Origin of the sequence: Streptomyces pseudovenezuelae, from assembly GCF_001513955.1 — a bacterium.
GTDB lineage: Bacteria > Actinomycetota > Actinomycetes > Streptomycetales > Streptomycetaceae > Streptomyces > Streptomyces pseudovenezuelae.
Genome location: NZ_KQ948146.1, coordinates 1 through 98450, shown reverse-complemented (window position 1 = coordinate 98450; position 98450 = coordinate 1). Strand labels below are relative to the sequence as shown.

At 71.3% G+C, this 98450-nt stretch carries 82 protein-coding genes and 4 pseudogenes; 42 read left to right on the top strand and 44 right to left on the bottom strand.

Annotated elements, in window-relative coordinates; all coding sequences use genetic code 11:
* A pseudogene (locus AQI94_RS42725) lies at window positions 1-232 on the bottom strand (hypothetical protein); the annotation flags it as partial.
* A 174-nt stretch (window positions 233-406) separates the two neighbouring features.
* Between AQI94_RS42725 and AQI94_RS12615 the strand changes: the two are divergent.
* The gene (locus AQI94_RS12615; protein WP_031037356.1) at window positions 407-649 is read left to right on the top strand and encodes a DUF5133 domain-containing protein; all 243 of its coding nucleotides are present in this window, start codon (window positions 407-409) and stop codon (window positions 647-649) included.
* A 24-nt stretch (window positions 650-673) separates the two neighbouring features.
* Here AQI94_RS12615 and AQI94_RS12610 read toward each other — a convergent pair whose 3' ends face one another.
* Entirely contained in the window at window positions 674-1648 is a 975-nt protein-coding gene (locus AQI94_RS12610; protein ID WP_037941049.1) for a GlxA family transcriptional regulator, read from the bottom strand.
* Window positions 1649-1829: 181 nt separating this feature from the next.
* On the opposite strand from AQI94_RS12610, the gene AQI94_RS12605 reads away from it, so the two are divergent.
* A complete protein-coding gene (locus tag AQI94_RS12605) occupies window positions 1830-2285 on the top strand; it encodes a membrane protein (protein ID WP_031037350.1) in 456 nt (151 codons plus the stop codon).
* 117 nt (window positions 2286-2402) lie between these two features.
* Complete coding sequence (locus tag AQI94_RS12600; protein ID WP_031037346.1) at window positions 2403-2618, top strand: hypothetical protein; 216 nt, start codon at window positions 2403-2405, stop codon at window positions 2616-2618.
* 8 nt (window positions 2619-2626) lie between these two features.
* Here the strand turns inward: AQI94_RS12600 and tgmB are convergent, their stop codons facing one another.
* The 3 genes from tgmB to AQI94_RS12585 form a co-directional block, all read right to left on the bottom strand.
* A complete protein-coding gene (gene tgmB / locus AQI94_RS12595) occupies window positions 2627-3601 on the bottom strand; it encodes an ATP-grasp ribosomal peptide maturase (protein WP_031037343.1) in 975 nt (324 codons plus the stop codon).
* A gap of 16 nt (window positions 3602-3617) precedes the next feature.
* Window positions 3618-3809 carry a putative ATP-grasp-modified RiPP gene (gene tgmA, locus AQI94_RS12590; protein ID WP_031037338.1) on the bottom strand — a complete coding sequence of 64 codons (192 nt, stop codon included), beginning with the start codon at window positions 3807-3809 and terminating at the stop codon, window positions 3618-3620.
* A 132-nt stretch (window positions 3810-3941) separates the two neighbouring features.
* Window positions 3942-4259: a YkvA family protein gene (locus AQI94_RS12585; protein ID WP_031037335.1), complete on the bottom strand. Its 318-nt coding sequence runs from the start codon at window positions 4257-4259 to the stop codon at window positions 3942-3944.
* A 211-nt stretch (window positions 4260-4470) separates the two neighbouring features.
* Here AQI94_RS12585 and AQI94_RS12580 point away from each other — a divergent pair, with 211 nt between their 5' ends.
* Both AQI94_RS12580 and AQI94_RS46550 read left to right on the top strand, forming a co-directional pair.
* Window positions 4471-5490 carry a hypothetical protein gene (locus AQI94_RS12580; protein WP_031037332.1) on the top strand — a complete coding sequence of 340 codons (1020 nt, stop codon included), beginning with the start codon at window positions 4471-4473 and terminating at the stop codon, window positions 5488-5490.
* 105 nt (window positions 5491-5595) lie between these two features.
* Complete coding sequence (locus tag AQI94_RS46550; RefSeq protein WP_324607556.1) at window positions 5596-5841, top strand: hypothetical protein; 246 nt, start codon at window positions 5596-5598, stop codon at window positions 5839-5841.
* 122 nt (window positions 5842-5963) lie between these two features.
* Here the strand turns inward: AQI94_RS46550 and AQI94_RS12570 are convergent, their stop codons facing one another.
* Window positions 5964-7076: a hypothetical protein gene (locus tag AQI94_RS12570; RefSeq protein ID WP_037941038.1), complete on the bottom strand. Its 1113-nt coding sequence runs from the start codon at window positions 7074-7076 to the stop codon at window positions 5964-5966.
* Between the two features lie 361 nt (window positions 7077-7437).
* Here AQI94_RS12570 and AQI94_RS12565 point away from each other — a divergent pair, with 361 nt between their 5' ends.
* Complete coding sequence (locus AQI94_RS12565; protein ID WP_031037327.1) at window positions 7438-7818, top strand: PadR family transcriptional regulator; 381 nt, start codon at window positions 7438-7440, stop codon at window positions 7816-7818.
* The gene (locus AQI94_RS12560; RefSeq protein ID WP_031037324.1) at window positions 7815-8819 is read left to right on the top strand and encodes a hypothetical protein; all 1005 of its coding nucleotides are present in this window, start codon (window positions 7815-7817) and stop codon (window positions 8817-8819) included. The genes AQI94_RS12565 and AQI94_RS12560 overlap by 4 nt, the downstream gene beginning before the upstream one ends.
* Here AQI94_RS12560 and AQI94_RS12555 read toward each other — a convergent pair.
* The 3 genes from AQI94_RS12555 to AQI94_RS12545 all read right to left on the bottom strand — a co-directional run bounded on the left by AQI94_RS12555 (window position 8803) and on the right by AQI94_RS12545 (window position 12265).
* Entirely contained in the window at window positions 8803-9297 is a 495-nt protein-coding gene (locus AQI94_RS12555; protein ID WP_031037320.1) for a lamin tail domain-containing protein, read from the bottom strand. The two genes, AQI94_RS12560 and AQI94_RS12555, sit on opposite strands and share 17 nt — an antisense overlap.
* A gap of 82 nt (window positions 9298-9379) precedes the next feature.
* Window positions 9380-10756, bottom strand: a complete 1377-nt coding sequence (locus tag AQI94_RS12550; protein WP_031037317.1) for a glycoside hydrolase family 43 protein — start codon at window positions 10754-10756, stop codon at window positions 9380-9382.
* Between the two features lie 168 nt (window positions 10757-10924).
* The gene (locus AQI94_RS12545) at window positions 10925-12265 is read right to left on the bottom strand and encodes a jacalin-like lectin (RefSeq protein WP_031037313.1); all 1341 of its coding nucleotides are present in this window, start codon (window positions 12263-12265) and stop codon (window positions 10925-10927) included.
* A 283-nt stretch (window positions 12266-12548) separates the two neighbouring features.
* Between AQI94_RS12545 and AQI94_RS12540 the strand changes: the two genes are divergently transcribed.
* Complete coding sequence (locus AQI94_RS12540; protein WP_031037310.1) at window positions 12549-13451, top strand: peptidoglycan-binding domain-containing protein; 903 nt, start codon at window positions 12549-12551, stop codon at window positions 13449-13451.
* Window positions 13452-13461: 10 nt separating this feature from the next.
* On the opposite strand, the gene AQI94_RS12535 is transcribed toward AQI94_RS12540, so the two are convergent.
* Window positions 13462-14847: an alpha/beta hydrolase family protein gene (locus tag AQI94_RS12535; RefSeq protein ID WP_031037308.1), complete on the bottom strand. Its 1386-nt coding sequence runs from the start codon at window positions 14845-14847 to the stop codon at window positions 13462-13464.
* 154 nt (window positions 14848-15001) lie between these two features.
* Here AQI94_RS12535 and AQI94_RS12530 point away from each other — a divergent pair, with 154 nt between their 5' ends.
* On the top strand, window positions 15002-15979 hold the full coding sequence (locus AQI94_RS12530; protein ID WP_031037305.1) for an ABC transporter substrate-binding protein: 978 nt from the start codon (window positions 15002-15004) through the stop codon (window positions 15977-15979).
* A 546-nt stretch (window positions 15980-16525) separates the two neighbouring features.
* Here AQI94_RS12530 and AQI94_RS12525 read toward each other — a convergent pair.
* The 8 genes from AQI94_RS12525 to AQI94_RS12490 form a co-directional block, all read right to left on the bottom strand.
* A complete protein-coding gene (locus AQI94_RS12525) occupies window positions 16526-17302 on the bottom strand; it encodes an enoyl-CoA hydratase/isomerase family protein (RefSeq protein ID WP_031037302.1) in 777 nt (258 codons plus the stop codon).
* Entirely contained in the window at window positions 17299-18549 is a 1251-nt protein-coding gene (locus AQI94_RS12520) for a cytochrome P450 (RefSeq protein WP_031037299.1), read from the bottom strand. The genes AQI94_RS12525 and AQI94_RS12520 overlap by 4 nt, the downstream gene beginning before the upstream one ends.
* 92 nt (window positions 18550-18641) lie before the next feature.
* Window positions 18642-20003 carry a cytochrome P450 family protein gene (locus AQI94_RS12515; protein WP_031037297.1) on the bottom strand — a complete coding sequence of 454 codons (1362 nt, stop codon included), beginning with the start codon at window positions 20001-20003 and terminating at the stop codon, window positions 18642-18644.
* Window positions 20004-20013: 10 nt separating this feature from the next.
* Window positions 20014-20574, bottom strand: coding sequence for a GTP-binding protein (locus AQI94_RS12510; protein ID WP_031037293.1), 561 nt, complete (start codon window positions 20572-20574; stop codon window positions 20014-20016).
* A gap of 1 nt (window position 20575) precedes the next feature.
* Entirely contained in the window at window positions 20576-20959 is a 384-nt protein-coding gene (locus AQI94_RS12505; protein WP_031037290.1) for a DUF742 domain-containing protein, read from the bottom strand.
* Window positions 20952-21791: a roadblock/LC7 domain-containing protein gene (locus tag AQI94_RS12500; protein ID WP_031037287.1), complete on the bottom strand. Its 840-nt coding sequence runs from the start codon at window positions 21789-21791 to the stop codon at window positions 20952-20954. The genes AQI94_RS12505 and AQI94_RS12500 overlap by 8 nt, the downstream gene beginning before the upstream one ends.
* Window positions 21788-22987, bottom strand: coding sequence for an ATP-binding protein (locus tag AQI94_RS12495; RefSeq protein WP_031037283.1), 1200 nt, complete (start codon window positions 22985-22987; stop codon window positions 21788-21790). The genes AQI94_RS12500 and AQI94_RS12495 overlap by 4 nt, the downstream gene beginning before the upstream one ends.
* A 505-nt stretch (window positions 22988-23492) precedes the next feature.
* On the bottom strand, window positions 23493-23894 hold the full coding sequence (locus AQI94_RS12490; protein WP_225890181.1) for an ester cyclase: 402 nt from the start codon (window positions 23892-23894) through the stop codon (window positions 23493-23495).
* 33 nt (window positions 23895-23927) lie between these two features.
* Here AQI94_RS12490 and AQI94_RS12485 point away from each other — a divergent pair.
* Window positions 23928-24514 (top strand): annotated as a pseudogene (locus tag AQI94_RS12485) (PadR family transcriptional regulator).
* 20 nt (window positions 24515-24534) lie between these two features.
* Window positions 24535-25494, top strand: a complete 960-nt coding sequence (locus AQI94_RS12480) for an NADPH:quinone reductase (RefSeq protein WP_031037275.1) — start codon at window positions 24535-24537, stop codon at window positions 25492-25494.
* Between the two features lie 173 nt (window positions 25495-25667).
* Here the strand turns inward: AQI94_RS12480 and AQI94_RS12475 are convergent, their stop codons facing one another.
* From AQI94_RS12475 to AQI94_RS12455, 5 genes are all read right to left on the bottom strand, one after another.
* Window positions 25668-26240, bottom strand: a complete 573-nt coding sequence (locus AQI94_RS12475; RefSeq protein ID WP_031037271.1) for a MarR family winged helix-turn-helix transcriptional regulator — start codon at window positions 26238-26240, stop codon at window positions 25668-25670.
* A gap of 42 nt (window positions 26241-26282) precedes the next feature.
* A complete protein-coding gene (locus tag AQI94_RS12470) occupies window positions 26283-27434 on the bottom strand; it encodes an FAD-dependent oxidoreductase (RefSeq protein ID WP_037941044.1) in 1152 nt (383 codons plus the stop codon).
* Between the two features lie 153 nt (window positions 27435-27587).
* Entirely contained in the window at window positions 27588-28952 is a 1365-nt protein-coding gene (locus tag AQI94_RS12465) for an FAD-dependent oxidoreductase (RefSeq protein WP_031037256.1), read from the bottom strand.
* 144 nt (window positions 28953-29096) lie between these two features.
* The gene (locus AQI94_RS12460; protein WP_225890180.1) at window positions 29097-31889 is read right to left on the bottom strand and encodes a SpoIIE family protein phosphatase/ATP-binding protein; all 2793 of its coding nucleotides are present in this window, start codon (window positions 31887-31889) and stop codon (window positions 29097-29099) included.
* A gap of 85 nt (window positions 31890-31974) precedes the next feature.
* Complete coding sequence (locus AQI94_RS12455) at window positions 31975-34977, bottom strand: SpoIIE family protein phosphatase (protein ID WP_062229726.1); 3003 nt, start codon at window positions 34975-34977, stop codon at window positions 31975-31977.
* A 245-nt stretch (window positions 34978-35222) separates the two neighbouring features.
* Between AQI94_RS12455 and AQI94_RS12450 the strand changes: the two genes are divergently transcribed.
* The 5 genes from AQI94_RS12450 to AQI94_RS12425 all read left to right on the top strand — a co-directional run bounded on the left by AQI94_RS12450 (window position 35223) and on the right by AQI94_RS12425 (window position 39248).
* On the top strand, window positions 35223-35807 hold the full coding sequence (locus tag AQI94_RS12450) for a helix-turn-helix transcriptional regulator (RefSeq protein WP_225890200.1): 585 nt from the start codon (window positions 35223-35225) through the stop codon (window positions 35805-35807).
* Between the two features lie 10 nt (window positions 35808-35817).
* Complete coding sequence (locus AQI94_RS12445; protein WP_078902616.1) at window positions 35818-36807, top strand: ornithine cyclodeaminase family protein; 990 nt, start codon at window positions 35818-35820, stop codon at window positions 36805-36807.
* A gap of 50 nt (window positions 36808-36857) precedes the next feature.
* Window positions 36858-38036, top strand: coding sequence for a DSD1 family PLP-dependent enzyme (locus tag AQI94_RS12440; RefSeq protein WP_031038493.1), 1179 nt, complete (start codon window positions 36858-36860; stop codon window positions 38034-38036).
* A 218-nt stretch (window positions 38037-38254) separates the two neighbouring features.
* The gene (locus AQI94_RS12430; RefSeq protein ID WP_031038499.1) at window positions 38255-38617 is read left to right on the top strand and encodes an ArsR/SmtB family transcription factor; all 363 of its coding nucleotides are present in this window, start codon (window positions 38255-38257) and stop codon (window positions 38615-38617) included.
* Window positions 38610-39248: an SRPBCC family protein gene (locus tag AQI94_RS12425; protein WP_031038501.1), complete on the top strand. Its 639-nt coding sequence runs from the start codon at window positions 38610-38612 to the stop codon at window positions 39246-39248. The genes AQI94_RS12430 and AQI94_RS12425 overlap by 8 nt, the downstream gene beginning before the upstream one ends.
* A 15-nt stretch (window positions 39249-39263) precedes the next feature.
* On the opposite strand, the gene AQI94_RS12420 is transcribed toward AQI94_RS12425, so the two are convergent.
* Window positions 39264-39899, bottom strand: coding sequence for a lipoprotein (locus AQI94_RS12420; RefSeq protein ID WP_031038503.1), 636 nt, complete (start codon window positions 39897-39899; stop codon window positions 39264-39266).
* A gap of 76 nt (window positions 39900-39975) precedes the next feature.
* Between AQI94_RS12420 and AQI94_RS12415 the strand changes: the two genes are divergently transcribed.
* Both AQI94_RS12415 and AQI94_RS12410 read left to right on the top strand, forming a co-directional pair.
* Window positions 39976-40770, top strand: coding sequence for a maleylpyruvate isomerase family mycothiol-dependent enzyme (locus tag AQI94_RS12415; RefSeq protein ID WP_031038506.1), 795 nt, complete (start codon window positions 39976-39978; stop codon window positions 40768-40770).
* Window positions 40771-40892: 122 nt separating this feature from the next.
* Complete coding sequence (locus tag AQI94_RS12410; protein WP_031038509.1) at window positions 40893-41417, top strand: hypothetical protein; 525 nt, start codon at window positions 40893-40895, stop codon at window positions 41415-41417.
* Between the two features lie 39 nt (window positions 41418-41456).
* Here AQI94_RS12410 and AQI94_RS12405 read toward each other — a convergent pair whose 3' ends face one another.
* Window positions 41457-42020, bottom strand: a complete 564-nt coding sequence (locus AQI94_RS12405; RefSeq protein WP_031038512.1) for a hemerythrin domain-containing protein — start codon at window positions 42018-42020, stop codon at window positions 41457-41459.
* 578 nt (window positions 42021-42598) lie between these two features.
* Here AQI94_RS12405 and AQI94_RS12400 point away from each other — a divergent pair.
* Window positions 42599-43789, top strand: a complete 1191-nt coding sequence (locus AQI94_RS12400; RefSeq protein WP_031038514.1) for an amidohydrolase — start codon at window positions 42599-42601, stop codon at window positions 43787-43789.
* Window positions 43790-43796: 7 nt separating this feature from the next.
* Here AQI94_RS12400 and AQI94_RS12395 read toward each other — a convergent pair whose 3' ends face one another.
* The 4 genes from AQI94_RS12395 to AQI94_RS12380 all read right to left on the bottom strand — a co-directional run bounded on the left by AQI94_RS12395 (window position 43797) and on the right by AQI94_RS12380 (window position 46731).
* Complete coding sequence (locus AQI94_RS12395; RefSeq protein WP_031038517.1) at window positions 43797-44522, bottom strand: metallophosphoesterase family protein; 726 nt, start codon at window positions 44520-44522, stop codon at window positions 43797-43799.
* Window positions 44519-44791, bottom strand: coding sequence for a BON domain-containing protein (locus AQI94_RS12390; RefSeq protein ID WP_031038520.1), 273 nt, complete (start codon window positions 44789-44791; stop codon window positions 44519-44521). Before AQI94_RS12390 ends, AQI94_RS12395 begins: the two co-directional genes overlap by 4 nt.
* Window positions 44788-45462: a nucleotidyltransferase domain-containing protein gene (locus tag AQI94_RS12385; protein ID WP_031038523.1), complete on the bottom strand. Its 675-nt coding sequence runs from the start codon at window positions 45460-45462 to the stop codon at window positions 44788-44790. The genes AQI94_RS12390 and AQI94_RS12385 overlap by 4 nt, the downstream gene beginning before the upstream one ends.
* Before the next feature lie 699 nt (window positions 45463-46161).
* Complete coding sequence (locus tag AQI94_RS12380) at window positions 46162-46731, bottom strand: 3'-5' exonuclease (RefSeq protein ID WP_031038528.1); 570 nt, start codon at window positions 46729-46731, stop codon at window positions 46162-46164.
* 264 nt (window positions 46732-46995) lie between these two features.
* Between AQI94_RS12380 and AQI94_RS12375 the strand changes: the two genes are divergently transcribed.
* Both AQI94_RS12375 and AQI94_RS12370 read left to right on the top strand, forming a co-directional pair.
* Window positions 46996-49050 (top strand): DUF1996 domain-containing protein, encoded by a 2055-nt coding sequence (locus AQI94_RS12375; RefSeq protein ID WP_037941212.1) that lies wholly within the window; start codon window positions 46996-46998, stop codon window positions 49048-49050.
* Window positions 49051-49419: 369 nt separating this feature from the next.
* Entirely contained in the window at window positions 49420-50601 is a 1182-nt protein-coding gene (locus AQI94_RS12370) for a serine hydrolase domain-containing protein (RefSeq protein ID WP_107064207.1), read from the top strand.
* 24 nt (window positions 50602-50625) lie between these two features.
* On the opposite strand, the gene AQI94_RS12365 is transcribed toward AQI94_RS12370, so the two are convergent.
* Window positions 50626-51552: a GNAT family N-acetyltransferase gene (locus tag AQI94_RS12365; protein WP_031038547.1), complete on the bottom strand. Its 927-nt coding sequence runs from the start codon at window positions 51550-51552 to the stop codon at window positions 50626-50628.
* Window positions 51553-51815: 263 nt separating this feature from the next.
* Here AQI94_RS12365 and AQI94_RS12360 point away from each other — a divergent pair.
* The 7 genes and pseudogenes from AQI94_RS12360 (at window position 51816) to AQI94_RS12330 (ending at window position 59257) form a co-directional block, all read left to right on the top strand.
* Window positions 51816-53483: pseudogene (locus AQI94_RS12360) on the top strand (hypothetical protein).
* 35 nt (window positions 53484-53518) lie between these two features.
* The gene (locus AQI94_RS12355; RefSeq protein ID WP_031038549.1) at window positions 53519-54496 is read left to right on the top strand and encodes a phosphotransferase enzyme family protein; all 978 of its coding nucleotides are present in this window, start codon (window positions 53519-53521) and stop codon (window positions 54494-54496) included.
* Window positions 54497-54533: 37 nt separating this feature from the next.
* Window positions 54534-55937: an FAD-binding oxidoreductase gene (locus tag AQI94_RS12350; protein WP_051831927.1), complete on the top strand. Its 1404-nt coding sequence runs from the start codon at window positions 54534-54536 to the stop codon at window positions 55935-55937.
* A gap of 10 nt (window positions 55938-55947) precedes the next feature.
* On the top strand, window positions 55948-56376 hold the full coding sequence (locus AQI94_RS12345; RefSeq protein WP_031038554.1) for an OsmC family protein: 429 nt from the start codon (window positions 55948-55950) through the stop codon (window positions 56374-56376).
* A gap of 20 nt (window positions 56377-56396) precedes the next feature.
* Window positions 56397-57353 (top strand): GlxA family transcriptional regulator, encoded by a 957-nt coding sequence (locus tag AQI94_RS12340; protein WP_031038555.1) that lies wholly within the window; start codon window positions 56397-56399, stop codon window positions 57351-57353.
* A 106-nt stretch (window positions 57354-57459) separates the two neighbouring features.
* Complete coding sequence (gap, locus tag AQI94_RS12335; protein WP_031038557.1) at window positions 57460-58458, top strand: type I glyceraldehyde-3-phosphate dehydrogenase; 999 nt, start codon at window positions 57460-57462, stop codon at window positions 58456-58458.
* Between the two features lie 106 nt (window positions 58459-58564).
* Entirely contained in the window at window positions 58565-59257 is a 693-nt protein-coding gene (locus AQI94_RS12330; RefSeq protein WP_031038559.1) for a haloacid dehalogenase type II, read from the top strand.
* A gap of 30 nt (window positions 59258-59287) precedes the next feature.
* Here the strand turns inward: AQI94_RS12330 and AQI94_RS12325 are convergent.
* Together AQI94_RS12325 and AQI94_RS12320 are read right to left on the bottom strand one after the other, a co-directional pair.
* A pseudogene (locus tag AQI94_RS12325) lies at window positions 59288-60313 on the bottom strand (endo-1,4-beta-xylanase); the annotation flags it as partial.
* A 53-nt stretch (window positions 60314-60366) separates the two neighbouring features.
* A complete protein-coding gene (locus AQI94_RS12320; RefSeq protein WP_031038563.1) occupies window positions 60367-61968 on the bottom strand; it encodes a glycoside hydrolase family 43 protein in 1602 nt (533 codons plus the stop codon).
* Window positions 61969-62391: 423 nt separating this feature from the next.
* On the opposite strand from AQI94_RS12320, the gene AQI94_RS12315 reads away from it, so the two are divergent.
* The gene (locus AQI94_RS12315; protein WP_031038564.1) at window positions 62392-64038 is read left to right on the top strand and encodes a glycoside hydrolase family 27 protein; all 1647 of its coding nucleotides are present in this window, start codon (window positions 62392-62394) and stop codon (window positions 64036-64038) included.
* 88 nt (window positions 64039-64126) lie between these two features.
* On the opposite strand, the gene AQI94_RS12310 is transcribed toward AQI94_RS12315, so the two are convergent.
* The 3 genes from AQI94_RS12310 to AQI94_RS12300 all read right to left on the bottom strand — a co-directional run bounded on the left by AQI94_RS12310 (window position 64127) and on the right by AQI94_RS12300 (window position 69573).
* Window positions 64127-65638 carry a glycoside hydrolase family 43 protein gene (locus AQI94_RS12310; RefSeq protein ID WP_031038566.1) on the bottom strand — a complete coding sequence of 504 codons (1512 nt, stop codon included), beginning with the start codon at window positions 65636-65638 and terminating at the stop codon, window positions 64127-64129.
* Between the two features lie 74 nt (window positions 65639-65712).
* A complete protein-coding gene (locus tag AQI94_RS12305) occupies window positions 65713-67698 on the bottom strand; it encodes a beta-galactosidase (protein WP_031038569.1) in 1986 nt (661 codons plus the stop codon).
* Window positions 67699-67947: 249 nt separating this feature from the next.
* Complete coding sequence (locus AQI94_RS12300; RefSeq protein ID WP_062229725.1) at window positions 67948-69573, bottom strand: PucR family transcriptional regulator; 1626 nt, start codon at window positions 69571-69573, stop codon at window positions 67948-67950.
* Between the two features lie 278 nt (window positions 69574-69851).
* Here AQI94_RS12300 and AQI94_RS12295 point away from each other — a divergent pair, with 278 nt between their 5' ends.
* The 4 genes from AQI94_RS12295 to AQI94_RS12280 all read left to right on the top strand — a co-directional run bounded on the left by AQI94_RS12295 (window position 69852) and on the right by AQI94_RS12280 (window position 77191).
* Window positions 69852-71120 carry an aspartate aminotransferase family protein gene (locus tag AQI94_RS12295; RefSeq protein ID WP_031050060.1) on the top strand — a complete coding sequence of 423 codons (1269 nt, stop codon included), beginning with the start codon at window positions 69852-69854 and terminating at the stop codon, window positions 71118-71120.
* Between the two features lie 76 nt (window positions 71121-71196).
* Entirely contained in the window at window positions 71197-72636 is a 1440-nt protein-coding gene (locus AQI94_RS12290; RefSeq protein WP_031050063.1) for an NAD-dependent succinate-semialdehyde dehydrogenase, read from the top strand.
* A gap of 423 nt (window positions 72637-73059) precedes the next feature.
* Window positions 73060-73782, top strand: a complete 723-nt coding sequence (locus AQI94_RS12285; protein WP_031050065.1) for a FadR/GntR family transcriptional regulator — start codon at window positions 73060-73062, stop codon at window positions 73780-73782.
* A gap of 376 nt (window positions 73783-74158) precedes the next feature.
* A complete protein-coding gene (locus tag AQI94_RS12280) occupies window positions 74159-77191 on the top strand; it encodes an RICIN domain-containing protein (protein ID WP_031050067.1) in 3033 nt (1010 codons plus the stop codon).
* 51 nt (window positions 77192-77242) lie between these two features.
* Here AQI94_RS12280 and AQI94_RS12275 read toward each other — a convergent pair whose 3' ends face one another.
* Window positions 77243-77695, bottom strand: a complete 453-nt coding sequence (locus tag AQI94_RS12275; RefSeq protein WP_062229724.1) for a DUF5707 domain-containing protein — start codon at window positions 77693-77695, stop codon at window positions 77243-77245.
* 165 nt (window positions 77696-77860) lie between these two features.
* Entirely contained in the window at window positions 77861-79048 is a 1188-nt protein-coding gene (locus AQI94_RS12270; RefSeq protein ID WP_031044288.1) for an acyl-CoA dehydrogenase family protein, read from the bottom strand.
* A gap of 294 nt (window positions 79049-79342) precedes the next feature.
* Here AQI94_RS12270 and AQI94_RS12265 point away from each other — a divergent pair, with 294 nt between their 5' ends.
* Entirely contained in the window at window positions 79343-81652 is a 2310-nt protein-coding gene (locus AQI94_RS12265; protein ID WP_031044289.1) for a glycosyl hydrolase family 95 catalytic domain-containing protein, read from the top strand.
* A 35-nt stretch (window positions 81653-81687) separates the two neighbouring features.
* Entirely contained in the window at window positions 81688-83586 is a 1899-nt protein-coding gene (locus tag AQI94_RS12260) for a glycoside hydrolase family 97 protein (protein ID WP_031044292.1), read from the top strand.
* Window positions 83587-83864: 278 nt separating this feature from the next.
* On the opposite strand, the gene AQI94_RS12255 is transcribed toward AQI94_RS12260, so the two are convergent.
* The gene (locus AQI94_RS12255) at window positions 83865-85631 is read right to left on the bottom strand and encodes a serine/threonine-protein kinase (protein ID WP_031044295.1); all 1767 of its coding nucleotides are present in this window, start codon (window positions 85629-85631) and stop codon (window positions 83865-83867) included.
* Between the two features lie 366 nt (window positions 85632-85997).
* Here AQI94_RS12255 and AQI94_RS12250 point away from each other — a divergent pair, with 366 nt between their 5' ends.
* From AQI94_RS12250 to AQI94_RS12230, 5 genes are all read left to right on the top strand, one after another.
* Window positions 85998-88442, top strand: coding sequence for a WD40/YVTN/BNR-like repeat-containing protein (locus AQI94_RS12250; RefSeq protein ID WP_031044299.1), 2445 nt, complete (start codon window positions 85998-86000; stop codon window positions 88440-88442).
* A 37-nt stretch (window positions 88443-88479) separates the two neighbouring features.
* Window positions 88480-88725 carry a hypothetical protein gene (locus AQI94_RS12245; protein ID WP_031044303.1) on the top strand — a complete coding sequence of 82 codons (246 nt, stop codon included), beginning with the start codon at window positions 88480-88482 and terminating at the stop codon, window positions 88723-88725.
* Window positions 88726-88866: 141 nt separating this feature from the next.
* Complete coding sequence (locus AQI94_RS12240) at window positions 88867-89886, top strand: zinc-binding dehydrogenase (protein WP_031044307.1); 1020 nt, start codon at window positions 88867-88869, stop codon at window positions 89884-89886.
* A 282-nt stretch (window positions 89887-90168) separates the two neighbouring features.
* Window positions 90169-90870 carry a GAF and ANTAR domain-containing protein gene (locus tag AQI94_RS12235; RefSeq protein ID WP_031044310.1) on the top strand — a complete coding sequence of 234 codons (702 nt, stop codon included), beginning with the start codon at window positions 90169-90171 and terminating at the stop codon, window positions 90868-90870.
* Window positions 90871-90981: 111 nt separating this feature from the next.
* Window positions 90982-91605 (top strand): ATP-binding protein, encoded by a 624-nt coding sequence (locus tag AQI94_RS12230; RefSeq protein ID WP_051832145.1) that lies wholly within the window; start codon window positions 90982-90984, stop codon window positions 91603-91605.
* A gap of 29 nt (window positions 91606-91634) precedes the next feature.
* On the opposite strand, the gene AQI94_RS12225 is transcribed toward AQI94_RS12230, so the two are convergent.
* From AQI94_RS12225 to AQI94_RS12215, 3 genes are read right to left on the bottom strand one after another with little or no spacing between them, the layout of a single operon-like run.
* Window positions 91635-92405, bottom strand: coding sequence for a class I SAM-dependent methyltransferase (locus tag AQI94_RS12225; protein ID WP_031044316.1), 771 nt, complete (start codon window positions 92403-92405; stop codon window positions 91635-91637).
* Between the two features lie 12 nt (window positions 92406-92417).
* Complete coding sequence (locus AQI94_RS12220) at window positions 92418-93230, bottom strand: LLM class flavin-dependent oxidoreductase (RefSeq protein ID WP_031044320.1); 813 nt, start codon at window positions 93228-93230, stop codon at window positions 92418-92420.
* Window positions 93227-94081 carry an alpha/beta fold hydrolase gene (locus AQI94_RS12215; RefSeq protein WP_031044322.1) on the bottom strand — a complete coding sequence of 285 codons (855 nt, stop codon included), beginning with the start codon at window positions 94079-94081 and terminating at the stop codon, window positions 93227-93229. The genes AQI94_RS12220 and AQI94_RS12215 overlap by 4 nt, the downstream gene beginning before the upstream one ends.
* A gap of 95 nt (window positions 94082-94176) precedes the next feature.
* On the opposite strand from AQI94_RS12215, the gene AQI94_RS12210 reads away from it, so the two are divergent.
* The gene (locus AQI94_RS12210) at window positions 94177-95079 is read left to right on the top strand and encodes a LysR family transcriptional regulator (protein ID WP_225890179.1); all 903 of its coding nucleotides are present in this window, start codon (window positions 94177-94179) and stop codon (window positions 95077-95079) included.
* Window positions 95080-95087: 8 nt separating this feature from the next.
* Here the strand turns inward: AQI94_RS12210 and AQI94_RS12205 are convergent, their stop codons facing one another.
* A complete protein-coding gene (locus AQI94_RS12205; RefSeq protein WP_031044328.1) occupies window positions 95088-96500 on the bottom strand; it encodes an erythromycin esterase family protein in 1413 nt (470 codons plus the stop codon).
* Between the two features lie 158 nt (window positions 96501-96658).
* Here AQI94_RS12205 and AQI94_RS12200 point away from each other — a divergent pair, with 158 nt between their 5' ends.
* On the top strand, window positions 96659-97093 hold the full coding sequence (locus AQI94_RS12200; protein WP_031044331.1) for a VOC family protein: 435 nt from the start codon (window positions 96659-96661) through the stop codon (window positions 97091-97093).
* 125 nt (window positions 97094-97218) lie between these two features.
* On the opposite strand, the gene AQI94_RS12195 is transcribed toward AQI94_RS12200, so the two are convergent.
* Together AQI94_RS12195 and AQI94_RS12190 are read right to left on the bottom strand one after the other, a co-directional pair.
* Window positions 97219-97737 carry a hypothetical protein gene (locus tag AQI94_RS12195; protein WP_031044333.1) on the bottom strand — a complete coding sequence of 173 codons (519 nt, stop codon included), beginning with the start codon at window positions 97735-97737 and terminating at the stop codon, window positions 97219-97221.
* 177 nt (window positions 97738-97914) lie between these two features.
* A complete protein-coding gene (locus AQI94_RS12190; RefSeq protein WP_031044336.1) occupies window positions 97915-98439 on the bottom strand; it encodes a GtrA family protein in 525 nt (174 codons plus the stop codon).
* Window positions 98440-98450: the final 11 nt, after the last annotated feature.

Genomic DNA, 98450 nt, shown 5'->3' with positions numbered 1-98450 from the left:
GAGCACCCGGCCCGTCGGGGGCGGCGACCCGCCCGCGCATCTCGGCCAGCGCGCGCTGTTGGTCGCAGAGCACGCTCTCGCGCACGACCGCGATGACCGGGACCAGGCTCGCGGCGGCGAGCAGGCACACGGCCCACGGCGGGCCGGTGCGCAGCGCGAGGACCGCGGTCCAGGCGAGTCCGGTGCTCGTCGCGAGATAGAGGGCGCTGAGGAGACCTGCGGAGCGGTTCATGGGCGTATACCGTTCACTGTGCGAGGGATGCCCCTTGTTCAACGGTTTGCGGCCCTTGGGGAAGCGGGTCCGCCCGCACGGTATTGCGCCAATCGCGTGCCGGGGAGCGGTGAAAGGGATTGGGCCGGTGCGGAGGGGGCATACGCAGCGAAAAATTCGAGAGAGGGGCGCTTCGTGCTCATTCCGGACCCGAAGGCCGTCAGAACCCTGCTGACCCGCTATGCGTCACTGCGGATCGCCCAGGCGGAACGGGACAGGCCGTCGACGGCTCGTGAGCTGGAGGACGTCAGTTACACACTGTGCGTGATGATGGGCACCGACGATGTCCGTGAAGCGGTCGCCAGGGCCGACGCCCTGCTGCCGGCCGCCGGATGCGCGGACCCGGACGGTGCGGGCAGCCTGCCGCTGGCGGGGTGATGCCAGGCCGGTCCCGGCGGGCGGTCAGAAGCGCGCCGCCGCCGGGACGGGGTCCTTCGCGTGGAAGGCCGCGCGGTAGGCCTGCGGGCTGGTGCCGACGACCCGGCGGAAACGTTCCCTGAAGGCCGTGGGCGAGCCGAACCCCGCCTGCCGGGCGATCCGCTCGACCGGGTGCGCGGTGTTCTCCAGCAGGTACTGGGCCCGCCGTACCCGGGCCCGCAGCAGCCACTGCAGAGGTGTGCTGCCCGTCTGTTCGCGGAAGCGCCGGCTGAAGGTGCGCTCGCTCATCCCCGACCGGGCCGCCATCGCTCCGAGGGTGATCTCGTGGGCCAGGTTGTCCTCGGCCCACTCCAGGACCGGCTCCAGCGTCGAACCCCGGGGCACGGGCGGGTGGTCGTACACGATGAATTGGGCCTGTCCGCCCTCGCGTTCGAGTGGCATCACCGACATCCGGGCGGCATGCGCGGCGACCGCCGAGCCCAGGTCCCGGCGGATCATGTGCAGACACATGTCGAGGGCGGCGGCCGCGCCCGCGGAGGTGAGGATCCGACCGTTGTCGACGTAGAGCACGTCCGGCTGGACCTCGACGGCGGGAAAGCGGCGCGCCAGGTCGTCCGCGGCCACCCAGTGCGTGGTCGCGCGCAACCCGTCCAGGAGTCCGGCCTCCGCCAGCACGAACGCGCCCACGCACACGGACGCGATCCGGGTGCCGGCCGCCGCGGCGTCCCGGAGTGCCGCCAGCACGCGCGGGGAGGGCGGTCCGGCCACCGGGGAGCGCCCCGGCACGATGATCGTGTCCGCCTCCGTGAGGGCTTCGAGGCCGTGCTCGACCCGCAGGGTGAAACCGCCGTCCGCGCGGACCTCCGGCGACTCGGCGCACAGCCGGACCCGGTAGGCGGGGCGGCAGTCGGGCAGCCGCGTCCAGTCGAACACCTGCATGGGCGCCGCCATGTCGAACGGCACGACCTCGTCGAGAGCCAGGATCGCCACGGAGTGCATGACCGCCACGATAGGCGGATTCCCGCCATGGCCACGACCCCGGGACCAGACGGAAACCTCCTGCCGGAGGCGGTGGCGGGAATCCGTCGGAAGCTGTCGTTTCAGCCCCTGTGTGATCATCCGGCGGGTTCCTAGGGTGGGCGGGCACCGCCGACCGCACCGGAGAAGGACACGCCACCCCATGACCAAGTTCCTGCTGTCCCTGCACGTCCTGGCCGCCATCGTCGCCGTGGGGCCGGTGACCGTCGCGGCCAGCATGTTCCCGCCCGCGGCCCGCCGGGCCCACGCGGCGGAGGCAGGCGTCGGCACGGTACGGCTGCTGCACCGCATCTGCCGCGTCTACGCGGGCATCGGCATCGCGGTCCCCGTCCTCGGCATCGCCACCGGAGCCGCGATGGGCGTCCTGGGCGACGCCTGGCTGACCACCTCCATGGCTCTGACGGCCGCGGCCGCGGGAGTCCTCGCCGCTTTCGTGCTTCCCCGGCAGGGCGAACTCCTTGAGGAGTTGACCGCACAGGGGAGCGTCGAACGCCGCGCCACCGCCCAACTCGCCATGTTCACGGGCATCTTCAACCTTCTGTGGGCGACCGTGACCGTCCTGATGATCGTCCGTCCGGGGTCCACCACCGGCGCATGAACGCCCGCGGGCCGTCAAGCCCGACTCCGGAATTCGCACGTCGGTGCGTGGAGGCGCCTAGACTCGACAGCCGTGCCCATGCGCGTGGGCCCGCGAAAACGAAAGGCGCGTTGACGGGTGTTCCAGGATTCCCCCATCTACGACCGACTCGTCGCCGAGCGCGGCGACGTCCCCGCTCTAGCCCGCAGGGAGGCCGAGCGCGTACGCAGGGAACTGGAGTACGTCATGCGGCCGCTGCAGTCCCTCATGCCCCCGCCCGTCCCCGAGCGCCCGGCCTCGCCCGGGCAGGGGTGGGTGCCCGCCCTGCCGCCCGCCGGCCCGCGGCCCTACTAGACCCGGCCTCAGGACACCGCGGTGTCGGCGCCGTTGGCGCGGGGGCGCGGGTCCGGACCGGGCCGGGACAGCCATTCGGCGATGCTGCGCGCGATCGGCTGGCCCGTCTCCACCTCGACGAAGCCGAACTGCCCTGACTGGTTGCACTCCAGGAACCACCAGGTCCCGTCGCCGTCCTCGGCGAAGTCGAAGGCCCCGTAAGCCAGTTCGGCCGCCCGGAGATAGTCCCGGACGGCCGCGGCCACCCGTGGCGGGACGTCGACGGGCTGCCAGGGGGAGGTGGACGGGGCGAAACGGACGTCCACCTCGTCGTCGGCGCCCGTGGCCTTCCGGGCGGCAAGCAGCGTCTCGCCGACTGCGGTCAGGCGTATGTCGGCCCGTTTGGCGACCCGCCGTTGCAGCAGGGTCGGGCCGAAGGCGACGGCCGCGAAATCGGTGTCCGGTGCGACCCGGCTGGTCGGCACCGCCCGCGGCGGGTCCTGCGGGTGCGCCCCGGAGACCGGCTTGACCACCAGGTCGGGGTAGCGCTCGGCGAACTCCCGGGCGGCCTGCGGGAACGTCGTGACGATCGTGGCCGGGACGGGCAGGCCGCAGCGCTGGGCGAGCCGCAGCTGCCAGGGCTTGTGACGGGCCCGGCGGGCCGCGTCCGGGTGGTTCATCCAGCGGGCGTCACTGCCCCGCAACATGCCGTACAGGGCCTGGGAGGACTCCTCCGTCAGCCAGTCGGAGGGCACGGGCGCCCGCGCCGCGGGGGTGCCGGGCCGGCGGACCCAGATCGAGCGCAGTCCGGAGATGCCCACCAGGCGGCCGCCGGCCGACAGATGGCCGCGGAAGCCGCCGTGCACGTACTCCCCGGACAGTGCGACACCGTCGGTCAGGTCGGCAGGATCGAGCCGGACCACCGGTACCCCCGTGGCGTTGAGGTGCACCACGACCATGTCGGCCGTCACGTCCTCTTCGCAGGTAAGAATCAACACGGTCATCGACGTTCGGCCGTGTTCAGTCGTCGAAGTGTGTCTTGGAGCCCGCCGTACTCGTGGTGGTCCCCAGCTCCCTCATCAGCGCGTGGTCGCGGGCCGCGACCCGGCCGTCCATGAGCACGTTCAACTGCAGCCCGGAGTCGTAGACGTACGGAGTGGTCGCCTCCAACGTCGCTGCCGGACGTGCGTAGTTGAGCGCGAACGGTTGCATCGTCTCTCCCTCGCCGGTACTGCCTCTCGCCGACGGACGTCACCCCACGACGCCGTCAGGTCAGCCGACTTCCTTCGGCTTCCAGAGACTTATACGAATCGAACGAGTGATTGGTTTCCTTACGCTGCGTAATCACAGTCGGCGGGACGTCTCCCGGTCCCGCGCGTCGAGCCGCAGTGCGGCCCGGTCGGCGGAGGAACCGCGCAGGGTACGCAGGGCGAGCAGCAGGACACCGATGTCATCGAGGTACACCGGGTCGGGCACCAGATCGGTGGGCAGGACGAAGTACAACAGGGCGCCCCAGAAGACCCAGCGGGGCCCGGTGGGAAGTCCCGCCCGCCGCAGTCCGCGCCGGGTTCTCACGAGCCGCACCAGCAGCCCCACGGCCACCGCCAGCGCCAGCGCCGCGAGTACCACGGCGACGACGATCAGTGCTGTGGTCGAATCCACGGGCCGACCTCCTCCTCCGGGCGCCGAACGGCCCGCTGTCTGACGGATTCCCGCATCCGGGCGGCCTATGGCTCGACGGGGCCGCACTCACACCCGTGGCTCATCCGAGTGGCACGCCGTCGGGTACCCGCTTACGAATGGGTCATCTCAATGTCGCGGTCGCACGACGGGGGCGCGTGGGAGCGACCGCACTCTTTGTCTGGAGCAGAGCATGACCACCGGCCCGACAGCAGCTCACCCGAACGAACCCGCCATACCGATGGACCGGTCGTACGGCGATCCCGTCGGCGACCTGGTGCGTGCCGCCGTGGCCGACCGTCCCCTGGAGGACGTCGTCCACCTGATCACCCTGCTGGAACAGTCGCCCGAGTACGCGCGGGCCACCGTCGCGGCCCTGCGTACCGTCGGCGTGGACCGGTCCGTCGAGGACGTCACCCGGCTCGTCTCCCTGCTCACCCGGCCGCCGCGGGACGCGGACAGCGCCGACGAGGCGATCCGGGCCGCCGCCGAGTCCCGTCCCGTCGAGGACGTGACCCGTCTGGTGGCCCTGCTGAACCGATCCGAACTGCAGCCGCACTGCGGGCAGGAGGCGGTGCGCGCGGCAGCGACCGGCAGGCCCGTCGAGGAACTCGTCGAGCTCATCGGACGCCTGGCGACGGAGGAACCCCCGCAGCCGCTGTTCGAGGAACACGAGCTGTACGACGAGCAGTCGTGGCCCGAACCCGGGACGCCGGGGGCGGAGCCCTTCCCGGCCCCGCCACCCCATCCGCCCGCGGCGCGGCCGACGCCGGGAGCAACGGCCTGGCCGAGCAGGATCGCCGCCCTGGCCCTGCTGGTCTGCGGTGTCCTGTGCTTCCCCGCGCACCGCGACGGGGCATCCGCGCAGGTGTACGGGTTCGCACTCGGGGTGTCGCTCCTGTGCGTCCTGATCGCCGTGCTGATGGTCCGGCCCGTCGTCGCGGTCCTGGCCCTCGCGGTCGTGGTGCCGGCCGCGGTGGCCGCCGGTCAGTTGCTCGAAGGACGGTTCCGCTCGGCCGGGCTCGCCCAGGCCCTGGAACTTCCGCTCGCGCCTGCCTGGTTGGCGGGGACGGCGGCGGTGTGCGCGTCGCTGGCCGCGCTGACCGCCCTCGTGGTGCGGCTGGCCTCACCGCCGTCGCCCGAACGCGTCCTGGCGGAACGGCGGACGGCGGAGGCCATCCGAAAGGCGGCCGACGCTCCGCTGGCCCCCTAGCCGGAGCACTCCGCGGAAACCCTGGGAACGCGACGCCTCCGCTCACCTCGGCAAGCCGTCGTACGTCCCCTCGGAACGGAGGGGTCCTGGCGGCTCACCGGCTGCGTGGGCTGGGCCGTGCGGGATCTGGTCTTCCACTGCGCCGGAGACGCCCAACGCGCCCTGGCCGCCATGCGCACGCCCGCGGCCGAACCGCCCGACCGGGGGCGCGGTGACCTACTGGCGGGAGTGGGCGCCGGAGGTGCCGCTCTTCGCTCAGGGACATGTGCTGACGGCCGGGGACCTCATGCTCACGCCGGCCGGGGAGGCCACGGCCTGGCCGCGGTGCGCGCACGCTGGACGGGCTCCTAAGGCCGGCCCGTTCCGCACGACTGGCGCGACGAGCACCATGCCCGCGCGGCCACCGGGACGCACGCCGCTCACGGAGTCCGAACGGCATGCCCTCGGGGCGGACGCGGACCGGTTCCCGCTCTTCAGCTGATCTGCCGGTCCTGGTCCTCGTCCTGCGCCGGGGTGCGCAGGGTGCCCTTCCAGCGCCCGAACGTGCGGGTCAGCTGCTGCAACGGCGAGCTGGCCTCCGGATCCGTCCGGGGCTCCGGTGCCGGGGCGTTCTCGCGGTAGATCGCCAGCGCCTCGTTCGCCCGCTCGGCGGCCTCCCGGTACAGGTCCCGGGACTTCGTCATGGCCTCCAGCGCATCGGCGTACATCGTCACGAGCGCGCGTTCGCGTGCGAGTTCCTCCTCCAGCGTCAGCAGCTGCCACTGCTCCCGCAGCGCGGTCACGGCCGCCTCGCCGCCCTCCGGCAGCGGCTTGGGCATCGCCGCGTAGCGGGTCACGGCCGCGATCAGTTCGGTGGGCTGCGAGCCGTCGAGGAAGACACTGCGTACGGAGAAGTCCTGGCCGTCGTACCCGGGCGGCACCGGTGTCCCGGGCAGCACCACGGCACCGCCGCGCGGCACCTCCACGCCGAAGTCCTTGACGGCCCAGTTCAGGACCCGCAGCTGGTGCGGCTGTGCCCGGTGCTCGACGATCCGGTGGCGCAGACCGGGCGGCAGCATGTCCGCCAGCGGGCGGCGGCCGCGCTGGTCGGTGGTCATGGCCTCGTGGATGACGACGTGCACCGCCCAGCTGCCGCGCACGGCCTGCCGCAGCACACGCCGTACGTCCTTGTCCTCCTCCGGCAGCACGCTCAGGTCCCTGAGCCGCAGACCCGTGGCGGCGTCCCGGTCCCAGAAGACGTCCCCGTCGTCGGGCCAGAACATGGTCGCGGGCGACGGCCATCGCAGGTCCCACGGCTGCTCCGCCTCGGCCGCCAGCACCCACTCCTGTCCACCGCTGGACACGGGCGCGAGGGAGAGCCGGGCCCGGACGGTCACCTCGTCGGCGACCCGCCACCGGGCCTCGAAGATCCGCTCCGGGGCGTCCCCGGTCTCGGACGGTTCCTGGAAGTCGTCGAGGGTCGCGCTCTCCTTCAGTAGCTCCAGATTCCGGCGCAGGACGTCGGCCGCGTCGGATCCGAGATGGCGGCCGTGGGCCAGCCAGACGGTGGATGGTGCCGTGGGGTCTGCCTTGGGAGTGCTTGACATGGGTCCATCTGTGAGAAGGAGTGGTGCGTGCCAGGGCCAAGTATCGTCGTCGGCGGCCCGTGCGGACCAGGCGGGTCCGGCAGGCGGACACGTGCGGCGCGGGGGGTCCGCCGACACGGGACACTCATCGTGATCTGCCCCGCGCACACGGGGCGCACACGCTCCGCACCGAGTGGCCGCGGTTCACTCGTGCCCGGTTCGCGACCCGCCACGCCACAATGACCCCTCGAACAGGGCCCGCCCACCATCCGCATTGGGGCAGGCCCTGTTCGCCGTCTCCGCCCGTCTTCCCTCGTCTCCGCGATTCGGCTGGCTGAATATATCGGGAGCCGATATATTCGTGTTCATGGCACCGAGGAACATGACACAGGCGGCGTTCTTCGTTCTGACCGCCCTCGCCGATCAGCCGCGGCACGGCTACGGCATCCTGCGCGAGGTCGAGGAACTCTCAGAGGGAGCCGTGCAGATGCGCGTCGGCACCCTCTACGGCGTACTGGACCGGCTCACCGCCGACGCGCTGATCGTGCTGGACCGCGAGGAGGTGCAGCAGGGCAGGCTCCGGCGCTACTACCGCCTCACCGACGAGGGGACCGCGGCGCTGACCGCCGAGGCGGAGCGGCTGGCCGCCGGAGCGAGCGCCGCGAAGAAGCGGATCGCCGAGGGGCGCCGTACACCCGACGGTGCTCCTGGAACGACCGGCGTGCCCGGCACGCGGCCCGGACTCGCCGGAGGTCTGGCATGACGACCCTGCTCGAAGCCCGTTACCGCACCGTCCTGCGCCTGCTGCCCGACTACTACCGGCGCGAGCGCGAGGAGGAGATGGTCGAGACCTACCTCTGGGACGTCGACCAGGAGACCCAGGAGCAGAGCCGGCCCACCCTCGGCGAGGTGGCGAGCATCGTCGCGCTGGCCGTGCGCAGCAGGCTCGGCGCGGGCGGTGCCCCCCGCCGGTACGCCGTGCTCGGCTCGGCCGTCCGCCTCTTCGCCCTCTTCGCCGTCCTGCTCCAGGCGGCGTCCGCCGTGGCCGAGCGGGTCCTGGGACTGACCTGGGTGTCGACCCGAGGCGGCAGCCAGTGGGCCATGTTCACGGACGGTTTCACCGGCCACGGGGCGTGGGCCGGGGCCGGCGCGGTGGCCCAGTGGTTCTTTCCGCTGCTGTGGACGGTCGCCTACTTCGCCCTGCTGCGCGACCACCGCCGCCTCGCTCAGCTGTCGGTGCTCGTCGCGGCCCTGCCGACGCTCTGGCCGCTGGTGGATCTGTGGGCCCGCGACTTCGCCCCCTCCGACTCCGCCTACGTCGTCGCGGCCGCCGTGCTGGCCTGGGCCTCCGCGCTGGCACTCTGCGCGGCCCATCACCGCGACGCGCCCCCGGCGACCCTGCCCGCGGGCGCGCCCGGCCTGGTCTTCGCCGCCTGCTGTGTGCTGACGGGCGGCTCCGTCGTGGCACTGCCCGGCGGGGTCGACACCGCCTGGGCGCTCGTGACGTGCTACCTCGTGACGGCTCTCGCCTGGCTGCTGTACCGGGCCCGCGGCGCGAACCGCGTCCCCGCCGCGGAGGCCGCCGCCCTCGCGGCGCTGGGTCTGCTTCTCCTGGTGGTCCGGATCACCGCGGTCTACCCGTGGCTCGACGTCCTGCCCGGGGTGCTGCGGGTGGGTGTCCTGACCCAGGCGGCGGCCCTGGTCGCGCTGACCGCCGCGCTGGCCGTGGTGAGCGGACGCGACCTGCTCAGCCGTGGTACGTGATGTACCCGTTGCCGTCCCGGTCGTTGGTGCTCGCGGTGTACGCGTGGGTGTCGGCGTGCGCGCCCGAGGGCTTGTAGAGGTAGATCGTGTCCTTGTCGTTGTTCCAGAGGAAATTGCAGTTGTTGCGGTACACGACGTTGTGCGCGTCGGAGTCGGTACCGCGGCCGCCGCGCAGCTTGACGTAGTCGCCGGGCTGCAGCGTGTGGTTCTTCGTGAACGTGAACTTGTTGGTGCTGGTGGAGTCCCTGACGACGTACCCCTTGAGGTTCACCGTCGCGGTCCGCGAGTAGTTCTTGATCGTCAGGTACTCCTCGTCGGTGTTGCCGGTGGCGCAGCTGTTGGAGTCCCGGCCCGGGGCGTCGTACTGGACGCCCTTGATCTTCAGTGCCGACGAGTACTCGGCCGCGTGGGCCGGGACGGCGGTCAGCACGGTCAGCGCGCCCGCGGCCGCGACTGCGGCTATGTGTCCTCTGCGCATGAAAAGCCCCCCTGTGAAGGTCTGGTGAAGAAGACCTGGAGCGTATACAAACGCGGCGCGCCAGGGGGGCTTTTCGGTTGAATCAGTAACCGACTCGGAAGGTGGCGTCCTGCTTCTCCGTGGTCGTGGAGACCGGGTCGATGCGCAGGACGTAGTCGGAGTGCCGGATGTAGCGCGTGGGGTTGTTGTACGAGCGGAAGGAGGCCCAGCTCGCGTCCGCGAGGCCCGCCGTGCGGTAGAAGGTCGCGTCACCGGCGAAGGTCGAGGTGCCGTCGTTGGTGTCGAGCCGGAGCTGGTAGTTGTAGTGCCGCAGATAGCGGTCGGGGTAGTTGACCGACCGGAAGGACACGCCGGAGCTGTCGGCGAGGCCCGGCACGAGGGTCCACAGGGAGTCCTTGTACGGCTCGACGGGATACTCGTCGATACGGCCCACGTAGTCGGCGTGACGGACGTAACGGGCCGGGTAGTTGTAGGACTTGAGGCGGTTCCAGGCCGGCGCGCCCCACTTCGCGAGCAGGTTGTTGTACTCGGCCGTGGTGATCGTGGCGATGCCGCAGTGCTTGGAGTTGACCGGCTGGGTGTAGGTCCTCTGGTCCAGGGCGGTCCAGGTGCCGGAGGCGGGGCTGCTCGACTGCCAGGCGTAGAAGACGCCGTTGGGGGTGTAGGTGTCCCCCCACAGCCACCAGGTGCCGGAGGTGAGGGACTTGACCACGGTGGGGGCTTCGGTGCCGCCGTGGGCCACGCCCGCGCTGTACTCGGTGAAGCTGCCCGGGTTCAGGGTGGTGGACCGGGCGCTCACCAGGGTCTGGTTCTTCTTGAAGAAGAGGTAGTTGTAGCCGTTCACGCCCACGGCCATGTCGCCGTCGATGACGTCGTAGCCGGGGTCGAAGAAGACCTGTGGCGCCGAGGCGGTGACGAAGTCGCTGGTGTAGTTGACCATGATCACGTTGTGGCCGCTGGAGTTGACCGCGGAGTAGATGACCGCGTACTGGCCGCGGGCGGCGTCCCAGAACGCCTCGGGCGCCCAGCTGTGGGTCGTCATGTCGTGCAGTTTCAGACGCCGGTAGCCGGTGAAGGTGCGCAGGTCGGTGGAGTCCCAGACGTGGATGTACTGGCTGTTGTAGCTCCAGTCGGTGCCCTTGAGGTCGGTGGCGAGGACGACGAAGGTGCCGTCCTGCTTGCGCGTGAGGAACGGGTCGCGCAGGCCGAGGGCGCCGGCGGTGGGGGTGACCAGGGGGTTGTTCTGGTTGAGCGGGGTCCAGTTCAGCCCGTCGGGGCTCACGGCCAGGTGCAGGCCGTAGTCGGTGCCGTCGCCGAGGTTGGTCGACTCGGTGAAGTAGACCATCGCGTAGGCCGAGTCGGCGGCCTGCGCGGTGCCCGCGCCGAGCGTCAGGGCGAGCGGCACGGCGGCCGTCATGCCCAGGAGACCGCGGCGGGACAGGTGGGGGTTTGCGCTCATCTTGCTCTCCAAGGTGGCGTGCGGGGGCACCTCAATGACCGGTATTTCGAACGGAGTTCGGTAAATCGATCAGAAAGTAGGGCCTGGCCATGAGCGCGTCAATCGTCCTGTCACTCTTTTGTGATTCCTGTGCACCCGGGGCGCTGGTGCGCCCCGGGGCGAGTGGGGTCAGCGCTGGGTGTAGATGAAGCCGACCTTGTCGACCGCGTCCCCCGAGCGTCCGTGGAATCCGGCGATCTGCCGGCCCGAGGGGGCGGTACGGGTCACGCAGTCGGAGGTGGTGGTGCCGCCGGCCAGGGTGCGGCCGAGGTTGGTCGTGAACTTGGCGTAGAAGATCCGCGTGTGGCCGTCCTTCTCCGCCTGGCACAGGTTCGCCGTGGTCACGTACTCCCCGCTGCCGAGCGTCAGTGAGGACGCGGTGCCGCCGGTCCCGCCGTGGGCGAGCGTGGTGCCGTTGGCCAGCGTGAGGCTCATCTGGTCGACGCGGGTGCCGCTGCGCAGCCCGATGGTGGTGGCGCGGGCGCCCGCGGGGACGCTGGTGATGTCGTTGTAGTAGTCGCCGTGCGGGCCGCCGAACTGGTCGCTGAGCTCGTAGGCGGAGTTGCGCGACCAGGCGAACCCGACGGTGATCGGGTCGTGGTCGGAGAGCATCAGGTTGTCGCTGGTGAGGAACTTGGCGTGCTCGTTGTTGTACGAGGTGGCGTTGAGGTTGACGAGCGGGCTGCTGCGGTAGAGGACCTTGTCCACGACCTCGCAGGTGTTGGGCACGGTGGTGCCGCTCTGGTCGCAGACCAGGGCGTCGCTGCCCTTGGCGGGCGGGGTGCCGCCGCGGATGAGCTGGACCCAGGGGTCGGTGAGGCCGTTGGCGGCGGCGAACTCGGCGATGGTGTCGCCGGAGCGGGTGTAGCGGGTGTTGGTGTCACCCATGACCACGACGGCGTTGCCGGCCGAGTGGGTCTTGATGAACGTGGTGAGCTGGTTGAGGTTGTCCGCGCGTGAGGCGAGGTCCCCGTCGTTGGTGCCCGCGTTGGTGTGCAGGTTGTAGAAGTCGACGTAGACGCCCTCGGCGAGGCGCTCGCGCATGAAGGAGAAGCCCTTGGGGGTGAGGCAGTCGCCCGAGTCCACCTGGCAGGAGTTCCAGCGCACCCGCTCGAAGTCGTCGGCGTCGTAGGGGATTTTGGACAGGGTGTTCAGGCCGCTGCCGATGCCGGCGCCGCCGCTCGTGGGGGTGCGGTAGGCGTGGTTCGCGTCGGCCGCGTAGAGGAAGGAGTGGTAGTTGAAGTCCTCCTCGACGTGGACGATGTCGTACGGGGCTATCCGCTGGCCGATCGTCGTGGTGCTCGACTCGCGGGGCGTCGGTGCGCTGGAGATGGCCTCGGGCAGGCCGGCCACGTTGTAGCTCAGGACGCTGAAGGTGCCCGAGTCGGCGGCCGCCGCGGACGGAGCGGTCGCGGTGAGTCCGCCGAGGACGGCGGTGGTCGCCGCCAGGGCGGCGAGGAGTCTGCGCATGGGGAGTGTCTCCTGGGGGAGGCGCGGGTGGAGGGGCGGGGCGGGACAGAAGTTACCGCTGGTTACCCCTCGTTGTCGCGGCCTTGCGTGCTACTGAATCGTCGAATGCCCGTCCTCTGACCGGGTGTTGGGGCCCCGCGCCCGCCTTCGTTCATCTCTCCGTCACGCGCGGTGGCTGAATCTCGGCCCTGTGGACCTCGTGGTTCCCGAGGGATAAGAGTTGTGGAATTTCCGCGCGGCATATCTGTCTACGATATGAAGATCGTAGGGAGAGGGAACGCGCGTGAGTGAACCACCAGTCCTCGTCTGCCCGGAGTGCGGGGCGCCCAGGGCGGCGGACGGCACTCCTTCCTGCGCCTGCGCGCACCGCGCCTCCGAGGCCCACCGCGAGTCCCGTACGGCCGAGGCGGCCGCCGCGGAGGACTTCGACCCGGTGCGCATCCGGCCTTTCGTGGAGGTCGGCGAGGAACCGGCCGACCCGGCCGGGACATCGGAACTGCCGTTCCCTGCAAGGGACTTGGCTGACGTCACCTCGGTCGCTGCGGACGCGGGACTCCCTTCCCCCGAGCAGCCGGCCATGGCGTTCCCGGCCGACAGCGCCCCGGACCGTCGGCGGCGCACGGTGCTCCTCGCCGGTACGGGAGCGGCCGTCGCCGTCCTCGTCACCGGCGGATTCCTCGGCGGGCTCTTCACCTACGACAGTCCTTCGCGGGACGGATCCGTGGCCGGCGGCGTCCGCGCGGGCGTGCCGGAGGGGGCGCCGTCGTCGACCGGCCCGTCCGTCACCGCTTCGTCTCCGACAGCGACCTCGACGCAGTCGTCCGCCCCGCCCTCCTCCTCACCGAGCGCCGAGTCCAGTGACAGTGCGTCACCGTCGAGCACCGCCACTCCGACCGGGGCCCCGTCGAGCGCCGCCGCCACCGCCACGGTGGCCCCCCGACCGACCGTGTCGAGCGGTCAGCCGTCCGTGCTCGGCCTCGGCGACCAGGGACCCGAGGTCGTCGAACTCCAGCTCCGGCTCCGGCAGGTCGGCATCTACGACGGCGAGGCCGACGGCGACTTCGACCAGCAGGTGCAGAGCGCCGTGCGCACCTACCAGGTCACCCGCTTCGTCCTGCAGGACGATTCCGGCGTCTACGGCAGGGCGACCCGCGCCTCGCTGGAGTCCGAGACCTCGGAGCCGTGACGGTCGCGTGCTACCTCCGGTGTCCGTCGGAAGGGCGGGCCCGGTCGTACGGGCGGGGGTAGGCGGCCGGGACGTAGGGCAGATAGCGGGCCGGCGAGGTCGGATCGGCCTCGGTGGCACGGGAGTTAAGTGCGGCGGGGTCGCTGCCGAGCCACTGGCCGGTCCTGATCCGGTCCTCCAGTGTGTGCAGGGCGGCGATCTGCTCGCCGGGACTGAAGGTGCAGTGGCCCGCGTTGTCGACATAGCGCTGCCGCAGCAGCGGGGTCGAGCCCGCGGTGGTGGCGGCCCGGCGGTAGGCGCTCTCGGACTGCACGGGGATCAGCGCGTCGCCGGTGGTGTGGATGTTCAGCTGGGGCTTGGTGAGGCGCCCGGTGAAGGAGCTCGTACGGCTCATCCAGTCGACGGCGTTCGTGTCGGCGCGGGTGCGCGGGGCCCGGTCGAGAGTGCGGAGATCGGACTTCAGGGAGAGACCGGCCTTGGCGTACAACTCCTCGACCTCCTTGAGGTAGGGGGAGTTGCGGAGCATGGCGCGGTAGTCGACGCCGGTGTTCCACGACATCGAGCCGCCCGCCCGGGACTCGGCCTCCTGGCGCCAGACGAAGGCGGGGAACTTCACCAGTCCGACGACGGCCTGGTACTGGTTCGACTGCTGGGCGTCCCGGTCGGTGGGCGCGGGCCGGGGCTGTGAAGGGTCGTTCCAGCCGGGGATGTTGTGCAGGGCGGCGGCGAGCGCGATACGGGCGCGGCCGCCGGCGGTCTGCTGGGCCGCGGAGAGGACGGCCGTCATGGCGTCGGACGCCCGGGTCGCGGCGGCCGGATCCGGCAACCCGGTCAGCCGGATGCCGGAGCCGGGCGCGAGAAGCGTCTTGAGCGCGAAGACCGGGTCCAGCGTGCTGTTCCAGTTGGCTACACCGCCCTGGACGAGCCCACACATCGACAGCGAACCGGCGAGGCGGGACGCGTGGCGTTCGGCGAGGGCGGTCGTGACCAGGCCGCCGTAGGACGTGCCCCAGGCGATGGTCCGGCCGGCGGGTCCGAAGCGGGCGGTGAAGGTGTCGAGGGTCGCGAGCTGGTCCGGCACGGCCTCGGTGACGGCCCACCCCGTCGTGGCGTACGAGGATCCGATGAGCGCGTAACCCTGCTTCAGGAGCAGGGACTTGGTGGTGTCGTCGGGCGCGTTGCGGGCCGGGTTGGGGACGCCGGGCGGTGTGTAGCCGTGGCTGTAGAGGAGAACCGTGCCGTTCCAGCCGGCCGGTACGTCCATGAGGTAGGTCGCGCCGGACGGCAGCCGGCCCTCGACATGGACGTCCTCGGCGGCGTGGGCGGCCGCCGGGAAGGGGGCGGCGAGCAGCAGGGCGGCGACGGTGACGAGCGTACGGGTGCGGATGCGGTGCATCACGAGACGGGGGCTCCTTGGACGCAGTCCGTTTTCCTGCGGTCGGGGGGACTGACACCGGCGAAAGTAGGCGTGTACATTGCGGGCGTCAATGATGTGCACAACATCAGTGGACGGGTCGTGAGGCGTTCTGTCCCCTCGTCAGGAGGGCCCCATGCAAAGGCGTGTGCTCGGACTTGCCGTTGCGGTGGTGACCCTCGCGGGTGCCGCCGGATGTGGATCGTCGGACGCGGGCAGCGGCTCATCGTCCGCGAGCGGAGGAAAGAAGACGCAGGTCACGGTCGGTGTCATCCCCATCGTCGACGTGGCGCCGCTCTATCTCGGGCAGAAGAAGGGCTTCTTCGCGGACCGGGGGATCGAGCTGAAGATGGTGACCGCGCAGGGCGGCGCGGCGATCATCCCCGGTGTGGTGAGCGGTCAGTTCCAGTTCGGCTTCAGCAACACCACGTCCCTGATGCTCGCCCAGACCAAGGGTGTCCCCGTGAAGTCCGTGGTCAACGGGGCGGCTTCCAACGGGAAGGTGGGGGCCGACGTCACCGGTGTGCTGGTGAAGAAGGACAGCCCGGTGAAGTCCGCGAAGGACCTGGCCGGGCGCTCGGTCGCGGTGAACACCCTCCAGAACATCGGGGACACCACGGTCCGCGAGTCGGTGCGCCAGGACGGCGGCGACCCGGCGAAGGTGAAGTTCGTGGAGATCCCCTTCGACCAGATGCCGGCCGCACTGGACGGTGGTCGCGTGGACGCGGCGTGGATGGGCGAGCCGGCCCAGACGATCGCCAAGGCGCAGGGCGCCCGGGTCGTCGCCTCGCCGTTCGCCGAGACCGACCCGAAGCTCACCGTCGCGACCTGGTTCACCTCGGCCAGGATCGCGCAGCAGAACCCGGAGCTGGTGAAGAAGTTCACCGAGGCCATGACGCAGTCGCTGGAGTACGCCACCGGCCATCCCGACGAGGCCCGGCAGATCCTCACCGTCTACACCAAGATCAGCGGCGATGTGCAGGACCGGCTCATCCTCCCGAGCTGGCCCGCCCAGGTGGACATGGCCTCGCTGGAGAAGCTCGCCGCCCTCGGTGCGCAGGACGGCATCTTCGGCGGCAAGAAGCCGGACATCCAGACGCTGTTCTCCCGGTGAGGCTCACTTGGTGCGAACCAGCGGCTTCATCGGGGCGGTTGGGGTGCCGGAGGATGTGAAGGCGCTCCTGGTTCCGGTGGCGGGGCTGCGAAGACGGTGCGTCAGGAGCTGGTGCGGCCGCGGAACTTCGTGGGTGACGGCGAGGGTGTGGCCGAGCGTAGGCCGGCCGAGCGGCTCAAGCGCCGGCTGGACCGGCAACGGACCCGGTGCAGGACGTGGCGGCCTGGCTGATCCGGCGGGGGCTGCCGCAGAAGAACGGGTGCTGGTCGAACCTGTGCCGGTCGAACCTGTGCGACGACGGGATCCGCAGCGACTCCGGTGGCACCTGCCCCAGTTGCGACTGCCCGATCGGCAATCGGCGTGACCTGCGCCAGATCGTGTCTACCGAGGTCGCGGCCCGGCACCCACCCGCGGCTGCGGAGGAGCGGCGCGGGGTCCACGAGGAGGCGCCGCACGCCCCATCGGAGTCCGGCCAGCTGTCGGCCGGACCACCGCGTCACGCTCGACCACCCACCTGGCCGGCCTGGCCAGGTGTGCGTGAGGTATCTACCCCAGCTGGGCGAAGTGGGACGTCAGGAGGTGGGAGTCGAGGAGGGCGACATCGGCCGTACGGTCGGCCCGGGCATAGCCGGCCAGCATCCGTTTGGTCAGCACGAGGGCCTCGTGCGAGCGCCGCAGCAGTGGCCTGGTCCACCTCGCGATGACGTCGTCCAGCTGGTCGAGGGCGGCTGTCTGGTGGAGGAGCCCGAGGCGGTGGGCAGTGGGTGCGTCGAACTGGTCGCAGGTGAGCATGAGTTCGCGGATCCTGGCGACACCGGCCTCGGAGATCAAGCGCCCCATGGCGCCGCCCCAGGCGGGCGGCAGGCCCACGCCGACCTCCGGCATGCGGAAGCGGCAGGTGTCCGCGCCGGCCCGCAGGTCACAGTAGGCGGCGAGAGCGAGACCAGCGCCGAGGACGCCGCCGTGGAGGCGTCCGATGGTGATGGCGTGGGTGCTTTCCAGGGCTTGGCACAGACGATGAGCCTTGTCGGCGATGCGCCGCAGAGCGGCGCCCGTCGGGTCCATGGCGAGGGCGGCCGAGTATTCGCGGCGATCGGCTCCGGTGCAGAAGTCCTCACCTAGGGACGACAGGACCAGCACCCGGACATCGGGGTTCAGGTCGTCGAGCAGATCGGTGAGGGCCTCGACGACGGCGATGCTCAGTGTGTCGTCGTGCCGGGAGGGGTTGAGCCGCACATGGAGCACGCCCCCTTCCTGCTCTGTGCGTATCGGTTCACGGGAGGCCGTGGCGGGTGGAGTTGGGGCTTCGTTCACGTGACTCATGCGACGGCGACATCCAGGTTCAGCAATCGCCTGAACGCCACTCTGGGTGCTCTCGCCGGTGGGCGCACGAGAGTGAGACGGGGCAGGCGACTGATCAGTTGACGGAGCAGGGTCTGAGCCTCCAAGCGGGCCAGCGGCGCGCCGAGGCAGTAGTGGATGCCTCCGCTGAAGGCGAGATGGGCGGGTCTGCGGTAGGGGTCGAAACGTCCGGGACGAGGGTGTTTGGCCGGGTCTCGATGAGCGGCTCCCACCATGAGGTGGACCATGTCGTCACGGCGAATCGGGACGTCCTCCAGGAGACAGTCGGCGGCGGAGACTCGGCTGATGACGTGGGTAGGGGGGTCGTAGCGCAGCGTCTCCTCGACGAAGGCGGGCACGATTTCGTCGGGATCGGCGGCGACCTGGTCCCAGCGGCGCGGTTGCTCGACCAGCAGCAGCGTCATTGTCGACAGCAGGGTGGAGGTGGTCTCCAGGGCCGCCAGCAGGACGAACAGGGCCAGGTAGTAGACCTCTTGGTCGGCCTTGTCCTGATCGGGTTCGAGTGAGTCCCAGGTGGTGATCCACCGGGACACGGGGTCGTCGCGCAGGCGGGTGCGCCGGTCGCGCACCAGGTCCAGGAAGTATGCGCGCAGTTCGGCCATGGCGACGTCGGAGCGCGCCAGCTGGCTTGCGGAGGGGAGCAGTTCTTGGGTGAAGACCTGTTCGTGGGTCAGTTCCCGCAGTCGGGGCCAGTCGGCGGCCGGAAGGTTGAGCCAGTTGCCGATGGTGGCGATCGGCAGTTCTTCGCTCACCAGGGCGGCGAAGTCCGCTTCTCCGTCCCGCAGCCGGTCCGAGAGGGTGTCGAGGAGTTGGTCGGTGGCCTGGGTGACGGTCCGGCCCAGCCGCTCGACTGTCCCGCGGTCGAAGGTGCCGGCCGCCCGGCGGGCCCGCGTGTGGTCCGGTGGGTTGAGGGCGGGCAGCGTGCTCCCGATCTCCCGGGCCGAGGGGGCGCTCCAGCGGGTACGAGGGCCCTGCCGCTCCCGCCAGGGTTTGTCCGGCTCCAACCAGGCGCCGCTGCGCAGTATGTGATCGCACAATTCGTAGCTGGTCACGAGGTACCCGCCCCAGGGCGCGGGGACGACCGCGCCCTGGGAGCGGAGCTCTTTATAGATCGGGAAGGGATTGTCCTGGCCTCGTGCCGTCCGTAGACGGGAGATGAGGGAAACTGCGGTCCGGCGGTCGAACGACGGAGTCGTGACGCTTCCCATGATGACGGCCCCTTTCTGAGCACAGCCGCCATACGTACCCGCCGGGTGATTGAAGCATCCAATAACACAGTGTTCTTGTAGGGTTACTTACGTCACTCGCCCCTCGTCCATGCCAGGAAGCGGCTGAACAGGCCTGCCTTGGCATGGTGCGCGGCGTGAGCCGGCCGCGAGGCGGCGGGCGCCGCAGGGGAGACCGACGGGCGGACAGCCTCGGCGGCCTGCGGAGCAACTGGAGTGGCTGCCGGAGCCGCAGGCGGCGTGAACCGAATGGGAATCGTTATCGGTGATCGACTCCATGGTGCTTCGCTCCAGGGGAGCGATGTGAAGGCGATGCGCGTCTCGACGTCCGGCAGCTGATTGAGCAGGGCCTCGACGGCGCGGATGACGATCATGACGGCTGGATCCTTGGCCGGGCAGGCGTGAGGCCCGGCTCCGAAGGCCAGATGTGCCTTGGCGCTGAGCTGTTCGCGGTGCAAGGCCAGTTTGGGGTCGGTGTTGGCCGCCGCGAAGGAGATGAGCACCGGGTCGCCGGCGCGCAGCGTTATGCCGTCCAGGTCGACGTCGTGGGTCGGGTAGTGGGCCGCGTAGTTGGCGATCGGCGCGTACTTCCACAGGGTCTGGGCGACTGCGTCCTCGACCGAGAGACCCTGGGGCCAGTCCTCGCTGAGGTACAGAGCGGTGGCGGTGCCGATGGCGGCCGTCAGCGGCGCGGTGCCGCCGGAGAGCAGGGTGACAAGCTGGTGCAGCACCTCCTCGTCGGTCAGCTGGGCGGGGTGCTCGATCAGACGCGTCGTCAGATCGGTTCCGGGGGCTTGGTGCTTGAGGGCGATCAGCTCCATCAGTGCCGCGCCGAGGATCTCGTCCGCGCCGGCAGTGCCCGCGAAAATGCCGCTGATCCCTGCGATGACGCGGTCGCCGATCTCCGGCGGGCAGCCGAACAGGTCGCTGAAAACAAGCAGCGGCAGCGGCCCCGCGTAATCCGCCATGAGATCTGCCTGCCCGTGGGCGCCGAAGCGGCTGAGCAGATATCCGGCCGACTGCTGCACCTGCCGGGCCAGCTGGAGTTCGTTGATCGTGGCGAGACTCTCGGTGACCGCCTGGCGCAGGCGGGCGTGGCGCGCGCCGTCCGCGAAGAGCGCGTTGGGCCGATAGCCCATCATGGGCAGGGCCGGGCTGTCCTGGGGGACACGCCCCTCGTTGAGGGCGTTCCAGCGGCGGGAGTCCCTGACGAACGTCGTGGGGTTCTGCAGGACTTGCAGCGCCGCGTCGTAGCTGGTGACCAACTCGACCTCGACGTCGGGCGCAATGTCCACAGGAGTGATCGGGGCGAGCGAGCGCAGGTACTCGTAGGTGCCCTCGATGTCGGAGCCGAACTGCGGTCCGTACAACTTGACTTTGCCGCGTACGGGGCAGCTGGGAGGTATCTCCGAGGTGGTGTCGTAGTGGGGTTGCATGCCGTGGCTCCTAGACGAGGGTGGACATGAGGTGTTGCACGAGGGTGATGAGGGCCTTGGCCGACGACTGCTGATCGCGCGCATCGACGTTCACGACGGGGATCTCGTCCGGGAGATGCAGTGCCTCGCGTATCTCGTCGAGATCGTATTTCGGCATCCCGTCCTTGGTGTTGACGCCGATTGTCATGGTGAGGCCGAATTTCTCGACCAGGTCCAGCACGGGGAACGCCTCGTCCAGCCGGTCGGGATCGACGAGAACCAGGGCGCCCAGAGCGCCTCTCGACAGCTCCTCCCACATCTCCTTGAAACGCTCTTGTCCCGGCGTTCCGAAGAGGTACAGGACCAGCTGCTCGTTGAGGGTTCTCCGGCCGAAATCCATGGCCACGGTGGTGGTGGTCTTGTCCGGCATGTTCGAGAGGTCGTCGTAGCCCTCGCTGGCCTCGGTGATTTCCTCTTCGGTCCGGAGCGGGACGATCTCTGAGAGGCTGCCGATATACGTGGTCTTGCCGACCCCGAAGGGGCCCACGACGAGGACCTTTACGGCCGTGGTGACTCGTGGATCCAGGTACATGTCATGCTCCGAGAGTCTTCTGCAAGCCGTCGACGACGGCTTGGAGCAGTGCGCGGTCGTGGGACACGGCCCGCGGCGTGGGAGGCCGCACGAAGACAAGCCCCACCTCGGCCAAGTGCGCGATCAAGATGCGTACGATGCCCAGCGGCAGTTGCGTGCGCCCGGCCACTTCCGCCACGGACAGGAGACCGTCGGAGACCAGGTCCATGACCTCGCGGGCTTCCGGGGTGAGGGTGCGCGCCGCTGCGGACATGCCTTCCTGGGCGGTAACGAGCGCAGTGCGCGAGTACTCGTGGTCCGCGGGCAGGGCTCGGCCCTTGGCGATCACGAAGAGTGGTACTAATTCGGACGTCAGTTCCAGCGGTGTTTCTTGATCGTCATGCATAGCCCACCGTCCCTGTCTGCGGTGCTGAGGCCGCGTTCAGCGCGGGCACCACGTCTTCCAGGCGAGAGAGGAACTCCTCGATATCGCAGTGGTGTTCAGCCGAGGCCGCCAGGTAGGCCTCGGGACCGGCCGGGATCAGGAAAACCCAGCCATGCTCGAACTCCACGAGCGTTTGGCGCCAGGTGGCGTACAGCCCGCCGGCGAACGGCGCCGTGGCCCGGCTGTAGGCCACCATGCCCGACATCGCTGCCGAGATGACGTCCGCCATGTCCTTGCCGATGCCTGACGTCGTTCCCCTGAGCAGGCCATCGGTGCCGAGCAACACGGCGTGGCGCGCTCCCTGGACGCCGGCAACTGCCTTGTCGAGCTCGGGAAGCACGGAACCCCGACCACCCGCTGTCTCGTCCTCGACCAGCTTCGCATCGACGGCCACAGCGGCGCCGTTCACGCGGGGAGCGGATGTGAGGTGGTCACCCAGCCGGGCGACAAGCCGTTGCATGCGGAACGAAATCGCCTGCAGATCGACATCGGGGGCGGCGGCAGCGGCCAAGTAGGCGCCCCTTCCCGCCTCGGTCACCAGGATCCATCCGTCCTCGAACTCGACGAGGGTCTGATTCCACCGCCAGTCCATCACCGGCCCCGCGAACCGGGCCGTGGCCTTGCTGAGCGACTGCATGCTGGCCATGGCGGCGGCGATGTCCTTGATGCCGCCGCTGGTCAGGCCGTCCGTGGCGCCCTTGGATATGCCGTCCGCGGACAGCACGACGGCATGCCGCGCGCCGGGGACGTTGTCCACGATGCCCTTGACCATCCACGACAGGTCGTCGGTCATCGGTCTTCCGACCCTTCGAGTGACGAAGCCTCAGTCTCCCGGCCCGCGAGGGTGCCGCGCTGGAAGCCCCCCAGGCCCCGGCCGGAACGGCTGGCGCTGACCTCGCGCACCGGCGACGGTTCACTGCGGCGGCCGCTGTCGGTGACACTTGCGATGGGTGTCTGGCGCTGGCCGCGCTTCGGCAGGCCGTGCGCCGTACGACCGACAGCCTCAACAGCCTGTGGCTGGCTTGCCTGGTTCTCGTTGCGTCGGATGCTGACGGGAGCGTCCTGGGCAGGCGGTGGCGTCTCCTCCATGGTCCACAGCTCCTCGGGCAGACGAACCACGGCCCTGACACCGCCGTACCGGGAAACTCCGGTGACGTCGACGCTGAAACCGTACTGACGGGCGAGCAGACCAATCACGGAGAACCCGAACTTGGGCTGGGTTCCCATCTGAGACAGCCGGGGGGCCGTTTCGCCGGACAGCAGTTCCATCGCCGCCTGCCGGTCCTCGTCGCTCATGCTGACGCCGGCGTCGTCGATCACGATGCACATGTAGTTCTGCACTCGCTTGAACGTGACCTCGATCGGCGCGTCCTGCTGCGAGAACGACGCGGCGTTGTCCAGCAGTTCCGCCACCGTCAATGCGACCGGGGCTACCGCCGTGGCCTTCAGCGCGATATTGCTGTCCTGCAACAGCTCGACCCGCTGGAAGTTCCTGATCTGGCCCTGGGCGCTGCGCACCACGTCGTAGATGCTCGCGGGCCTCTTGCGGCGACCGAGCGGTCCCCCGCAGAGCACGGCGATGCCCTCGGCCCTGCGTGCCATCTGCGCGTTCGCGTGGTGCACTTCGAGCAGGTCCTTCAGGACGGGGTGGCCCCCGTAGTCGCGCTGAATCTTGTCCAGGAGCGTCGTCGACTCCGCCGTAAGAGTCTGCAAGAAACGGGCCGCCCCCTTCAGAACGCCCTTGGTCCTGTCCTCTGCCGCCTGCTCGGCTTCTTGGATGACGGCAGCTCGCTCCTCCTGGAACTGCACCAACTCGTTGTTCGCGGCCTCCACCTGACGCTGAGCAGCGGCCTTCGCCTGCTGCGCGTCAGCCTCCGCCCGCCGCAACTTCGCCCCTAGGGCTCTGCTACGGAGAGTGAGCACCACGACCGCAGCAACGGCTATCGCCGCCACCGAGGCCAGGCACCATATGAGCGCCTCTTGATTCATGGGAGCCTTTCCCGGCACGGTTGCAGACATCGGTCGATCTATCGCGCGATGATCCACAGCGCATTTACCAGGTACTTAAACGGCTGCTGTCACGGCAAGGAAGCCAACCCCCATATGGCACCCGACCCGAGTGGATCAAGGTCGCGGACGCGGGAATGCTACCACCGCAACCATTGCCCCTCGGCAGGCCCCTGAGGCGACAGCCACGACTCCAACACGTCTGTCACACAACGCTGTTGGCGGGGTGTCAGCGCGAACGAATCATGGGCGTTGCTCAGCGCAGGAGAAGAGCAACCGAGCCGTCAACCGGGGCCCACGCCGGGAGAGGTCGGTTCGCTGTGCGCGGGCGTGACCGTGGCGTGGAGTGGGTGTCCGGAGAATGACGGCCTGGGCAGCGGCGTGGACCTGGCGACAAGCCTGAGCCGCCCCACGTGATCGAAACGCGTAAGCAGGAGACTCTTCGGTGCGGACCTTCGCCCTCTGCCGGCAGAAGGCTCACCCGGCGCTACGAGGTCCATGGCGCCGGTACGGCACCGATCTGCTGCATCACCCCGAGGAGATCGGGCTGGCCCCGTTCGCCGACGATCCGGCCGTCGGCCAGGTAGTAGAAGTTCATGGCCTGTACCGAGATCTCGTTGCCGCTCGCCCGGATCCCGAAGAACTCACCGTCGTGGGTTCCCCGCATGGTGAACCGCGCGGCCACGGTGTCGCCTTCGGTGACCTTCTCCTCCAGCGTCCACTGGACGTCGGGGAAGGCGCTGCGCATCATCCCGAGGACTTCCAAGTACCCGTCGGGCCCCCGTAGTGGTTCCGGGTGGCTTGGCGCATGGAACACCGCGTCCGGAGAAATGCCCTCACGGGCGAGATCCTCGTCGCCCGTGTTGATGAACTCGACGAAACGGTTCATCACTGACTCGGTGGATTGCGATGGCATCTTGCTGTGCCTCTCCAGAGGCGTTTGGACGGCTTCCTCGCCGAGGGACCCCTGCCTGGACACGAGCTGCGCCGCCGCATCTCACAGCTGACCGGCTACACGCGGCCGGTCAGTGACGGCAGCCTGTATCCGGCGATCAATCGTCTGACCAGGGCGGGCTTGATCGAGCGGCGCGCCGACCCGGCCGCGGGGGGGGGGGAGCCCGGTACGTACTCAGCCTGACCGCGGCCGGACGCGCCGACATGCTGCAGCGCCTGCGCAAGCCCGCCGACCACGAGATCACCGACTTCACCCGGTTCTACGTCGTCCTGGCCTTCCTCTCCCACCTGCCCGACGTGACCGAACAGCACGCGGTGCTGCGCAGACGGCTGGAGTTCCTGGAGGAACCGGCGAGCTTCTTCTACGCCAACGAGCGGCCCCTGCGTGCCGAGGAGGTCGCCGACCCCTACCGGCGGGGCATGCTGCTCACCACCCGCGCCACCAGTCGCGCCGAACGGACCTGGCCGCGCGAGGCCCTCGGGGAGAAGGCGCCCGTCTTCGACACCGGACGCACCGACGGCGATCCGCATGCGCCCGCCGCTCCCGCGAGCTGACTGTCCACGGAGGTACCCCCATGCTCGCTTCCTGGTACGACGACCAGGGCCCCGCCGCCGATGTCCTGCACGTCGGTGAACCCCCGGATCCCGTCCCCGGCCCCGGCGAGGTCCGCGTCCGCGTCACCGTCTCGGGCGTCAACCCCGGCGACACCAAGAAACGGCGCGGCTGGCTCGGCTCGTCCATGCCCTTCCCGCGGGTGGTCCCGCACAGCGACGGCGCCGGAGTCGACGCCCGCCGCGTCGGACAGCGGGTCTGGGTATACGGCGCCCAGTCCTACCGCCCCTTCGGCACCGCCGCCCAGTACACCGTCGTACCTGACCACCAAGCCGTACCTCTGCCAGATCATCTGAGCGATGAGCTGGGGGCGAGCCTCGGCATCCCCGGCATCACCGCCCACCGCACCGTCTTCGCCGACGGCCCGGTCGACGGCCAACTGGTCCTGGTCCACGGAGTTCTCGGCGGCGTCGGCTCCCTGGCCGCCCAGCTCGCCCACTGGGCCGGCGCGACGGTGATCGCGACCGTCCGCCGAACCGCGGACCTCAGCCGCGTCGACGCGGCCGTCGTCTCCCACGCCGTCGCCCTGGACACCGGCGAGCCCGCCGCGGCCATCCGCTCGTACGCGCCGCGGGGCGTCGACCGCATCATCGAGGTCGCGCTGTCCGACAACGCAGATCTCGACAACGCCGTCGCCGCCAACAACGCCGTCATCGCCGCCTACGCCACTCGCACGGACCGCACGGAGATCCCCTTCTGGCCGTTGCTGTTCAACAACGTCACCCTGCGGCTGCTCGGCAGCGACGACTTCCCCGCCGACGCCAAGCGCCAGGCCGCCCGTGACCTCACCTCCGCAGCCGCCGTCGGCGCCCTCACCGTCGCCGTCGGCGAGCGTCACCCGCTGGACGACACCGCCAAGGCCCACGACCACGTCGACGCCCGCGGTGGCCACGGCCGCATCCTGGTCAACATCCCCCAATAGCGCGGACTCTGAAGACTGCCCTGCGGGGCGGCCCGTCGCGCTGGGATGGTGGTTGACCGTCAGGTAGCAATGCCCCTGGTCGTGGCGAATGTGGTCCTCGGTGAGTTCTCCGGCATGGGGACGACGACGGATGACGCCCGCCACCCGCCAGACCGTCGCGGCACGTACCGCGTTCAGGCCTTGGGGCGTCGTCCGCTGCGTCGTGGGGCGGGGTCGGAGCCGCCCAGGAGTTCGCGGCGGCGTTCGTCGCCGTGCTCCTCCACTTGGAGGACGACCTGGCGCAGCCCCTCCGCGAGGCCACGGCACTCGGTGTCGCTGAGGCCGGCCGTCACGAAGGCCTCCTCCTCGTTGAACGCGGGGAACACCCGGCGCATCAGCTCCTCGCCCTCGTCGGTGAGCCTGAGCAGGACGAGCCGTCCGTCCGTGGGGTGCCCGGCCCGGCTCAGCAGCCCGCGCGACTCCAGGGTCCGCGAGACGCCGGTGAGGGTGCCCTTGGAGATCCCGGCCTCCTCCGCCACGTGCCGGGTCTCCGACTCGCCCCACACCCAGACCACCCACAGCACGACGAACGCCGTCCACGTCAGGTCGGAGCCGCGCAGCACGGAGTTCTCCAGGTGCTGGCGCACCGCGGAGGCGGCCCGGTAGATGTTCGCCACGGCCGCCATCTGGTCCCGTCGGATCGGGAAACCGCCGAGCTTCTCGGCCGCGAGCTTCTCGGCTTGGGTGATGGATCGCTGGCCGGGCACGGGCGGCTCCTTCGTCGGGCGCAGATCGTTCGGGCTCAAATTCTAGAGGGGGTGACGCGCGGCCCACAGGTCCGTGTCCCACTCCAGGAGCCGGGCGAGGTCCTCGTCGGAGGGGCGGGCGGCGGCCGAGGGGGTGGGGGTGCCCCGGGAGATGTTGCCGCTGACGGTGATGTTGTGCTCCACGCGAGGGCGGCGGAGCGTCTCGTAGAGCGTGAGTGCGGCATCCGGGTGCGGCGCGTCCCGCAGGGACTTGGCGAGGACGACCGCGTCCTCCAGCGCCATCGAGGCACCCTGGCCGGTCGCGGGGGACGCGGCATGGGCAGCGTCACCGATGAGCAGGATCCGGCCGGAGCGCCAGGGCGTGCCGGTGGGGATCTCGGTGGCGTTGGTGACCATCAGCTCGTCGCCGGTGGCCGCGACGAGGTCCGCCGCCGGTGTGGCGTCCTTGCGCAGCAGCGGCAGCAACAGGTCGCGCCACCGGGCGGGCGTGCCCTGCGCCAACTCCTCGGCGGGCAGCGGGTCGCCGGACACCCGGGCGAACCAGTACGTCTCCCCGTCGGGCGACACCGCGTAGCCGAAGGCGGCCCCGCTGCCGCGGACCATGGTGATGCACGCGTCCGCGCCGGGAGGGGACGCGGTGCGCGTGTAGCCGTAGAAGACGTACTGGCCGGCGTGGCACGGCCGCGTCCCGAGGGAGACCGACCGGCGTACGGCGGAGTTCAGGCCGTCGGCGCCGATCAGGAGGTCGCCGGACGCGGTGGTGCCGTCGGCGAAGTGCGCGGTGACCTGGTCGGGGCCCTCCTCGACCGAGACGAGCCGTGCGCCGTGCCGGACGGCGACACCGCGGCGCCCCGCCTCCGCCTGGAGCGCCGCGTTGAGGTCCCCGCGGCGCAGGCACCGGTAGTGCAGGAGCGGATCGGAGACCTCGCCCATGGGCGCGTGCGCCTGCTCGGTGCCCGTGTCGTCGAGGAGCCGCAGCGAGGTCAGCGGGAAGCCGATCGCGGTGACCGCCGCGGAGGCGTCCAGCTGGGCCAGGGCCCGCATGCCGTTGCTCGCCAGGGTGAGGAACGCGCCGATGTCCTCGGCCGAGTCGGGATGGGCCTCGTGGACCACGGCCTCGAAACCCGCCTTGTGCAGCGCCAGAGCCGTCGCCGTGCCGGCGATACCGCCGCCGATGACCAGTACGCGTGCCACACCCACCCCGTTCGTTGCGCGTCGGCCCGCACGGTCGTACGGGCACGGAGGGAACGAGGGGGCGACTGCGAGGGTTCCGGGGGTGTCCGCACAGCGCGACGCCGGCCGTGCCGCCCCTCGCGAGGCTGGGGCACGACCGGCGTCGTGATCGGATCAGGCGCCGCTCTCGCGCAGCATGTCCTCGCGCTCGACGAGCTTCACCCGCTCGCGGCCCTGCGGCTCACCCAGCGCCTTCTCGGCGGCGTCCAGCTTGTACCAGCCCTCCCAGGTGGTGAAGCGGACGTTCCGTTCGGCGAGGAACGCGTCCACGGCCTCCGGCTCGGGCGAACCCGGGGTCTGGAGACGCTCGTTCGCGAAGTCGTCCAGGAGGTTGGACACGGTCTCGTTGGCGTCGCCCTTGGTGTGGCCGATCAGGCCCACCGGGCCGCGCCGGATCCAGCCGGTGACGTACGTCGACTGCAGGTGCTCGCCGCTCTCCTGCATGACCCGGCCGCCCTGGTCGGGGACCGTGCCCGAGTCGATGTCCCAGGGCAGCTTGGGCAGCTTGTCCGAGAGGTAGCCGACCGCGCGGTAGACCGCGGTGACGTCCCAGTCCTTGAACTCGCCGGTGCCCTTGACGTTGCCCGTGCCGTCCAGCGCGGTGCGCTCGGTGCGCAGGCCGACGACCCTGCCGTCCTCGCCGAGGATCTCGGTGGGCGACTCGAAGAAGTGCAGGAACAGCTTGTGCGGGCGGTCGCCGACATCGCGGATCGCCCAGTTCTCCAGCGTCTTGGCGACCATGTCGGCCTGCTTGTTGCCGCGCCGGGTCTCGATCGAGCCCTCGTCGTAGTCGATGTCCTCGGGGTCGACGATGACCTCGATGGTGGGGGAGTGGTCCAGCTCGCGCAGTTCCATCGGGGAGAACTTCGCCTGCGCAGGGCCACGGCGGCCGAAGACGTGGACCTCCAGCGCCTTGTTGGCCTTGAGGCCCTCGTGGACGTTCGGCGGGATCTCCGTCGGCAGGAGCTCGTCCGCGGTCTTGGCGAGGATGCGGGCCACGTCGAGGGCGACATTGCCGACACCGAGGACGGCGACCTTCTCGGCCTCCAGGGGCCAGGTGCGCGGCACGTCCGGGTGGCCGTCGTACCAGGAGACGAAGTCGGCGGCGCCGTAGGAGCCGTCGAGCTCGATGCCCGGTATGCGCAGCTCCCGGTCGGCCGTCGCGCCCGTGGAGAAGATCACGGCGTCGTAGAACGCGCGCAGGTCGTCCAGGCTGATGTCGGTCGGGTAGTCGACGTTGCCGAACAGGCGGATCTGCGGCTTGTCGAGCACCTGGTGCAGGGCCGTGATGATGCCCTTGATCCGAGGGTGGTCCGGAGCCACGCCGTAACGGATCAGTCCGAACGGGGCCGGCATCCGCTCGAAGAGGTCGATGGAGACACCGGGTTCGGCGGCCACATCTGACTTGAGCAGCGCGTCGGCGGCGTAGATCCCGGCGGGGCCGGCTCCGACGATGGCTACCCGCAGGGGGCGGGGCATGATCAGGTTCCCTTCGAGCGGTGACAGATCAACTCGGGGGAAGCCTAAGCTAAGGCAAGCCTAAGTCGGTACGCGGGTCCAACCTATGAGCTCATAAGGTCAATTTATGGGTGCTCCGGCCCCCGAACCGGCCCCCGAACCGGGTCACGGCAGCGGCTGTTCCGCCCAGATGACCTTGCCCTCCGGGGTGTACCGGGTGCCCCAGCGCTCGCTGAGCTGGGCGACGAGGAACAGCCCGCGACCGCCCTCGTCGGTCATGGCCGCGTACCGCAGATGCGGCGAGGTGCTGCTGGTGTCGAACACCTCACAGATCAGGGCGCGGTCGAACAGCATGCGGACGTGGATGGAGTCGCCGCCGTAACGGATCGCGTTGGTGACGAGCTCGCTCAGGATCAGCTCCGTGGTGAACGCGAGGTCGTCCAGATCCCAGCGGGAGAGCTGCCGGGACACCGCCGCCCGTACGTCCGATACGGCCGCCGGGTCGGCGGGGACCTGCCACTCGGCGATCCGGTCGGTCGCCAGCGCCTGGGTGCGGGCCACGATCAGGGCGATGTCGTCGGTGGCCCGGGACGGCGGCCGCGCGTCCAGTACGGCCCGGCAGGTGTCCTCGGGCGAGGGTCCCGCCTGCTCCAGGGCGGTCCGCAGCAGCTCCAGACCCACGTCGATGTCCCGCTCCCGGTCCTCCACGAGCCCGTCCGTGTAGAGCACCAGACGGCTGCCCTCGGCGAGTTCCAGGTCGGCCGTCTCGAACGGCAGGCCGCCGAGGCCGAGCGGAGGGCCGGCGGGCACCTCGGGGTACTCGACGCTGCCGTCGGGGTGGATGAGGGCGGGCGGCGGATGGCCGGCGCGGGCGATCGTGCACAGCCGGGACACCGGGTCGTAGACGGCGTACAGGCAGGTCGCGCCCGTGACGGGGGAGTTGCCGCTCTCCTCCGCCTCGTCCTGGTCGATCCGGGCGACCAACTCGTCCAGCAGGGCGAGCAGTTCGTCGGGCGGCAGGTCGAGCGCGGAGAAGTTGTGCACCGCCGTGCGCAGCCGGCCCATCGTGGCCGCGGCGTGCAGCCCGTGCCCCACGACGTCGCCGACCACGAGCGCGACCCGCGCACCGGACAGCGGCAGGACGTCGAACCAGTCGCCGCCCACCCCGGCCTGCGCGGGCAGGTACTTGTAGGCGATGTCCAGGGCGTCCTGCTCGGGCAGCCGGCGCGGCAGCAGACTGCGCTGGAGCGTCACCGCCATAGTGTGCTCGCGGGTGTAACGGCGGGCGTTGTCGATGGAGACCGCGGCCCGGGTGACGAGCTCCTCGGCGAGCGCGACCTCTTCGGTGTCGAAGGGCTGGGGCTTGTCCGAGCGCCAGAAGCTGACCGTGCCCAGGACCAGATCGCCGACCCGCAGCGGGACGGCGATCAGCGAGTGGATGCCGTACTCGATGACCTGGGTGGAGCGTTCCAGGTCCTGTGCGCGCCACCCGGTGGCCTCGGCGAGACGGGCCTCCAGGACGGCCCGGCCGCTGCTGATGCCGCGGGCCTGGGGAGCCGAGTCGACCAGCGGAATGCGCTCGCCGACCTTGTACAGCGGGGCGTCCTCACGGATCCCGCTGAGCGCGGTGCGGCGCAGGGTGGTCGCCGCCTCCGGCTGGCCCCCGCTGAGCACCGCGTCGAAGAGGTCGACGGTGGCGAAGTCCGCGAACCGCGGCACGGAGAGCTCGGCCAGTTCCTCGGCGGTGCGGGTCACGTCCAGACTCGTGCCGATGCCCACCGTGGCGTCGTACAGCATGTCGAGGCGCTCCCGGGCCACCTCGGCGCGCCCGGACAGGGCCCGCAGTTCGGTCGAGTCACGCAGGGTCGCGACGCTGCCCGCAGGACCGCCCTGGATGTCCGTGGGCCGCTGGTTGACCGCCAGGAGGCGGTCCTTGACCCGGTGCACCTCGTCGGTGGCGACCCGGCCGGAGGCCAGCAGCCCCGCGGTGTCGGCGGGGAGCGACAGGTCGAGGACGTGCCGGCCCTCGGCGTCGGCGGGCAGGTCGAGCAGCCGGTGGGCCTCGTCGTTGGCGAGCAGCAGCCGGCCCTCGCCGCCGACGATCAGCACGCCCTCGCGCACGGCGTGCAGCACCGCGTCGTGGTGCTCGTACATGCGGGTCATCTCGTGCGGGCCCAGACCGTGCGTCTGGCGCAGCAGGCGCCTGCTGACCAGGGCCGTGCCCGCCGTGGCCAATGCGAGTCCCACCGCGGCGGCCGTCAGGAGCAGCGGCATCTGCTGGTCGGCAGTGCCACCCACCTTCGCGGTGGTGATGCCCGCCGACACCAGACCCACGACCTTGCCGTCGTCCGCCTTGACCGGGACGACGGCCTGCACGAGCGGTCCGATGGTGCCGTTGATGTCCTCGGTCACCACACCCCCCGCCAGCGCGGGGGCGATGTTCCCGACGAACTTCTTGCCGATGCGGTCCGGCTTGGGATGCGTGTACCGGATGCCCTCGGTGTCCATGACGACGATGAAGTCCACGTCGGTCGCCCGGCGGGCCGCCTCGGCGCGCGGCTGGAGCACCGCCGAGGGGTCGGGGCTGCTGAGGGCCTCCGCGGTGCCGGGGGCGTTGGCGAAGGCCTGGGCGACGGCCACCGAACGGTTGCGGGCTTCGATGGTGCTGTCGTGCCGCACCTGGAGCACCAGGGCCACCACCGCGGCCACGACCAGCAGCAGGACGATCACGACCTGGAGGACGAACACCTGTCCGGCCACGCTGCGACCGCCGACCACGGCCCGCAGAGCTCCCGGCCGCCGTCGCGTCGGGACTCCGTCGCGCTCCACCCGCGTGGGCGAACTGCCCTTCAGGGGGCCCTCGTGCCGGTCGTGAGCGCGGTCGGGTGTCTGCGGTGGGCGGGGACCGCCGGGGCGACGGGCCGACCCGCCCCCGGAGCGGCCCAGGAGTCGGACCATGTGCCCATGTCTACACTGCCGCGCCCCAGGAGGCGAGGGGCGTCACACGGTGTGACAGAACATGAACAAACCCTCCAGACCCTGCTCATGACGACCCGGACGGTGCCGCACGCCGGGTGGCGAGCAGCAGCGCGATGTCGTCGGGGCGGTCCAGGGCGTGCCGGGCGGTCGCGGTGAGCCGGTCCGCCACACTCGCCAGGAACCGGCCGCCCGGCCGGGCCGCCGGGGCGCCGGCCTTCGCGAGGGCCACCCGCAGTGCGGTGATCCCCTGGTCGATGTCGCTGCCGGGCCGCTCCACCAGCCCGTCCGTGTAGAGCGCCAGGATCGCGCCGGGCTCCATCCGCAGCTCGGTGACCGGATAGCGGGCTCGCGGCGCCACCCCGAGGACCACCCCGCCGGGCAGGTCCAGGACCCGGGTGCGGCCGTCGGCGCTGCGCAGCAGGGGCGGCGGATGCCCGGCGCGGGCGGCCCTCGCCAGGCCGGTGGCGGGGTCGAGCCGGATGTAGCAGCAGCTCGCGAACAGGCCGGGGTCGAGGTCGATGAGCAGATGGTTGGTGCTGCTCAGCACCTCGTCCGGGGGCCGGTCGCCGAGCGCGAACGCCCTGACCGCGCTGCGCAGCTGCCCCATGGTGGCCGCCGCCTGCACACCGTGCCCCTGCACGTCCCCGATGACCAGGGCCAGCCCGTCGCCGGACTCGACGACGTCGTACCAGTCCCCGCCGACGTCCATCCCCGCGGTGCCCGGCAGATAGCGCCCGGCGGTCTCCAGCTGGGGGTGCGCCGACAGACGGCGGGGCAGGAGCGCCTGCTGGAGGCCGCGGGCGAGGACGGTCTCCGACTCGTAGCGCTGCGCCTTCTCCATGGCGTGGGCGATCAGCCCGGCCAGCGCGGTGAGCACCGTGCGTTCCTCGGTGCTGAAGCTGCGCGGCCGGTCGAATCCGAGGATGCAGGAGCCGACCGGCCGCCCGGAGGCGATCAGCGGCAGGAAGGCCCGGGCACCCTCGGTGGCGTCCAGGGCGATGCCCGGGTAGGCGGCCGTCAGCTCCTCCATCGAGTCGAAGAACAGCGGACGGCCGGTGGTGAGGGTCTCGACGCCGGGCAGGTGCGCGCCCAGGTCCACGCCCTCGAAGGGCGCGAGGAAGCCCTTGGGGAAGCCGGCCTCCCACTCCAGGTACAGATGCCGTTCCTGGAGCAGGTAGATCGCGAGCCGGCGGCCGCCGAAGGCGGGCAGCAGCTCCCGCATCACGACCGCGGACACTTGCCGGGCGGTGGAGGCCTCGGTCAGGGCGATGGCCAGCGCGATCGGCCGGTACAGCGGCGCCAGCGGGCTCGCGCCCTCGGCCGCCTCCTGCCCCGCGGGACTGTCCGCCACCCGGCTCGCGGGCCGGACCGTACAGGTCAGCCGGTCGGGTCCGGAATGCACGGACACGGCGAGCCAGTCGCCTTCGTACGGCTGCGGGGCGGACCCGGGGGCCTGGGCGGGTGGGGGCGGCTGGGCGCCATTGGGTGGTGGTGGTGGCTCGGCGTCCGGTGCGGGGGGTGACGGCTGGTGATTCTGGGCTGCGAGGGGTGGCGTGGCGTGGGAGGCGGGCGGCGGTGTTCCGGTGGTGTCCGGGGTGGGCCGTGGGGGCTGGGAGTTCTGGTCGGGGGGTGGTGGTGCGGCGTTTCGGGCGGGCGGGGGTGACGGGGGTGACTCGGGTGGGTGGGAAGACCGTGGTGCCTCGGCGGGGAGGGTGGGCCGTGGTGACTCGGCCGGGCGGGCGGACCACTGAGGCCCGGAATCGCCGGCGTGCCGTGGTGGCGCGTCGCCGTGGGTGAACCGAGGTGGCACATCGTCCTGATCCGGCCGTGGTGGCGTGTCGTTCCCAGCGGACCGCAGCAGGACCTCGTCCCGGTCGGGCCACGGGCCCCCGGTGTCGGGAACGGACCACAGTGCCTCGGTCTCCTGAGCGGGCGGCTGCGGCTGCGGCTCGGGCTCGCGCTCGGGCGGTCGTACGAGATGGAAGTGGACCGGGTCAGGGGTGAGCAGGGCCGCCCGCAGGTGGTCCTCGAACTCGGGGCGGGCCAGCCAGGGCACGGCCTCCCACAGGTCGCGGCCGACGAGCTCGGCGCGGGGGCGGCCCAGGAGCTGGGCGGCGCGCGGATTCGCGTAGACCACCAGGCCCAGCCGGTCCACGCAGAAGACACCGTCGGGCAGCAGGTCGGCCGCCGAGTCCGCGGTGGGGGCAGGACCCGGGGCCACGACCACGCCCCGGACCGCGGGTGCGGAGGGCGGGTCGAAGGCGTTCCACAGGTCCAGCAGGCGCAGCGCGCCCTCCTGGTCCCGCAGGTAGAGGGGCAGCGCGGGAGGGCGGCCCGCGGCGGTGTCGCGCAGGGTGGCCAGGATGCGGTGCGCGTCGCTGGGGGCCACTGCCTGGGCGAACGCTTCGACGGTGCCGGAGAACTCGCTGGGCGGCAGTCCGAGCAGGGTGTGCAGGTCCTCGTCCAGAGTGATGCGGGCCGCCTGGGGATCCCAGGCGAAGCGACCGGCGCGTCCCACGGACGCGGAGGCGGTCGGCGGCCGCAGACAGACCGGTTCGCCCTCCCAGGCGACCTGGTCCGGCTTCCCGTCCTCCAGGTCCCGCAGCGCCTCGCCCAGCTCCTGGGCGAGGCGCACCATACGGTCGCGTCCGGCCAGCACCTCGGCGGCGTCGGTGACGGCCGGACGCAGCACGGTCAGCACCCCGAAGGTCGTGGAACCGCCGACGACGGGCACGTAGAGCGAGCCGAACTGGAACGGCAGCCCGGCGGCGAACTGGGGGTAGCGCCGCATGGTCTCGGTGGCGTTCGGCAGGACCACCTGGACACCGAGCCGGTAGGCGTCCGCGACGGGGAAAGGACGGTCGGCGTGGAGCCGCCACCACGGGCGGAACAGCGGTCCGGGCAGTCCCGACAGAACGGCGAGCCGCAGCAGTCCGGGCGTGCGGGAGCGCAGATAGACCCCTCCGGCGTGGCCGCCGGCCGCGCTGACCGCCTCCGTCGAAGCGTCGATCAGCAGTGCCGCCAGCCGCCCGGCCGTCGGGTGTGGGTCCTCGACGCTCCCAGTCATCGGCCCTACCTAGTCCGTGCACCGTCCCGCGGGCGACACAGCAAGAATGCGCCACAAGGACACCGACCCGCACCCGGGCGGCCCATATGTACACCTCGCTCACTCCGCTGGACAACCGTCCGTCGTACTCTTAGGCTCGACGTCCAGATCTAGACAATGAGTCTATTCGGCTCGTGGACGGAGTGCCGGTGGTCAAAGACGTCGTCGACGGCGCGGACGAGCACCTCATCGGTGAGGCCGAGAAGATGGCTGTCGCGCTCGGCCGCATGTTTCCGGGCCTGTGCGAGGTCGTCCTGCACGACCTTCGGGACCCGCGGCACGCGATCCGGGCGATCGAGAACAACCTGTCGGGCCGCCGGGTCGGGGACTCCGCGACCGAGCTGGGACTGGCCCGCATCGCCGATCCGGAGTACCCGAGCGTCATCCAGAACTATCCCAACCGGTTCCCCGACGGCCGCCCGGCCAAGAGCACGTCCATCGGGATCAAGAACGAGGCCGGTGAGTACATCGCGGCCCTGTGTCTCAATCTCGACGTGTCGGTGCTCTCACCCGTGACGCTCGCCCTGTCGAACCTCGTGGCCACGGACACCGAGCACCGCGAACAGCCGCTGGAGAACCTGCGGGACCGCACCACGCGCGAACTGCGCCGGACGGTGGAGGAGTTGGCCGCGGAGCGCGCCGCCACGCCCCGGTCGCTGAGCCGACAGGACAAGAAGGCGCTCGTACGGCGGCTGCACCGGGACGGGTACTTCGACTCGCGGGACGCCGCGCAGACGATCGCGGACCTGCTCGGCGTGTCCCGGGCGACCGTCTACAACTACAGCAAATGAAGGGCTGTCCATGACCTCCGCCGGCCCGCACCCCGGCTCGCACTCCGGCCCGTCGACCGCCGTCCGACCCCTGCTGCACATCCCCGAGGAGCGGACCGCCGCGCTCGTCGACGAGGACCTGGCCCTGGAAGCGGCCCGCGCCGCCTTCGCCGCGACGGTGGACGGCCCGGTCTTCCCCTCGCTCGCCGTGCACGGATCCGACCCGCGCAACCGGTTCACTCTCAAGCCCTCCGCGTCCGCCACGCACGCCGGCGTGAAGATCGGCACGTACTGGCCGGGCAACACCGAGCACGAGCTGCCCCGCCACCACTCCACCCTGCTGCTGCTGCTCGACCAGCGGACCGGCAGGCTCGCGGCCGTCCTGGAGGTCGGCACCGCGAACGCCTACCGGACCGCCGCCGCCGACGCCCTCGCCGTCGACCTGCTGGCCCGCCCGGACGCCACCACCCTCGCGGTGTTCGGTACCGGGCACCAGGCGGCCTACGAGGTGCGGGCCGTCAGCCGGGTCCGGGCCGTCGGTGAGGTGCTGGTGGTGGGCCGTACGGCGGGGCGCGCCGAGCGTACGGCGGCGGCACTGGCCGCACAGGGCCACGCGGCCCGCGCCGCGGTCGCCGAAGAAGCCTGCGCCCGGGCCGACGTGATCATCACCGCCACGACCGCACGCGCCGACGCCGCACCACTGTTCGACGCCTCGTGGATCCGCCCCGGTACGCACCTCTCGTGCATGGGCGCCGACGCTCCCGGCAAGCGGGAACTCCCGCCCAAACTGTTCGCCCGCGCCCGGGTGTTCTGCGACCTGCCCGAACAGGCCCGCCGCATGGGCGAGTGCAGGCAAGCCCCCGCGGACACGGTCCTCACGCCGCTCGGAGAGGTCCTCACCGGTCGGGCGGAAGGCCGTACCGACGACAGCGAGATCACGCTCTTCGACAGCTCCGGGATCGGAGTGCAGGACCTGTTCCTGGGGCTGGCCCTACTGGAGAGGATGGACATCTCCCTGTGAACCCTGTGAACCCTGTGAACCCTGTGCCTCCCGTGAACCCCGTGATTCCTGTGAGCCCTGTCCGGGTCCCCGCGGGCGCCGCCGCGCGGACCCTCGCCGATCCCGACACCCCGTTCGCCGTCGTCGATGTCCACAAGGTCAGACGCAACGTCGAGCGGCTGGCGGCCAGAGTCGAGCGGCTCGGTGTCACCCTGCGGCCCCATGTGAAGACCGCCAAGAGTCTCGACGTCGCCGCTCTCCTGCACGCGGGCGGGAGGCCCTGCCCGGTCACGGTGTCCACCCTGGCCGAGGCGGAGGCGTTCGCCGACGGCGGTTACACCGACATCACCTACGCCGTGGGCATCGACCCCCACAAACTCCCGCGCGTCGTCGCCCTGTTGCGTCGCGGTGTCACGCTGCGCGTTCTGCTGGACAGCGTGGAGCAGGCGGAGTTCGTCGCCGACGCCTCCCGCCGGGCCGGGCTTCGCGTCCCCAGCCAGATCGAGATCGACTGCGACGGCCACCGCGGCGGTCTCAGGCCCGACGCCCGGGGTCTCCCGGAGATCGGCCGCGTCCTGCACGAAGCGGGCTGCCTGGACGGGGTGTTGACCCACGCGGGCGAGTCCTACTTCGCCCGCACCGCCGACGAACAGCGTCTGGCCGCGGAGAACGAACGTGACAGCGCCGTCGCCGCGGCCGAGCGGCTGCGCGCGGCGGGCCTGCCCGTGGCCACCGTCAGCGTCGGTTCCACTCCCACCGCCCACGCCGCCGAGGACCTCACCGGGGTCACCGAACTGCGCGCGGGCAACTACGTGTTCTTCGACCTGGTGATGGCCGGCCTCGGAGTCTGCCGCGTCGACGACCTCGCCCTCTCGGTCGTCGTCACCGTCATCGGTCATCGCCCCGAGTACGGCTGGATCCTCACGGACGGCGGCTGGATGGCCATGTCCCGCGACCGAGGGACCGCGGTCCAGGCGCAGGATCAGGGATACGGCCTGGTCACCGACCTCGCCGGCAACCCGGTCCCGGGACTGGTCATGACGGCCGCCAGCCAGGAACACGGCACCCTCACCGCCCGCGACGGCACCCGCCCGCCTGAGCTGCCCCTCGGCACACGCCTGCGCATCCTGCCCAACCACGCCTGTGCCACTGCGGCCCAGCATCACGGTTACCACGTCGTCGACGGCGCGCGGCCGACGACCGGCGCGCCGGTCGTCCAGGCCTTCTGGAGCCGTGTCAGCGGGTGGTGATCGGTGGCCAGGTCCCAGACGGTGAGGCGCGTTCCGCCCCCGTCGTCGCCCTGCTCGCGCACGAGCGGATGACCGCCGAGCAGGTCCGGTACCTGCCGGAGGTCCTGGAGGCCACCGTCGCCGCGCTGGTGGCGCACGCACGCCCTGAGCCTGGCCGCCGCCTTCGCTCACTGAAGCTGCTGTTTAAGCCTTGGCTTATATAAGTGATGGATGGCATAGTGGGTGAGGTGCACGCGTTCGACGTACTCGGAGATCCGGTCCGACGCCGGATACTGGAACTGCTCGCCTCGGGGGAGCAGGCGTCGGGCGAGGTCAGTGCCGTGATCCGGGACGAGTTCGGGATCTCCCAGCCGGCCGTCTCGCAGCATCTGAGGGTGCTGCGGGAGAGCGGCTTCGCCTCGGTGCGTGCCGACGGCAACCGGCGGCTGTACGCCGTCGAGGCCGCCCCGCTCCAGGAGGTGGATGCCTGGCTGGAGCGCTTCCGGAGTTTCTGGGACCAGCGGCTGGACGCGCTCGGAACGGAGCTCGCGCGAGGAAAGCGCGAGCGCAGGCTGCAAGGAGAGGTGAGCGAGCATGAGTGAGATCGCCGACGCGATCAACCGTATGCACCGGCGGGTCGGCACCCGGCAGGTCGAGACCGGCGAGGCCCGGACGGTCCTGCTGCGCCGTACGTACGATGCCGAGATCGCCGACGTGTGGGACGCGGTGACCTCTCCCGAGCGGATCGCCCGCTGGTTCATGCCGGTCAGCGGCGAGCTCAAGGTCGGCGGCCGCTACCAGCTGGAGGGCAACGCCGGCGGCGAGATCCTCGAGTGTGTGGAACCCGAGCGGCTGCGGGTGAGCTGGCTGTACGGCCCCGACCCGGGCTTCAGCGAGGTCGAGGTGCGCCTCACCCCCGAGGAGGGGGAGCGCACGGCCCTCGAACTCGAGCACGTGGCCGTCGTACCGGACGACTTCTGGGACCAGTTCGGGCCCGGCGCCGTAGGGGTCGGCTGGGACCTGGGGCTGTACGGACTCGCCCTGCACCTCGCGGGCGGCGGCCTGAGCAAGGAGGAGGCCGCGACCTGGCACACCACGCCCGAGGGCAGCGCGTTCATCACCGGCTCGGGCGAGGGATGGGGCGAGGCGTACGCCGCCTCCGGCGTGGACCGGGAGACGGCGACGAGGACCGCGGCCGCGACGATCGCGTTCTACACGGGAACGCAGGCCTGACGCCGGGGCCGTGGCTCAGGAGGTGCGCAGGGTGCGGCGCGCGAGTTCGTACGCGGGAAGCATCTCCTCGTGCTCCTCGGTGTCGAGCCCACCGAGGTGCACCACCACCGGCCCGTCCGCGGTGGTGACGGCGAAGGCGCTCTCCTTCTTGGTCTCCTCCAGCAGCTCACTGGCGTACAGGTACTCGACCTTCACCCCCGACAGGCCCCCGGCCGTGAAAGCGCTGAATTTCTCCCCGCTCACCCCGTCCTCCGCCGCGACGAAGGCCTTCAGTACGGTCCGGGCGTCGGCGTCACCGGGTTCGCCGGCCCACACGCGCAGAAAGCCGATGTTGCCCGCGGGCTTCGCGTCGATCTCGCACGCCAAGGTGACAGGCCCCTGCTCCAGAGGCGCCTGCACCGCCTCGGCCTTCCAGCTCTTCGCCATGTCGAAGGTAACCGGCAGCTCGCACGCCGAGCCGGCGGCGCCGATCGAACCGCCGCTGCGCTCGGCCTTCTCGTCCCGGGCGGCGGAAGTCTCCGCCCCCGCCGACGGACGCCCGGACCCTGTGGAGTCATCCCCCTCGGCGGCCTCCGAACAGCCCGTCAGCACACCCGCCAGCAACGCCGCATGGGCCATCCGAAGCCACGAGTTCCCCGCCCTGACCGGCATGGCCCTGTCTCCCTCTGTTCGGTGGTGGTGCATGAAGGAGTCAGGTTAGGTGGCAGGGATAACGAATCGCGCGGCGATGGGGGAAGCGTTGTTGACCTTCGACGAGTACTGCGACGCGATCGTCGCCCAGACCGACCTGCTCGCCCGGCACGTCAAGGGCGCCGATACGAGCGTCCCGGTGCCCACCTGCCCCGGCTGGGACCTGGGCCGCTTGCTGCGGCACGTGGGCGGTGACCACCGGTGGGCCGAGGACATCGTCCGGACCCGGGCCACCGAGCCGACCGACGACGACATGGTCAACGACCCCGCCGCCTACGCCCACCTCCACGACTCCGCGCTCGGCGGCTGGCTCGTCGAGGGCGCGTCGAGGCTGGCCGGCACCCTGCGCGCGGCCGGCCCCGACGTGCCGGTGTGGACCCCCGCCGACGAGGAACTGGTGCAGCAGTCCGCGATGTTCTGGGCCCGGCGCATGACGTACGAGACCCTCCTGCACCGGGCCGACGCGGCCCTCGTGACCGGTGCGGAGTTCGTGGTCGAGGATTCTTTCGCGGTGGACGCCGTGGAGGAGTGGCTGGAGTTCGCCACCGTTCCCGAGGCCTACGAGCCGCTGCCGGGCGTGCCGGAGCTGCTCGGGCACGGGCGGAGCCTGGGCTTCGACACGGGGGCGGCGGGGGCGTGGCTGCTCGACCTCGGCGGAGACCGACCGGTGTGGCGGCGCGGGACCGGCGCGGCCGCCGTGAGCGTACGCGGGCCGGTGAGGGACCTGCTCCTGTTCCTCTACGACCGCCCGGCGCCCGGTGTCGAGACGCGGGGGGACGCGGAACTGCTGGACCTGTGGCTCGGGCGCACCCGGTTCTGGCTGGAGGCGTAGCCGCCGAGGGCTGGTGTGGCCGAGGCCACGTGCCGGGGGAGGCCTGAGCCATGTCGCCCCGCCGCGGCAGCGGGCTACCGTTCGCGCAGTCCCCTGTCCCCAGCACCTCGGGCGGCCCGGCAGTGCAAGCAGATCTCTCCCCGGTCATCGCGGCGACCACCCAGTGGCTGACCCGTGCCTATCCGCCGGCCGGCGGTGCTTTGGCCGCCGCGCTGTGCGAGGTGCAGGCGCGGCAGGCCGTGACGGTCGCCGCCTGGCTGCGCTATCCGACGGCGATGGATGTCGCGCTCGTCGGCATGGCGGGCCCGGGCGGCTCCGACCGTCTCGACTGGGTCACCGGCGCGGACGCCGGCGACCGGGACGCCGAGGACCGTGCCTGGCGCAGCTGGGTGGACGAGGTCGTGGCCAGCTGGGCGGCCTGTCTGCTCACCGACCCCGAACTGGCCGGACGGGCGGTCGCCGACCTCGCGCGGGGCGAGCACGGGACGGGCTCACCGGCCGTGTTCCGCCGTCTGCTCGCCCCGGACGCGACGGACCGGAGTGCCGCCGCCCTGCTCCGCCACCCCGACCTGGTCGCATCGGTGGCCGGGCTGCACCGGGGCGCGCTGCTGGACCGGCTCGGGCCGGACGAGGCGCTGGCCGCCTGAGGACGGGCGGCGGAGGACGGGCGGCGGAGCGGCGGAGCCTCAGTCCTCCTTGCCCCGGCCCGAGAGGGCGTCCCGGAGCCGGTCGACCAGGCCCGCTCCCGGAGCGAGCAGCTTGTTGGCCGGAGGAGTGTCCGGGGCCGACGGGTGCGGACGGGTCGGCGCCATCTTCTTGGCGCGGCGCACCTTGTCGCCCAGCTCGTTCAGCTCCTTCTCCGAGCACGCGACACGCAGCTGCGGGAAGAGGGTCTCCTCCTCCTCGGCGATGTGCGAGCGGACCTCGCTCATCAGCTCTGTGACGAGCCGGTCGAACTCGGGGTCGTCCGCCTCGCAGCGCTCCAGGTCCTTCATCAGCTGTTCGGCCTTGGAGTGGTCCTCGATCTCCCGGTCGGCCATGGTGTTCCCGTTGACCAGGTGTTCCCGCACCGCCGGGTAGAGGTACTCCTCCTCCGCGACCGAGTGCCGGACCAGCTCCATGGTGGCCTGGTCGGCGTACACCTTCCGGTTCTTCTCACCGGGTGCCAGCGCCTCGATCTTCCCGAACAGTTCCTCGACCTCGTGGTGATCGGTCACCAGCTCGTCGATGACGTTTCCTCCGTGTCCCATGTCTGTCACCTCCGTCGCCCCGGGTGCCCGGTGCCGCACCCTCTATGCCTGGTCACAGGCTTGTCAGCACCTGTGGGGACAATGGTTTGATCAACGCGTCGGCGCATCGCAGCCGGCGCGGCTTTCGCGGGTGCCACGCCGACGTCGGCTACAGGAGCCGTGCGTCCCCGGTCGCCCGAGGGGCCTGCGCGAGCGTGTCCCCGTGCAGTGCGTTGTCCGCGGCGGTCGGTGGCAGGGCGCCCAGGGTGTGGGCGACGGCGTCCTTCATGGTGCGCCTCCCGATGTGGCGGCCCAGTCCGTCTCCACGAGGTGTCCGAGGCTCCGCGCGAGTGGCCTGGTCAGCCGGTCCGAGGGGGCGTTCGCCCTGCCGGCCCTCGACGACGGTGATGTCCATGGCGTCACCACCGGAGCGCGGCAGCGAGGCCGCACCCACGCACCTGTGCACCGCGCCGGGCTGACCACTCCCGCCGGCCGTCACTGAGCAACCGCGTCCCTGAGCCGGTAACGGTGGGTGTAAGGGGGGCAGTTGGAAGGAACCCGCATCAGGACACAGCCGTACGACGCTCCTGGAGGCCTTTGTGACCGATGCCGTGGACGAGGTGCTCGCGCGAGTGCGCGGAGAGGTGGCCGCACGGGCGGATCGGCTGTGGGACATGGCGCGGATGCTGCACTCCGACCCGGAGTACGCCTTCGAGGAACACCGGGCGGCCGCGCTGCTGTGCGGGGAACTCGAATGGGCGGGGTTCAAGGTGCAGCGGGACGTCGCCGGACTGCCCACCGCGTTCACCGCACGCTCCGGGACGAGGGCCCGCCCCGCGGTGGCCCTGATGCTGGAGTACGACGCCCTGCCCGGCCTCGGCCACGCCTGCGGCCACAATCTGATCGCCGCGGCCGGACTGGGCGCGGCGCTGGCCGCCCGCGCGGTGCTCGACCGGGACGCGGGCACCGTGTGGGCCATCGGCACGCCCGCCGAGGAGGGCGGCGGAGGCAAGGTCGCCGAGACCGACGCCGGAGTGTTCGACGACGTCGACGCGGCGCTGATGTTCCACCCCGGTGTGCACAGCTGGCAGTGGGCGCCGCTGACCGCGCAGGCCCAGTACCGCGTCGGCTTCCGCGGGCGGGCCGCCCACCCCACCGGGAACCCCACCGAGGGCATCGACGCGCTCGCCGCCCTCATCCAACTGTTCAACACGCTGGCCGTGATCGGGCGCAGACTGCCAGAGGGCTCGCACGTGCAGGGCATCGTCACGGACGGCGGCAAGGCCACCAGCATCGTCCCCGAGTACGCGGAGGGCCTCTTCGGTCTGCGCGCGCTGACCACGGCCGCCCTGGAGGACCTGGCCGGGGAACTGCTGACCTGCGCCCAGGGGGTGGCACGGGCGACCGGCACGACGGTCACCGTGGAACGGGCCACGCCGCGCTACGAGCACTTCCGGGACAGCACGGTGCTGTCGGCCCGGTTCGCCCGGCACCTGGCGGGGACGGGCATCGAGATGACACCGCCGGCGCCGGGCGTCTACCTGGGTTCCTCCGACGTCGGCAACGTCAGCGGACGGGTGCCCGCCATCCACCCCTTCGTGGCGATCATGGAGGAGGAAGGCTCGGACCACACGCCCGAGTTCGCCGTCGCGGCCGGCTCCGAGCGCGGCCGGCAGGTGATGCTCGCGGCGGCGGAGGCGCTGGCCCGTACCGCGGTGGAGATCCTGTTGCGGCCGGAGTTGCGGGACGCCGCGTGGGAGGACCACGACCGGGTCTCCGCCCGCGCCTGAGGCACCGTCAGTCCGTGTGCAGGTGGTACACGTTGAAGGCGCGCCGGATCACGGGCTGGGCCACGTTGCGCACCCGCACGCCGCCGGCCGTCATCCCGTGCTCCGTGCCCGCGTGGGCGTGTCCGTGCACGCTCAGGTCGGCACCCGCGGTGTCGATCGCCTCGGCCAGCAGATAGCTGCCGAGGAACGGGTAGATCTCCGGTGGCTCGCCGGCCAGCGTGTCGGCGACGGGGGAGAAGTGGGTGAGCGCGACCCGCGTGCCGCAGCCCTGCCGCTCCAGTTCCTCCAGCGCGGTGCGCAGTCCGTCCGCGCAGCGCCGTGAGTACCGTACGAACTCCTTCATCAGCGGCTCGCCGAACTCCCCGGCGCTGCGGCCCACGAACCCGCCGCCGAACCCCTTGGTGCCGGCCACGCCCACCCGCGTGCCGTCGCACTCGACGATCGTTCCCTCGCCCTCCAGAACCCGCACGCCGGCGTCCTCCAGGAGGGCCGCGACCTTCTCGGGCTGCTCGTCGTGGTGATCGTGGTTGCCGAGCACCGCCACGACCGGCACCGGAAGGTCGCGTACTTCCTGGGCCACCACCCGGGCCTCCTCCGGTGTGCCGTGCCGGGTGAGGTCCCCGGCCAGCAGGAGCAGGTCGGCGCAGTCGGACAGGGTCTCGAAGGCGGGACGCAGCACGCCCTGGCTCTCCAGGCCCATGTGGATGTCCCCCACGGCGGCGACGCGGATCACGGCAGCTCCTCCGCATGGTCGGGCGTGGCGGTCTCCGCGACCACCACGTCGGTGTGCACGGACAGTCCGGCCAGCTCCTCGCGGACGGTCCGCAGGACGGTCTCGCGGCACTGCGCGGACGGCACGGTGCCGGTGACCACGACCGCCCCCGCCCGCACCTCGGCGCGGACTCCCAGCTCGCCGAGTTCCTCCGCGGCGAGCCGGTCGCGCAGGTGGGCGACGCGGTACTCGATGTTCTCCTCGGACCGTTCGGGCGCGGACCCGCTCATGACCGTTCCCCCTCGCTCCGCGGTTCGATGACCTCCAGCCGTTCCAGGAAGTAGAAGAACGCGTCCGGCATCGGCGCGTCCCCGCAGCCCCGGCGTACGGCGTCCCAGTCGACCTTCTCGCGCAGGCTGCGGGCGATCGGCAGCACGGCCCCGAAGTCGCAGTGGTGCTCGGAGAACGCGGACAGCAGGCTGTGCAGCAGGTCGGTCGGGGACAGCACGGGCATGAACACCGAGTCCACCGAGAGTTCGTCGGCCCGCGCCAGCAGTTCCCTGGTGACCGGCTGGTGGGCCAGCTCGAAGATCAGGTCGACCTGCTGGTCCATGCAGTCGGCCTTCAGCAGCCAGTCCTCCGGCGGGGTCCGCACCTGCAGACCCGCCTCGCGGAGGGTCTCGGCCACCTTGGGCGCGTCCTCGGGGAGGATGGCGAAGTCGACGTCGTGCTGAAGATTCTGGGCACCGCCATGGGCGTACACGGCGACGCTGCCCGCGAGTGCGAACGGGTGCCCTTCCCGTTTCAGGATCGCGCCGACCTGCTTGGCCGCCTCCAGGATCGCCTGGTTGCGGTCGACCGGCAGGCGCGCGGCGAGCGCGTCGGCGGCGCTCCCCGTCGCAAGTCGCAGTCCGGCGGCGCCCCCGTGGCGGGCGACGTCGTCGTCGGCGTGCTGCGTCATCAGTGCCCCCTTCCTGGTCGGCCCACACCGGAGGGGCCGTGACGGGAGGCCCGAGTACCCGGGGCGCGGCCTTCGACACGGTGGCGTGTCGGGCTCGGGGCGGGTTGTCGCCCTACGGTTCGTGGGGGAGGGTCGGCTTCCGGGACGGGTCGTACTTCGGCTTTCGGAGCGGGGCGCCCCTTTTCGGGTGGGCGCGTCGGTCTTCGGCTGGTGGACGCGGCGGGCCGCGCCCTCGGCCGGTGAGCGCGGCGACCCGCGCCGGGAGGCGAGCTTTCGGACGAGGAGTCGGATGAAGCGTCGGCTTTCGGTGACGTGTGCGGATTGGCCCCGGCGGCCGGCAGCGTCGGGCCTCGGCCGGGGGAGAGGCCAGTCTTTGGGCGGGGCAACGTCGGCCCCAGGCCGGGGAGGGGGCAACTTGCCTCGGGACCGCAGCAGCGGCAGGACTTCGTCGCGTACGGCGGGAGCCAGGGTGAGGGCGGGCTCCCGGCCTGTGCCCCAGCGCATCGCGGCCAGTTCGGCGGCGGATCGGGGCACGCCGGTGATCGTGGTGTCGAAGACCGTCATCGTCATCGGGACCCGCTCCAGCGCCGCGAGCGCAGGCACCTCCAGCAGGGACGACACCGAGTTCCTCTCGCAGGAGTGCCGTCTCCAGATCCTCGCCGGGGTCGGGTTTGCCGCCGGGCCCGGTGGCATGCTCGCTCAGTCCGAGGGCCAGCCGTCCCGCTCCGCGAGATGCAGCACCAGGGCGGCGATGTTCCACGCGTCGTCCTCGCCGCGATGATGCCGTCCTTCGAGGGGCAGCCCGGCAAGGTCGAGGGCCTGCGCCATCCCGGGGCGCTTGCGCAGGTCGTGCACCTCGGTGAAGACCGCCTTGGCGTTGGTGTGGCGGCGGCCGAACGGATACGGCGTCCGTGTGGCCCCGCACTGCCGGGTGAACTGATGACGGTCGTAGTCGCCCCAACTCGCCCACGGACGCGCGCCGGAGGCGTGTCGGCGGGCCAGCAGACGACAGGCCTCCCCGAACGACAGTCCCGCGGCGACCTCGTCCTGCGTGAGGCCGGTCAACTCCGTGCAGAAGTCGCTCACTTCGGACCGGGCGGGCCGTACCAGGATCCGGTGCCGCTCGACGCGCTCGGCGGTCGACAGGTCGACGACCGTCAGCCCGATCTCGATGATCTCGCTGACCGAGCCCGGGGGAGGGGAGCCGGGCCAGCACGTGGCTTCGACGTCCACGACGTTCAGGAGGCGGCCGGTGCCCGTGCTGTTCATGACGAGAACCGTAGGGGTGCAGATGTGTGCGAGTCATCTCGTTTTCCCTGCACAGGGGTTCGGGAGGGAGTGGTGGAACCCGGTGTTCCGTATGAGAGTGCTGTGAATTTCCGATGCGCTTGAACACAGGGGGCCCGCCGTCCGTATGGGGCGGGGGATTTGCATGCCCGGAGAGCCGACACGCGCAGGAGTAGTTCCGTGGGACGTAGCAATCGCAGACGACCGACAGGCGCACGACGTGCGACCTTCGCCGCAGTGGCCCTGATGCTCGGGGGTGGGGGCCTGGTCGCGGCGAACGTGTACGCCTCCGCCACGGAGAGCGGCACGCCGCAGCAGACATCGTGGGGAGCCGTCACGATCGACTGCCCGGACGTCGGGGACGCGCTCACCAGCGTCCCGGACGGGTCCCGGGCGGACGTGGACAAGGAACTCGCCCTGCTGGACCAGCAGATAGCCGAGGCCTACCAGCAACTCCAGGACCCGTCGGTGACGGACCGCGATTCCGCGCAGAGCCGTATCGTCGACCCGCTCCAGGAGAACCGCGCCGGCACGATCGAGCGCATCACCGCCGCTCTCGAACGCGCGGGTGAACAGCCGGACGGCCTCGGCGACATGGCCGACTGCACCCTGCGCCAGACCGAGAACCAGAACGGTGACGGCCAGGACCAGCAGCAGGGCGACGGCCAGGACCAGGGAGACCAGCAGGGCGACGGCCAGAACCAGGACGGCCAGCAGGGCAATGACCAGCAGGGCGACGGTCAGGGCCAGGACGGCCAGCAGGGCAACGGCGGGCAGGCCGGCAACGGTCCCGTCGCCGCGGACTACGCCGACATCAACAGCGCTCCGATCGCCGCGCAGGCGCCGCCGGCTCAGGGCGACGCCTCCCGCGGAACGTTCGTCACCAGTTGCGGTGTGAACGCGAACGGCCTGTTCAACTCGGACAACGTCATCGTGGCCCCGGGAGTCTCCAACGGCGCCCACCACTTCCACGACTACATCGGCAACCAGTCCAACACCGCCTTCGCCAGCGACCAGGACCTGGCCAATGCCGAGACGAGCTGTGTCGACCAGGGCGACAAGTCCACGTACTACTGGCCCGTGATCCGCCTCCAGAACGGAACGCAGGAGCAGGACGCCGACAAGCCCGGCGGTGGCGTCGAGGGCAACGCCGGCAAGATCGTCACCCCCAAGGAGGTGACGCTGACGTTCGTGGGCAACCCGCGCAGCAAGGTCACCGCGATGCCGCGGCTGCTGCGCATCATCACCGGTGACGCCAAGGCCTTCGTGAACGGCCCCGCCAACGCCAACGCGTCCTGGAGCTGCACCGGGTTCGAGGACCGGCAGCTGAAGGACAAGTACCCGCTGTGCCCGCAGGGCAGTGACGTGGTGCGCACCTTCAAGTTCCAGAGCTGCTGGGACGGCCGCAACATCGACAGCGCCAACCACCGCACCCACGTGGCGTTCGCCCAGAACGACGGCACCTGCGCGAACGGCTTCCAGGCCATTCCGCAGCTGGTCCAGCGGATCGTCTACGACGTCGACGCGCCGAGCCTGAACGACGGCGGCCGTACGACTCCGCTGTTCGCGGTCGACTCCTTCCCGGAGCAGCTCCACAAGCCGGTCACCGACCACGGCGACTTCATCAACGTCTTCGACGAGAAGCTGATGAACGAGATGGTCGGCTGCATCAACGACGGCCGTCAGTGCGGCGCCGGCACGGGCCAGGACGACCCGGGCAACGGCAACGGCGACAACGGCGGCGGCGACAACGGTGGCGGTGACAACGGCAACGGCGGCAACGGTGGCGGATCCGTCCCGGACCCCGGCGCCACCCAGGACCCGGGCAACGGGGACGGGAACAACAACGGCGGCGACACCGGCAACGGCGGCGACAACGGTTCCGAGGGCAACCCCGGAAACGGCGGCGAGCCGCAGCAGCCGCAGCAGCCCACGCAGAGCGCCGAAGCCCCGGCCGGCGACCAGACGACCGCCCCCGCCGACAACGAGCCGAAGACCTACAGCTCACCCACCGCCCACAGCACGACCGCCCCGTCGCCCAAGACGGAGACCGGCACGGGTACGGGCAACGGGAACGCGACCGGCAACGACCAGGCGACCCAGCCCACCCCCCAGGACGACGCCACCACCGACTCCCCCGGTGCCGTCGCCCAGCCTCCGGTCGCCGCACAGCCGGAACCCCAGGGCAACCAGAGCAGCCTCGCCGAGACCGGCACCCAGTTGTGGCCGGCCGCACTCGGCGCGGTCCTCCTGATCTCCGGCTTCGTTCTCCTGCGGCGCACCAGCCGCCGCTCCATGTGACACCGACCGGCACGAGCCGGAGACAGGGGTGGCTGTCCGCCGCACAGCTCCACGGGCGGACGGCCACCCCTGCTCTGCTCCTCCCGCCGACCTGGCACCTCGAAATCGGCGTGGTTATTCTGGACGGGGAAAGGTCTGAAGAAGGTCCGGGAAACCGAATGCGGACCGTACCCCGGCGGTCGCCTCGGGATATGCCGTTTTATCCGCGAGCCGAGCTGGACAAGGGCGACCGCCGACACCCGCGGGACAATTTCACGAGACCACTCCGTGGCCCTGCCACTGGTCCGTATGCAGCAGCACGGGAAGCAGGGGGTCGAGGCTCCCGGTGACGCTTGACGGGCCATGTCGTCACCCCCTCCGGGAGCCCCCATGTCTCTGCGTCGATCCCGCCTGCGAGCGGCGTCCGTCCTCGCGGTCTGCCTCACCGCGCTGTCCTCCGCGACGGCCGGTGCCGCCACCGACCCGTCCGGTGACCCGACGCGGTCGGGTGACCGGACGCTGCAGCGCCAGCTCGACGACTTCGTGCACCGCTCCGGCGGTCCGCCCGGAGCCATCGCCGTCCTGCGGACCGAGCAGGGGACCCGCGTCGTGCGCGCCGGAGTCGCCGACGTCCGTACCGGCCGGCCGCCCCGCCCCGACGACCACATGCGCATCGCGAGCACGGCCAAGGCCTTCAGCGGGGCCGTGGCCCTCACCCTGGTCGACCGCCACGCCCTGCGCCTGGACGACACCCTGGGCAAACGGCTTCCGCGACTGCCCAAGGCCTGGCGGTCGGTGACGCTGCGTCAACTCCTGCAGCACACCAGCGGTCTGCCGGACTACTCCCGCAGCGACGGGTTCCTCGACGAGCTGCGGGCCGACCCGCACCACCACTTCGACTCCCGGCGCCTGCTCGACTACGTCGCCGACGAACCCCTGCTCTTCGAGCCGGGCACGCAGTACCGCTACTCGAACTCGGACAACATCGCCGTAGCGCTCATGGCGGAGGCGGCGACCCGCACGCCGTACGAGGACCTCCTGCGTGAGCTCGTCTACGCGCCGCTCCGGCTGCACTCCACCAGCCTCCCGCAGGGCTACCGGATGCCCCGGCCCTACCTGCACGGCTACGACGTGAGCTCGCCCGGCTCGCCTGAGGACGTCAGCGAGGTCATCGGCATGTCGGGCGTCTGGGCCTCCGGAGGCATCGTCTCCACACCGGCCGACATGACCCGCTTCATCCGGGGCTACGCCGGGGGACGGCTCTACGCCCCGTCGGTCGTCGAGCAGCAGCGGCAGTGGGTCGAGGGCTCGTCCGAACCCGCCGGACCGGGCCGCAACTCGGCGGGCCTGGCCGTCTTCCGGTACGAGACGCGGTGCGGAGTCGTCCTCGGTCACACCGGAAACACGCTGGGGTACACCCAGTTGATCGCGGCCACCCCCGACGGCCGCCGTTCACTGACCTTCTCGGTCACCGCACAGATCACGCAGTCCGCCGACGCGGAAAAGCTGCGGGACATGCGCGCCATTCAGGAGAACTTCGTCTGCGCGTTGCTGCACGGAAAGAATCAGTAGTCCTTTCCGTGCGGCCGTACGTATTCAACTCACCACGATTTCCCAGGTGTCGACCGCGTAATGGACCGACATTCCGTTGCGCGCGTACAACGCGGGGGCGCCGGTGGCGTTTTCGGTGTCCACGCCGAGTCCCACGGTCTCCCGCCCCCGGGCCGCGAACGCCGCGAACGCCTGCCGCAGCAGCAGCCCGCCGAGGCCCCGGCCGCGGGCCTCGCGGACGACTCCGAGGCTGCGGATCCACCCCATGGCCTCGCGGTCGTCGCGGGCGATCAGGAAGCCGGCGTCCCCGACGTCCTCGGTGGAGACGAGCCACACCAGGGACCAGTCGAGCCGGTCGGCGTGGATGTCGGCCAGCCACTGCTCGTAAGAACGCGGCTGGAAGTCGAAGTGCTCGGCGAAGGAGGCCTGGTAGAGGGCGTACGCCCGCCTGTGGTCCGCCTCGTCGGCGCAGGCCCGCACGTGAACGCCCGCGGGTGGTGCGGGCGGCAGGTCCGCGCCGGACCGCAGCGCTCGCTCCAGCACGTGATAGCGGCGTACGACCGACCAGCCGCGCGCCCGTATCAGCGCCAGGTCGGTCGTGGGCTCCGCGTTGAGGTGCAGATGGAGCACGGCCTTCGAGCCGCCGTTCGCCCGGGCCATCTCAAGGGCCCGGGTCTCGACAGCCTCCAGGACGAGTGCACCGGCCTGCTGGTGGTCGGGCAGTACGTAGTGGTCGGCGTCGATGCGCTCGCCCTTCGAGTCGTCCCACACCAGGGCGTAGGCCACCAGGCGCGGTCCGTCGAAGGCGAGCCAGGAGTCGCGGTCGAGGTCGGTCTCGGGCCGGCCCAGGTCCGACTCCACCGCGTGCAGATCGGTCTCGGGCCGCCCGATCTCGATCCGGTCGATCTCGTTGAGCAGCTCGGTGACGGCCGGCGCGTCGGTGAGCGCGGCAGCGCGCAGCAGGTAGGGCATGAGGCAAGGGTCGGGGTCGGGCGTGACGGCCGCAAACGAGTTTTGCGCGAGCGCGCGGAAGGCGTTCTCACGGCCTTGGCGGGCTGCGCGCGCTGATCATGAAAGGCGCACCGTGTCCGACGGGAACGGCGTATAAGGGTTGCCGAAGGCGGTTCCGTCTCCCGACGCGAGGGGACAGATCCGCCGCTCACCTGCCCGAAAGGTCCTTCTCCGGGCAGAATCGACTCCCGTTACAGCACAGCGCGCAGTACGAGGAGCGGCGTATGGAGTACTACGACCTCGGCTCCCACGGCCGGCCCGTCAGCACCGACTCCGCCGAGGCCCAACTCTGGTTCGACCGCGGCCTGGTGTGGACGTACGCCTTCCATCACGAGGAGGCCGTGGCCTGCTTCGAGAAGGCGGCCGCCGCCGACCCGGACTGCGCGATGGCCCACTGGGGCATCGCGTACGCGCTGGGCCCCAACTACAACAAGCCCTGGGAGTTCTTCGACGACCGGGACCTGGCCCGGACCGTGGAGCGCACCCATACGGGCGTGGAGTCGGCGCACCGGAAGGCGGCAGTCCGGGCCACCGTCGTGGAGCGGGCCCTGATCGGCGCCCTGTGCTCCCGCTACCCGCAGGCGCAGCCCGCCGAGGACTGCGCGGTGTGGAACGCGCCGTACGCCGACAGCATGCGGGCCGTCCACGAACTCGCCCCGGACGACGCGGACGTGGCCGCCCTGTACGCGGACGCGCTGATGAACCTCACGCCCTGGTAGCTGTGGGACCTGCGCACCGGCGAGCCCGCCGCCGGCGCCCGCACCCGCGAGGCCCGAGCCGTGCTGGAACGGTCGCCGGCCTGGGCCACCGGCCGCACCCACCCGGGCGTCCTGCACCTCTACATCCACCTCATGGAGATGTCGCCCACGCCCGAACTGGCCCTGCCCGTGGCGGACCGGCTGCGGGGCCTGGTGCCGGACGCCGGGCATCTCCTGCACATGCCCTCGCACCTGGAGGTGCTGTGCGGCGACTACCGCCGGGTCGTGGCGGACAACGGCGCCGCGATCGCCGCCGACGAGAAGGCCCTGAAGCGGTCCGGCGCGATGAACTTCTACACGCTCTACCGCTCGCACAACCACCACTTCAAGATCTACGGAGCGATGCTCCTGGGCCAGTCGGAGACCGCCCTGGAGGCCGCGGCGCGGCTGGAGGAGTCGATCCCGGAGGAACTGCTGCGGGTGGAGAGCCCGCCCATGGCCGACTGGCTGGAGGCCTTCCTCGCGATGCGCGTCCACGTCCTGATCCGCTTCGGCCGCTGGACCGAGATCCTGGACCTCCCGTTGCCCGCCGACCCGCGCCTGTACTGCGTGACGACCGCGATGCTCCACTACGCCCGCGGTGTCGCCTGCTCCGCGCTCGGCCGCATCACCGAGGCCGAGCGCGAACGCGCGCTGTTCCACGAGGCGGTCGCCGGGGTCCCCGAGACCCGGATGCTCTTCAACAACACGTGCGCCGACATTTTGGCCATCGCCTCGGCGATGCTGGACGGCGAACTCGCCTATCGCAAGGGTGAGTTCGACGCCGCCTTCGCGGCGCTGGAACGCTCCGTCGAGCTGGACGACAACCTCCCCTACGACGAGCCCTGGGGCTGGATGCAGCCGACCCGCCACGCCTACGGCGCCCTCCTGCTCGAACAGGGGCGCGTCGCCGAGGCGGAGGCCGTCTACCGCGCCGACCTCGGCCTGGACGACACCCTCCCGCGACCGCTCCAGCACCCGGGCAACGTGTGGGCGCTGCACGGCCTCCACGAATGCCTGGTCCGCGGAAAGAAGGAAGGGGAGGCGCGGATCGTCGCCCGGCAGCTGCGGATCGCCCTGGCCCTGGCCGACGTACCGGTCGAGGCGTCCTGCTTCTGCCGACTGGACACCGGCACGTCGGACTGCTGCGGATAGGCTGCGTCAACGGGCCGACCACAGCGGGGAGTTGCATGCGCGACACTGGAGGATTCATCGCGGACGCCTACCGGCTCGGCGCGGGACCCTGGACGATGACGCCCGTCACCCGCGGCGCCCTGGGACAGATCTGGAAGCTGTCGGGGAACGGCACCGCGTGGGCGGTGAAGGAACTGCTCTTCGAGAAGGACGAGCCGGACGTCTCCGCCGAGTCCGCGCTGCGCGACGCGGCGGAGACGCTGGGCATCTCCGCGCCCCGGCTCCTGTCCGACCGCGGCGGCGCCCATGTCGTACGGCTCCCCGAGGGCTCCTGGGCGAAGCTCTACGACTGGGTCGACGGCACCGCGGCCGACCCGTCGGACCCGGAGATCCTGAGCTGGTGCGGCCGTACGCTCGCCCTTCTGCACCAGGCGGGGGAGGGCGCGGGCGGGACGCCGAGCGGCTGGTACGAGGAGTGCCCCCAAGACGGCGACTGGGCCCGACTGCTGGAGCGGGTCGGTCGCGCGGGCATGCCGTGGGCGGAGCGGCTGGAGCGCTTCGTCGCCACGACCGCCGCGGAACTGGGACACCACGTGTCCCCGTCGGAGCCCGGCGACGTGGTGACCTCCCATCTCGACATGCGCCCGCACAACGTCCTGGTCGGCGCCGACGGACCGGTCCTCCTCGACTGGGACAACGCCGGACCCGTCTCGGCGGAGCGGGAACTCGCCCGTGCCCTCTATGTGTGGTCCGGTGGCGAGGACCTCGACACCGAAGCCGCGCGGCGCGTGGTGCGGGCCTACCGGGAGACAGGCGGCCGGGCGGTCGTGAAGGGCCCGGGCGCCTTCTCCATGCTGTTCGCGACGACCCTCAACTACGTCTACGTACAAGCCGAATGCGCGGTCGATCCGACCGTGACCGCCGAGCAGCGCGGGTTCGCGAGCCGCGAGACCGCGGCCCTGCTCGCATGCCCACCGCAGCCGGCCACCGTGCTCCGCCTCACGGAGGCGGTGGAGGCCGAGGCGTACCGGTGATGCCGCCTCCGAGCGGCGGGGATGCCAAGGTGCTGTCATGGACAGCGAACTGATCGCACGCCTGCGCCGCGACCTGCCCGAAGGGCGCGTGCTCACCGACCCCGCCGTCACCGCCGGTTACGCCCACGACGAGGCCGAATGGGCGCCCCACGGCAGCCCCGTCGCCGTCGTACGGCCACGGACCGCCGAGGAGGTGCAGCACGTCGTCCGCGCCTGCCTCGACCACGCGGTCCCGGTGGTCACGCGAGGCGCCGGAACCGGGCTGTCCGGCGGGGCGAACGCCATGGACGGGGCGGTGGTGCTGTCCACCGAGGCCATGAACACCATCAAGGACATCGACCCGCTGGAGCGCCTCGCGGTCGTCGAGCCCGGCGTGGTCAACGACGACCTCCGCACCGCCTGCGCCGGGCACGGTCTGTGGTACCCGCCGGACCCGGCCAGCGCCCCCTGGTCCACGATCGGCGGCAACGTGGCCACCAACGCGGGCGGACTGTGCTGTGTGAAGTACGGGGTCACCCGCGACTACGTGCTGGGCCTCCAGTTCGTCACCGGTACCGGCGAACTCGTGCGGGTGGGACGTCGTACGGCCAAGGGGGTCGCCGGCTATGACCTGACCGGTCTGCTCGTCGGGTCCGAGGGGACTCTCGGGGTGATCACGGAGGTGACCCTGCGGCTGCGGCCCCGCCGCGCACCGGAGCACACGGTGGCCGGTCACTTCGCCTCCGTCGTCGACGCCGGGCGGGCCGTCACAGCGGTGGCCGCCGCCGGCGTCACCCCCTCCGCGCTGGAGCTGATCGACCGGTACTGCCTCGAAGCGGTCGACGCCTGGAAGCAGATGGGCCTGTCCACCGAGGCCGACGTGGTCCTGCTGGGCCGGACCGACGCACCCGGCAGGGCCGGGGACGAGGAGGCCGAGACCATGCGCCGCTGCTTCGAGGAGGCCGGTGCCACCTGGGCCGCCCGCTCCACCGACCCCCAGGAGGCGGACGCCCTGTTCGAGGCGCGCCGGCTCGCCTACCCCGCACTGGAACGGCTCGGGCCGGTCCTCACCGAGGACGTCTGCGTGCCCAAGTCGGCCGTACCGGAGATGCTCGGCCGTATCCACGCCATCGCCGAACGCCACGGCACCCTCATCGCGAACATCGCGCACGCGGGGGACGGCAACCTCCACCCCCTGCTGATCACACCGCCCGGCGACGAGCCGGCCCGGGTGCGGGCGCAGGCCGCCTTCCACGACATCATCGCCGAAGCCCTCGCCCTCGGGGGCACCGTCACCGGTGAGCACGGGGTGGGCCTGCTCAAGCGGGACGGTCTGCGCGCCGAGGTCGGTCCGGAGGTGATGGCCCTCAACCGTGCCGTCAAGGACGCCCTCGACCCGCGCGGCCTGCTCAACCCGGGCAAGGTGCTGGGCCCGCGGGCGCCGCTCGGCACCCGGTACTAATGTCCTCGCCATGAGCGAAAACTCCGCGCGGTCCGTCACCGTCGAGCGCACCGGCACCGGCCACTTCGTCGCCACCAACACCCGGGGCGGCACGATCAGCTTCGGTACCGGCTCCGACACCGAGTTCACCCCGGTCGAACTGCTCCTCGCCGCGCTCGGCGGCTGCACGGCGGTGGACGTCGACCTCGCCACCACCCGCCACGCCGAGCCCGACTCCTTCTCCGTCGAGGTGAGCGGCAACAAGGTCAACGACGAGCTCGGCAACCGGCTGACCGACCTCGCCGTCACCTTCACCGTCACCTTCCCGGACGGCGAGGGCGCGGACCGGGCCCGCACCATCCTGCCCCGGGCGGTGAAGACCTCCCACGACCGCCTGTGCACGGTCAGCCGCACGGTCGAGATCGGCACGCCCGTCACCGCGACCGTCGAGGACGCCTGACCTCTGCGTAGCCTGTCCCCGTGTCAGCCTCCCGCCTTCGCCGTGTCGCCGTTCTCGTCCTCGAAGGCGCGAAGCCCCTGGACGTCGGCATCCCCGCGCAGGTGTTCACCACGCGCGCGAGCATGCCGTACGAGGTGCGGCTGTGCGGCGCGGCACCGGGGCTCGTGAGCGGCGGGGACGGGCTGTCGTACCACGTCGCCCATGGTCTGGAGGCGCTGGCGTGGGCGGATCTCGTGTTCATCCCGGGCTACCGGTTCCCGGACCGTGAGGATCCGCCGCAGCCAGTCGTCGAGGCGCTGGTCGCGGCCCACGGCAGGGGCGCGCGGCTGGCCGCCATCTCGACGGGTGCCTTCGCGCTGGCCGCGACCGGCCTGCTCGACGGCCGGCGCGCCACGACCCACTGGCACTACACGAGGGCGCTCGCGACCAAGCATCCTCTCGTCCGGGTCGACGAGAACGTGCTGTTCGTCGACGAGGGCAGCGTGCTGACCTCGGCCGGGGCCGCCTCCGGCATCGACCTGTGCCTGCACGTCCTGCGCGGCGACCTCGGCGTGGCCGCCTCCAACCACGCCGCCCGCCGCCTGGTCGCGGCCCCCTACCGCAGCGGCGGTCAGGCGCAGTACGTGCCGCGCAGCGTGCCCGAGCCGCTCGGCGAGCGCTTCGCCGCCACCCGGGAATGGGCCCTGCGCCGCCTCGACGAACCCCTCACCCTCGACCTCCTCGCGCGGCAGGCCGCGGTCTCGCCGCGCACGTTCTCGCGCCGCTTCGTCGAGGAGACCGGATACACGCCGATGCAGTGGGTCATGCGCGCCCGCATCGACCTGGCCCGCGAGCTGCTGGAGCGTTCCGAGCGGAGCGTCGAGCAGATCGCCGCCGACGTCGGGCTCGGAACGGGCGCGAATCTGCGGACGCACTTCCAGAAGATCCTGGGGACCACGCCGAGCGATTACCGGCGCACGTTCACCCGCGGCGAGTGACCCCTGCCGCTGGCTGGCGCGATCCTTTTGAACCATGGCGATCGCGCCACTGTCAGCCGCCGTCGGCGCGCGCGAGCCTGGTGGGCATAGGGAAGGGACACCATTCATGACTCGCATCGCCATCAACGGATTCGGCCGTATCGGACGCAATGTGCTGCGCGCGCTCCTGGAACGCGACAGCGCCCTGGAGGTCGTCGCCGTCAACGACCTCACCGAACCCGCCACGCTCGCCCGGCTGCTCGCCTACGACAGCACGGCCGGCCGTCTCGGCCGTCCGGTGACCGTCGACGGGAACACCCTGGTCGTCGACGGCCGCCGTATCACCGTGCTCGCCGAGCGCGAACCGGCGCAGCTTCCCTGGGCCGAGCTCGGCGTCGACATCGTCCTGGAGGCCACCGGGCGGTTCACCTCCGCCAAGGCCGCCCGCGCCCACCTGGACGCGGGCGCGAAGAAGGTCCTCGTCAGCGCCCCCTCGGACGGCGCCGACGTCACGCTCGCGTACGGCGTCAACACCGACGCCTACGACCCGGACCTGCACACGGTCGTCTCCAACGCCTCCTGCACGACCAACGCGCTCGCGCCCCTGGCCTCGGTGCTCGACGAGCTTGCCGGCATCGAGCACGGCTTCATGACGACCGTGCACGCCTACACGCAGGAGCAGAACCTCCAGGACGGTCCGCACCGCGACGCCCGCCGCGCCCGCGCCGCCGGCGTCAACATCGTGCCCACCACGACCGGCGCCGCCAAGGCGATCGGCCTCGTGCTGCCCAACCTGGACGGCAAGCTGTCCGGCGACTCGATCCGCGTCCCGGTACCGGTCGGCTCCATCGTCGAGCTGAACACGACCGTCTCGCGTGACGTGACCCGCGAGGACGTGCTGGCGGCATACCGCACCGCGGCCGAAGGACCCCTGGCAGGTGTCCTGGAGTACTCCGAGGACCCGCTGGTCTCCTCGGACATCACGGGCAACCCCGCCTCGTCGATCTTCGACTCGGCCCTGACCCGCGTGGAGGGCCGCCATGTGAAGGTCGTCGCCTGGTACGACAACGAGTGGGGCTTCTCGAACCGCGTGATCGACACCCTGGAGCTCCTGGCCAACGGCTGAGGCCCTCGGAACCGTCCAGCACGCGTGACCCTCTTGACCGGTGATGATCCTGATGACAGGATCATCACCGGCCGAGTAGGTGACATCGGCGTGAACGGGAGCCCGCATGGCTGCGATCCGCGACATCGAGGTCGTCGTCTTCGACGTCCTCGGCACCCTCGTCGACGAACCGAGCGGGCTCCGAGCGGGGATCCGCGAAGCGGTGCCCACCTCCGAGGAGGTACGCGTCGACGAACTGCTCGCTCTGTGGCAGGGGCACGGAGACCGGGAGCGGCGCCGCATCGCCCAAGGAGAGCGCGCGTACGCCGACAGCTCGGTCCTCGACGCGGAGGCCGCGCACCTGGTCGCGGCCCGCGCCGGGTGCACGGATCCTTCGACCGTGGCCCGGTTGGCCACGGCGGGGCAGCGTCTGCCCCCGTGGGACGACTCCGTCGCCGGTCTCGAACGGCTGTCTCGGCGGTTCCCCGTGCTCGGGCTCTCCAACGCCGCACACACCGCTCTGCCACGACTCAACGCCCATGCCGGACTGCGCTGGCACCAGGCCCTGTCCGCAGAGACCGTCCACGCCTACAAGCCGGCGCCCGACGTCTACCGACTCGCCCTCGGCGCCGCCGGATGCGCGCCGGACCGCGTGCTCATGGTCGCCGCCCACGCCTGGGACCTGCGCGGAGCCCAGGCGACGGGCATGCGGACCGCCTACGTCCACCGGCCCGTCGGGGAACCGCCCACGAGCCGTGACACCTTCGACGGCCGATTCGATGGACTGGACGAACTGGTCACCGCCCTGACGGCGCCCTGACCGTCGAGGCCGGCCCCGGCGCGATCATGCGCCGCCCAACGCGGTGAGCGTCGACTGGTAGGCGGCCTTCTTGTTGCCGTTCCGGTCGAACAGCAGCGGGTTCTCACCGCTGCGCCAGGAGTCGCTGTCGCGGATGCCCCAGACGGTGATGCCGGTGCAGCGTGCCACGTTCATGCAGGCCCTGACCGTGTTCGCGTACGCGGCCGAGGACGCCTGCGCGATGTCGAGCTCGGTGATCTGGACGTCCACGCCGAGAGCGGCGAAGTTCGACAGTGTCGTCTGGAAGCTCGACGGCGGGCCGCCGGTGCCGAAGTGGGACTGGAAGCCGACGCAGTCGATGGGCACGCCCCGGGACTTGAAGTCGCGGACCATGCGGTAGACGCCCTGGGTCTTGGCGTCGCTCCAGTTCTCGATGCTGTAGTCGTTGTAGCAGAGCTTGGCCGCCGGGTCGGCGGACCGAGCGGTGCGGAAGGCCTCCTCGATGAAGCCGGTGCCCAGGACGTCCCGGAAGACGGAGCTGCGCTGCTGGCCGCTGCCTCCGTCGGCGAAGGCCTCGTTGACCACGTCCCAGGCGTAGATCCGGCCCTTGTAGTGGTTCATCACCTGGGTGATGTGGTTGTTCATCACGCTGCGCAGGGTGTTCGCGTCCCTGATCGAGCTGACCCAGCTGGGCAGTTGGCTGTGCCACACGAGCGTGTGGCCGCGCATGCGCTGACCGTGGGCCGCCGCCCGGTTGACGATCTGGTCGCCGGGGCCGAAGTTGAACGAGCCGCGGGATCGCTCGGTCGTGTCCCACTTCATCTCGTTCTCGGGGGTGACCGAGTTGAACTCGCGGTCCAGGATCCCGGTGTACGTGCCGTCGCCGAGCCGTCCGGCGGCCACCGCCGTGCCGAAGTACCGGCCGGACTGGGCCGCTTGGGCTCCCAGAGTGGAGGCCCGGACCGCGTCGGGTGCAGCGGATGCGGCGGTCGCGGCGGCCGGAGACGCCAGGGCGCCGACGGCCAGCAGGGTTAACAACGAGGCTCGGCGAGAGCCGAGCCGCCTGAGCGGGTTCATGGTTCTCCTTCACGGTGTGCGGGGGGTTGGGTGGTGCGGTCGCGAGGGTCGGATCAGGGCGTCGACAGTTCGAACCGCAGGACGCGGACCGAGCCGCCGAGCGCCTGGGTGGCGTGGTTGAAGAGGGCGAAGCGGTAGCCCATGAAGAACCGCCAGTCGTTGCCCAGGGAGAAGGAAGGGCCGAGGCGGGTGAAGTTCGTGCCGTCGGTGCTGTAGGAGAAGGTGCCGGCGCGTGCCGCGCCGGGGCGGATGTCGGCGTTCGCGCGCAGCCAGAGGCGGCCGCCGGAGACGGGCGCGCTCGCGGCCTCGGTGCCGGTGCCGGTGGTGTTCCAGTTGCCGTCCATGGTCAGGCCGTTGACCATGACCACCCGGGTCGCGCCGCCGTCGCGGCGGACGCCGATCCAGGCGGAGGAGTCACGCAGCAGTGCGAGTCCGGCCCGGTCGCCGTCCCGCATCGCCGAGTGGTCGAGCTGGGCGGTGGCGGTGGAGGTGGGTCCCTGAATGCGGTGCGTCAGGGTGTTGCGGGCCCAGTACAGGTCGTTGGTGACGGTCGCGGTGCGCAGGGTGAGTCCGTTGTCCACGGACCACTTGGTGTTGTCCGGGTTGTGGTTCCACTCCCACCTCGGCTTGAGGCTCGTACCGTCGAAGGTGTCGACGCCGGTCATGGGGGTGACCTGGCGGGGTGGGGTGGGCACGGCCGGGCTGGGATACGACGTGCCCCATGCGCCGTTCACGAGCTGGACGACGGGCCAGCCGTCCGCGGTCCAGGTGACCGGGGCCAGCGCGGGCATCCGGCCGCCGGGGTAGGCGTCGACGAAGGCCATGTAGTACCAGGCACCGCCCTGGGTCTGGACCAGTCCGCCCTGGTGCGGGACGCCGCCGCCGGGGATCGGCCCGCGCAGGTCGAGCAGGACCTGCCGCATCGTGTAGGGACCGAAGGGGCCGCTCGACGACTTCAGGATGTACTGGCCGTTCGCGGGGCGGGTCAGGAAGATGTAGTACTGCCCGTTGATCTTGTAGAAACGGGAGCCCTCAAGGGTGCCGACGCTCGACGGGGTGGTGAAGACCTGTTGCGTACGGACCTGGCTGCGCCCGTCGGGCGAGAGCTGGGCCACGCTGATGGTGGTGTTCCCGTACGCCACGTACAGCGTGTCGTCGGTGTCGACGAGCAGGCCCGCGTCGTAGTAGGGGGTGCTGATCGTCGTGAGCCGGTTCCACGGGCCCTCGGCGGCGGTGGCGGTGTAGACGTACGTCCTGGCGAAGTCGATCTGGCCGAGCCAGTAGAAGGTCCTGTTGCTCGGGCGGTAGGCGAGCGACGAGGCCCAGATGCCCCGGACGTAGCCGCGGGCGCCGTTCAGGTCGTACTTGGCGCCGAAGTCGAGGACGGGCACCGAGTGACCGGCGATCTCCCAGTTCACCAGGTCGTACGAGCGCAGGACGGGCGCCCCGGGCGAGTAGTGCATCGTCGAGGCCGAGGCGTAGTAGGTGGCGCCGACGCGGATGATGTCGATGTCCGCGAAGTCCTGCCAGATGACCGGGTTCGTGTAGGTCGCCGCGGCAGAGCCGGCCGCGGCGGACCGGGTTGCTCCGGCCAGCGGCAGGACGGCTCCGGCGGCGAGGCCGGCGCCGGCGGCCAGTGCGCGGCGGCGGTCCATGGATTGACGAGAGCATGACATATCCAATGTCGTTCCCTCTGTGGGGTGGTTGCGCTTCCGTGGGTGGGCGGGTCCCGTTCTGTTCGAAGTTGCGAACGGTAGTCGACCGGGGGACACCTTGGATCGTAGGTGGCGGAGAGCTCCCGTCAATATGTCTCGCATGATTCGTTGAGAATGCCGAAATGTTTCGCTCCCTTCGCGTCCGCAGGACCTCGGCGAAGGCGACTTGGCGCGATCGGCGGAGTTGACAAGCTCGGCAACCTCCCTAATATCCGAGGCGGAAACGATCCGAAAGGGGATCGAAATTTCGAACACTTGCGAATGTCATGCACGCGTCATGGTCCGAAGCGCGTGGCCCCAGTCCTCCGCTGTCTGAAGTCAGCCCGCCGACAACCGCAGCACCCGCATCGAAAGGAACCCACCGTGCCCACACGAACGGGCAGCCGACTGCTTCGTGTCTTCGCGTCCGCCGTGCTGACGGTCGCCGCGTCCCTCACGGCCGCGGTCCACACCACCGCCACGGCCGCACCCGGCAGCCCGGCACTCACTCCACGGCTGGGCTGGAACAGCTGGAACAGCTTCGGCTGCGGAGTGACCGAGGCGCAGGTCCGCCAGGCCGCCGACGCGATGGTGAGCTCGGGCATGCGAGAGGCCGGCTACCGGTACGTGGTGGTCGACGACTGCTGGTTCGACCCGCAGCGCGACGGGGCGGGCAACCTGCGGGCCAACTCGGCCAAGTTCCCGAGCGGGATGAAGGCCCTCGGGGACTACATCCACGGCAAGGGACTGAAGTTCGGCATCTACCAGGTGCCGGGTGACCGCACCTGCGCGCAGACCAGCGGCGCCTATCCGGGCTCGACGGGCAGCAGGGGGCACGAGACGCAGGACGCCACCACGTTCGCCTCGTGGGGCGTCGACTACCTCAAGTACGACTGGTGTTCCTCCAGCGGTACCCGCGACGAGCAGGTCGCGCGATTCACGCTGATGCGCGACGCCCTGCGGGCCACCGGGCGGCCGATCGTCTACAGCATCAACCCCAACAGCTTCCACGCCATCACCGGCGCCACGTACAACTGGGGCGAGGTCGCCGACCTGTGGCGGACGACCGAGGACCTGCTCGACATCTGGCAGAACGGCAACACCAACAGCTATCCGATGGGCGTCGGCAACGTCCTGGACGTCACGGCGCCGCTCGCCGCGCAGTCGGGCCCGGGGCACTGGAACGACCCCGACATGCTGGTCGTCGGCCGCCCCGGTCTGTCACTGACCGAGTCCCGCTCCCACTTCGCCCTGTGGTCCCTGCTCAGCGCACCGCTCATGGCCGGAAACGACATCCGCACCATGTCCACCGACGTGAGCGCGATCCTGCGCAACCCCCGGCTGCTGGCCGTCAACCAGGATGCGCTCGGCGCGGGCGGGCGCAGAGTGCGCGACGACGGCGACACCGAGGTGTTCGCCAAACCGCTGTCCGACGGCTCGGTCGCGGTGGGCCTGTTCAACCGGGGCGCCGGCACGGCGACGGTCACCACCACGGCCACGCAAGTCGGCCTGTCCGGCGGGCCGTTCACCCTCACGGACCTGTGGACCGGCGGTACGTCGAGCACCTCCGGGCAGATCTCGGCGAGCGTCCCCGCGCACGGCGTGGCCGTGTTCCGGGTGAGCGGTGGCAGCCCGCTGTCCGCCACCACCGCGCGACTGCGCGGCAACGCCTCCGGCCGCTGCCTGGACGTGGACGGCGCCTCCACCGCCGCCGGCTCCACCGCACTGCTCTGGGACTGCCACACGGCCGCCAACCAGCTGTGGACCACGTGGCCGGGCGGGGAGATCCGCGTCTACGGCGACAAGTGCCTGGACGCCTACAACCAGGGCACCGCCAACGGCACCCGGGTCGTCATCTGGCCCTGCAACGGCCAGGACAACCAGAAGTGGACCGTCTCCGCCGACGGGTCGATCCGCAACACCCACGCCGGGCTGTGCCTCGACACCAACGGGGCCGGCACCGCCAACGGGACCCCGCTGGTCCTGTGGAGCTGCACCGGCCAGAACAGCCAGAAGTGGACCCGCGCGTGAGGCGTGCCGTACCGGTCCCGCACACCGGACGGGGAGAAGCCCCGGTCGCCGTGGAGGCGCGCGACCGGGGCGGGAGCCGGCCGGGGGGTCAGCCGTCCAGGGACTCGTAGTCGAACCAGTCGAAGTGGACGGTGCCTGCCGCGGCGTACATGCCGATGACCCGACCGGTGAAGCCGCCGGCCACCTCGGTCGACAGGTAGCGGCCGTCGAGGGCCGCGAGCACCGTGAACGTGCCGTCGGGCTGCTCCACGCCCAGCGAGACGACGTCCGGTCCCGTGCACGGCCCGTGCGGAGCCGGCGGTTCCGTGACCGTGACGGCGAGGACCAACGGCCCTGCGGGAACCGGCTGTTCGGCGACGACGGTGCGCAGGGAGCCGACACGCGCGATCACCTGGACGCGTGTGCCGGACACCTCGATCGCGTAGTGGTGCCGCTCGTCGAGCCGGACGGCCAGGCCACCGCTGCCCTCCGCGGGATCGAGCAGCGTGCGGGCCCGGCAGGACAGGTGCTGCTGGCGCCGGCCGGTGAACACCACGTCGGGTTCGTCGAGGGAGGCACCCCGCGCGCGGAGCGTCAGCCAGCCGGGACGCTCCTTGGTGGTGCAGTGTGCGGCGGTCCGGTCGCGCAGCGAGATCCAGGACGGTCGCAGTTCGGCGAGCTCGAAGTCGTCCCTGCGCTCCTCGGCGGGGCCGGGGGAGAGCGGCCACGGGAGTTCGGGCAGGTCCAGGGAGACCTTGCCGACCACCGGCCAGTCGTCCGCCCAGGTCACGGGGGCGAGGAAGGTCTCCCGGCCGAGCACGTGCCAGCCCGGCGTGCCGCCGCCCGGCCGGACGCCGAGCAGCACCATCCACCAGGAGCCGTCGGGGCTCTGGACCAGATCGGCGTGCCCGGTGTTCTGGACCGGGTGGTCGGTGCCGCGATGGGTGAGGATCGGGTTGCCCGGGAACGGCTCGAACGGGCCGGTGGGCTCGCGGCCGCGGGCGATGGAGACGCCGTGGCCTCGCTCGGTGCCGCCCTCGGCGATGAGCAGGTACCAGTACGCCCCGATCCGGTAGAGGTGCGGCGCCTCCGGGGCCTTGGCGCCGGGCCCGCCGGACCAGAGCCTGTGCGGCGTCCCGTACGTCTGCCCGGTGGACGGGTCGATACGGACCTGGGACACCCCGGCGACCGTGCACCAGCAGGTGCCGTCCTCGTCCCAGGCGAGGTCGGGATCGATGCCGGGGACTCCCGGGGCCCGGACCGGGTCCGACCACGGTCCGGCGGGATCGGTGGCCGTGACGATCAGGTTGCCGCCGCCCTCGCTGCAGTTGGTGACGATCAGCCAGAAGCGGTCGTCGTGGTGGCGCAGGGTGGGGGCGTAGATCCCGCCCGACGACGGCATGGAGGCGGGCAGTCGCAGTTGCTCCGGCCGGTCCAGCGCGTTGCCGATCTGCGTCCAGTGGACCAGGTCACGACTGTGGAAGAGGGGCACCCCCGGGAAGTACTCGAAGCTGGAGCAGGCCAGGTAGTAGTCGTCGCCGACGCGGCAGACGCTGGGGTCGGGGTGGAAGCCGGGGAGCACGGGGTTGGTGGGCGCGTCGGGCTGGGGCGGAGGGGGCACCTGATGGGTCCTCTCGAAGATCGGTGATGCGGGTGTGGGCGGTCCGGGGCCCGGACCGGTGGTCAGGCGTGCGGTCAGGTGATACGGAGCACGGCGCAGCCGCCGGGCGGCAGTTCGGACACCGTGTCGTCCGTGAGCAGGTCGTGGGCCGATGCGGGCAGCGGCGCGGATTCGGCGCCGTGGTTGATCAGGAAGCGCCAGCGGCGTCCGTCCGGGGCGTGCCGGGTGACGGCCTCGACCCGCGGGGGCAGGCCCGGCAGTTCGGGGCCCACGCCCGCCTCGTCGAGCAGCCGGGCGACCAGGGCGGCGTAGTCGGCGTCGGTGAGCCGGGTCGAGAGGTACCAGCCCCGGCCGGTGCCGAAGCGGTGGCGGGTCAGTGCCGGACCGCCGGTGAGCATGCCGTGGGTGTAGGCGGCCAGCGTCTCGGCGCCCTCGGTGCGAAGGGACTCGCTCCAGGAGGTGCCCCGGGTTCCGTCCGACAGGGTGATCCGCTCGTCGCGCCGCAGCGGCCGGTACTCCTCGACGCGGATGCCCAGCGCCTCGCGCAGGGGAGCGGCCGGGTAGCCGCCGAGGCGGGCGTGCAGGCGCTCGTCGACGTAGCCGCTCGCGTGCTGGACGAGAAGCGTTCCGCCGTCGGCGACGTAACGGCGAAGGTTCTCGGCCGCCTTGTCGGAGAGGAGGAACAGGGCCGGTGCGACGACGAGCGGGTAGCGGCTCAACTCGTGTGCGGGGTGGGCGAAGTCGACCGTGACGCCGGCGTCCCACAGCGCGCGGTGCGCTCGGCCCAGTGCCGCGTGGTAGTCGAGGTCCGCGGTGGGCAGTCCGTCCACGCCGAGTGCCCACCAGGCGTCCGGGTCGTGGAGGACGGCCACCGGTGCGGACACCGTCGATCCCGCCAGCTCGCCGAGACGGGCGACCGCCTCCCCGGTCCGCGTGACCTCGCGGAAGATCCGGCTGTCCGGCCCCGCGTGCGGGACCATGGCCGAGTGCCAGGTCTCGGCGCCGGCCCGGGACTGCCGCCACTGGAAGAAGAGGGCGCCCTCCGAACCGCGGGCGATGTGGCCGAGGGTGTGACGCAGGATGTCCCCCGGCTCCTTGGCGAGGACCCGGTCACCGTCGTAGACGGTGCTGGTGCCCTGCTCCATCAGCAGCCAGGGACGGCCGGCGCCCAGGGAGCGGGCACGGTCCGCGTGGAAGGCGACGTCGGCGGCGGCGTCCACGCCGGGGGCGCTCGGGTACTGGTCGACGGTGACCACGTCGAGTTCCCGGGCGAGAGCCCATACGTCGATGTTCTGGTACGCGGGCAGCATCAGGTTGGTCGTCACCGGACGGTCGCTGTGCGCGCGGATCGCGTCCCGCTGCTCGCGGTAGGCGGCGGTGACCTCGTCGGCCCAGAAGCGGCGGAAGTCCAGCTCCTGGCCGGGGTTGCGGTGCCAGTTCGTCGCTCGCGGCGGCAGGACCTGTTCCCAGGAGGTGTAGCGCTGGCTCCAGAAGGCCGTCCCCCAGGCCTCGTTGAGGATGTCCAGGGTGCCGTGGCGGGCGCGCAGCCACACCCGGAAGGAGGCGGCGCTGTGGTCGCAGTAGCACAGGGTGGCGTACTCGTTGTGCACGTGCCACAGCGCGAGGGCGGGGTGGTCGCCGTAGCGTTCGGCGAGTGCCCCGGCCATCCGGCGGGCCGCTTCGCGGTACGCGGGTGCGGTGAGGCAGTACGTGTCCCGGCTGCCGTGGACGAGACGGGTGCCGTCGGGCCGGACCGTGGACGCGTCGGGGTGGGCCAGGGTGAACCAGGGCGGCGGGGAGGCGGTCGGGGTGGCCAGGTCGACGGCCACGCCGTTCGCGTGCAGGCGCTCCAGATGGGCGTCCAGCCAGGCGAAGTCGTAGCGGCCCTCCTCGGGTTCCAGCAGTGCCCAGGAGAAGACGCCGACCGTGGCCAGGTTGACCCGGGCCCTGTGCATCAGGTCGTCGTCCTCCTTCCACACCGGCTCGTCCCACTGCTCGGGGTTGTAGTCCCCGCCGAAGGCCAGGCCGCCCAGGCGGTCGGTGATGCTGCGCGTCGTCATGACGGTTCCTCGGGTACGGGAGCGGAGGCGAGTCGTGCTGCGACTGTCGAAGCGCTTCACTTACAGGCGCAAGTTAACGGACAGTTTTTGCGTTGAACAAGGTCTCTACCCGCAATGGGCCCTCTTCTTGTGGGCTATTGACAGTCCGGCGAGGATGATGCCATCGTCGAAGCGCTTCGATGATCGTGCTTCGACGGTCATCGTCGCCATTCCGACAGCCTGCCGGCCACCGATCCCGCATCCGTTCCCTCAGTGGGCTCGCAGCACATCGAGTGCCGTGAGGGCGGTGTGGAGTTCGGTGCGCTGTGCGCCGGACTCCAGGTCGCGGTCGAGGAGACGCTCGACGGTGCGCAGGCGCTGGTACATGGTTTCGCGGGAGAGGCCGCCCCGGCGCGCGGCGGTGGTCTTGTTGCCGGCCGCTTCGAGGTAGTGGCGCAGGGTCGTCAGCAGATCGGTGCCGTGCTGGGCGTCGTGATCGATGAGCCGCCCGAGCTGCTGTTCGGCGTACTGCTGGATCCGGGTGTCCTCGCGCAGCGCGTACAGCAGGCGGTGCAGGCCGATGTCGGACTGCTCGTGGAAGGACCTGTCCGGGGGGAGCCGCTGGCCGGTCGGGGTGGCCTCGGCGACGCGGGCCGCCTCGTGGAAGGAGCGGGCGGCCTCGGAGAGATCCGTGACCTCCGAACCGACGGTCACCACTGCCTGCGGGGCCACGCCCAGTGCGGTGCCGCACAGCCGATCGACGACCGGGCGCCACGGTTGGGAGGGGCGCGGCGCCAGCAGAACGCCGAGGCGACCGGGGGCCAGCGAGCCGACGAGGGCGGGAATGCCTGCCGTCCGGAGCTCCTGGTCCAGGCGGGATTCGAGATCGCTCTCCCCGCTGTCCGTACGGAGGTCCACCAGGGTCGCCACGAACCGGCCCCGGTCGGTCGGCAGGCCGAGGGCGGCGCAGCGGGCACGGGCGTCGCCGGCGGACCGGTGGCGCCGGCCGACCAGGTCGCGCAGCGCGTCGCGGTGCGCGGTGCGCTCCCAGGGGGTGGCATGGATGAGGCGGGCGACGGTCAGCGCCATCGCGGTCCGCTCCAGCACCGTGACGTCCTCGGGCCCGAAGGCGGGGCCGCCAGCGCGGGCCGGGAGCATGACCACCCGGCCCCAGCGCTCACCCTGGTACTCGACCGGCGCGGTGAGCCAGCCCGCGGGGCCGCGTGTCGCCGCGCGGTCGTCGACGCCGGTGGCTCTGGAGCGCTGTTCCCAGCCCGTGAGCGCCTCCTCCACCGTTCCTCCGGAGGGCTCGCAGACGAGTGCCTGGTGCACCAGGTTCTCCAGGACGACCGTGCGGCCGCACATCTCCGCCGCCGCGCGCACCACGTCCTCCGCGCCGGCACCGCGCAGGGTCAGGGCGGTGAACACCTCGTGGATGCGCTGGGTGTGGCGCATCGCGTCCGCCTGGTTGCCGAGCAGGAGGGCGTGCACGACCTGGGTGACCTCCAGGAAGTTGACGTCCCTGGCGAGCGTGACCAGCGGGAGACCACGCAGCCGGCAGGCGTCGACGAGGGCGTCCGGCGGGCGGTGATAGCGACGCACGAGTTCGATGACCAGGGCCGCGGCGCCGATGCCGGCCAGCTCGTCGACGTACCGGCGCACGCCGGGCGCGTCGTCCGGGAGCGGCATTCCGGTGGTCAGGACGAGTTCGCCGCCCTTGAGGAAGGACGCCGGGTCGGTCAGTTCCGTGATGTGGACCCACCTGACCGGCCGGTCCAGTCGGGACGCGCCCGTGACGACCCGGGGGTGTCCGGCGGCCAGGACGGGCAGGGCCAGGACGTCGGCGACGGTGACCGCGCGGGCGGGCCCACAGCCGGCCGGCTCGTTGTCGTTCACGGTGTCTCCAGGATCCCTCACGGTGTCTCCAGGATCCCCTGCGCGAACACGGCTCCGTGCCCGGGCGCGCCCGGACGTGCCCGGCCACTGTGACAAGCGGCGCTGACCTGCGCAAGAGCGGTCCGTGCGGGACCGCCGCCGGTGCGTGCCCCCGACGAGGCTGACACAACGTCCGGATGTGGCGGCCCGGCCGGACAGATCGCACGTTGGCGCACCCCTGGTGGGTGGAGATGCTCGGGACACCGCAGCAGTCCGAACTCCGAGGCCGGGAGACGAACATGACCGCACTGTCGCCGCACCTTCGCCAGGCCACGCCCGTGGTGGCGGCCCGGGGCGAGGGCGTCCACCTCTTCGACCAGGACGGCCGCCGCTACCTCGACTTCACCGCGGGCATCGGCGTAACCAGCACCGGACACTGTCACCCCAAGGTCGTGGCGGCGGCGCAGGAGCAGGTGGGCACGCTCATCCACGGCCAGTACACGACCGTCATGCACCAGCCCCTGCGCCGTCTCGTCGACAAGCTCGGCGAGGTGCTGCCGGCCGGTCTGGGCAGCCTGTTCTTCACCAACTCCGGCAGCGAGGCGGTGGAGGCGGCGCTGCGGCTGGCCCGCCAGGCCACCGGCCGGCCGAACATCCTGGTCTGCCATGGTGGCTTTCACGGTCGTACGGTGGCCGCCGCCGCGATGACGACCTCGGGCACCCGCTTCCGGTCCGGCTTCTCGCCGTTGATGAGCGGGGTCGTGGTCACGCCCTTCCCCTCGGCCTACCGCTACGGCTGGGATGAGGAGACCGCGACCCGCTTCGCGCTGCAGGAGCTCGACTACACGCTCCAGACGATCTCCTCGCCCGCCGACACGGCCGCGGTCATCGTCGAGCCGGTGCTCGGCGAGGGCGGCTACGTGCCCGCCACCCGCGCGTTCCTGGAGGGCCTGCGCGAGCGCGCCGACCGTCACGGATTCCTGCTGATCCTGGACGAGGTGCAGACCGGCGTGGGCCGCACCGGTCGCTTCTGGGGCCACGACCACTTCGGGGTCACTCCCGACATCCTCGTCACCGCGAAGGGTCTGGCCAGCGGGTTCCCGCTGTCGGGCATCGCCGCGTCCGAGGACCTGATGGCCAGGGCATGGCCGGGCTCGCAGGGCGGTACGTACGGGGCCAACGCCGTGGCCTGCGCCGCGGCCTGCGCCACCCTCGATGTCGTCCGCGAGGAGAAGCTCGTCGAGAACGCCGAGGCGATGGGCAAGCGGCTGCGCCAGGGCCTGGAGGCGGTGGCCGGCCGTACGCCGGGCATCGGGGACGTACGCGGCCTGGGACTGATGCTCGCCACCGAGTTCGTCACCGAGGACGGTGGTCCGGACCCCGAGACCGCCGCCCGCGTGCAGCGTGCCGCCGTCGACGAGGGCCTGCTCCTGCTGCTGTGCGGGGCCTGGAACCAGGTCGTGCGGATGATCCCGGCCCTGGTGATCGACGAGACCGCGGTGGACGAGGGCCTGCGGGCGTGGGCGGCCGCGGTCGAGGCCGGTACCTCGGGAACAGCACAGCGATGACGGGCGCCCTCCCGCGCCTCCCGGACGAGTTCGCCCGACCCGGCCGCGATCGGCTCGATCAACCAGGAGAGAGCTCATGACCGACACCCCCACGCAGTTGTTCATCGGCGGCGCCTGGGCGGACGCGGCGGACGGTGCCACCATGCCCGTCGACGACCCCGCCACGGGCGAGATCCTGTGCCACGTCGCCGACGCCGGCCCCAAGGACGCGAAGCTCGCCGAGGAAGCCGCCGTCCAGGCCCAGCAGGAGTGGGGCCGTACGGCACCCCGGGTGCGCAGCGAGATCCTGCGCCACGCCTACGAGATCGTCATCGGGCGTACCGACGAGCTCGCCCATCTGATGACCTCCGAGATGGGCAAGCCGCTGGCCGAGGCCAGGGGAGAGGTGGCCTACGCGGCCGAGTTCTTCCGCTGGTTCTCCGAGGAGGCCGTCCGCGTCGACGGCGGCTACGGCACGCTGCCGGACGGACGCAACCGCATGCTGCTCTCCCGCCGCCCGGTCGGTCCCTGTCTGCTGATCACCCCGTGGAACTTCCCGCTGGCCATGGGCACCCGCAAGATCGGCCCGGCCGTCGCGGCGGGCTGCACGATGGTGCTCAAGCCGGCTCCGCAGACCCCGCTCTCCAGTCTGGCTCTCGCCGCGATCCTCAAGGAGGCCGGGCTGCCGGACGGCGTGCTGAACGTCATCACCACCTCCCGTGCGGGGGAGGTGTGCGAACCGCTCCTGCGCGGCGGGCGGATCCGCAAGCTGTCCTTCACCGGGTCCACGGCCGTGGGGCGGCTGCTGCTCGCCCAGAGCGCGGACGCGGTCGTACGGACCTCGATGGAGCTGGGCGGCAACGCGCCGTTCGTCGTCTTCGAGGACGCCGACCTGGACAAGGCGGTGGACGGGGCGATGGCCGCCAAGATGCGCAACATGGGCGAGGCGTGCACGGCCGCCAACCGTTTCTTCGTGCACCGGTCGGTGGCGCGGGAGTTCGGGCGGCGCCTGGCCGAGCGGATGGGCGCGCTCGTCGTGGGTCCCGGCACCCGGGACGGCGTCGATGTCGGGCCGCTGATCGACCGGACGGGGCGTGCCAAGGTGGAGGCGCTGGTCGCCGACGCGGTGGAGCGTGGAGCACGTGTCCTCGTCGGCGGTCGTACACCGGCGGGTCCGGGCTGCTTCTACCCGCCGACCGTGCTCGCCGATGTGTCGCCCGAGAGCCGCCTCATGGGCACGGAGATCTTCGGCCCCGTCGCCGCGATCCTCACCTTCGACGACGAGGACGAGGTGGTCCGCCGGGCCAACGACACCCCCTGGGGCCTGGTCGGGTACGTCTTCACCGAGGGCCTGGACCGAGCCCTGCGGGTCAGCGAGCGCCTGGAGGTCGGCATGGTCGGCCTCAACACGGGCCTCGTCTCCAATCCGGCCGCGCCCTTCGGCGGCGTCAAGCAGTCGGGGCTGGGCCGTGAGGGCGGCCGCGTCGGGATCGACGAGTTCCTGGAGCACCAGTACCTGGCGATCCCGGTGAGCTGACGGGGGGTACGACGGACGAAGGCCCCCGCGGGCGGACGTCGGAGCCGGCGGCCGAATCGGCGACGGTGATGCCCACGGGGGTGCCGCCGACGCGGCCGTGTTCGTCACGGGCCCGGGACCCCCGCCCGCCCCGCGGGCCCTCGCTGTACGGCGATTTCTCGTCCTGTCCCCGACGCACGCACGTCGACACCGCCCGGCACCGCGGTCCGGCTCCTCCCTGCGCCATGCGCCGTGTGCCGTGTGCCGTGCGCACGCCACGCTGCGAGGCCGGCACCGTAACGGGTGCGCGTACGGAACGCCCCGCCAGCCGACGCGCTCGTCTTCCCACGGACCCGCCCCAGTATCATCGACGTCGCCCCAGGCGTGCGGACTCCCGAGCAGGTCGGACATGCCCGCGGCGCACAGCGGGGGAAGGGACGAGCGGTGTCGCTGACGGACAAGGCCATCGAGGACATTCGTGAGCTGATCCGGAGCGGTGCCCTGCCTCCGGGCTCGAAGCTCCCGCCGGAGCCCGATCTCGCCGCCCAGCTGGGCCTGTCCCGCAACCTCGCCCGCGAGGCGGTCAAGGCGCTGGCCGTCGCCCGGGTTCTGGAGGTCCGCAGGGGCGACGGCACCTATGTGACCAGCCTCCAGCCGAGCCTGCTCCTGGAGGGGCTCGGCGGCGCGGTGGAACTGCTCCAGGGCGACTCGGTCGCGCTGCAGGACCTCATGGAGGTACGGCGGCTGCTCGAACCGATGGCCACGGCCCTTGCCGCCACCCGTATCTCCGACGACCAACTGGCCGAGGTGAAGCGGCACTTGGACGCCATGCGCGAGGCCCGCGACGATGTCGCCCAGCTCAACGCCCATGACGCCGCCTTCCACCGTGCCGTCGTCTCGGCCACGGGCAACGAGACCCTCCTGACCCTCCTGGAGGGGATCTCCGGCCGCACCCTGCGCGCCCGTATCTGGCGCGGCCTGGTCGACGACGCGGCCGCAGGCCGCACCCTCGCCGAGCACGAGGCGATCTACAAGGCCCTGTCCCACCGTGACGCCGCCCTCAGCCAGGCCGCCGCCCTGCTGCATGTGAGCAACACCGAGCAGTGGCTGAGGGAGCACCTGCGCTCAGGTGAACCCCTTCCCTTCGGGACGACCACGCACGATTGACGAGCGGGGCGCTGCGAGTTCTGTTGCCCGATACATCCGATGGATCGAGGGTGCGGGGAGCGTGATCCATCGGCGTCGGCTCCCGCCGAATGTGCCGTAACCGCAGGTAATTAGCGCTCGGTGGCGATATTCGCGGTGCGAAGCATGGACAAGCGCTCGACGCGCCTTATATATACATCCTATGTCCTGGATGTTGCAGGCCGGACATCTCCTTGAGACATCAAGACGGGGGCCCGCATGTCCTTGAGGGTGCACGACACAGGGGACCAGTCGCACAGCGCTCCCTGAGCGGGGTGTCCCCAGACACTCCGACGTTTCCGCCGGGCCGCCGATGTTAGCGCTCACATTTCCGGAACCCCCACACCGAGAGGTGACCATGTACCAGCACGGACCGCCGCCGCACCGGCGACGTCTCGCCCAACTGTTCGTGACCGTGACGGCGTTGCTCGCCGCGATCCTGGCGACACCGCAACCGGCGTCCGCCACGACGGTGTCGGACATCAACGGGTTCACCGCCGGCAACGCCGCGATCAAGTCGGTGGACCTGGCCGGAACATGGAGCTTCACGCCGAAGGGCCGCTCGGCGACGTCGATCACCGTGCCCGGCGGCGGCTGGTACAAGCAGGGCTTCACCGACGTGAACGAGGCGACGTACTCGCGGACCGTGACCGTGCCGGACACGGGTCAACCGCAGTCGGCGTGGATCGAGTTCGGCGCGGTGAACCATCAGGCGACGCTCTCGGTGGACGGGCAGGTGGTCGCCACGCAGACCACGTCCTTCACGCAGTCGAACTTCGACATATCCGCCTTCGCAGCACCCGGTACGACCCACACGATCACCGTGAACGTGAAGGGCCGCTACGCCCTGATGAACGGGTCCGGGAAGCAGACCCTGGTTCCCGACGCCGCCAACTGGTCCGAGGCGATCCCCCAGGGCATCTACCGCTCGGCGTTCCTGCGCGTGTATCCGGCGGTGCGCGTCAGCGACGCCTTCGTCCGCACCTCCGTGACCGACCAGAGCCTCACCTACGACGTGTCCGTGGCGAACACCTCCGGCAGTGCGCGGTCGGTGACGCTGACCGGCTCGCTCGCCTCGGACAACGGCACGTCGTTCACCTACCCGTCGCTGCCCAGCAGGACGGTCACCGTGGCCGCCCACTCGACCGCCAAGGTGACGGTCGGTCCGGTGGCATGGAACCTCGGCTCCACCTCGTACTGGTGGCCGAACGTGCCCTACCGCGCCGGGTACCGCGCCCAGCTGCACCAGTTGTCGGTGCATCTGTCCACCGACGACGGCCGCACCAGCGACGCCAAGTACCGGTTCGGCTTCCGGGAGACCACCCAGAGCGGCGAGTACTACAAGCTCAACGGCGTGCGGGTGAACTTCCGCGGTGACAGCCTCCAGGGCGCGGACTACGACCGGATCGACAACGGCGGCAAGGGCGACGCCTATGACACGCTGCCCGGTTTCCTCCCGCCGTCCTCGGGCAACGGCGGCTGGCCGAAGGCGGTCGACAACTACCAGCGGCTCAACTACAACGTGGTCCGCGTCCACCAGGAGCCGGCCAGCCCGTACATGCTCGACGTGGCCGACGAGATGGGCCTGATGGTCATCGACGAGACCGCCGTCCGCGGCACCTGCAGCTGCCAGGACTTCGTCGCCGGGCACGACAACATGGTCGACCACGCGAAGGCCCTGACCCTGCGCGACCGCAACCACCCCGCGATCATCCGCTGGAGCCAGAGCAACGAGTCGGACCTCAGCACCTTCGACTCCGAGTCCTTCGAGAAGGACCTGTACGCGGCGATGAACGGCAACGACGGCACCCGGCCCGTCAGTGCCGACACCGCCTGGAACACCAACCCGTGGCCCGCCCTGCTGAACGGCAACTTCACCGTCTTCTCCCACTACATCGACGGCATCGGCAAGTACGGAGAGGCCCGTACCTCCCTGGCCGGCCGGCCCGACGGCGAGGGCGAGTACGTCTGGGACAAGTCCAACACCAAGCAGGGCTTCGAGTGGTTCGCCACCGCGACGATCGCCAAGCGCGCCAAGGACGCCGGCGACCTGCGCCCCTACACCCTGCTGTCCGGCTGGGCCGGCTTCGTACCCGGCGTGCGGACCACCGACTTCGTCCCCGAGGAAGGCGGCCACCCGGTCTACGGCGCGGACAACCTGTCCGACCCGTGGAGCAACCCGCAGATCCAGCGGATCCAGGCCGCGTTCGACCCGGTCGCCGCGGTCGACCTGCCCTACTGGTCGGCCTCCGGCCAGTCGGACGCGGACGGCACCTTCCCGCTCCCGAGCGCGGTGGAGACCCTTCCCTACAACAAGGCGACCACCCGGAACATCACCGTCTTCAACGACGATCTCAGCGGCACCTCGGTCGGCCTCAACTGGAAGGCACGACTCGACCGGCCCGACGGCACGGTCATCGCGTCCGGAAACGAACCCCTCACCATCCCGCTCGGCTCCCGGGTCACCCAGCCGATCTCGTTCACCACGCCCGCCAGTGGCAGCCGCGTCTACCTGGAGCTGTCGACCACGAAGTCGGGCAGCACCACCTTCACCGACTCCGTCGAGTACCTGAAACTGGGCAACCCGGCGACCAGTGTGGACGACGCCGCCTCCACGGTGACCTACACCGGAACCTGGAGTCACGCGAACGGCGAGACCGGCCCGTACGCGGGCACGAACTCCTACAGTGACACCACGGGCGACAAGGCGACGCTGAGCTTCGTCGGCACCGGCGTCACGCTGCACGCCGTGACCGCGCCGAGCCACGGCATCGTGGGCGTCTCCGTCGACGGCGGGGCCGAGGCGCTGGTCGACCTGTACGCGCAGGACCGCACCGGCGACGTCGCGGTGTGGACCAGTCCCCGGCTCGCCTCCGGCACGCACACGGTCAGCGTGCGCGCCACCGGCACCCAGCGGGCCGCCGCGACGCACGACTGGGCCACCGTCGACCGCTTCGAGATCACCAACCAGCCCAAGGAGGGCACGAACTACCGCATCGTCAACCGCAACAGCGGCAAGCCCCTCGCCGTGTCCGGCGGGTCGACCGCGGACGGCGCCCTGATCGTCCAGAAGGCGGACGGCGGCGCCTGGACGATCGACGCGGCTCCCGGGGGCGCGTACACACTGAAGTACGTCAGCACCGGCAAGGTGCTCGATGTCGACGGCTACTCCTCGACCGTCGGGCTCCAGCTTCAGCAGTGGACCCCCACCGGCGGCACCAACCAGCAGTGGTACCTGCGCCCCACCAGCGACGGGTACTTCACCCTTGTCAGCCACGACAGCGGGCTGGTGGCGGACGTGTACGGGTGGGACACCGGCGACGGCGCCAAGGTCGTGCAGTACACCTCCGGCGACGGCTCCAACCAGCAGTGGAAGCTGCTGCCGGCGTGATGTCGTGACCCCTCGATCACGAGCCGGATCCGCCTGCCAGGCGGATCCGGCTTACCGCACGGTGAAGTCGGCGGCCTTGGTGTCCAGGGTCGGGTCGCCGTCCTTCGCGATGACCAGGACCGCCACGTGCCACAGCCCCTTCGGGGAGTCTTCCGCATCGGCGCGCGTGACGGGGACCTTGTAGGTGCACCGCTGACTGTCCCCGCCCGAGGGCTTGCAGACGGCTGAGTCGACGGCGGCCATGTCCTTGGCCGTCAGCCCCTTCTTCGCGAACGACGAATGCGCCGGCCACGCCAGCACCTTCACGCTCTTGACCTCGGAGGATGCCGTCACGTCGGTGGTGAAGGTCAACGAGCCGGCGCGGTCCCCGTCGGGAGCGGTGTAGCGGGCCGTGCTGTGCGCCAACGCGGGTGCCTGGTCCCCGGCGTAGGCGAGGGCGAAAGCACCCGCTCCACCGAGCACGACGACACCGGCAGCGACGGACACGACGATACGACGCGACATGAGGATTCCCCCGACAGGCTCAGTTGGTTCACATCGGCGCTCTCGTCGGCGCCGTGCACTCATCCTGGCCGCGCGGCGGGCGCCGGGTATGAGCACGCGTACTCAACTCGGGCCTGAGTAAGGGGAGCTGGAGTTCCAGAGGGTTCGGATGCCGACGCGCGGTGCCTAGAGGAACGGCGTACCGGCGTCCAACCCCGACAACACCCTGCCGTACAACTCCAGATTGGCTGCGGGGTTGACGAAGGAGTGCAGACTCAGGGCGTTCAGGTCCCGCACCGCACGCTGGACCGGCGCCTCCAGACGCAGTGACGACGCGCCGGACGCGGAGCCGATCAGGTCCACGGCCTCCTTGCACAGCCGCGCCACATAGCCGCTCCGGGCCCGGATGCGAGCCCGTTCCGCCGTCGTGTAGTGGTTGCCGTCGGCGGCCCGCGCGTCGATCAGCGCGACGAACTCGTCGGTGAGCAGTTCGGCACAGGAGATCTTCAGCGCGGCCTCGGCGAACTGCAGATGGGTCAGCGGGGCTTCGTGCTGGTGCTCGTAGAACGTGTAGGTGATGCCCCGCTGATGGATGTGCTCGCCGAACTCCGCGAGCGCCGCCCGGGCCGGACCGAGGGCGCCGGCCGCCGTCCAGACGCAGAACAGCAGGAGGACGGGCATGCCGTAGAAGGGGTCGGCGCTGTTCAGCCGGGAGGGGAAGGAGCCGCCCAGCAGCGGCCCGAGGGGCAGTGCGCGGTGGGCCGGCACGTGCACGCCACGGGCCACGACACTGCTGCTGCCGCTCCCGGCGAGACCGGAGACGTGCCAGTCGTCGAGCACATCGAGGTCGGTCATCGGAATGGCCGTCCACAGCAGATCCGGTGGGCGGCCGTCCCCGGAGTCGGCCACCGTGGTCAGCAGGTGCCAGTCGGAGTCCTGGCAGCCGGTGGCGAACGGAGAGGTGCCGTCGACCACGTAACCCCCTTCCACCGCACGGGCCTTCGCCTTCGGGATGAGGGTGCCGCTGACCCGCACGTCGGGGTCGGCGAAGATCTCGTCCTGCGCCTCGTCCGGGAAGAGCGCCGCGATGAACGCGCACCCGGCCTGGATGAGCGTCGTGAACCCCGTCGATCCGCAGGCGGCGGAGACCTCGCTCAGCACGTCGACCTGTGTGCGCGCAGGGGACTGGTAACCGCCGTACCGGCGCGGGATGTTCATGCGGTGAACCCCGGCCTCCGTCAGGGCCTCGACCACCTCGCCCGTCACCCGGCGTTCCTGCTCCGTACGCAGGGCGTGCGAACGGATGAGGGGCTGAAGTCTCCTTACGCGTTCGACGAGTTCGGCGTCCGAGTTCGGTGCGGATGAACCGGCCAAGGCGAGACCTCCGGGCCCGATGCGCGGGAGAACCCTCACCGTGACGCCGAACCCGCCGGGTGTCAACGTCCCCTTCAGGCCGCGGTGTTGAAGACTAAAGGTCGGAAGATACATCGGATGGATTGTGCGAATAGTCTAGGCCTGCTGACGTGCGCTTCTGGCGGCGCGTGGGGCAAATGACGTGTATCGCCAGCGGTGCGCGGGGTGTTGAAGTTATTGACAGGTATACATGCGCCTCCTAGGTTCCCCGATACACCCGATGTATTGAGGATCCGTCAGCCAGGGAGGACGACGATGACCTCGCAGCCGGAGAGATCCGCGCAGCCGCCCCGCAGGGCCGTACTCGGCACCGCGCTGGGCGGAGCCGCGGCGGCCGCGTTACCCGGTACGGCCCACGCCGGGGAACCGTTGTCCTCGCAGGGCGCCGCGCCACGCCCCTGGAAGCTCCGCGACACCATGACCACCGACGGCGCCTGGGCCGGGTTCCTGCGCGCGCAGGACCTGCTGTGGACCAGGCTGCCCACCCTCTGGCACGAGGGCCCGTTCCTCGGCGACGGCCAACTCGGCAGCATGATCTATCAGGAGCCCGGGGCCAACCGGATCCGCTTCACCGTCCAGCACGGCCGGGTCCAGGACCACCGCCCCGAGTTCGGCAGCGGCTGGGGCACCTGCCGCCTCCCCGTCGGGCACCTCACCCTCGAACCGGCCGGCACCATCACCGCCGTCGACTGGCGGCTGAGCCTGTGGAACGCCGAACTCACCGGCACCGTCACCACCACGGCCGGCACCCTCACCCTCGCCGCCCTCATCCATGACGAGGTGCTCGCCGTTCGCGTCACCGCCGCCGGCGGTGAACGGGCCGCCTGGACCTTCCACCCCGAAGAGGCCGTCAGCCCCCGAAAGATCAGCGAGGCCCCGCCCTCCGGCTACACCACCAATCCGCCCTGGACCACCCGCACCACCTCGGACGGCACCGAACAGGTCCTCCAGCCCCTCACCGGCGGCGGCCGGACCGCCACCGCCCACCGCAGCACCGGCCACGACCTGCTCCTCAGCGTCGGCCACAGCCACCCCTCCGACACCGCCGCGGAGGCCGACTCGCTGCGCAACCTGCGCCGCGCGAAGTCGTACAGCGCGCTCAGGCAACGGCACACCAGCTGGTGGCACGCCTTCTACCGCAAGAGCTTCGTGTCGTTCCCCGACCAGCGCCTCCAGAGCTTCCACTGGATCCAGCTCTACAAGGTGGCCTCCGCCAGCCGCTCCGGCGGTCCCGTCATGGCCACCTCCGGCCCCTGGCTGGAGCCCACCCCCTGGCCCGCGGTCTGGTGGAACCTCAACGTCCAGCTGGAGTACTGGCTCATCCACGGCTTCAACCACCCGGAGCTCGACTCCCTGGCCACCACCCTGCGCCAGAGCCAGGAACAGCTCATCGCCAACGTGCCGGCCGCCTACCGCGCCGACAGTTCAGGCATCGGCCGCAGCTCTGACATGTTCGCCAACCGCGGCGTCGGCAGCCCCGGCTCCGGAGCCGAGACCGGCGACCTGACCTGGGCGCTGCACAACGTGTGGCTGTCCTACCGCCACTCCATGGACAAGTCCCTGCTGCGCGACACGATCTACCCCGTACTGCGCCGGGCGATCAACTATTACCTGCACTTCCTCGCGCCGGGCAGCGACGGCAAGCTCCACCTGCCCAGCACCCTCTCGCCCGAATACCCCGTCGTGCCGCCGCAGGACACCAACTACGACCTCGCCCTGATCCGCTGGGGCTGCCGGACCCTCATCGACTCCGCCGAACTCCTCGGCATCGACGACGAGTCGAAGCCGCGCTGGCAGGAGGTGCTGGCCAAGCTCACGCCGTACCCGGTCGACGGCAACGGCTTCATGATCGGCGCCGACACCCCCTACGCGCAGTCCCACCGCCACTACTCCCACCTGCTGATGGTCTACCCCCTCTACCTCGTCAACTGGGACCAGCCCGAGAACCGCGACCTCATCACCAGGTCGGTCGTGCACTGGCACGAACTGACCGGCGCCCACCGCGGCTACAGCTACACCGGCGCCGCCTCCATGTACGCCATGACCGGTGACGGCGACACCGCGATCACCTACCTGCGCAAGTTCTTCGACCCCACCACCCGCTACCCCTGCCGGGCCAACACCCACTACACCGAGGCCGGTCCGGTCATCGAGACCCCGCTGTCCGCCTCGCAGTCCCTGCACGACATGTTCTGCCAGAGCTGGGGCGGAGTGATCCGCGTCTTCCCGGCCGTTCCGACCGCTTGGGCGGACCTCACCCTGCACGACTTCCGTACCCAGGGCGCCTTCCTGGTCAGCGCCGTCCGCAAGGCGGGAGCCACCCGCTTCATCAGGGTCAAGAGCCTGGCGGGCGAACCCCTCAAGCTCCGGCACGGCCTCACCGGACACCTCACCGCGGTGCTGGAGGACGGCACCGCGGCCCGCACCCGCGATCTCGGTGACGGCACCCTCGCCATCGACCTGCCCCGCGGCCGCGAAGTGCTCGTCCACAGCGGTTCCCGTCCCGACCTGAGCATCGCGCCCGTGGCCGTCAGCGAACCGGGACCGGCGTGGGGACTGCCGTAGCGGCCGGTAGCGGTCAGACAACTCGGAGGACGTCCATGGCAGTTCCGATCAGAACCGCGGTCACCGCACTCTGCGCCACCCTGGCGGCCGCACTCCTGACCACCGCACCCGCGCAGGCAGAACAAGCCGACCGGCACGACCACGCCTGGTCCCTGTCACAGGGAGCGCACGCCCCGCGCGCACAGATCACCCTCGACGACGCCTCGGGCACGCTGAGCCTCGCGGTGTCCCGGGAGGGCCGTACGGTCCTCGAACCGTCGCCCGTCGGCATCGTCACCGAACAGGCCGACCTGTCCAAGGACTTGCGCTTCCTGCACCGCAAGGACCGTACGGTGGAGGAGTGTTACCGCACCAAGTCGGGCAAACGGCTCGACCGCCGGGTCCGTATGCACGAGACCCGGCTGTCCTTCGCCACCGCCGCGGGCGCCCGCCTCGACCTCGTCGTTCGTGCCTCCACGGACGGCGTCGCCTACCGGTACGTCCTGCCCGCCGAAAGCGGTGACGTCCTCGGCGAGACGTCCGCCTTCACCCTCCCGGCCGACGCCAGGGCATGGCTCGGCACCTACCGGGTCGACAACGAGGGCCAGTTCGCCCCGTACACGGCGGCGACCGCGCCCACGGCGGAGTACTCCGACCAGGCCCTGTTCTCGACCGGCGGCGGCTACACCCTGCTCGCCGAGTCGGACGTCACCGGTGCCTACTCCGGCGCCCGCCTCGCCCACACCCAGGGCACCGGCACCTACCGCATCAAGCTCGCGGACGACCGGGTGAGGACCGACGGCCCCCTCGCCACCCCCTGGCGGGCCATGGTCACCGGCGACCTCGCCACCGTCACCCGCTCCACCTTCACGGACGACCTCGCCTCCGCGTCCAAGGTCCGCGACACCTCCTGGATCCGTCCCGGTACGGTCCTGTGGACATGGCTCGCGGGCGGCAGGGAGGCGGGCCAGAGCCTGGCCGCGCAGAAGGCGTACGTCGACTACGCGGCCGAACGGCACTGGCCCTACGAGGCAGTCGACGCCGGCTGGTACTACCGGCCGGGGGAGTGGGACGTCACCGATCCCGACTGGCAGACCGACAGCTGGATGCCCGAGCTCGTGCGGTACGCCCGCGCCAAGGGCGTCGGCATCATCGTCTGGATCCACCAGCGCGACCTCGACACCCCCGCCGAGCGTGCCCAATGGCTGCCGACCCTGGAGAAGTGGGGCGTGCGCGGCGTCAAGATCGACTTCATGAACTCCGAGGCGCAGCCCATGCTCCAGTGGTACGACACCGTCCTCGCGGAGACGGCCGCCCATCACCTCATGGTCGACTTCCACGGCTCCACGATCCCCAAGGGCATCCAGCGCACCTGGCCCCAGGTCATGACCCTGGAGGGCGTCGCGGGCGAGGAGAAGCGGACCAACACCGCCGCCCACCTCACCACTTTGCCCTTCACCCGCAACGTCATCGGCTCCATGGACTTCACGCCGGGCGCCTTCCAGCGCGTGGGCCTGCGGCCCAACTCGGACGCGGCCGAGATCGGTCTCACCGTCGCCTACGAGTCGGGGCTGCAGATGTTCGCGGGCACCCCGGAGTCGTACGAGGCCCGACCGCTCGCCCGGGCCTATTTCGACCAGGTTCCCGCGGCCTGGGACGACACCCGCCTCCTCGCCGGCGAACCCGGTCAGGAAGCCGTGCTGGCCCGCCGCAGCGGAGCGCGCTGGTTCCTGGGCGGGATCTACGCCGGTGCCGCCCGCACGGCCGAGGTGCCGCTGTCCCTCGGACCGGGCCGGTGGCTGGTGGAGACGATCCGGGACGGGGCCGACGGTCTCGTCCAGGACCGGCGGGTGCTGCGGGGCGGTGACATGCTCACTGTCGACGTCGTGGCGAACGGCGGCTTCGCCGGGCTCGCCTGTCCATGGCGGCCGGGCATCACCACCTGTCACCGCTGAGCGCACCTTCGTTCCGGGAGGCGGATGCGATCGGCGAGACCGCTGCTGATCGCATCCGGCTCGGCCCGCGCGGGACCTCCAGAACACGCGCGGCATCCCCGGGGCCGCCGAGGCCGGTGACGGCGCGTTGTGGCTGCTGCCCGCGAGTGGCGACGGTCTGCTCGCCGACGGTTCACGTTCCGACGGCGCCGCCGCTCTCGGCGGCACCGGCCACGGTGCCCGGTTCGGCGCGGTGATCGACGAGTGAGCGGGAGGTGTCCGGCGCGGGTCCGGGGCGGTCAGTCGGCGCTGCGCAGCGCGACCCAGGTGTCGTGTGCCACGACGCCGTCCGCGTCAAGGCCCCGCTCGTCCTGGAAGGCCCGGACCGCGCTCTCCGTGCCGGACCCGAACTCCCCGTCCACGCCGCCGTCTCCCACGCCGTATCCGCGTTCCGTGAGGATGCACTGGACCTGCCGGACGCGTTTGCCGCTGTCGCCCAGGCGTGTGCGTCCGTTGCCGTCGTAGTACGTGCACTCGGAGAGCCAGGGAGCGGTGTCGGTCCCGGTGGACGGCGTGTCGGCGGACGCGGTGGCGGACGGTGTGGTGGACGGCGGGGCCTGGCCGGCAGGCGAGGAGCCGTGGTCCTGGCCGGCGGCGGAGCCCGAGGCATCGGGCTGTGCCGAGCCGGTGGTTCCCGTGGCCGGGTCGCGGTCCTCCACCGCGGCGCCGCCGTCGACGTCGGGGCGGCTCAGCCCGCCGACGCTCGGGGGCACCGAACCGTCGGAGGTGTCATGGGGGCCGGTGCCGTCCGCGCTGGTGGCGCCGGCTTTCGGGGCGGCGGCGGCAGGGGGGTCCTGACGGTTGAGCAGCAACGCCACCGCGGCCACCACGCAGATCGCGAGGGCCGCGGCGGCGATCAGTAACGCCTTCCTGCGCCTCGGGGTGAGCTCCCTGGACGGGCCCGGTGCGGCAGGGGTGTCCTCCGCCTTCACGGGCGGCAGCGCATCGGGAGCCGCGGGCAGCGGGGCAGGGTGGGAAGGGCGCTCGGGCAGGGGGAGCGGCAGGCCGGCCGGAGACGGTGAACGTCCCAGGTCCGCGACGGGCAGCCGGTGCAGCGCCTCGTACGCCCGCTGCCGGGCGAGCACCTTGCCGCCCAGCGGGTCGGGCCAGGTGGAGGTCACGGGCCGGGCCCGAGCGGCGTCGATCAGCTCCTGAGGGGTGGGCCGTTGCGCGGGCTCCTTGTCCAGACAGGCGGTCAGCAGGGCGCCGAGCTCCTCGTCCGCCGCCGAGATCTCGCCGACGATCTCGGGGTTGGGGTTCTCGTACGCCACCCGGTGCATCACGTCGACCCCGGTGCCGTCGCCGAACGGGGCACGTCCGGTCGCCGCGTAGACCAGTGACCCGGCCAGCGAGAACACGTCGGAGGCCGTGTCGGAGAGGCCCTCTCTGAGATGTTCGGGGGACATGTAGGCCGGAGTCCCCACCCGGTTGCCCGTGCCGGTGATCGCACTCGCGTCCGCGGCCTTGGAGATCCCGAAGTCGATCACGTGCGCGCCGCGGACGGACAGCAGCACGTTGGACGGCTTCAGGTCCCGGTGCACGATCTCCTCGACGGCGAGGCTCGTGAGTGCCTGCCCGAGTTCCGCCACCAGCCGCCACACCGCGGTCGTCTCCAGGGCGCCGTACTCCTTGACGGCTTCCGCCAGATCGAAGCCGGGGAGGTACTCCGTGGCCATCCACAGCAGCTCGTCCTCGAAGCCCGTGCCGCACAGCCGCGGTGCGTGCGGTGTGCGCAGGCGGGCGTGCACGGCTGCCTCGCGCTCGAAGCGGCGCCGGAACCTGGGATCCTCGGCGTACTCCGGCCTGATCACCTTCACCGCGACCAGACCCGGGCTGTCGTCCACGGGACGCGCCAGGTAGACCCGCCCCATGCCGCCGCTGCCGAGCAGCGCCACCGGCGTGTAGGGGCCGACGCGCCTCGGGTCGCCGAGTCGCAGGGGTAAGGCACCGGTCTGCCGCAGCGCGGCAGCCGCGTCGTCCGCCGACGCCGGCCGCTGTCCCGCCAAGGAATCCCCCGAAGTCACATTCGATGCACGCCAGTTCGCCCCCGGCGGGAGACGAGCGTAGCTCAGCTCGCGCAGGTGTTCAGGAAATCGGTCACCTCCGTCACGCGCCTCATGGACGCGGCCCGCGCCGGGCACCCCGAGTTGGCACTCCCCGGCGCTCAGGGTGACGATGGGGGAAGGCCCTGGGATCACGCCGGACCCGGTGCCCCGCGCATCCCGCCGAACCCGCAGGCTTTGGCCACAGCCTGACAACTCGTCTGCCGCAAAGCGGAGTTATCTCCCTCTCTTCTCCGTGTCTCATTGTCGAATCCCCATAAAGCGAGCACTGTGCGGGGGAAGCCGCGGCGCGTCCTCTCAGGGGGCATCATGACCATCTCCGATGCACAGCTGGCACGGGCCAAGAACATCCGGGTCGAGCAGGTGCCGCTCCTGCGCAGGAGCCGCGGCACGACGAACGAGACCCTCGACGGACTGCCGGACGCCGCGATCAGGCGGGCCCTGCGCCGCCTGAACCACCCCGATCTCCCCAACGAGCGGCGGCTGTTCAGGCTCGAACAGGAGCGTGGCGACGACGGGACCGTCCCCGCCCACGCCCAGGGCACCGCCCTCGACCGGATGCGCGCGCGGGCGGGGACCGGCGAACGCCCTCCCGCCGAGACCGCGGGCGTACCCACGGGCCTGACCGGCGAGGAACTCGCGGGCGGCCCCACCCCGACAGCCGGGATGCGGCTCACACGGTGGGAATGGCTCGGCCCGGGCAACATCGGCGGCCGCACCCGCGGCATCGTGATCCACCCCGGTGACCCGCTGAGGATCTGGGCCGCGAGCGCCGGCGGCGGAGTGTGGCACACCCTCGACGGCGGACGGCAGTGGGCGCCCGTCGACGACTTCCTCGGCAACCTCGCCTGCTCCTGTCTGGCCATGGACCCGAGCTCCCCGACGACGCTCTACGTCGGCACCGGCGAGGGCTTCTCCAATGCCGACGCCCTGCGCGGCAACGGCGTGTTCCGCACCACCGACGGTGTCGACTGGGCGCCGATCACCGCCACGCAGACCGCCGACTTCCGTGCCGTGACCCGGATCGCGGTCTCCCGCACCGGCGAGGTGGTTCTCGCGGCCACCACGACCGGCCTGTTCCGCTCCTCGGACGCGGAACGCAAGACGTGGACGCGGGTCCTCGACGTCCCCCTCGGCATCGTCCTGTTCGACCCCACCGACGACAGCCGGGCCGTCGCGGGCGCGCTGGACGCCGGCGCGGCCTTCGTCAGCTCCGACGGCGGGCGGACCTGGCACCCCGCGACCCACGACAGCAAGCCGTGGTCGGGGCGGGTCGAACTCGCCTACGCGGCCAAGGACCCCGCCGTCGTCTACGCCTCCGTCCAGATGACCAGCGGCCGCATCTGGCGTTCCACGGACGGCGGCCGGACCTACCACCCCCGCAGGACCCTCGACGTCAGCGGCCACGTCGCCGACTACCTGGGCGACCAGGGCTGGTACGGCAACGCCGTGTGGGCCGGCGACCCGACGGACGAGAACCTCGTCGTACTCGGCGGCGTCGACCTGTGGCGCAGCACGGACGGCGGCGACCACATCACCGAGATCAGCACCTGGTGGCACCCGCGATCGGTGCACGCCGACCACCACGCCATCGTCTCCCACCCGTCCTACGACGGAACCGGCAACCGCACGGTCCTGTTCGGCAACGACGGCGGCGTCTTCATGGCGGACGACCTGGCGCGGACCGGCACCGAGCCCAAGGCGCCGTTCGTCGACGGATGGACCGAGCTGGACAACAACTACGGCGTCACCCAGTTCTTCTCCGGAGCGGGCAACCGGCTCAGCGGAAAGATCATCGGAGGCGCGCAGGACAACGGCACCCTCTGCTTCGACCCCGCCCTGGGGGCCGAGGGCTGGCAGCAGATCTTCGGCGGCGACGGCGGCTGGTGCGCCGCCGACCCGGACGATCCCGAGGTCTTCTACGGCGAGTACGTCTTCCTGAACATCCACCGCAACACCGACGGCGCCACCAGCGACGACACCGACGGCGACCGCTACATCAGCGGACAGTTCTGGAACGACGACATCAAGGAGTGGGACTGGAAGCCCCTGCCCTTCCACATCCCGGACGCGAAGAACAACCAGGCACTCTTCATCGCGCCGTTCGTACTGGACCCCAACAACGCCGACCGCCTGCTCGCCGGCGGCCTGTCCCTCTGGCGCACCGACAACGCCAAGGAGGTCAACACGCCTACCTCCGGGCCCAGTTGGCAGGCCGTCAAACCCAGCGCCGGATCGAAGATCAGCGCGCTCACGGTGGCACCCGGCGACTCCGACCTCATCTGGGTGGGACACGTCAACGGCATGCTGTTCCGCACCACCGACGGCACCGCGGCGACGCCCACGTGGGAGCGGGTCGGGGTGACGGGGCCCAGCCGCCTGCGTCCGAGCCGCTACTGCACCTGCGTCACCGTCGACCCCCGGGACCCGGACACCGTCTTCGTCGCCTTCGGCGGATTCGAGGCGGACAACCTCTGGGTGACCCACGACGGCGGCGCCGAATGGTCCCAACTCGCCGAGACGCTGCCGGACGTGCCGATCAGGGCCGTCGCCATCCATCCGCGCCGCACCGAACTGCTCTACTGCGGCACGGAGGTCGGGCTCTTCGCCAGCGAGGACGGCGGGGCGACCTGGTCGGCGACCAACGAAGGGCCCGCCAACTGCTCGGTCGACCAGTTGTTCTGGATGGACGAGACGCTGGTCAGCGCCACGCACGGCCGCGGTATGTACCGAATCGACCTGTCGACGGTCTGACCGAGCCCTGATCCAGCACTCATCGAAGGTGACGGCGATGACACGAAACATGCGGCTGCGGGGCCGGATCGAGACGGTGGCCGCAGGCCTGTGCGGGCTGCTCTTCCTGGTGACCCTCGTCCGGCCCGACTGGATCGAGGAAGTCTTCGGAGTCGACCCCGACCAGCACAGCGGCGTCCTGGAATGGGTGATCGTCGCGCTGGCCCTCGGCGCCACGCTGACGTTCTCCCTGCTCGCGCGCGGCGAGTACCGCAGGGCCCGGAGGCTGTCCACGGCACGGTGACCCTCCGGTACGGCCGCAGGTACCACCGCGGCCGATCCGGTCGACGAGCGGACGCCCCGGGGGAGTCGGGAATGAACGCGCGGCGGTGGCACGTTGTGCACCGCCGACCGACTCTCCTGCCCCCGGGTAGAAAGCAGGCTCATGACGTCCTCGCCCCGCACGATGCGCGCCGTCCGGCTCTCCGCTCCCGGCCCCGTGGACAACCTGCGGCCGACCACGCTTCCGCTCCCGCCCGAGAGGGACGGCTGGGTGCGCATCCGGGTCGAGGCGTTCGGCCTCAACCGCTCGGAGCTGAAGCTCCGCCTGGGCGTGAGCGAGGGCGTCAGCTTTCCCCGGGTGCCCGGCATCGAGGCCGCGGGCGTCGTCGACGCGGCCCCGGCCGGGAGCGGGCTGATCGCCGGGCAGAAGGTCGTCGCGATGATGGGCGACATGGGCCGCACCTACGACGGCGGCTACGCCGAGTACACCTCGGTGCCGCTGTCCCAGGTCATCCCCGTCGACACGGACCTGCCCTGGGAGGTGCTGGGCGCCCTTCCGGAGATGGTGCAGACGGCCTACGGCTCGCTCACCGTCGGCCTGGACCTGCGGCCCGGCCAGTCGGTGCTGATCCGCGGCGGCACCTCCTCGGTCGGCCTGGCAGCCGCCGCGCTGGCGACCTGGCGCGGTGCCACGGTGCTGTCCACCACCCGGCGGGCCGACCGTCTCGCGCTGCTGGCTCAGCGCGGGGTCGACCACCCGCTGCTCGACACCGGTGAGGTCGCGCCCGCCGTGCGCGAGCTGTACCCGGAGGGCGTGGACGCCGCCCTCGACCTCGTCGGCACCCCGACCCTCCCGGACACCCTGCGCGCGGTGCGCGTCCACGGCACGGCCTGCTTCGGCGGCAGCCTCTCCAACCAGTGGACGGTCCGGGACTTCTCCCCGAACGAGTACCTGCCCCGGGGCGTACGCCTCGCGGGATACTTCGGCGACGCGGCCGACCTGCCCCGTGAGGCCTTCCAGGAGATCCTGGACGCGGTCGCCGCCGGCCGGCTGGCCTTTCCCGTGGACCGCGTCTACGACGGCCTGGAACAGGTGCCGCAGGCCCACGACGACATGGAACACGACCGCGCCACCGGCAAACTCGTCGTCCGCGTCCGGCACGAGGACCGTGAAAGTGAATGAGGGCCGGTGACCCACGGTGGCGGGCCGTCTCGTGACACAGGAGTAGCCCGGGCCGAGCTGGGGACTTGAAGGACAGGCCGGGCGTGGCGGCGTACCCATGGGGGCCGCTCCGGCCAGGCTTCTCCGGTTCAGCCAACGAGCCGGGGAGGCCGCGACCCGGTGCGGTCCGTCCCTGCTTCCGGAGGGCCGGCCGCTCGGTGTGAACCGTGCTGCGGCGCTCGGTGGGGGACGGACAACGGGTCGGCGGTAGGGTGGCCGCACCGGTGGAGGTGGGTGGTGGCGGTGGAATGGCGGGAGTTCGCCGAGGCGATGGCCCAGCTCGCGCGGAAACTGCTCGCGCAGGAGTCCGTGCAGGGCACGCTGGACGAGATCGCGGCGGCCGCGGTGCAGCTCGTGGACGGCTGTGACGCGGCCGGGATCCTGGCGGTCCGCAAGGGCCGGGCGGTGACGCTGTCCTCGTGCGGTGACGTGGTGGAGGCGTCCGACCGGCTTCAGGGCGAGCTGGCCGAGGGCCCGTGCTTCGACCTCGCCGCCCGCTCCGACGGCGGGAAGGGCGAGCGGGTGTTCCGGATCGCCGACATCACCCAGCCGCAGCCGGCCTGGCCACGGTTCGCCGAGGCGGCTCGCGACCTGGGCATCGGCAGCATGACCGGGGTGCTGCTCTACACCCACGACGCGGATTTCGGCGCACTGAACCTGTACTCCCGCCGCCCCGGAGCCTTCGACAAGGACATCGAGACGGCCGGCTGGATGCTGGCCTCGCACGCCGCCGTCGCCCTGGCCGACGCCCGCACCATCGACCAGCTCGAGGACGCCATGAAGACCCGCCACGCGATCGGCGAGGCCATGGGCATCCTGATGGAACGGCACAAGCTGAGCGAGGACGACGCCTTCAGCGTGCTGCGCCGCATCTCGCAGCAGCACAACATCAAGCTGCGCGACGTCGCCCAGCGGGTCCGAGGCGACCGCTCCGGCCAGGCCTGACCGGGCGCCCGGCCCGGGGGAGTCGCTCGCGTCTGCGTACATGGCTTGTGCCCGGGTAGCCGCATGAGCGGCAACCGGCCACGAGTGGTGAATGCGACGAAAGAGCTCCACATGGTCATCCCGCTTATGAAGCAGGCGGCAGATGAGGTGGGCAGGGACGATCATGCCAAGCTGCGCTATGCCGCGGCCTGGGGCCCCAGCAGGCCCCACGCCGCGGAGGCGCGGCGGGATGTGCGCGCCGTCCTCGCCCACGCTCCGCACGGCGACCGCCCCACCGTCCCCGCGTCCCGGCTCATGGACGCCGAACTAGTCGTCAGCGAGCTGATCACGAACGCTCTGCGGCACGCTCCCGGCCCCTGCGCCCTGACGCTGCGGCTGACCGGCACCGAGCTGACGATCAGCCTGTACGACACCTCGCCGGACGCGCCGGTGGTGCAGCCGCCCGATCGCCGCCGTATCGGCGGTCACGGTCTGTACCTGGTGCACTCGGTCAGTGACAGGGTCGTCGTCACCCCCCGGGGCAGCGGCAAGGAGATCACCGCCCATCTGCGGCTTGCCACGAGTGACGACACCGGCCGCGCGGACTCCGCCGGCCGGAATGGCGGTGAGTCTCTACGGCCGGGTCCGCACGGCGTCATCCGCGGACCGGTCGACCCGCAGGGCCGGCGCAGCACGCGCTCCGGGGGCGACAGCTCGGTCACCGCGGAGCGCTCATCGGTCGGCCCGCCCCCGTAGCGCACGTCAGGGCGGCGTCTCGCGCATGGTCACTTCCGGCGCGCGACGACCAGCCAGGCGCGCGAGTCGAACCACACGCCGTCGCCGGTGTCGTGCGCGTCGAGAGTCCCGCGCAACCGGTCGAGTGCGCGCTCCCCGCTCGCGGCATCCAGACCCCTGAGCCATTCCCTCGCCATACGCAGCTGGAGTACGGCAGCGAGCGCGCGCTCCGCGTCCGGGCCGTAGTGGACGGGCTCGCGTACGTCGACGACATCCACCCCGGTGAATCCGGCCGCGGTCAGGACACCGGCCGCGACCTGCGGATCGGCCAGCGTGAAGGGATCGCCGGCCGCCGGGGCAGGCGCCGGTGACGCGGGGCCGCCGGAGAGCGCCGCCCGGATCGCGGTGTGCCACTCCTGGCGTTCGGCGGCCTGCCAGACCAGCTGCACGAAGCGCGCGCCGGGGCGCAGGGCCCGGCCGATGTTGGCGAACGCGGCGACCGGGTCGGAGAAGAACATCGTCCCGAACCGGCTGACGGCCAAGGTGAAGTGCTCCGGCGCAAACGCCTGGTCCTGGGCGTCGCCCTGCGTGAAGGCGGCATTGCTGAGCCCTTCCGCCTCGGCCTCTCGGCGGGCCCGCGCCAGCATCGGCCCCGAGACGTCGATGCCGAGCGCGGTACCCGGTGACGCCGCCCGTGCCGCGTCCCGGGTGGTCCGGCCGGTGCCGCAGCCGATGTCCAGGACACGATCACCGGCGCGGACTTCGAGGGCTTCCATCAGCCGCTCGTGATGCCGAGTGAGCTCGGAGTCGTAGTCGAACACGGGGACGCCTCCTCACGCCGCCGGGCCGTCGCGGAGCACACCCCGCACGGTGTCGAGCCGTACCCCCGGTTCCCACTCTGGCAGCCACCACGTCGCGCCCGCTCTCGCGTACGGCTCGGGGTCGACGCCCAGGGGGAGCCCTACGGCGATGTCGTACGAGGCCATCCGGCCCTGGCGGAGTCCGGTGAGGGAGTCGACGATCTCGGCGAGCTGGTCCGGATGTTGGAGATTGGCCGGGAAGAAGCCGTCGAGCCGTGCGGCACGGCGGATCGGCTTGCCATTGCCGGGCATGCCCGCGGCCCACACCGGCACCCCGGGCCGCTGAACCGGTCGCGGCAGGAACGTGATGTCGTCGACGGTGTAGTGCTCGCCGCGATGGCGTACCGGCTCGCCGGACCAGGCGGCGGTCAGGACATCCAGGGACTCGTCGAGCATCCGCCCGCGCCGCCGGGCGTCGAGCTCCTCGCCGGTCCTGGACAGCTCGCCGGCGAACCGGTCACTGCCCAGGCCGACGCCGAGGGTGAGGCGGCCCTCGCTGAGCCGATCGAGTGTCGCGCTCTCGCGAGCGACCTTGGCCGGCCGTCGGCGGGGAAGCGCCGTCACCATCGGGCCGAGCCGGATGCGCTCGGTCACGGTCGCGATCGCCGCCAGCGCGATCCACGGGTCGGCGACCTGCCGGATCGGCGCCCGCCAGCACAGCTGATCCCAGACGAAGCAGCCGTCCCACCCGGCCTCCTCCGCGTCGGCGGCGACGCGCGCGACCGTGGACGGGTCGGCGAGATCGTCGAAGAGCGGCAGCCACAGTGCCGACCGCAGCCGGTTCACGAGCCGCCCTCCTGTGTGTGCCGCACCAGAGCCGGGACGAGGTCGTCCCACACCGGACGCGGCAGGTCGTGCCCGGCCCCCTTGAGGACCAGCAGCTGCGCACCGGGGATCGCGTCACGCAGGGCCTCGCCGTGCGGCAGCGGCAGCAGCGGGTCGTGGTCGCCGTGGACCACGAGCGTCGGCGCCACGATGTCGCCGAAGCCACCGCGGGTCGGCCTGTCGTGCTCGATGGCGAAATGGTTGACCAGCGTCGACGCGTAGTTCCTGGCGCGTGCCACGTCATGTGCCGCCAGGGCTCGGACCGCGGTCTCGTCGAAGTACGGCGAGCCACCGGCGTACGCCCTCGCGCCGGCGACCACGTAGTCGACCACCGCGGCCGCGTCGGAGACGTCCGGCTCGGCCGGCACCGCCAGGTCGCTCGACGGCGGCGGCAGGTCGTCGGCACCGGTCGAGGTCGACACGAACGTCAGCGACGCGACCCGGTCGGGATGGTCCACGCCGAGGACGAGTCCGGCCCCGCCGAACATCGACTGACAGACCACATGGGCGGACCCGATGCCCAGGGCGTCCTGGACACCGAGCACGTCGAGGACGAGATCCGTGTACGTGTAGGACGGCCGTCCCGGTGGGCAGCAGGTCGAGCGACCGGTGTCCCGGTGGTCGTAGCGGACCACGAACCGGCCGTGGGCGGCGAGCTGTTCGCACAGGTCGGCGTCCCACCACAGCATCGAGGCGGCCGCTCCGGCGACCAGCACGATCGCCGGGTCCGCGCGGTCCCCGAAGGTCTCCGTGCACAGCTCGACGCCGTTGATGCCGAGGAGGTGCTCGCCGTGCGAGCGAGGTGAGGTCATGTCCTGACGCTAGAGCGCACGACTCCATGGTGAAAAGTGATGATTTCCGATCGGTTCGATCGCATGGAGCGATGTACATCGTTACGCTGGGACGCGTGAGCACCATCGAGCTGCGCCACCTGGCGGCGATGACCGCCATCGTCGAGGAAGGCTCGTTCGGCCGGGCCGCCGTCCGCCTCGGGTACACCCAGTCGACGGTGAGCCAGCAGGTCGCCGCGCTGGAGCGGGCCGTCGGCGGTCCGGTGTTCGACCGGCCGGGCGGCCCCCGACCGGTCCGGCTCACCCCCCTGGGCTCCGTGGTCCTGGACCACGGCCGCGCCCTGCTGGCGAAGGCGGCGGCGCTGACCGACGCCGTGGACCGGTTCCAGGCGGGCGACGGCCGCATCGACATCGGCACGTTCCAGAGCGTGTCCAGCGTGATCCTTCCCTCGGTCGTGCGCCGGCTGCGCGAGGAGCATCCCGGCTGCGACATCAGGCTGTCCGAGGAGGAGCCGGAGCAGCCCCGGATCGGCGACCTCGACCTGCTGTTCTACGACGGCCGCGTCGACGGCGACATCGAGCGGCGCAAGCTGCTCGACGATCCCTATCTGCTGGTGGCCGCCGCCGGCACCTTCCCCGACGGGCCGGTGTCGCTGGAGCGGCTCGACGGCGCACCGATGGTGGCCTGGCCGCTGACCTGCGACCAGCCGCTGATGGAGCAGGCACTCGCGCACAGCGGCGCCCGTCCGCGGATCGTGTTCCGCAGCGCGGTCAACGACACCCTGTTGTCGATGGTGCGCGCCGGCCTGGGATCGGCACTGCTGCCCTGGCTCGCCGTCCGCGGCGCCGACGTCCCCTCCGACGACCGGCTCCGCGTCCACGAGCTACGGCCCTGTCTGCCGCCCCGGGAGATCTACCTGCACTGGCAGGCCGGACGCGTCCATTCACCGCTCGCCGCCCGCGCGGTCGACGTCGCCGTCGAGGTCGCGGCCGCGCTGGCACCACCACCCACTGCTTGACCCGCGTGTCAGGGGGTGCCCAGATAGGTGGTCGCTTCGACGTCGTGCAGGTGGATGAGGATGTCGTGCGCCTTCCGGAGGGCTGTCGTGTACTTCACGGGGTCGGGCCACCCGGCCCCGATGTTCCAGGTGGCGCGCTCCTTGTCCAGCCAGGCACGCGCGGGTGCCGGAGCCGTGCGCAGGTCGAGGAGGTAGTCCTCCTGGCGGGCCTGGTCCAGGGTGTGTTCGTTGGAGCCCGGCTCCGCGGCACCCACCCGGTAGGTGCGCATCACGTTGTCCTCGGTGCCGAATGCCTTGAAGGCACCCTCGTAGAAGGTGAAGCCGATGCTGACGTAGTCCCCGCCCAACACACCGCGCAGGAAGGCGCCTTGGGTCTTGGGATACCGCGCGTCGAACGAGTCGTAGGACACGTGGGTGTTGTGGGCCGACAGCAGGATCCGGTCGCCGGTGTGCCGGTGCCACCAGGCGACGTTCTCGGCCATGACCTGGTCACGGAGTTTCATCATCGCCGCCACCTGGTCCTCGTCCTCGAAGTCGAAGGCCATGCCCCTGGCCATCTGATGGATCGCCCTGGCGTGCTGCACCATCCACAGGTGGTCCCGGCGGTCGGCGCCGGCGGCGGGGCGCTGTTTCCGCAGGAGCTCGTACACCTCTCCGGTCCGCTCGGCGCGCTCCCGGCGCTCGCCGAGCGGCAGCTTGAAGTACTCCTCGCTGTAGGTCCCGGCGTCGGTGGTCGGTGCCAGGCCGCGGTACAGCTCGGTGACGCGGTCCAGCAACCGCGGGTACCTGCGTGCCACATAGCCGGTCACCCGCTCGTACGACTCGGGCCCCGCGTAGCCCATGTCGTCGCCCATGAACCGCACCGGGTCGTCCGGATGGCGAAGGTTGTAGGTGCGCATCCACTCGATGAGGTCGAGGTAGTCCTGGTTGTTCCAGATCCGGTAGGAACCCTGGAACTCCTCTCGCGCGATGTCCTTCAGGTCGCCCTTCCCGTCCACCACGTACGCGTCGAGCCGCACCCCGCTGCTCCAGGGAAGCTCCAGGGCGAAGGACCGAAAGCCCTTCTCCTCGACCAGATAGCGGAAGACCCGGTGCTTCATGCGGAAGAAGTCCCGCGAACCGTGCGTGGCTTCGCCCAGCCCCACCACGTCGGCGCCCCGGACCATGCGGCCCAGCGCCTGAAGGTCCCGCAGGCTGCCCTCGGGATCGGTGCTCCTCAGCGGATGAGCACTGCGTTCGATGGCGGTGACCACGGGATCCGCGTGCGGTGCGGAGGTCGATGCGTTCGAGACCGGGACCGTGACCGCGGCGGACGACTCCTGCCGTGTGTCGCCGACGGCCGGAGTGGCCACCGCCACCCCGCCGAGCGCGCCGAGGGAGAGGAGGACCGAGGACATCACTACTGCCTTGTGTCGCTTCATGGTTGTAGGTTTCCGTGCGCACAGGGCGCGTCACCAACCCCTACGCTGCCCAGCCGCGGGTACCGCAGGCACTACCGCGGTCCGCCCCCGCCGCACACCGGGCCGTCCGTGGCCCACTTCCCCCGAGGACCGACGCAGGCCCCTGTTAGGGTGCGCCGATGCCAACGATCAAGAAATTCCAAGTCACCTTCGACTGTGCGGAACCCGAGCGCGTAGCTCGCTTCTGGTGCGAGGTGCTGGGATACGTCGTACCGCAACCGCCTGAAGGATTCGCTTCGTGGGAGGACTTCGACCACTCCCTGCCTCCTGCGGAGCGGGGTGCGTGGTTCATGTGCGTCGACCCGTCAGGGGCCGGCCCGCGACTGTTCTTCCAGCGCGTCCCCGAGGGCAAGGTCGTCAAGAACCGGGTGCATCTCGACGTCCGGGCCGGCACCGGACTCGTGGGTGAGGAGCGCCTGGCCGCACTGGAGGCCGAATGCGCACGGCTCGTCGCGCTCGGCGCGGTACGCGTGCGACTGCTGCCGGCCGACGAGGAAAACGAGTCCTGCATCGTGATGCAGGACGTCGAGGGCAACGAGTTCTGCCTCGACTGAGCATGGTCCGCCGCGCCGTGCCCGCGCTGGCCTGAACCGAGTGCCGCGGCCCGGCACCTACGAGACGCCGGACTGCCTGATCGTGACAGGGCTGCCTGGGGCCGGGGCCAGGGTGCATCCGCCTCCTACGGTTTGGTCCGTCCGGCCCGACGCCCGGGCGGTTCCTGTGCGCGCTCGACCTCCTCGGCTTCCCTGGTGAGCTTCGCGACCTTCGTCTGCGCCGCGGTGATGCCGCGGAGGATGAGGCGCAGGTGGGCGGTGGACTGCGGTACGGCGGCCTGCAGTTCGTCCAGTCGCCGTCGCTGAGCGGCGAGTTCGGCCCTGAGCCGGGCCGCCCGGTCCGGTGGCGGGGGAGGGGCCTGCCCGTTGAACATGACGTTGTGCAGGGGCCGTTCGGTGTGCACGGCTTCGCGTTCGGCCGCGTGCGCGTCGTGGGGATAGTCGATCTGTATGCCGATGACGTGGGGTGCCCAGGGCTGCTGTTGCAGGTGGGTGCGGATACGTGTGAGCGGACACGTGGAAATGCCCACGTACAGCAGGCCTTCGGGGCCGTAGAGCCGGTACAGGGCGGTGCGGCCGGCGGTGTGCAGACTGCCTTCCTCGTCGAACAGGCTGCGCAGGAACTGGGTGTCGATGTCGGTCATGACGCGGCCTTTCCCGGCTCAGGGCGCGTGGGGCGGCCATGGCCTCCATGCCCGGCTCCCTCCGGCCGACAGCCGGGCAGCGAGCACGCGCCGTTCGTCCATGTCCCCACGGTCCCACGCGGGTGTGACACAGTCCCCGTCCGCTGTCCCCAGTCCGCCGAGGCACCGGGCGTCGGCTCACATCACCTGGAGCTGCCCGCGAACCGGCGCAGGGCGGGGGCCCGTTGCGGATCCCCGCGTGCCGGCGGTGGAGCGGCGGGTGCCGTCGAGGACCGTGAAGACATAGAGGCGCAGGACGGCGAAGCGGCCCAGCCCCGCGAGGCCGGAAGCGCTCAGGTAGACGAGCTGCTCACGCAGCATGCCGGGGGAGGGCTGCGCCAGGTGAAGGACGTACACAGCAGCGGTGGTGGCCAGATAGGCGGCGGTCGCCGAGCCGGCGGACTGCCAGTGCTCCCGCCATCCGGCGCGGTGCCCGGTGCCGAAGGTGAAGCGGGCGTGGAGCTCGGTGCACAGCAGGGTGGAGGCGGCGGTGACCAGAGCGTTCGAGACAGCCCAGGGCAGGTTCATGGCCAGCAGCGGCACCACCAGTCCGGACAGGACCCCGACGCCGCCTCCCAGGGCGACGAACCGGAGGAAGGAGACGACGGGGTGAGGGGCGGCCGGGGTCGCCGTCTCGGGCTTCTGTATGAGCGGCGACGGCATGAGGGTGTTCC

Coding starts and splice junctions, on each gene's coding strand:
- AQI94_RS12610 (WP_037941049.1), bottom strand. CDS start 1,648: ATGCACTCCGTGGCGATCCTGGCTCTCGACGAGGTCGTGCCGTTCGAC.
- AQI94_RS12605 (WP_031037350.1), top strand. CDS start 1,830: ATGACCAAGTTCCTGCTGTCCCTGCACGTCCTGGCCGCCATCGTCGCC.
- tgmB (WP_031037343.1), bottom strand. CDS start 3,601: ATGACCGTGTTGATTCTTACCTGCGAAGAGGACGTGACGGCCGACATG.
- tgmA (WP_031037338.1), bottom strand. CDS start 3,809: ATGCAACCGTTCGCGCTCAACTACGCACGTCCGGCAGCGACGTTGGAG.
- AQI94_RS12580 (WP_031037332.1), top strand. CDS start 4,471: ATGACCACCGGCCCGACAGCAGCTCACCCGAACGAACCCGCCATACCG.
- AQI94_RS12570 (WP_037941038.1), bottom strand. CDS start 7,076: ATGTCAAGCACTCCCAAGGCAGACCCCACGGCACCATCCACCGTCTGG.
- AQI94_RS12565 (WP_031037327.1), top strand. CDS start 7,438: ATGACACAGGCGGCGTTCTTCGTTCTGACCGCCCTCGCCGATCAGCCG.
- AQI94_RS12560 (WP_031037324.1), top strand. CDS start 7,815: ATGACGACCCTGCTCGAAGCCCGTTACCGCACCGTCCTGCGCCTGCTG.
- AQI94_RS12555 (WP_031037320.1), bottom strand. CDS start 9,297: ATGCGCAGAGGACACATAGCCGCAGTCGCGGCCGCGGGCGCGCTGACC.
- AQI94_RS12550 (WP_031037317.1), bottom strand. CDS start 10,756: ATGAGCGCAAACCCCCACCTGTCCCGCCGCGGTCTCCTGGGCATGACG.
- AQI94_RS12545 (WP_031037313.1), bottom strand. CDS start 12,265: ATGCGCAGACTCCTCGCCGCCCTGGCGGCGACCACCGCCGTCCTCGGC.
- AQI94_RS12535 (WP_031037308.1), bottom strand. CDS start 14,847: ATGCACCGCATCCGCACCCGTACGCTCGTCACCGTCGCCGCCCTGCTG.
- AQI94_RS12530 (WP_031037305.1), top strand. CDS start 15,002: ATGCAAAGGCGTGTGCTCGGACTTGCCGTTGCGGTGGTGACCCTCGCG.
- AQI94_RS12525 (WP_031037302.1), bottom strand. CDS start 17,302: ATGAGTCACGTGAACGAAGCCCCAACTCCACCCGCCACGGCCTCCCGT.
- AQI94_RS12520 (WP_031037299.1), bottom strand. CDS start 18,549: ATGGGAAGCGTCACGACTCCGTCGTTCGACCGCCGGACCGCAGTTTCC.
- AQI94_RS12515 (WP_031037297.1), bottom strand. CDS start 20,003: ATGCAACCCCACTACGACACCACCTCGGAGATACCTCCCAGCTGCCCC.
- AQI94_RS12510 (WP_031037293.1), bottom strand. CDS start 20,574: ATGTACCTGGATCCACGAGTCACCACGGCCGTAAAGGTCCTCGTCGTG.
- AQI94_RS12505 (WP_031037290.1), bottom strand. CDS start 20,959: ATGCATGACGATCAAGAAACACCGCTGGAACTGACGTCCGAATTAGTA.
- AQI94_RS12500 (WP_031037287.1), bottom strand. CDS start 21,791: ATGACCGACGACCTGTCGTGGATGGTCAAGGGCATCGTGGACAACGTC.
- AQI94_RS12495 (WP_031037283.1), bottom strand. CDS start 22,987: ATGAATCAAGAGGCGCTCATATGGTGCCTGGCCTCGGTGGCGGCGATA.
- AQI94_RS12490 (WP_225890181.1), bottom strand. CDS start 23,894: ATGAACCGTTTCGTCGAGTTCATCAACACGGGCGACGAGGATCTCGCC.
- AQI94_RS12480 (WP_031037275.1), top strand. CDS start 24,535: ATGCTCGCTTCCTGGTACGACGACCAGGGCCCCGCCGCCGATGTCCTG.
- AQI94_RS12465 (WP_031037256.1), bottom strand. CDS start 28,952: ATGCCCCGCCCCCTGCGGGTAGCCATCGTCGGAGCCGGCCCCGCCGGG.
- AQI94_RS12460 (WP_225890180.1), bottom strand. CDS start 31,889: ATGGTCCGACTCCTGGGCCGCTCCGGGGGCGGGTCGGCCCGTCGCCCC.
- AQI94_RS12455 (WP_062229726.1), bottom strand. CDS start 34,977: ATGACTGGGAGCGTCGAGGACCCACACCCGACGGCCGGGCGGCTGGCG.
- AQI94_RS12450 (WP_225890200.1), top strand. CDS start 35,223: ATGGCTGTCGCGCTCGGCCGCATGTTTCCGGGCCTGTGCGAGGTCGTC.
- AQI94_RS12445 (WP_078902616.1), top strand. CDS start 35,818: ATGACCTCCGCCGGCCCGCACCCCGGCTCGCACTCCGGCCCGTCGACC.
- AQI94_RS12425 (WP_031038501.1), top strand. CDS start 38,610: ATGAGTGAGATCGCCGACGCGATCAACCGTATGCACCGGCGGGTCGGC.
- AQI94_RS12420 (WP_031038503.1), bottom strand. CDS start 39,899: ATGCCGGTCAGGGCGGGGAACTCGTGGCTTCGGATGGCCCATGCGGCG.
- AQI94_RS12415 (WP_031038506.1), top strand. CDS start 39,976: ATGGGGGAAGCGTTGTTGACCTTCGACGAGTACTGCGACGCGATCGTC.
- AQI94_RS12405 (WP_031038512.1), bottom strand. CDS start 42,020: ATGGGACACGGAGGAAACGTCATCGACGAGCTGGTGACCGATCACCAC.
- AQI94_RS12390 (WP_031038520.1), bottom strand. CDS start 44,791: ATGAGCGGGTCCGCGCCCGAACGGTCCGAGGAGAACATCGAGTACCGC.
- AQI94_RS12385 (WP_031038523.1), bottom strand. CDS start 45,462: ATGACGCAGCACGCCGACGACGACGTCGCCCGCCACGGGGGCGCCGCC.
- AQI94_RS12380 (WP_031038528.1), bottom strand. CDS start 46,731: ATGAACAGCACGGGCACCGGCCGCCTCCTGAACGTCGTGGACGTCGAA.
- AQI94_RS12375 (WP_037941212.1), top strand. CDS start 46,996: ATGCTCGGGGGTGGGGGCCTGGTCGCGGCGAACGTGTACGCCTCCGCC.
- AQI94_RS12370 (WP_107064207.1), top strand. CDS start 49,420: ATGTCTCTGCGTCGATCCCGCCTGCGAGCGGCGTCCGTCCTCGCGGTC.
- AQI94_RS12365 (WP_031038547.1), bottom strand. CDS start 51,552: ATGCCCTACCTGCTGCGCGCTGCCGCGCTCACCGACGCGCCGGCCGTC.
- AQI94_RS12355 (WP_031038549.1), top strand. CDS start 53,519: ATGCGCGACACTGGAGGATTCATCGCGGACGCCTACCGGCTCGGCGCG.
- AQI94_RS12350 (WP_051831927.1), top strand. CDS start 54,534: ATGGACAGCGAACTGATCGCACGCCTGCGCCGCGACCTGCCCGAAGGG.
- AQI94_RS12345 (WP_031038554.1), top strand. CDS start 55,948: ATGAGCGAAAACTCCGCGCGGTCCGTCACCGTCGAGCGCACCGGCACC.
- gap (WP_031038557.1), top strand. CDS start 57,460: ATGACTCGCATCGCCATCAACGGATTCGGCCGTATCGGACGCAATGTG.
- AQI94_RS12330 (WP_031038559.1), top strand. CDS start 58,565: ATGGCTGCGATCCGCGACATCGAGGTCGTCGTCTTCGACGTCCTCGGC.
- AQI94_RS12320 (WP_031038563.1), bottom strand. CDS start 61,968: ATGGACCGCCGCCGCGCACTGGCCGCCGGCGCCGGCCTCGCCGCCGGA.
- AQI94_RS12305 (WP_031038569.1), bottom strand. CDS start 67,698: ATGACGACGCGCAGCATCACCGACCGCCTGGGCGGCCTGGCCTTCGGC.
- AQI94_RS12295 (WP_031050060.1), top strand. CDS start 69,852: ATGACCGCACTGTCGCCGCACCTTCGCCAGGCCACGCCCGTGGTGGCG.
- AQI94_RS12290 (WP_031050063.1), top strand. CDS start 71,197: ATGACCGACACCCCCACGCAGTTGTTCATCGGCGGCGCCTGGGCGGAC.
- AQI94_RS12280 (WP_031050067.1), top strand. CDS start 74,159: ATGTACCAGCACGGACCGCCGCCGCACCGGCGACGTCTCGCCCAACTG.
- AQI94_RS12275 (WP_062229724.1), bottom strand. CDS start 77,695: ATGTCGCGTCGTATCGTCGTGTCCGTCGCTGCCGGTGTCGTCGTGCTC.
- AQI94_RS12265 (WP_031044289.1), top strand. CDS start 79,343: ATGACCTCGCAGCCGGAGAGATCCGCGCAGCCGCCCCGCAGGGCCGTA.
- AQI94_RS12260 (WP_031044292.1), top strand. CDS start 81,688: ATGGCAGTTCCGATCAGAACCGCGGTCACCGCACTCTGCGCCACCCTG.
- AQI94_RS12250 (WP_031044299.1), top strand. CDS start 85,998: ATGACCATCTCCGATGCACAGCTGGCACGGGCCAAGAACATCCGGGTC.
- AQI94_RS12245 (WP_031044303.1), top strand. CDS start 88,480: ATGACACGAAACATGCGGCTGCGGGGCCGGATCGAGACGGTGGCCGCA.
- AQI94_RS12240 (WP_031044307.1), top strand. CDS start 88,867: ATGACGTCCTCGCCCCGCACGATGCGCGCCGTCCGGCTCTCCGCTCCC.
- AQI94_RS12230 (WP_051832145.1), top strand. CDS start 90,982: ATGGTCATCCCGCTTATGAAGCAGGCGGCAGATGAGGTGGGCAGGGAC.
- AQI94_RS12215 (WP_031044322.1), bottom strand. CDS start 94,081: ATGACCTCACCTCGCTCGCACGGCGAGCACCTCCTCGGCATCAACGGC.
- AQI94_RS12205 (WP_031044328.1), bottom strand. CDS start 96,500: ATGAAGCGACACAAGGCAGTAGTGATGTCCTCGGTCCTCCTCTCCCTC.
- AQI94_RS12200 (WP_031044331.1), top strand. CDS start 96,659: ATGCCAACGATCAAGAAATTCCAAGTCACCTTCGACTGTGCGGAACCC.
- AQI94_RS12195 (WP_031044333.1), bottom strand. CDS start 97,737: ATGACCGACATCGACACCCAGTTCCTGCGCAGCCTGTTCGACGAGGAA.
- AQI94_RS12190 (WP_031044336.1), bottom strand. CDS start 98,439: ATGCCGTCGCCGCTCATACAGAAGCCCGAGACGGCGACCCCGGCCGCC.